The sequence below is a fragment of the Acinetobacter higginsii genome, assembly GCF_000369845.1.
Classification (GTDB): Bacteria; Pseudomonadota; Gammaproteobacteria; order Pseudomonadales; family Moraxellaceae; genus Acinetobacter; species Acinetobacter higginsii.
Map to the genome: position 1 here is coordinate 173,015 of NZ_KB850212.1, position 112,986 is coordinate 286,000.

Genomic DNA, 112,986 nt, shown 5'->3' on the forward strand with positions numbered 1-112,986 from the left:
TTTCAGGGCTATGCTGACTTTATCCAAGCAGGGTTTAAATTTTTTGATGAATCTGTCTAGTAAGTGAAAGAATATTTTTCATCTTTCTATGTAAAAGTTGTCTAGTTAAGCTGTTTCCGAATCCAATCATCATACATATTTGGTTATTCTGAAATAGTGAAAAATAGGAGTGGTCAGATTGTAGTGTATATTCGACTCATTAAATGAGTCAAATAATTTTATTATTCAGCTCATCTAATTATTAAATCTGCTTGCTTATTTGGTGAGCATAAAAAATGGTGGTCTAAGTTGTTTTAATGATTTTTAAAAAGTGTAGGTTTTTGTATAGGTTTTAATATTTTTATTAAAAAATATTTTATAAATCAATGAAAAGGTATTTCTGCATCATCGGCGTATGAGATGAAAGGTCAGCCATGATTTCAGCGCTATTCATGTATGTTAAATCCTTAAATTTAAATAATAAATAAGTTTAGTTTGAACGTTTGGCTGTCTCGCCAATTCTAACAACCACTGTAAAATTCGACTTAATTGCCAAGAAAGTATACCTTTGAAAGGCCTTCTTTTCTGTCAAAATTAAGTCAACAGGGTATGAGAAATTAAATGACTTCCTCAGTCGCTCATCTTAACAAATTGAGAAAGATTCACAAAAAGGAATCCGCGATGTGTGAAGAAATAAACAGCAAAAGAATGGTACTCGATGAACTAGAGCAATCGGCCAAGTGTCGCTATAGCATTAAAATTGGTAAGCAAAAATAGCTTAGATTATTTGCTTAGGTCTCTTTTAAATCTGAAAAATAATGTCCTTAATTGTTTGGTTTAATGGGTTTTATTGTGAATCTCATTGCTTAAAATATGTAACAAATTATTCAAAATATAATTAAAATATGAGCTTTAATTCTATATATCATATTGATATTTAATTGATTTGTTCATATTTGTTTAGCTTGTATATGATTTTTAAAAAAATAAACTCAATTCTGAAAGATTAGGCATAATCAGAGCAACTATTGTCAAAAAGGTTAACATAAATGGATCCCTCGCCGGGTACAAAGTTAAAATACAATTTCATGACTCCTTGTTTTTATGTAAGGAGTAAATAATGGAATTTTTATTAGATCCAGGGATTTGGGTAGGTTTGCTTACTCTGATCGTTTTAGAGATTGTTTTAGGGATTGATAATCTCGTCTTTATTGCCATTTTGGCAGATAAACTTCCTCCTTCCCAACGTGATAAAGCCAGAGTCATTGGTTTATCGCTCGCCTTGATTATGCGCTTGGGCTTACTGTTCGCCATTTCTTGGTTAGTCACCTTAACCAAACCGCTTATTTTTATTTTTGACTGGTCTTTTTCGGGCCGAGATCTGATTCTTTTATTCGGTGGTTTATTCTTACTGTATAAAGCGGTAAGTGAATTACATGAACGGATGGAAGGCAAAGCAGAAGTCAAAATTACCACCAATGTGGTCTATGCAAGCTTTACTGCAGTTGTCGCCCAGATTGTGGTATTGGATGCCGTATTCTCATTAGACTCGGTGATTACCGCCATTGGTATGGTGGATAATATCTACGTCATGATGGTGGCAATGGTTGTGGCCATGTTGGTGATGTTGCTGGCTTCTAAACCCTTAACAGAGTTCGTCAATCGACATCCAACCGTTATCATTCTCTGCTTAAGTTTCTTACTGTTAATTGGTATTAGCTTGATTGCTGAAGGCTTTGGTTTCCATATTCCTAAAGGCTATATCTACTCGGGTATTGGTGTTGCGATTGTGATTGAGGCATTCAACCAGTTTACGCAACGTAACCGTTCAAAGCATGAGTCGAAGATTCCGCTACGTAATCGAACTGCGGATACGATTTTAAAGCTTATGGGTGGCAAGGCCGAAACCACTGCGACCAATCCGCTGCAACATTTGCAAGCACAACAAACATTTGATGACCAAGAACGTTATATGATCGGGGGCGTATTAACACTGGCAGAACGATCTGTGGCTTCAATTATGACGCCACGTAGTCAAATTTCTTGGATTAACATCAACGAAACGCCTGAAAAAATACGCGAACAGATTTTATCTGTACCGCATAGTTTATTTCCTGTATGTCGTGGCAGTTTGGATAAAGTATTAAGTGTGGTTCGCGCCAAGGAAATCTTGGATGTACTGGATGATGAAGCGCAATTAAAATCTTTGATCAAAGCACAACGTCCGATCTTTATTTTTGAAAAAATGAAAGTGATTGATGTGATCAATACATTGCGGACTTCTAAAGGCTCATTGGTACTGGTTAATGATGAATTTGGAAATGTGCAGGGATTAATTTCACCGTTGGATGTTTTTGAAGCCATTGCCGGTGAGTTTCCAGATGCAGATGAGCAGCTTGATTTGATTCAAGTTGATCAACGTACTTGGAAAGCTGCAGGCACGTTAGATTTGTATCAACTTGAATTACAGTTAGGCGTCGATTTAGTCGATGAAGAGACCGCTTATATTACCGTGTCGGGACTTATTCTCGATAAAAGTAACGGCCTAGTGGAAGTTGGCTCAATGCTGGACTATCAAGACTTACAATTTGAAGTGGTCGAGATGGAGAGCAATCGGATTAAAACGGTAATGATTCGATTAAAGTAAATCATCTTGCTAAAAGCAGCGTTCAGGGTTTGATAAAATTTTGAACTTGAATATAAAAGTTTGAATCAGGGGAGTAGTTTGTGATCAACAGACTGCTCCTTTTTTAAATGTACAATAAGTAAAAAAGTAAACATATGCGCCTTTAAGCCGCTATGATTGATCCTGATAATGACAGTCTTAAATTGGACACTTAAAAATGAAAAAAATCATCTTGGCATGTTCTATTTTGCTGCAAATACCGACCTATAGCCTAGCTAATGATTCAACAGGCTATGTGGGAACGGGCGGAGTGGCCTATCTTAAAAATGAGCATGTTGCGATGCAAAGTGAAGACTTATTTATTAGCAAAAAACTGATTAAAGTGAATTATCTTTATAAAAACTTAAGCAATAAAGATGTGACGGAAACCATTTTGTTTCCCTTACCACGTATCGATAACTTCTTTGAAGCGGATTTTGCCCATACCGAAGCATTGCTAAAAAGCTTTAAAATTATTGTTGATGGTCAAAATATTCAGCCAGAAATGCATGTGCGTACTTTTATCCAAAAGGATGAAAAGTCGCCGTTGATTGATGCAACAGATCTATTTAAACAATGTGGTTTTAGTCAAACCGACATGCTTAATCCTTGGATGCGTAACAATGATGACGATCGCTATTTTGTCGATAAATTAAAGCAATGTAAGCAGCCACAAATGCAGAAGATATTGGCGAACTTTAAAAAAGATGATGAAATTCCATGGTCGTCTCAAGTGATTTATAGTTGGAAGCAAACCTTTAAAGCCAATGCTCTGACCAAAATTCAGCATCAATATCAACCTTTGGTGGGTGGCGCGGTTGCTCTATATCCTGATGAATATAATCAAAACTTTTGTATGGATGCGCAATTTAAACAGGGCTTAAAAAAAGCCAAAGCAGAGAATTCACCGTTTAATGCTTTAAGCTATATTCTGACCACGGGGGCAAACTGGGCTAAACCGATTGAAAATTTTAAATTGACGATTGAGCGTGATAAGAATGAATTGGTCTCATTTTGTTGGAATGGCAAAGTCGAAAAAATTAGTCCAACGCAATTTCAGATGACCAAGCGCAACTTCGTTCCCAAACAGGATTTAGATATCATCTTTGTGAGTGTGAAATAAGTCGGTTTGCAAATGACTGCAACAAAAATCAATAAATAGGTAGCTTAATCAGGCGGATCACTCCCATACTATATAGTGAGAAAAGGATAGCGAGCTTTGGTTTAAAGTGAATTTAAAGAATCTAGAAGCATTTTACTGGGTGGTGACGCTGAATAGTTTTAATAAGGCAGCGACAAAATTACAAACTACTCAGCCAGCGGTATCACAGAAAATCACCGCGATTGAAAATGACCTTGGATTTAAAGTTTTAGATCGAAGTTTTCGCCAACTGAAACCGACGCACAAGGGGATGACCTTATTTAAATATGCTGAAAAGTTGATGCGTTTAGAAACAGAACTGATCGCAGAATTAACTGAAAATCAGCATTTGACTGGCACAATTCGTTTGGGCGTTTCGGAAACCATTGTCTACACATGGTTGGTGGAATATATCGAGAAAGTTCAGCAAGAATTCCCTAAAGTTTCTGTAGAAATCGTGGTTGATCTAACCCCAAATTTACAAGAAGGCGTCCGCACAGGTGATCTCGATATGGCCTTTTTACTCGGACCAACGCTGGCTTTTGAATGTATTGAACAGGCACTGTGTGATTTTGAACTTAGCTTCTTGGCTTCACCTTCATTTAAAGGAGGGATTGCTCAAATGTCATTTAAGACATTAATGTCTCATACCATTTTGACCTATCCAAAAATTACCTACCCCTATAAAGAGCTGAAAGCCAAAATGAAGGAACAAGGACTGGATGAGCCGCTTTCGATCACCAGTTATTCTTTGGCAACCTTATTACGTCTTGCCGAGCAAGGCTTGGGGATCGCTGTGGTGCCGACTTTAACCGCTTTAAAAGAAATTACCGATGGCCGATTAGAAATATTAAATACGCCAATCAAGTTAAAGACCTTTCACTTTACCTCGATTTATATTCAAGGCAATGATGCTGCATTGAAAGAAAAATTAACCGATGTCGCCGTGATGGTTTCTGAGAGCGCGATGAAAAGCTTGAATGAGAAAATAAAAATTTGAGGTACTTAAAGTAAGCTTCTGTAAGAGCCGTGTATGTGGGAATCCAACAGCTGCTGAGTTAAAAAATTATAAAAGCAGCTTATCAGGAGTGATAAGTAAAATTTATCTTCGAACTAATCATAAATAAAAAGTAATTAAATTCAATGGATTGGTTATAATTTTATATCTAAAAAGTCGTATTGTTCAGTTGGCTTGCATATGTTTTTATTTGAACGAGAAGATTTGATTACCCATCGCTGAGTGGGAGAACAGGGAATCTTTGTGATTTAAAAAGGGTTAAAGAAGATCGTTTATAAACAAAATGATGCTCTTGGATCAAGTCAAAAATCGCGTTATTGAGCTCAAATGGATGAGGAACGCATCAATATGTCTTTACTGAAATCTTCTTTGCTATCAGATCGCCAATGGGCCATTGTCGCCTCGATCTTTATGATGGCAACCTCTGCCATGGGACCCGGGTTTTTAACCCAAACTGCTGTATTTACAGTGAAACTAGGGGCTGCATTTGGTTTTGCCATTTTAGTTTCAATTTTGATTGATTATGTGGTACAGCAGAATATTTGGCGTGTAGTGACACTGACGCAAATGCGTGCATCCGATATTGCCAATAAGGCCTTACCAGGCAGTGGCTATTTACTTGCATTTCTGGTGATTCTAGGCGGTTTCTTCTTTAGTATCGGAAATATTGCAGGTGCTGCATTAGGTTTGAATGCATTGTTTGGTCTGGATATCAAATGGGGCGGTATCCTCAGTGGTGCATTGGCGATTTTGATTTTCGCTTCCAGAAAAGCCACGCTTGCGATGGATAAAAGCATGATCGTATTGGGATTGTTGAAAATCATCCTGATCATCATTGTGGCTGTGATTGTGATGCCGCCTGTTGGACAAGCGGTACAGCAAACCTTTGCGCCAGATCAGATTGACTTTGCCATTATTACCACCATTGTTGGTGGCACGGTGGGGGGCTATATCTGCTATGCAGGCGCGCATCGTCTACTCGATAAAGGTGCAGTTGGCCCTGAAAATATTGATGAAGTAGCAAAAGCTGCGACCAAGGGCATTGTCGTGGTTGGGATCATGCGCTATGTCTTATTTTTAGCCTTCTTGGGTGTGGTGGTGAGCGGTGCAAGCATAGATCTCGCTAGTCATAATGCCAATCCAGCGGCACAAGCATTCCAGTATGCTGCGGGCACATTTGGTTATAAATTATTTGGCCTGATCTTTTGGGCAGCGGGTATTAGTAGCACCATTGGTGCAGCCTATACCTCGGTTTCATTCTTTAGTGCATTTAAAAAGAATTTAACCCCAAAACAAAGCAACTATACCACCATCACTTTTATTGCCTTAGCCTTATTACTCTATGTGGTATTGGGGGCAACGCCAGCAGGTCTACTCATTTTTGTCGGTGGTTTTAATGGTTTAGTGTTGCCGATTGGCCTTACAATTTTTGTGTATGTTGCAGCTTGCCGTAGAGACTTGATGGGCAATTATAATTATCCAAAATGGTTAATTGTTTTAGGTGCACTCACCTGTGTATTGACGTGGTGGATGGGCTATATGTCATTTACGACCGTGTTTAACTATTTGACCAAACTTTAAGCCAGATAATCGTACAGCGAAAAAGGAATGATGCCATGTTTGTAGATTTAAACAGTGATTTGGGCGAAAGCTTTGGCTCATGGAAAATGGGCAATGATGACCAGATTTTACCTGTGGTGACCAGTGCTAATATCGCATGTGGTTTTCATGCAGGCGATCCTTTGGGGATTTTAAAAACGGTTGGTAAAGCCGTTGAATTGGGCGTCAAGATTGGGGCGCATGTGTCTTATCCCGATCTGGTTGGTTTTGGCCGCCGTAATATGGATGTGTCACGTGACGAACTGATTGCCGATGTGCTGTATCAAATTTCTGCACTGGATGGTTTGGCAAAAGTGGCAGGCTCAAAAGTGCAATATGTAAAACCGCATGGTGCACTCTACAACACCATTGCCCATGACCAAGCTCAGGCAGCCGCAGTGATTGATGCGATTAAAATGTACAATCCTGAACTGGTTTTAGTGGCTTTGGCGGGGTCGAACTTGGTCGAGCAGGCACGTGCTGCTGGTTTAAACGTGGTGTCTGAAGCATTTGCAGATCGTGCATATAACAGCGATGGCTCATTGGTATCTCGTCGTCTAGAAGGGGCGGTTTTACATGACTCGGCATTTGTTGCCAGTCGTGTAGTTTCAATGCTTAAAAATGGTGGGGTCGAGTCAATTGACGGTGTCTTTACCCCAATTCAAGCCGACACGATTTGCCTACATGGTGACACCGACGGTGCACTAGAAATGTCGGCAGCCATTAAAGCTGAGCTTGTGAAAAACAAGATTGAAATTCGCCCATTTGTAAACAAAGCATAAGGATGAGCACCATGTATAAGGATATTAAAGTCGATCCAGTTCAGCTTGAAGCCGCTTTAGATGCGCGTTTAAAAGTCCGTGCAGGTTTCGATAAACCGACAGCAGGGATGGCCGCGGGCATGACACAGGTGAATATGATTTCAGTGCCAAAAGCGTGGGCCTATGACTTTTTACTCTATGCGCATCGTAACCCGCAAAGCTGCCCAGTACTTGATGTGCTCGAAGAAGGTATCTATGCAACTCAGCTTGCAGCAGACTCAGACATTCGAACTGATTTCCCGCGCTATCGCATTTGGAAAGAGGGTGAAATGGTTGAAGAAGTGACTGATGCCAGCGAGATTTATAATGCCCATCCTGATTTGGTGACTTTCCTGATTGGTTGCAGTTTTTCGTTTGAAACCGCTTTGCAAGAAGCGGGGATTGAAGTTCGTCATATTCATGACAACACCAATGTGCCGATGTATCTCAGTAATATTCCATGCCAACCAGCAGGGCGTATTTCAGGCAATATGGTGGTTTCCATGCGACCAATTCCATCGCATCAAATTAGTGAAGCGGTAAAAATTACATCACGTATGCCAAGCGTGCATGGCGCACCTGTACATATTGGGCATCCTGAAAGCTTAGGAATTTTAGATGTAAATCAGCCTGACTTTGGCGATGCCTCTCGTATCGAAGCAGGTGAGATTCCTGTGTTTTGGGCATGTGGGGTAACACCGCAAGCCGCTGTTATGAACTCGAAAATTCCTTTTGCGATTAGTCATGCACCAGGTCATATGTTGATTACCGACATCCCTGACCGTGCTTGGATGGGCTAATTGGGCTAAAGAACCTTTAAAAAGGATAAGCAAATGCGTTTTTTATCGGTAAACGCCGATTGTTTTCTGATTGAGCTTGCGAGCCTCGAAGAAACATTGGCGTTGTACAATAAATTGCAACATACGCCATTGAATGGAATTAAAGACTTAGTCCCTGCTGCAAAAACAATTTTGGTTTTCTTTAATGAGATCGAAACTAATTTTAAAACGCTGGTTGCTTCAATTCAGAACCTCAAAATTGATGTTGGATTTGAGCGTAACAACCAAGAAGTGATTGTGCCGATTCGCTACGATGGCGAAGACCTTGCTCAGGTGGCAGAGTTGCAAGGGTTATCGATCTCGGATGTGATTAGAACGCATCAGCAAAGCATCTGGAATGTGGCTTTTATTGGTTTTGCGCCGGGCTTTGCCTATATGAGCAGTCCCGATCAACCATTTACCGATATCCCACGCTTAACGGTTCCGCGTAAAAAAATACCCTCAGGCTCTTTGGGTTTGGCTGGAAAATACTCTGGTATTTACCCCAAAGACAGCCCAGGTGGCTGGCAGTTGATTGGGAGCACATCGGAAAAAATGTGGGATTTAGAGCGTAAAAACCCTGCTTTGCTGTTACCAGGTATGACCGTACATTTTGAAGATGTCACGCATCGTCCAACCACAGTGACTGTACCACAGCAAATCACCCATACAGTTGAACCTCAACAATCGATACCGCTGTTTACGATCACTGCACCAAGTTTACAGATGCTGATTCAAGATGAAGGGCGCTTAAATCAGACCAAGATTGGTGTTGGAATGGCAGGTGCAATGGATTTATCTGCCATGCACAGTGCTAACCGTATTGTGGGGAATCCAACCGATACACCCGTTATTGAAGTTTTAAATGGTGGCTTAAAAGCCAAAATGCAGTCTGCGGGTGTTATTGCAATTGCAGGTGCTATTTCAAATATTCGTGTGAAATTTGCCGATGGTCAAAGCGCAGATTTTGCAAGCGATCAACCGATTGATCTGGACGCAGGCGATGAGTTTCAAATTCAGCCACCGACAGCAGGCTTACGAAACTATCTGGCAGTTCGTGGTGGTATCGATGTTCAGCCTGTACTGAATAGTGCTTCATTTGACAGTTTAGCGGTATTAGGGCCAGAGCCGTTAAAGCTCGGAGATACCATTTACCAAGGACAGATAAAGGCAGCCAACATTAGTGTCAATGAAGTAGGCAAAAGCGATTTGCCCAAAGCTGGCGAAGTGGTTGAGCTAGATATTGTGATGGGGCCGCGTACTGACTGGTTTGAACAAGATAGTATTGAACTGCTCTGTCAGCAAGAATGGTTGGTAACGAACGAAAGCAACCGAGTTGGGCTCAGATTGTCAGGTGAGCAGTCTCTAACTCGCAAAATTACACATGAACTGGAAAGTGAAGGCACATGTATTGGTGCTTTGCAGATTCCACCGAGTGGCCAACCTGTTTTGTTTATGAATGATCATCCTTTAACGGGCGGATATCCTGTTATTGGCTCTGTTGCTAAACACCATTGGGACTTGGTGGCACAGATTCCAGCAGGTTGTCACATCAAATTTAAAAAAATTGCCGAATTTACAGATTTTGAGAATGAAAGATGAAAAATGAAAAATTACTGATTGCCAATCGTGGTGAAATTGCCGTTCGTATTATCCATGCTTGCCGTGATATGGGAATTGCATCGGTCGCGTTATATGCTGATGACGACATTGGCAATATGCATGTGGAACTTGCAGATGAAGCATGGGGTTTGGCTGGTGCTAACGCCAGTGAAACCTATTTAAATATTGCTGCCATTATCGAGATTGCAAAGAAATCCAAGGCAACCATGGTGCATCCCGGTTATGGTTTTTTATCTGAACGTGCTGAGTTTGCCCAAGCCGTGATTGAGGCAGGTTTAAAATGGGTCGGGCCATCACCGAGTGCCATTGAAAAATTAGGCGATAAAATCGAAGCGCGTAAAATTGCGGCTTCAGTGGGCGCACCGTTGGTGCAGGGGACCCAAGACCCACTCAATAATGCAGAAGAAGCTTTGGATTTTGCTAAACAGTTTGGTTTACCAATTGCCATCAAAGCGGCATTTGGTGGTGGTGGCCGTGGCTTAAAAGTGGCATGGAAACTCGAAGAAGTTCAAGAGCTTTATGAGTCGGCAGTAAGGGAAGCAAAAGCTGCCTTTGGTCGTGGTGAATGTTTTGTTGAGCAATATCTAGATCAACCGCGCCATGTCGAAGCACAGGTGATAGCTGACCAACATGGCAATATTGTGGTACTTGGAACGCGTGATTGCTCGTTGCAACGTCGTAACCAAAAGTTAGTCGAAGAAGCGCCAGCGCCATTTATTAGCGATGAGATTTATCAGCAAATTTTAAGCTCGGCAAAAAACATTTGTCAGGCTGCAAACTATGTGGGTGCAGGAACAGTTGAATACTTACTGAGTCGTGACGGCAAGCTTTCATTCTTAGAAGTAAACACCCGTTTGCAAGTCGAGCATCCTGTTACTGAAGAAACAGCAAAATTTGATTTGGTGGTAGAACAAATCCGTGTCGCACAAGGGCATACCTTGTCGATTCAAGAAACTCCAAAAGCACAAGGCCATGCGATTGAGTTTCGTATCAATGCCGAAGACCCAGCACGTGGGTTCATTCCTGCATTTGGTGTGCTGAGCTTATTTGAAGCGCCGTTTGGTCATGGTGTACGCGTCGATACAGGGGTCCGAACTGGGTCATTGGTCTCCAGTCATTTTGACTCACTGATGGCAAAACTGATTGTGACGGGCCCAACCCGTGAAGTGGCAATTGCCCGTGCTAAACGTGCGTTAAAGCAATTTAGAATTGAAGGTGTAGCTTCGGTTTTAGACTTCCACCGTGCTGTACTCAATGAACCTGACTTTACCGATGAATTTAATGTACACACGCGTTGGATCGAAAATGACTTTAAACAAGATTTAAAGCCAACTAAACGTGGTATTCCAAACCATCAACAACCCATGTTGCTGAGCTATATTGAAATTGATGGCAAGTTACACCGTTTAGGTCTACCTGCGGGCATGTTTGCACAAGGCCCAGCAACCGCAATCCAAGCACAAACTGCCGAGCTTGAAGTGAGTGCAGAGCATTTACTGGCACCGATTAATGGTGTGATGAGTGCATGGAAAGTTACACAGGGTGAGCAGGTGACCGAAGGTCAGGTTGTCGCAATTATGGAAGCCATGAAAATGGAAGTGCCTGTGCTTGCACATCGAAGTGGGGTCATTCAAATCGTGGCAGAACAGGGAAACAGTTATCAGGTAGAATCGATTATTGGCATGATCGAATGATACTCGACACCAGTCGGTATGCTTGAAATTGAAGCGATGAAAAGAGGCAATTGATTGCCTCTTTTCATTTTCGTTCGTGAATATTTATCTCAGTTCATAGTCAGCTAAAATACCTTCCTGGTTATAGTGCAGTACAATGTTTTTTGAGCGTTGAATTTTGGATAGTTCATCCTTTGGAATCAAAAATCCCTCAGCAAGAATGGAATGGCTCACGTTAACCACTGTCGTTTTTTCCGTGTTTCGGTATCGCAACCAGTTATAGCTCGCCCATAACAACAAAGAGGCACAACAGATCATCACCATCAAGGCGAGCCAAAAGAAATTGTGGATCTGTACGCTCATCTGTTCTGCAAAAATATAGTTTTTGATCAGTTTACCTTGGTATAGCCATAAAAATATCGCCAATAACGGTAAAAATAGCAGTGTCCAGAGTGCCCAACCGATCCCTTGCAGCAAATAATGCGCGCCTTTGTTTTTTACATACCGATGTTGGTCGATATATTCAGGAATATCTAGCTGTGAAACATCCTCAATGATATTTAAATGTGATTTGTTCATTCGGCCTCACCTTTAAAACCACGATCTGGGCTGACCCATCTCGCTCTTTTGTTACGTGTAAATAAAGCTTTGGGAACAGCAAACACAGTTGTTGCTGCACCGAGCATCCAAAAAAACAGGGGATACCAAATCACCCAAAAGTAATTTCTAAGGAAACGGTTTCCGTCATATCGTTTGTCAATGAACAAGCTCACAAAAAATTGAATCAGACAGGTAATGGCTAGAATTACGCCGTACCACTGTGGAAATAATGATTTGATGTGCCATTCTGCGGATAGCGGAACAAACAACCCAAGGAAAAACAGGACAATGATCAGCAAAATGACATAGGCCCAGACCATGCTGATGATCGCTTCAAGCGCGACAGGCCACATTTTGAGTGCTGAAATCTTAAAGAGTTTGGGAAAATAGGTTTTAATGACTTCGACACCACCTTGAGCCCAGCGCAATCTTTGTTTCCACAGCCCCTTAAATGTTTCAGGCATATAGATGTAGCACAGCGCATTGGGAACATAGTGAATATCCCATTCAGCGAGCTGAAGTTTCCATGAGATATCAATGTCTTCAGTGATCTTATCTTCTGACCATAATCCTACTTGCATGAGTGCCGTTTTTCTAAAGCCTGCAATCACACCTGAGACTGTAAAAATACGTCCATAAGTCCGTTGGGCACGTTTAATTAAACCAATAATGGATGAAAACTCACCGACCTGTAGTTTTCCTAAAATACTGGAGCGATTTAAAATCCGAGGATTACCAGTCACGGCGCCGACCTGATTAAAAGCTGTGAGTTGATGCATCATCCAAATCGCAGCATGGGGATGCAGCAAGGCATCTCCATCAATACAAATCAAGTATTCATATTGGCTGACCATCATGCCTGAACGTAAGGCAAAAGCTTTGCCTTGATTTTCTGCCAGATGCACAACCCGTAAATCTGGATGTTCAAGCGCCAACTCATCTAAAATTTTTGCGGTATCGTCTGAACTGCCATCATTGACGGCAATAACTTCAAATTTTGGATATTGTGTTTGTAGTGCAAACCGTATGGTTTCTCGAACTTGAGCTTGTTCATTAAAACAAGGAATGATAATGCTGCATCCTTGTTCTGAAATCTCGGGTAATTGGTTTTGCTTATATTCGCGTTTAAAGTAGAACCATAAACCACCAACCATCCATGTCCATGCCATGACTAAGGGATAGATAAAGGCAAATAGGAAAAGAATTTCCATTAAGGTCATGGTTGTTCTCCATTTACGTGCTGCTGGATAAATGGATTGCGATAACTCATTGGACTGTCATTTAAACTGAGTGGTGTAAATAGTTGTTCATGTACCGCTTTTGCATTATCAAAACGGTAATTGCTTAAAACCAATTTTTGAATTCCATGTCTTTGTAAATTTAAATAGTGTTGCTGCAAGCGTTGTAGTTGCTTTGGCGAAGATGGATTGTGATTCACTAAAGTCACCATCAGTCTGGCTTTTTGTGAAGCAGTTAAATGACCCACTTGTTGTATAAATTTTTGATAGCTATTGATATTGTCTAGACTATCAATTTCAATATTCAATAAAGATACGAAGGGTAGATAGGTGTTAACAATTTGCTTTAGTCCCTGATCTGCTAAATCAGTCAGAGAGAGCTGTAAGATTAACTGGAAGGTATTACTTTGATTGAGATAAGGTGCGACAGCCACTTTTAGTTGTTGTGTTAATTCTACGATTTGAGCCTCTTTTTCCAGACAAGCTGTATTCACAACAGAGCTATAACGACAAGCCAGTTGCTGGTCTGTTTTTAAAATAATGCCATCCAGATTGGGATTATTTCGAATCAGATCTTTGCTTAAATCGATAACTAAATGCGCTTGTTCTGGGTCTGGGGCAATCGGCATCTGGGTATAAACTCGATGAAAAACCCGTGTTCGTGTCTGCCATTGGGTGCGGCTTAATATATCTTGAGCCAGTTTTAGATGAGTTGTTGGAAAGTAGCTCTGAGCATATGCAGCATTCTTTTGATCAGTGAATGCATTAACGATTAAAGTATTGGTTTTTAAGGCACTTAAATTATTTAATAAACTGCCTAACTGCTGATTAAACTGTGTATTGTCTTGTGAGAATTGAGCTAGGTCAAATTGTACAGCTCGAATAGGTTCATAATCTTGTAGTTGAGCGTATTCCATAAAACCAGTGAGTTGTTCACGTAGATTTTCAGCTGTTGGGTTATTTGAGATAATACCGCGTTGAAAGGTTGCGTCATTGCTGTCATTTAACTTTTCCGTCCCTAAACTAAAAGACAGAGGAAAACCTGCTTGATTGGCAATTTTAGTGACTTGTTGATTGACCGCACCATAGGGCCAAATGATTGCAAGCGGATCTATTCCTAATTTTTGCTGTAACACCTGCTTGGATTTCACCAGATCAGTGTAGATCCGTTGGCTATATTCTGACTCAGTTTCATAGCGTTTTTGAATCGGATCGTATTGTCGAGTCAAGGCGGCAGGCTTTTCATTTTTCTGCATATTGGCCAATAGGCCTTTATGCAAATCATGGCTATGGCTGGCAAACTCAACTAAACCTGATTTTTGGATATCTTGGAGTTGTTTCCAACTCATCAAATTATTTTGACCATAGGCTTCATAAGCTGCTTGAGTATTGCCTTCGGTCCAACTGGTCACCAAAGCAAAGACCACAGGGATTTGATATTGTTTTACTAAAGGATAAACATGGCTGTATCCGCTTAGGGCACCATCATCAAAACTAATTAAAACTGCATTTTTCGGTAATGGAACACCATGTTCCCGAGATGCCATAATTTGTTTGAGGGTAATTGGAGTCCATTCAGAACGTTTCAGCCATTCAAAAAACTGCACTAAGTTTTGGGTATTAATTGCATAGACATCTCGGTCGCCATTCTTCAAAACATCATCACGCACATCATGAAAGGTCAAACTGACAAAATGATGAGCGTCGAATTTAGCAGGTTCCGCTGCAACAAGATGAACTGGAAGCAGAACTGCACAAGCGGAGAGTATTTTAAAAATATTCAAAAAATTCATTAGAATCGCCCTCCAAAACCGAATAGGGCATAACTTTGTTTTTCATTGATGCCATCATAGGGATGTAGTTTCCAACCAACGCCATAATGCAATGCCCAGATCCGTGACAATTGCCATTCATGTCGATATTGCACATCAAAAATCGGTTTGGCAGCGTAATCCTGCTGCTGGAACAGTCCTGCATCAATAGAAATATTTTGATTAAAATGACGTTCATAACTTCGCCAAGTTAACCAGTCATGACTCATGTTAATCGCAAGGCTATAACTTTGTTTAGGGCTAAAATAAGCAACATTATCTAAACGATTTTTTCCTAGAAATGCAGAAAAGCCTGCTTGTGTGGTGTGATGAGCAGCTTGGAAAATACGTTGCTGGTAGTTTGCAAAAAAGTCTTGGCGTGTGTTGCCGTCACTGATCTTGGTATAGCTATATCCTGCATCGACTTGCCGGGATTCATGTTGTTGCCATCGAATTGCTGCGCCGTAAGACTGGCCATTTTCGTCTTGTTCAATGGCTTGTAACGGAATATTGGCTTGGGTGTTGATGGATAATGCGTACTGCCAATAATCATTGAGTTGGTGTGACCAATCTGCTCTTAGGCCTTGACGCTGACCCTCAGTATTTTGAGAGGCAAGCAGCACCAAATTTTTACCTTTGTCTTGCCATTGCAGGCCTAAACCAAAGCGTTGTTCTTGTAAATCACCATCGGCGTATTTTCCCCAAATATCTTGATGCTCAACCAAGAGGCGATAATTGTCTGTGAGCCAAGGTGAATATAAGGTGGTGTTGGATTCACGATCACCCGTTCCTTTGAGTGATTGGAGTAATTGGTTTTGCTCAGAGCGGCTACGTGAAAAGCGGCTTTCATGGCTCATACTGGCGTGATTACGATCATTCAATTCTTTACGACTTTTTATGACGCTGCTATCGTTTGGGTAGTCTTCAATAAGTGCTTGAGTTTGTTGCTGCCAAGCTTGGATATCGCCAAGTGCTTGAGTGTTTTGCATGACATTAATGCGTGTGTATTTTGATTGAGGTTGTAAACCATTTAAACGCTCAATCGTTTGTTGAGCTTGACGAGGTTTTTCGCGCCAACGTTGGATTTTGGCCAGGTCATTTAAAAATTGCGCATTATTCGGAGCTTTGGCTACGGTGTTATTTAGATATTGTTCTGATAAATCCAGGCGGTTGCGATAAGCCATATTTAAAGCCAGCAAAGACAAATATTCATTTCGATCTGCATGTACACTTTTGTCGACACCTTTCGCTTCACTGTATTCATATGTGGGAATCAGGTCATCAATGACGTGAATCAAGGTATTTGCATCTTTATATTTTTCTTGTTCGATTAATGCATAATAAAGTGATGTATACAGGCTGATATCGGGATAGTTTTTCTCCGTGAGCAAGCTGCGGTAGATTCTCTCGGCTTCGGCAGGTTGTTGATTTGCAAGGTATGTATTTGCAATCGCATGCCGTGTATAGGCAGGCATTTGTTCAACTGGTGGTACGGTGACTTGATTTAATAGGCTCAAAAGCTGTTGTGTTTTGCCTCGATAACTTAAGGCGTAGAGATAGTCATAATAGAAGCGATTAAACATGGCTTGATCAGCTGGAATCTGTTGCGCGATTTGTTCTGACTGCTTCAAGACTTGATCGAGTTGGGCAAAGCTTTTACGGTCACTTTCCGCACGGGAGGATAAATATTTCTGTTGTTTAATCGCTTCATTCACATGCTGTGAAAAGCCTCCGATTTTATTCTGCCAAATAAAATTCTGGTTTTTATCAGATAGGTGGTGCTTTGCAGAAAAAGCAGCTGTCATTTCATAGCTCCCCAGTGCCACCAAAATATTCAAATACTCATGTTGAATGGCTTCATTATTCGGTTGTTGGGTATAGGCCAACTGAATGGCTTGTAATGCATAAGTGTATTGTTGCAATAACCGATAAACATAAGCGGCTAAGACCAACTGTTCAGCATTCATTTGCGTTGTATCAAGATTCTTTAATTGCTGTGCTGCTTCAGTCGGTTGTTTATTTTCTGCAAATAGCGCCGCTTTAAGAATTGTGACCTGCATGCTGTTATGTATTTGATAAGGTTCAAATTTATCTAATAGTGCCAATGCTGCAGCAAATTGCTTTTGATCCCGTAAAAGTTTAACTGTTGCGAGTTGAGCATATTCTGGGAAGTGCCTTGGCTGAATACGTTGGGTTAAATCAGTTAGGGTCACTTGTGGCAGAGCTTGAATGCGTGAGGCAGATAATAAGTAGTCAGCTAGGATGTACTGTTGATCTGGGTACTGCCGCAATAAAGATTCAAGTGCTGTTAACCCTTGTATAGGTTGTCCATTCTTAATTTGCGAAACTGCTTTTTCTCTTAAAAAATCAGATGGATGTGCATGTGAAATATTAGACATAAAAAAAAATAACAGGCTGGCTGGAAAGAGAGTGTGAAAATTTTGCATAAAGTGTTTAAAGCGTATGTTAATTATCTTTTTTATTTTAATATGTGATTTAAATCACATATTGTTTTGCTTGTGTACGGCAATGTTGATTGGTTTTATTTAAATAAATATATATTAATCAGTATTTTATTTATTCATTGGTTTTCAAGATCTAGATTTTCACAGGGCTTTTATGTTTTTTCTGTCCATGCGTTTGTGTATTTTATGTTTTGTATTTGAGTCGTGTAGATTGAACAAAAAATATGAATAACTGAGTGGGAAAATAAGTTAAATAATAATATTTAAGATATATAGTTAAGTTTTAATAAATATATTTTTAAGTAAAATCATGTGATTGTATCATTTATTTGACATGTACATGTTTGCTCTAGATGAAGTATTGAGCCGACGAAAATCATAAATATAAATTAACTTTGCTTTTGCATTATAATTACAAAAAATAAACCTATTCTATTTTTAATTTAACTGCCTTTAACACTTTAAATATTTGTATTTTATATTTATTTAAGTTTTTTTATAAATTTTATTTTCAAAAAGTTAGCTACTTTGATGGGCTTTGTTGAAGACTTTTCTCAATAGTTGTTTTTGTATCTAATTGAATTTATATAATAAATATTATTTTGCTAAAGACGTTGGTAAACTGTTTTTTGAAAAAATGATAACTTTTGTGTATTAAATGCTAATTATTTTATGAGCAAAGGCGTTATTTTAACTTTTATATTATATAGCCAAGGTGTAAATGTGGTATATAAAAAAATTACAGTATCCGATTATCGGAAGATAAATAAAGGAAGTGAAGTTAAAGTAAGTAAAAAATATCTGAATTATAATTTGTTTTTTTTACTGGTCATGTGCTTGTGGAATTCAAATATTGGCTATGTTTTTCTGTTTTTGTATTTTGTGAATTATATTTTTGAGAAAATGAGTGATTACTACTTTTTGGTTGGATTTTCTTTGTTATTTAGCTTTGGCTTGATTGTTTCTATTTCCTTTTTAATGTTTATTGTTGAGCTTTTTTTTTCGTCAAAATAATTTTGAATTTATCGTATAGGGGAATAAACAGGACTTTAATCGGTCTTGATATGTTATAAATTTTTGCACCAAATTGAGGCGGTGTGTCGTCATTTTAGCGCTTTAAAATAATTAAAAATTTTTTGAAAATAGTCAGTATTCATAAATATGAAATAATGTAGATGATAAAAATGAAATATAAAAAATATAAAAATCTAATTGTTGAATAAAAAATCACTTTTAACTCTCCCTTTCGTGAAGAGACTTTTGCAATCTTGAAACTTTCCTTTAAATGATAAGTTTTTTTATAGAAATGATAATTTTTTTATTGAATTTTAAAGTAGATTTTGAGCATTATCTGTGATTGATATCACAAAAAATGGATTTTTTGCCGCATTAGTATGAAAAATGGAAAACTGGATTATCGTTAATTTTTAAGGTCGATTAAATAATGTACTTGTGTAACTGGTTTTTTGATTCCTTCTCTGAGGTGGGCTTTTAGATATGATATGAGTGGGGAGCAATGGTTTTGAGTCATCCTAATCAGGTTAAATTAATATCAAGTTCGATGCTTAATTTGTTGATTAATTTTTGTGTAAAAAATAATCTTAAAAATGTAAAATATTTGAGTGATTATAAAACAAGTGAACTGATTCCAATCGGGGAATGGATTGAACTATTAGAGGAAATTAATCAAAAACAGACTAAACCAACACTTGGACTAGAAATATCAAAATATACTCAACCTAAACATCTTGGTATTTTAGGATATATTGCTTCATCATGTGAAAATATATTAGATGTATTAAATGTATTTATAAAATACCAAAGGCTCTTTTGTGAGGCTAAGCCTGCAAAGATGTCTATTTCCGATCAGTTTATTGTCATTCGGTGAGGATTTGACCCTTATCTTAAAAATAATCATTTGGTAGATGAATTATTAATGGGGGTTTTTTATAAACTTTTAGATCAATTAGTACATCCGAATAGAATAGAAGTGAAAAAAGTCAGTTTTAGTACAGAGAAAACCAAATTTTTTTATAACTACGAAAATTTTTTTGGCTGTCCTATCGAGTTTGAAAGTGAAGATGTTGAAATATATATTTCCATGACCAGCCTTGATTTAGAGGTTTTTAATGCTGATCCTGTGTTAAATGATATTTTAATTAAGCAGGCAAATGTATTGTTGTCAAAACGTCCTAAGCTTGATCTTTTTGATGAGTTAATACAGAAAACAATTATTCAAGCTATAAGTAAGGGGAATATCAGCGTGGAGGAGGTTGCAAATAAATTGGGCTTACCAGCTCGGATATTTCAACTGAAATTAAAGCAGCAAGGATATACCTTCAAAGAAAGATTGAATCAGGTTCGTAGAGATTTGGCTTTTGATTATCTTGCCGATCTCAATTTGAGCATTCTGGACATTTCAATGTTATTGGCCTACCAAGAACAGACCTCTTTTATCCGGGCATTTAAGTCATGGACTGGGATGAGTCCGTTACAATATCGGAAGAAAAAAATTTTAAATCATCGTTCTTGATTCTGGCATGTTCCTACTGCAATGTTGCTGTGTAGGAGGTTCAACTTTAGGCCATCTAGCCAATACTTGTCCTAATCATCACTTATTGGCTATATATCAAAAGCATCATAAGTGGGGCACAAATCAAATTCTGAAAATAGTTAATCTCTACTTCAATGATTGAAACAAAAACAATTGCAGTACAACGGATGAGAGCATTTTAGATGTCTTAAAAATTCTATCGATCCATTTACATTTATTTAAATGCAAGTGATAATCAATATTGTTTGTGTCGTTTTATTGAATTGAATGAGATACCTTCCCTCAATCCTCCTCGACAGCAGTTGATTCATCGTCGTTCTCCACAGAGCGACGTCATACTGCTGTCAGACGCTAGTCAATTAGGTTTGCAGTCTGAATGATTTGGCGTTTGCTGCAAGCGCTTTATTGAAGCTTAATTTTTATTATTTTTTATATCGTTAAGACGTCGATTATTTTAGGACCTCGTTTAGGTTGCTGATGATTTTTATCTTCTGGTGAAGTTTATGTCCCAATCTCCCTCTCAAACAAAGGTGATTAAGCCTCTTGTACTGGCTATTGCTTTATCTATGTATGCCTCGACCATACCTGTTTATGCAGATAATACCAAGGTTGTTCTGGCAAACACCGTCACAAAAGTACCGACCGTACAAGACACATTGTCTAAGAGCAATGCTCAGAATCAAATTTATCAAATGACGCCAATTGTTGTACAGGCGGATAAGGAAGATACCATCCAGTTTGGTCAGAGTGTGTTAAATCAAAAGGCCATTGACCGTTATCAAGCCAACAATGTTGCACAATTGCTGGACCATATGCCAAGTGTGGGTTCGGCAGGTTCACCGCGACCAGGTGGGCAAACCATTAATATCCTTGGTATGGGCGGGGTTGAGGATGTTCCGATTACCTTGGATGACTCGGTTAAAAGTTTCGATAAATATCGACAAGGCTCAGTGTTTATTGAACCCGAACTGTTAAAGAAAATTACGGTCGATAAAGGTCCACATAATGTTGAAGTTGGAAATGGTGGTTTTGGAGGGAAAGTCACCTTAGAAACCAAGGATGCCGCTGATTTATTGGTTGATGATAAAAATATCGGTGCTTTTTTGAAATATTCGCGATTCTCCAATAATTCACAAAATACCTATACAGGTGCTGTGTATGGAAAGAGTGAAAATGGTGTCATGGATGGGATGTTCTACTATACCAATCGAGATAGTGGCGATGTTCAACGCCCTGATGGCAGCAAGTTTTTGTATTCTGCGCAGCAGCAGGATACGTATTTGGCCAAACTCAATTTTCATCCGACAGACAGCCAAAAAATTAGTTTGAATGCGATGCAAAGTGGGCATAAGGGCTGGGAACCTTTTGCAGCAATGCGTGATCAAGATGCCGTTCCAACAGAAGCGGATATTAAAAAATATGGATATGAGGAGGCATGGAAACGTCGTTTGGTCTATCGCGATCAAAACGATAGCAGCTATTCAGTTGGATATGAATTAAATCCTGAATCAAATCCTTATGTAAATTTAAAAGCAACAGCATCGTATTCAAAGACCGATCAACATGATCAAAGATTACCGAGCGTGACTGGATCGGCGGCTACACTGGGCAATGAAAGCTGGGTAACTTATACCAATACAGCGTTTAAGCTTAGTAATATCAGTGATATTACAACTGACTATGGCACACATAAATTAAAAGTTGGGGCACAATATCAAAAGATGGAGCAGAACTCACTCATCTATGATAAGAACAACGCCAAAAAACCAGACTATAATTTTGGTTATTATGAGCCAAATTATATGCCTTCAGGCAAACAGCAAATGTTGAGTACATTTGTAGAAGATCAATACCAGATTGATAATTTCACGATTACCCCATCGCTTCGCTATGATCATATTACCAATACAGGTCATCCAAACCGAGCATCACGTTATAATGACCCAAGTGCAGGGCATGATTATTCCAGCAAGACCTATACAGGCTGGTCACCACGTTTGGCCTTGGCGTGGAAGCAAGCAGATTATCTCACTTGGTTTGCCAATATCAGTAAAACATGGCGCGCCCCTCGTGTTGATGAGCAATATTATGTGCAATCGGCAATGACCTCTGTGCCATCAACCAGTCGCTATTTATTGCCTGAAAAGATGTTGGCGATCCGTCTGGGCAATGAAATGAATTTTGATGATATTTTTTCAGAACAAGACCATCTGCAAGTCCGGTTGACTTATCACCATAATCGGGGGGGCGATGAAATTTTCCGCAATCGATCAACCTTTTGTAAGGCACAAGCGGAAAATAATGCCAATGGTGGAAATGGCAGCATTAATGACTGTAATGGAAACTATAAGCATGGCTTTTACCGTAATGTCACTGACTATACCATCAAAGCCTATGAGGCCGAGATTTTCTACAATCAGCCGACTTGGTTCACAGGTTTAACCTATTCTTATATCCGTGGTCAACGTGATAATTCACCTGTAAACCCATGGTTTGAACAAAAAACATGGATGACGGATATCCCTCCGAAAAAAGCAACAGCAACCTTAGGTGTGAATGTGCCTGAGCATCATTTAACAATGGGCTGGCGAGGGATATTTGTTGCTAAACAGGATCGTAGCCTGTCTGATAATGATAAATCGATTGCAGCATCCTCTTTTTCATTACCCAAAACTAAAGGATATTCACTGCATGGTATTTATGCGGATTGGCAACCTGTTGGAGAAAAAGGGCCTACTTTAAATTTCTCAATCGACAATCTATTTAATCGAGACTATAAAATGTATTTAGGTGAATATATGACCGGTACAGGTCGTGATTATAAGCTCAGTATTTCACAGCGATTCTAGTGGTCGTAAAGAGTCGTATTTAGCGTGAATTTTAGCATTTATCCAGCGGGTACAGATGTGAAGGAGTATCTAAGCATCTGTACTTTTCATTTAGAATATAACAATGTCCTAATATGATTAAATATTTAAATTTTCACTAAATGATAATTTTTTAATGCTTTGATGTTAATTTTTCAGTGAATGCTTTTTATACAATAAAGGGAGCTTTTTGCAGAGCATTGATAATGAAAAAATGGATTTGCTTGACCTGTGGAAAGTACAAAAAAATTGACCCAGATAATTTGAAAACAGGCCAAATTGTTTTCTTTTATCAGTTTAAAATTGATGCAGAAGAAATTCAGAAAATAATAAAACACGGCATTATCTTAAAACGGAAAAACAAAATTTTAACCATATTGGATGAAGGAGAAATTTTTTACTTACTTGATCGGGATGTATATCCGATCGATGCACCTGTTGATTTTATTTATAATATGTTCGGAAAATGTAGCTGTTCCCTCCATGACTAATAAGAATAATAGCATTTTGATATTAAATAACATTATTGGGGATGACTGGGATCAAAAAAGGAACTACTTAGTCGCTTAATGCTGGATGTAGTGTGTGCCGTAATCGCGGAATTGAAAAATCTAAAAAGAGTTTTGTTGCCAATAAAATATTTTCTCGTGTTGGTATAAGTGCATTCACTAAAGATGCTTGAGGTGACCATGGCGAATCAGGTTTAAAGACATTTACAAATTGGCCAGAATTCAATTCATGAGCACATAAATACCAGGGCAGAACAGCAGCTCCCATGCCTTGTTGCACAGCCGATTTAAGTACTGACATATTGCCACAACTGATATAAGGCTCGAGCAATACTGTATTTAAGTCATTATTTTGACTGGTGAATATCTGAGAAGTTAGGTTCTTTTGCACGCCTAAAGCAATGAAATTTAACTGTTTGAGTTGTTCTGGAAGCTCAATTTTTTCTTTATCACTCATATAATCCTGACTGGCAACCAGTATCATCGGTAAATCACAGACAGGGCGAATAATTAAACTCGAGTCATTGAGGAGTTTGGAAGAGATTCGAAAAACCAGATCGACTTGTGCACTGATCAAATCAATATTGTGATCTGATGTGTTGATGATCAGGCGTATCTTAGGATATTTTTGTAAGAACAAATCAAGAATAGGCAGCAATGCTTCTTGTGCAAATGTTGAGGAACATCCGATTCTTAATGTCCCTTTAGGGTCGCCAGCAAGGTCTGTTGCAACCGCAAAAGCATTTTGTGCAGCTTGTTTTAATGCTTTTGCATGAATATAGACTTCTTCACCTGCTGGCGTCAGAACAACATTTCGGGTATTGCGATGTAATAAACGGACACCAATTCTATTTTCCAGTTCTGCAATATGTCGACTGAGTTTAGAGCGCTGTACGCCTAAATCACGTGCCGCAGCTGAAAATCCAGCATGCTCGACCACCTCAACGAATAATAAGAGATCATCCAGTTTTTGCATGGCGGCCCAATCCATTATTGTTGCTAATTTTAGGACAGTATATTGTGGATTTTGTGGGTTTTGTCAGAGGCCTGAACTTGTTAGATTGATCTCCGTGAAATCTATGCAGGGTTTGTCGGTGAGCACGTTTAAAAATCAAATAATTAGGGTATTTTTGAGCTATAAATTTTTTGTAGCATTATTGCTGTCATTGCCTCTAAGCCCTGTTTTTGCGAAAGATAATGGGATTGCCGTAGATCAATCTATCTATCGGAATCGTGCTGTGTTAGCGGATTTTACCGCGGCATCCTGTCCAGATAATCCAAGAAGCTTAACGCAAGTCAGAGGTAATCTGTACCGACATACTACGGGTGCAGGCTTAGCCGTACATAGCGGTTTAGTTTTGATCACTAAAGAAGGTGCTTTGGTGATTGATCCAGCGATGACCTGCACATCGACATGGCTAAAAGATGAAATCAAGAAACGTTTTGATGTGCCTGTAAAATATGTGGTTTATACCCATGCACATGCGGACCATATCAGTGGTGGGCAAATCTTTAAAGCAGATGGTGCAACTATTGTTGCTAATCAACGTAGTCTTGAACCGATCGTGGGGGAGAAGTTAGCCACAGCATTACCAGATCGCGTTTTTGATCAGGACATGAAAATTAGTTTAGGGGGCGAGGAGGTTTTATTACATTACGTTGCACCGAGCCATTCAGACAGTATGGTCATGGTACTGTTTCCAAAATATAAAGCACTGCAATGTACCGATGTGTGTGAAAGTAAAAGCATGCCATACAATGATTTTTTAGATTTTTATTACACAGGCTGGATTGATAGCCTGGATTGGGTGATCAAGCAAGATGTCGATTTTATTGATGTTGGACATTATAGCCCTGCCACACGTGAAGATCAGATCGCATTGCGTCATTATATTGTCGACTTGCATCAACAAGTTTTGGATTTGGTTCGTGCAGGACAGTCGTGGGATCAGCTCTATCGTAATGTCAAAGTTAGCCCCGAAGTTCAGGACTGGATCGGTTTCAGTACGATGAAAATACCGAATATTCAAGGCATGTATCGTTGGGTAGCCAATCATCGTCGGGGGAACTGGTAGCCATATGGTCAGATAAAATAAGGGCTTTTCTGTTGAAGCAGGAGTTTGTATCGAGTCTGATGATTTGGTCTGAATAGGCAAATTCATGTGATGCATTATGCTGAAATGTAAAACCAGTGATGGAATTGATTTGGAACGCGTCTGAACAACAGATGAATGAGTGTTAAAGTGTTAGAAATTAAAGATTTAGAAACGTTTATATATGCTGTTGAAAACTCTTCTTTAACTGTAACTTCAGAAAAGCTAGGTATTGATCAATCTACGGTAACCAAACGCATCAATAATATTGAGAAAAAACTAAAAGGAAAGCTATTCAATCGTAAAAGCCGACCTTTGCAGCTTACGCATTTGGGAGAGCAGGTATACTTTAAAGGTCGTTATATCCTCGAGCAAATGGAACAATTAGAGTATTTTCATCAGCAAGAGGTTCTTCCAAATCAAGAAAAAGTGAGCATCGGTGTTCCAATTACCTTGGTGGATGATCTCTCTGAATATATTTATGAAAGGTATAAGCACGACCATTATTTGACAGGTGTTGAGATACAAAGTGGTTGGGGGCGAAGTCTAATTCAGCGAGTCGCTGAGAGTGAGTTACCGCTTGCCATTGTGATGATTCCTTCCAATCTTAATCTTGCGAACCATTTATCTTTCTTGAACATTGGGACTTTACCTTTAGTCGTGGTTTCGGCCAGAACTGGCGTGAAAGAACATACCAGTTTGGAGCGATGCAGTAAGAAAGGTTGGGTGATCCACCCTGAAGGATGTTGCTTTAGAGAATGCTTAAATAAAGAACTAAAGGAACGAAAGTTGTTCCTATATGCCAATAAAGAAATCTTCGGGATAGAACCGCAGTTACACAGTATTTTAAATGGAGATGGTTTGGGGATTTTTCCAAAGCCGTTTATAGATCAGCACTCGGCATTTAACTCTGACCTTGAAATTGTGGCGCTCGAAGATTTTAATGTTAGTGTTAATGTAGGCATTATTTATGCTGATCAGCGTCATTTGAAAGAAGTGAATTATTTCGCAAAAATTGTGAAAGAGCGATACTTCTAGCCAGTTAGCATGGCAAAGATTGGACTTGCTCTTTTAAGAAAAAAGCTCAAATGCTGCAAATTGGGGGATAAGATTTAAAGCAATAAGCGTAAGCACACATGTTAAGATAAAGCATCAAAATTAAAAACAAGCTAGGGCTTGAGCATGAGAAGAACATTAGGTTTGATGTCTGTTCTGATCGCATCAACGGGGATTTTTGCAACTGAACTACCAGTGGAACAGCAGGGTGAGCGAGTTGCTCCTATTCATTCAGCATTACAAAAAAGCAAGGATTCTCTGATTAAACAGTCTACGAAAAAAGCAGATATTGATGAAGAAGTTGATACTCAGGCTTTGAAATTAGGTGGGATTCATCGTCGAGAAGATGCTAGACAATACCTTGAGTTAAAAAATGAAATAGAAGAGAGCCGTGAACAGCCCGATGATAAAACCAAAAATCAGAAAGAAATATCCAATGTGATGACACAGAAGTAGATTTTATTTGATGTCTGGGGACAAATTAATTCTGTAGCTATCAAGCTGTTCACGCCAGTGCCATAATCACCAGATAATTTTTCATTTCGCTGATGCTGGAGTGTCCGATTAGCGCTGAGAAGGAACTCAAATGAGCAGAAATTATTGGGAAGAAGTGTATCAATCCAAACAAGCTGACCAAGTGAGTTGGTATCAGCAACACCCAAGTAAAACAATTGAGTTGATGCAATCTCTGGATGTGCCGTTGCATGCCAAGCTGATTGATGTGGGCAGTGGCGCCTCTCTCTTGATTGATCATCTGCTTGAAGCTGGATATCAATCTTTATATGTGCTTGATTTATCCGAAACTGCATTAGATATAACCCGTGCAAGGTTAACTGCAAAGAGCTTAGACAGTCGCCATGTGCATTGGTTAGTTGCAGATGTGTGTACGGTTGCACTTGCGTCTCAATTTTTTGATGTGTGGCATGATCGTGCGGTATTTCATTTTATGCTGACAGAGATACAACAGGAACAATATCTACACAATCTACGTCAAACATTAAAGCCAAGCGGATATCTGATTTTGTCTACTTTTGCTGAAGATGGGCCAACACAATGTAGTGGCTTAACGGTAGAGCGTTATAGTTTGGCTAAGTTGAGTCACAAACTGGACAAGGATTTTATATTGCTACATCACGAGATAGAGCTACATATTACCCCTTGGGGCACAGAGCAAAAATTTCTCAATACGATCTGGCAATTCAGAAACTAATATTTTAAAAGATCTACCGCTCATTTAAATGATGACGAGAGGTGAATTATTTTGAAACGTTTTAAACGTAAATGTAACTCGATGGTTAATTAAATATTAACGGAATTTATAAATTAAAAGTTAATTTCAATGGCTTAGCGGTTTAAACAATAAAAAGATAATACTTATAACTCTTGTTACAACGATTTTATCGACAAGTTATCGAAAATTTCCCATAGTCCTATGAACCTATAGATATTGGGAGAACTGTTATGGATAAGATTACAGTCATCGTCAAGGACCAAGAAGAAAACGAATCGATTGTCGTTGCACAGCTGAATGATTTAGAAGATCGTGATATTCCTTTTTTTAAACGGGTTGAACATATTGAAGTAGAAGGAAATATCATTTTTCCGAATATTGACTTACTTTTTGAAAGTGATACTGACGGTAAAATTTATAAGTTGGTTGCACCTGTGAATGACAAAAGATTTATCTGAATTTAAACCGATGATTCAACCTTATAAAAAGGCCCACTGATGCGATTGCAATCTGTGGGTTTTTATTTGAGAGTATTAAAATAATGTACAAGTTGAAGCGTATTTAAGTTGAAAATAAAGAGCTTGTTGAGTGAGATCATGGTACAAGCTCTTTTTATAGCGCAAGGTCATATTGAATCGATATGTTTTTATCAATGAATGGGGTTAAGACCTTTAACAATGTCATTAAACTCTGAACCATTTAACCAAAAAGATTTCTTTAAAAAAAGTGTGGTCATAATACTTTCTGCGGCTTCACTATTTTGGTTGTCACAAAATAGTCCGTAGCTATCACCTAACACAGTATTGTTCTCGATCAGGCGAATAAAGAAAGCATGTTGTTCGTCAGCATAACCAAGAATAGCATCACGTCGATTGTTCATTTTTCATGTCTCCACATCAAAAATATTTGAATAAAACTTAACTGCTGAGAGATCAAATAGATTAATGAATTAGATCAATGGCTTAACATTTTTGAGCTGAGTAAAAATAAGATAAGTCATTCATTTAAAACATTAATTTTAGTTTGTCTTATACATCCTTGTCTAAGTTAAACAAGCTAAAATCTGATCTATGGATTCATTGTTATGCAAAATTAATTGTACGTCAACTTGAATTTGTAACTTTTTCAAGTTAAATTATTTGAAAGTATTTTAAGCTTGGGTAGGGGGAAGTTATGTCCAAAAAAACTGAATTTGAGCATGGAGGGGCAAGAAGCAATGCTGGGCGGAAGGCACAGTTCACTGAGCCGACCAAAGTCATCCGTGTTCCCGAATCTCAAGTTGATTTCATCAAAAATTGGTTACTGAATAATGTCAAAACTGGTACTCAAACTGATTTGACGACATCAATGAAAATACAGAATGTCCAAGCTAAGAATGATCGACTTTATCACATTCCATTGGCAACGGAACGTGTTGCCGCCGGTTTTCCGTCGCCTGTCCAAGACCATGTTGAACAAGCTTTAGATTTAAATGAATTTTTAATTCGTAACGAAAATTCTACTTTCATTGTGAAAGCAAATTCACTTTCAATGTTAGATGCAGGCATTGATATCGATGATCCTTTGGTGGTAGATCGTAGTCTTCCTGCCAAATCTGGGGATATTGTAATTGCCTTGATTGACAATGATTTTACCGTGAAGCGTTTAATGGTTGATCACCATTTCAGCCCACCTAAAGTGTGGTTAAAAGCTGAGAATCCTGACTACCAGAATATTTATATTAGCGAGGGACAAGAGTTACTGATCTGGGGTGTTGTGACCTATAACCTGAAACCGATGAGATAAGCCCATGAGTCTGCCACAACGTATTTTTGCTTTGATTGATGTAAATAACTGCTATGTTAGTTGTGAGCGCGTGTTTAATCCAAAGCTGGAAAATCGTCCTGTGGTGGTGTTGTCCAATAACGATGGTTGTGTGGTTTCCCGTTCTTATGAGGCGAAACAGCTCGGTATTCGGATGGCTGTGCCTTTTTTTCAGATTGAAGAGATTATTCAACGGCATCAAGTCGAAGTTTTTTCAAGTAATTATGCCTTGTATGCGGAAATGTCGCGCCGTTTCATGAATATATTGGGCAGCTTTGTCGATCCATGCGAGCAGGAAGTGTATTCAATAGATGAATGTTTTCTAGAGTTAACCGCCTATCAACAAAGTTATGATCTTACTGCTTATGCGCATCAGATTTTAGATACCGTCAAAAATTGGTTAGGCTTGCCGTGCTGTATCGGGATTGGTTATTCCAAAACTCAAGCAAAACTCGCCAATAATCTCGCCAAAACCCATGCCTGTTTTAATAGTGTCTGTAATATCGTTGCTGAAGATCCCTGCGTGATTGAAGATTTGTTGCAGCATATGCCCGTAGGGGAAGTGTGGGGTGTGGGTCGTAAGATTCGACAACGTTTGGAAAAAATGAATGTCTACTCGGTGATGGATTTGCTGCAAGCAGATGCAAAAATGATGGGAAAGTATTTTTCAGTGCTGATGGAAAATACCGTCAAAGAATTACAAGGTATGGCTTGCTTAGAACTTGAGGATGTTGTGACAGACCGTCAACAGGTGTTGAGTAGTCGTTCATTTGGACAGCCGATTCAGGAGAAAAGTGATTTAAGTGGCGCACTGACTGAATTTAGTTTACGTGCCATAGAGCGCTTACGCCATCAGAAACTATTATGTAAGGCGGTTGGGGTAAGTATTCGTACTAACCGCTTTAATAAGGATCAGTATTATCGACCTTATACGGTCGTCTATTTGCCTGACTACAGTGATGATCGTTTAGAGATTATCAAAGCGGTACAGCAGGGGCTTGATCGCATTTTTCAAGCTGGGCATCGTTATAAAAAAGCGCAAGTGATCTTGTTAGACATCATTCCGCAACATAGCCATGCTGTGGATTTATTTCATGATACCGATGAACTGATTGCTCGTCGTAACCTCTCTACAACTTTCGATGGAATTAATGAAAAGTTCGGACGGGACACCATGACGTTGGGGCGTTTAATCACCCCTCATGGGAGGGCATGGCGTATGACGCAAAATCATAAATCACCAAGTTATTTGACTAATTGGGATCAAGTTTTAAAGATTGGATAATGATTTTTGTATAGATGGGTGGTTAATTGGCACTGAGCTGAGATGGGAATACCGCGACCAACAGATCAATGGCTAAACGCGTTTTAAGTGGCATATAGCTTAAAGCAGGCCAAACCACATGAATCGGGAAATCGACACTGGAAAACTCTGCCAATACCTGAACTAAACTGCCATCCTGTAGTTCTTTATGAATCAGCCAGTCAGGAAGCCATGCAATTCCTTGATCTAATAACACTGTATTTTTAATCGCCTGCATATCATTTAACAGCAATTTTGCTTTGGGTTTGATGGCATACAGTTGTTTGTTTTTATCTTGAAGATGCCATTTCGGTGGGGACCCAGAATAAGGATAAGCAATGGCCGTGTGCTGTTGTAGATCATCCAAGTCCTTCACTGTGCCTGATTGCTGTAGATATTTGGGTGTGGCACAGAGTAGCATCCGATGATCGCCTAGCTTTCTCGCAATCAAATGATGGCTATCTGGTAAAGCGCCGATACGAATAGCTAAATCAAAACCATCTTCGACCAAATCGACAGTTCGGTCATTAAAAGAGAGTTCTACCTGCAAATCAGCATGCTGTTGCGCCAGTTCAATCATCATTGGGGCAACATAGAGTTGTCCAAACAGAACTGGGGCCGAAATTCTTAATAAGCCCGTTGCACTGATTTTACCCTGATCCAACAAGCTTTCAGCGGCATGGATTTCTGCAATAGCACGCTGACTGTGCTCATAAAACAGCGTACCTTCGGCTGTTAAGCTGAGGGTTCGAGTAGTACGCTTAAATAAAGTCACGCCCAAACGTTGTTCTAAACGCGCAATGCTTTTACTCACAGCCGAGCGGGTCAGATGTAGTTGTTCAGCAGCATTGCTAAAGCTTCCTGCCTCGACCACCGTCACAAAGATTGAAATCGTACTCAGCTCAGTTTGCATGATTGTAGAATTTTTGGAATCAATTCACTGAAATAGTATCACTACTGGCGATTAAAATGTAATAGTAAGATAGCTCCATCAAGATATGGAGAACAAACATGGCGAAAGTGTTGGTATTGAAATCAAGCATTATGGGTGATCAATCACAGACGAGCCGTTTGATCGATGCATTTTTAAAACAACGTGCAGAAGCAGGCGTACAGGATGAAGTAATCATTCGTGATTTAACCACGCTTAACTTACCTGTACTGGATGCTGAAATTTTCCATGCACTGCGTGGTGCAGAACACGTTGCAGCGCCGATACAAAAGATTGTCCAGTTATCGGATGAGTTGATTGCAGAACTTAAAGCAACGGATCTATTGTTGATCGGCGCGCCGATGTACAACTTGAATGTGCCAACACAGTTGAAAAACTGGTTCGATTTGGTGGCGCGTGCCCGCCATACTTTTAGATATACCGAAACTTATCCTCAAGGTCTGGTTGAAGGTGTCAAGGCAATCGTGATGAGCAGCCGTGGTGGTATTCACCTTGGGCAAGTGACGGATGCAGTAACGCCTTATCTACAGTCTGTTTTAGGCTTAATGGGGATTCATGAAGTGAGCTTCGTTTATGCGGAAGGTCTGGATATTCCTGCTTTAAAGGTGGATGCATTAAAAGATGCACATCTAAAAGCCCAACAGGTTGCTGTTTAAAAAAATACCCCTTACTACCGAGACTTGGTAGGATCGGACACGCAGGGTGCCTGTTTGTCCGATTTTTTCATATTTAGATGAAATAAGGTTGATCGGCATCTGAGTGTGGTTTATTGAGCCCTAAGTTTTTTCTAGAGGCTAATGCTGGCGTTTGAATAATTTTCACCACGAAGGCAGCGACACTTTTACGTGAGATGACCGTGCCTTTAAAATGCTCATGGCGTTCCGTTGTTTCATAGTCAATTTCATCTTCATCCATGAGTCACGCCGCACGCAAAATACTATAATCCAGATCAGAGGCTTCTAATAAATCTGCTGCTTTACGATATGGGCCAAGGTATTTGCCGATTTCATTGCGATTCCATTCACCAAATTTACCTTTGACTTCATCATAAATGCCTAAGGAGTTGATCAGAATAATACGTTTAACGCCTGCGCCGTGCATAGCTTCAATGATATTCTGTGTTTGCTGTTCTAATTCACCAGCAAGGTTGGCATAAACAATATCTTGACCTTGGACGATCTGTTTTAATTTTTCCAGATCTAAAACATCCGCTTCAATGACTTTTGCATTGTTCGGCAAATCAGTGCCTAATTTTTTTGCATCACGGAGTAATAGCGTTTGAGTCAGTTCAGGCTCGTTGGCTAACATGTTAATGACCCATTGAGCAATTTGACCTGATGCGCCAAGAATTAATACTTTTTTCATTTTGAACTACCTTTATTTCACTTTTTCATTCAAGAAAACACATGTGAATGTCATTTTCTTGATCTTTGATGATTTTATTTAAGCTTAAAAATACGAAAAGGATTGACCTGAAATGCTCAGTTGTTTGCCTAATTTGATGAGCTTGTCGATTTTTGCAGTATCCATAAAAAAGCCCCATCGAAATGAGGCTGATATAACAATTATGATTGAATTAGCGAATATTCTTCCACCACTGTTTAAACGGTTGCTGTTCATTATCCAGCTCAACCAATTCTCCAATCATCGGCGTCGCAAGGCGATATTTTCTGCTTTTTGAATATTCAACAATACGGGTAATCGGTTCATACCAAGCATGCTTGGCCAAACTGAATTTTGAATGGTGTACAGGAATCATATTACGCGCATTCAGTTCTTCAGTGGCTTGGGCAACCTCATCAGGATGGCAATGTACTGAACGCCAAGCGGCGTCATATTGCCCATTTTCCATTAATGCCCAATCAAAGGGACCGTATTTCTGTCCAATCTCGACAAAGTGCTTGTCATAACCACCATCACCGGTGTAGAAAATCTTTTTATTCGGGGATTGAATCACGAAAGAAACCCATAAATTCTTACCACCATCAAAGGCACGTCGTGAATCATGATGGGTGGTTTCAGTGATAATGCTAATCCCATCATCAAACTCGATTCGATCACCCCAATCTCGCTCGATCAGTTTATTTTTGGGATAACCCCAGTATTCAAAGTGTTCACCGACGCCTAGACCAGTAATCACGTATTTAACTTTGTCTTTGAGTTTAAGTGCCGTTTCATAATCTAAATGGTCATAGTGATCATGCGAAATCAGCAAATAATCAATCTCAGGTAAATCCTCAACCCGATAGATATCAGTCCCTTTATAGGCGCGTGTGCCCCAAGGGAAAGGAGAGGCTTTGCCACTCATAACAGGGTCGATCAAAAAGGTTTTACCATGCAACTGCATAAATACCGATGAGTGTCCAAACCAGATCATGACATCTTGTTTTGGATCAAGAGCAAGTAGATTGGTTTTAATGGAAGGAATGGGATCAATCGGATTACGATGAGGAATGGTTTTAATAAAGGTTTTATAGAGTTCAACCGCAATACTAGAGCCTTCGCTCATGCCTGATTTTTCAATTAAATTTCGAAATTGACCTTGGCGATAGTTGGGAGAGCTTTCAATGACTTGTAGTCGTTCACCAGAAGGGATTCTACCGAATAAGGGTTGTTGTGCATATATAACACTCGCTGCAATAAGCAGGGCCACGGCGATCGCAACAAAAAGAATAAGCATAAATGGAGTCAACCTTTTCATTTGAGCATTCGATACGATATTAATAAAAACTAAAAGCGACAAAATGATGAAATATTGTCTAAAAGTCGATGAATGAAAACTTGCCTATTGTTATTGAATATTTGCCTAAACGAACGAGAATTGAATGTGTATTGATGTGATTGAGCAAAAGGAAGTCATTTAGCAGGACTTGGTTTATGCTAGACTATGCAAGGTTACAGTGTTGTAAATCACTGTGAGTCAAGACAACGAGTAGGTAGCATGATCGGGCAGCAAAGAAACATATTGGCAACTTTAGGAATAGATGTTTGGATTCCTAGAGAAGTGGTATGTCAAAAAAATACTGCACCGAACCTATGGCGAGATCAAATTGTTGAAGAAGCTTCGCAACCGTTGACACCGATATTAGATGTCGTACCAACGCCAAAAGAAATTCAAGTTGCATCGCGACCAACATTAGCGATCACTGAAAAAGAAATTCCTCAGCCTACAGAAATTATTGCCAAGCCTGTTGTAAAAGAAGCTGTTGTTGAAAAAGAACAGATTGTTATTACAACGCAGATTCAGGCATTTGAACTGCAAATGTATGTTTTAGAAAACTGTGCCATTTTGTTGGAAAGCAGTCAGCTCAGCGATGCACAAAGGCAGCTCTGGCAAAATATTCAAAAGGCACGATTGGGTCAATACGCAGAGTTGAAATGGCCATTTCCCTTGGCTGCATTTCAAGAGAGCAGAGGACTACCATCCTATATTCAAGGCTTTCTGGATGCTACTGCAAGCGGCAGAAAGATATTATGCTTAGGTCAACTGGACTTTATTCAGCATTCTAATATATTACATTTAGCGAGTTTAGAAGAAATGCTGGCTCAACCTGTCTTGAAAAGACGATTGTGGCAGCTCATGCAATAAAGAACGGAAATCGAATCATGAAGAAAGTCGTTGTATTCAGCCAAATAGATCAGGACGTGATAGCGCAGTTACAGCAAGATTATCAGGTGGTGGTGCTCAATCCTAAGCTTGGTGATATCAATGAACAGATTCGGGCCGAAGTCGTTGATGCCGATGCCATGATAGGTGCAGGGCGTTTACTCAATGAAAGCAACTTAGCACCTGCACAAAAACTTAAAATTATTTCGACCGTGTCGGTTGGCTATGATAATTATGATGTCGCCTATCTCAATCAAAAGAAAATTTGGCTTGCCAATACGCCACACGTTTTAACGGAAACCACAGCCGATCTAGCCTTTAGCTTGTTACTGAGTGCCGCACGTAAGATTCCACAATTAGATGCTTGGACTAAGCAAGGGCAGTGGAAGCGTACCGTTGCGACGGAACAATTTGGGGTAGATGTTTTCGGCAAAACCCTTGGTATTATTGGCTTGGGTAATATTGGAGCCGCGATTGCCCGTCGTGGTTTTTATGGTTTCAATATGAATGTTTTGTACCATAATCGCCGTGAAAAGATTGAGGTGGCTCAGGCCTTCAATGCACAGTATCGTGATTTAGATCAGTTATTGCAGCAATCTGATTTCATTGTAGTGGCCGTTGATTTGAATACTGAGTCTAAAGCACTGATTGGTGCAGAACAGTTTGATTTAATGCAGAAACATGCAGTGTTTGTGAATATTGCTCGCGGTTCGGTGGTGGATGAACATGCATTGATTGAAGCATTACAGCAAAATAAAATCTTTGCCGCAGGTTTGGATGTGTATGCCAAGGAACCACTACAAAGTTCTCCATTATTTGAGCTAGCAAATGCCGTGACTGCACCACATATCGGTTCGGCAACTGCTGAAACACGTCAGAAGATGGTCAACCTTGCCTATCAGAATTTGATTGATGCATTAGAAGATCGTACACCTCGCTATTTAGTGAATCCGAAGTTTGAATAATTGCTTACAATGCTGATCATTTGATTGCTGCATTATTGTGCGGCCTCATCTTTTTAAATTGATTAATATTGGTACACTTGCGCCCTTTGTGACTTCGTCTTGGGGTGTCTGGTGTTCGAGAAATTAGCTGAACAAAGTTTGGGTTTAATGGGCTGGGAAATTGACAATCATTGGGATTTAAATATTGACCAATGCGTCATGATTGCGGCCCCGCATACCAGCAATTGGGATGCTTTATATGCCCGTTTAGCATTGAAAGCCTTGGGTGTTAATGTGCGCCTGACCATCAAAGACAGTTATATGAAATTGCCATTTGGTCCTTTTGTGCGTGCAATGGGGGGGATCGGTATTGATCGTCGTGCCAAGCATGAAGGTCAAGAACGTCCAAGTATGGTTCAGCTGATGAGTGATTTATTTAAGACGCACCCTAAGTTAGTCATGCTAGTGACTCCAGAAGGAACGCGTGCTAAACAAGAGCAATGGAAAACTGGTTTTTATCATTTGGCAATAACAGCGGGTGTACCGATTGCACTTGCGTATATGGACTATGCCAAGAAAAAAACAGGTGTAGGAAAAATTGTTTATCCTACAGGGGATTATGAAAAGGATATGACCGAGATCATGTCTTTTTATGCCACGATCAATGCGAAATTCCCAGAGAAATTTAGTGTAGATCAGCGTTACGTCGCGGCAGAGTAATTCAGTCGATTTCAAAAATCATAAAGTAAGGCGGGATTTTCCTGCCTTTTATAACACTTTGTTGCAAATTTCTCCTTTTTTCAATGCTATATTAAATTTCTTTATTAAAATCATAGAGAAACCACTTGAGATCGTTCCTGCTCGCCTGTGGCCTTTTCGCCACAACTCAACTGAGTCACACTGAGGTTTTTTTGCCTGCGCATAGTGCTGGGCAAACAGAAGTGCCTGAAATTGGCAGCGGTATAGGTTTACTCGATCAACAAAAAGAAAAATTTATTGGCGAAAAAGTCTATCGTGAAGTACATCGTCAAATGCCAACGGTGCAAGATGCATGGTTGGAGGATCAGTTCTTGCAGGTCTTTTCAGGTATTTTAAGTCAGACTCAACTTGGTCAACCGATTGGCTTGGTGATTATTAAAGATCCTCAAATTAATGCCTTTGCCGTTCCTGGTGGTTTATTTGCATTGAATACAGGTTTGATTACTTCAGCTAAAAATCTGGATGAGATTGCTGGGGTTATGGCGCATGAGATTGCACACGTTGCACAGCGACACTATAGCCGCTCTCAAGAAGCATTTAAGGGGCAAGGTTTGCTTGCATTGGCGGGGATTCTTGTTGGGGCTGCCATTGCATCTCAAGCCGATGGCAATGCGGGTGCAGCGGTAATGATGGGGACCCAAGCGGCATTGATGGATAAGCAGTTGAGTTATAGTCGTAATCAGGAACGTGAAGCGGATCGTATCGGGATGCAGTTTATGTATGCTGCAGGTTATAACCCACAGAGTATGGCAGATTATTTTGAAACCATGCATCGTGCCACCAGTCGTGTTAGCTTTTTACCAGACTTCTGGTTTACCCATCCTTTAACCACTGAGCGGATGAGCGAAGCACGTTTACGTGCTAATCAATTACCGAAAGTGAAGTCAAAAATTTACGATCTCGATTTTGAAATTTTAAAACTCTATACCTTAGTGGTTTCAAGTCAGGCCACTGAACTTCAATTACAGTCAATGGCAAATCAAAAAAATACAGCTGCACAATTGGCATTGAGCAAGTTCTATCTTGAACAAGGTGACTACGCACAAGCACAGGCCAATTTGGATTTAGTAAAGCCGAAACTCAAGAATCATGTGCTGATTCCTTTGATCCAAACTGATATTTATTTGGGCCAAAATAAGTTAGATCAGGCCTATGCCACAATTAATCCGATTCAAAAGACCATGCCGGAGAATAGAGCCTTGTCCTATAAGTTGGCGGAAGTTTTGATTCGCCAAGGGCAAGTTGCACAGGCACAAACTTTGGTACAACGCTTTATCCACAAAAACCAGCGTGATATAGAAGGCTGGCAATTACTGCAACAAGCCACCAATTTAGATAAGAGTTCACCATTACAAGCAGTCAATGTATTGGGTTATCGTGCAGAGGCAGAGTATTGGTCGGGTTACGAAGAAAATGCAATTAAATCGATGTTACACGCACAACGGTTGGCGAAAGGGAATTTAGCCATGTCAGCCAAGATTGATGCGCGTTTAAAACAGATGCAAGATGAACGCCGTATGCGACTGTAATCGACTTCCTTAGTTGATATTTACTGAGACGTATTCAGTTTAGAAAGAGTAATAACGATATGGAAATCAAACTAGAAAAATTTCATAGGCATGACTTTAAGCTTTATTACCAACTGGTTGGAAATGAAAAAGTTATGGCGATGATTACAGAAAGAGCGATTCCTGAAGAAGAGGCGATGAAAGATTTTCAGTTGCTTATCGTCAATAATCGATTACATCCGAAATTTGGTCATTTTAAAATATTAGATGTGAATACTAATGAATATATAGGCTTAGCGAAATTGGAAATCAAAAACTTGAATGACAATGAGGTTGAGTTGGGGTATATGCTTTTACCAAGTTATTGGGGAAAAGGTATAGCTCGTAAAGTTAGTCAACAGCTACTGAGTGATGCCAAAAAGCAAAATTCAATTCATCGGATATTTGCGATTATTGACCCTAACAATATCGCATCACGTAAAATTTTAACAAGTCAGGGATTCATTCATACAGCGTTCAAAGATTATGATGGGCTTGCTGGTGAAATACTTGAACTAAAGCAGAGCCTTATTTAACTTATATCAAACCATAAAACTTAAAGACGACTTATATTTATAAAACTGAGGGGAAAATTGTTATGATCAAAGGGCAATGTTTGTGTGGTGCTGTGCAGTATCAATATCATGCAGAAATTGAAAACAGCATTTTATGTTATTGCAGTCATTGCCAACAGGCACAAGGTTCAATTGCAGGGTGGAACAGCCCGATTGAGCAAAGCAAATTTGAGTTAATTTCTGGGCAAGAGCAACTGAAAGAATATTTTCATACAGTTAACAAGGCGCGTGTATTTTGTCAAAATTGTGCCAGTCCGCTCTATTCTTATCGAAAGGATTTGCCTGATGTAATTCGTTTACGCCTAGGCACTGTGACAGAAGGTAATATACCCGCACCGAAGGAAGAATTTTTTCTGGAGCATAAACCAAAATTTATTGAATTAAGATAAGATGACGTGCGTAAGCAATTGCTGAGAAGTTAGAACATTTATGAAGAAAATTTTAGTTTTTATTTTTGCGATCAGCAGTGTGGGGATCAGCTCAGCAGCATCGATTGAGCAATATGCAAACTCAGTGGATAAAATTCGTGGTGTATATGCACAGGATATCCGCAGCTTTTTACGGAGTCTGAATCCACAAACGTCACAATTTACGCCTGAGCAGCAAGCAAAGTACTGTCAGATTAATCAGCGTTATATTCAGGATATGTCTGATGCGATTGAACAAAATCGTTCATCATTACCAACGCAATATGCCAACATGAGCAAGCAGGATTTAATCAAGCAGGTGGTTGAATCAAAAGAAATGCAAATGCTTGCGAAATATAATGTTCAGTGTGATTTTAAATAATATGGTGATATCAGAACAGCTTGAAAATATTTTTACAGAAGAAATTGTATTTAAAGATGTAAGAGGCCACTTGGTGGGTTTCTTAAAAGAATCAAAAGCGAAAACTATCGTTTTAAATTATGATGATGTGGGCGAAAAAGTCACAAATAAGAGTTGTATAGATGAAATAGATTTTAAGATTGAAGCGATTGTTTACCAAAATAATTGTCTACTTGGATATAGTACTGTCAGAATATATGTAGCTTTAGGTGAATGTCATATAGAAAAAGCGAGTGGAGTCGTATCTTCAGAATTGGGAAATTTAATTTTGTATTATAGTATGGACAGCGTAGAAGAAGGCGAAATATACGCATATTCTTCAGATCTTATTTATCAGTCTACTTAAATTTGCTGATCTGTAAGTAAATATAAATAGATCTAGTAAGACAAAAAAGTGTTTGGAACTAACACAAAAGTAAGCATTAAAATTTTGGCTTAGCTTAATTTTGCTTTAATTTTAGCAGATACTTGTGCAGGATCGGCACGCCCGGCTATGATCGGACGTAGAGAATTCATCACCTTACCCATATCTTTCATGCTAGTAGCTTCTTGAGCAGCAATCGTTTGCTCAATGATGGAATCAAGTTCTTCCTCAGTCATAGCTGCTGGTAGAAATTGAGAAATAACCTCAACTTCGGCTTGTTCCTTACTAGCTAAATCATCTCGACCAGCGCCAGAAAAGGCCTTGATCGATTCTTTACGTTGTTTAATTTGCTTTTCAATGACCGCAAGAACCTGAGCATCGTCAAGCTCAATGCGCTCATCGACTTCGATTTGCTTAATTGCTGCTTGTACACCACGAATAACCGTTACTGTTGCCATATCTTTGGCACGCATTGAATTTTTTAACACGTCAGTAATTTGGTTTTTTAAAGTATTCATAGTCTCTTCAGCAGTCAATCACAAATTAATTAGTAAAGGCGAGTAGTACGTACAGATTCGCGAGTCAATTTCTTTTGATAACGCTTAACTGCAGCAGCTTTTTTGCGCTTACGTTCTTGAGTTGGTTTCTCATAGAATTCGCGCTTACGAACGTCAGCTAAAACACCCGCTTTTTCGCATGAACGTTTGAAACGACGGATAGCTACGTCTACTGGTTCGCCTTCTTTCAACTTAACTTGTGGCATGTAAAATCCTCTAAGATGATGGATAAGATCTAACGCACTATTGCACTAGATCGCAAGTGAAGGTCAGTATTTTACTCATTTACAACTCAGATCACAAGTCTATAATAGCTCAGATATTACTTTTGATCGTTGTAAAGGCAGTTTAATGATTGTTTTGGGCTTAGAAACTTCGTGTGATGAAACTGGGTTAGCACTCTATGATAGCGAGCTCGGCTTACGTGGACAGGTTCTATATAGCCAGATTAAATTGCATGCCGAATATGGTGGCGTCGTTCCTGAATTGGCTTCACGTGACCATGTTCGCAAGATGATTCCTTTGATTAATCAACTGCTTGAGCAAAGTGGTGTCAAAAAACAAGAAATTGATGCAGTTGCCTATACTCGTGGTCCTGGACTGATGGGCGCACTAATGACAGGTGCTTTATTTGGCCGCAGTTTGGCATTTGCATTTAATAAACCTGCGATTGGTGTGCATCATATGGAAGGTCATATGCTTGCACCATTACTTTCGGAAACTCCACCGGAATTTCCGTTTGTGGCTTTATTGGTTTCAGGTGGGCATACTCAATTAATGGCGGCCTATGGCATCGGTCAATATGAATTGCTTGGTGAATCGATTGACGATGCAGCGGGTGAAGCCTTTGATAAAGTCGCAAAAATGATGAAGCTGCCTTATCCGGGCGGTCCAAATATTGCGAAGTTAGCCTTGCAAGGTGATGCAAAAGCATTTGAATTCCCAAGACCAATATTGCATCAAGGTTTGGATTTTTCTTTTAGTGGTCTTAAAACTGCAGTTTCAGTACAACTGAAAAAGTTAGGTGAAGAAAATCGTGATGCGGATGTGGCTGCATCTTTCCAAGAGGCAGTTGTAGATACACTCGCTAAAAAATCAGTGAAAGCTTTAAAACAAACGGGTTTAAAACGTTTGGTGATTGCTGGCGGTGTCAGTGCAAATCTGCGTTTGCGTGAACAATTAGAAACTTCACTGGCAAAGATCAAGGCACATGTTTATTATGCCGAGCCCGCATTGTGCACAGACAATGGCGCCATGATTGCCTTTGCTGGATATCAACGTTTAAAAGCAGGGCAACATGATGGTTTGGCGGTGACGACAACACCAAGATGGCCAATGACTGAGTTACAACCAACCTAAATGCAACGCATTCTTCTAAATTGATCCTTAGATTATGGATCAATTTAGACCATTCTTATATTTAAAAATCAAATTCTTGATTTATGTACATGGCAAAGAGTTAAAGTCGACGCTATCGTATTAGAGTATTGGATAAATTATTTATTTTTGATGAGCTAAAACTCATTGTGGAGTACAAAAGTTGAAAATTTCTTATATTTTTACATGTGGCCGATTAGAGTCTTTATTTAAGATTCTCTGCCTCACTCAACAAGGTGAGAAAAAGGTCGAGTCAAAAGAAAAAGTCGTTGAACAATATAGAAAAGATATCGCTTTAGGGCGTCCTTTTGAAGAAACTGAACTTTATCAAATAATTGAAAAAAGTGAAGAAAAAATTGTCATTAATCGCTTGAGCAATATTCTTCGAGAAAAACCTACTCAGCAGAAGAGTAGCTTTGATGCAGACGAATATAAGACAGGTGCATGGTCTGAGTTTAGTGATTATAAGCTGGCAGTTCGATTTTCAAATGCGAAAACTGAGTTAAGTGAAAAACACTTTGCGAAAACTGGTGAATACATGACCAGTCGTGGTGTCGCAAAATTGACAGGTTTCAATCCAAGCAACATTAAGAATATGTTGCATCATAAAAGAAGTGTAGTGAGAAAAATGCTCACCACATTGGAAAAATTAGCCAGAGAGTATTGATCTTTAAATCTTGAAATGGATGCAGAGGAAATCTATTGCTCTGCATCTTTTATAATTAATATTTTAATTATCAAATAATTATATTGTATTTTTTTAATAATATATAAATAAAAAGGAGTGAATCATGTGGGTGGTTAAAGCAGCCAATGGCTGTGCATGGTTAAGTATTCTGCTTATTATTGCGGCTACAGGCTTTTCAATCTATGTTCTCAGTATTCCATGTACAACGGATCGAATCTGTGAAATGCCCCCAATTCATTTATTCTTTTTTTTGGTACTGTTGGTCTCGACTGTTTGTAATCTTATTGGCATGGTACTGTCTGCGATAGCAAAGGATGGCGAGCAACCCGTTAAAGAATCAGCAAAAGCAGCATTGTTCTTTAACGGGAAAGTGATTGCATTTAACTTGGTATGTACAATATTCCTACTTTTTATTTTAATGGTCTAGAACATCTTTTAGCTGATTTGTTTTGAACGATCTGCTTTTGACAATACTGCCAGACAAACAAAAATCAAAGCCATTCCAATCCAACCAATCGGGGCGAGTTGTTCACCGACTAATAATACTGCAAACAAAGCGGCAACCAGTGGTTCAAACAAGGTCAGTGTGGTCGCGGTACTGGCTGAAATGGTCTTTAAAGCATAGCCAAATAACAGATAACCGAGAAACATCGGGATCAGCATCATATAGCCCACAACATACAAATTCACAGGTTCATCAAACAGGTTTGAACCCGTAAAAAATAATGTCGGTAGTAAGATTAAAGCACCAAAACCAAAAATTAATCCCATAGATGCTTTTGAGTCGACACCACGATCAATCATCTTTTTTGCAGCCCAAGAATATAACGAATAGGTTAGGGCTGCGATCAGTCCAAGAATAATGCCAATGCTTTTTTGGTCTGCCGCAATCGTTTGTGCAGATGCTTGGGAGTGTGACTCTCCTAGAGAGAGCAGCAAGACACCAGCGACGCCAAAGATAAAGCTGATAAACCACTTGCCAGACAGTGCTTTTTTATCAAAGAACTTCTCCAGTATTGCCGTAAATAAAGGGGCTGATCCGATTGAAACTACTGTACCAATGGTAATCCCTGCCATACGCATCGACGAATAGAAAGCCAGTGGATAAATCGCAACCGAGACCATGCCAATCAACAATAATGGATAGTAAGAGCGAATTTGAGGTAAATGACTGCGGATATTTTTATGGGCCAATAAAGCTTGTAATAAACCACCGCCGCCCATTGCAATTGCGCCAATCGCTAAGGGACTTAGATTTGGAGCATAAGAAGCGGCTGTGCCTGTCGTTCCCCATAAAATAGAGGCAATGAGGACGGCAATAAAACCAGAATGAGCACTGAGGCGAAAAGAGGTGCTACTCACTTTGAAACCTCTTGCGCTAATAGGCTCTGAACTATTTGTTTTGCAGCAAATACTTTGTCACTTGAACTTTCTAAACCGGCACGGGCAATCGAACCCTCCAAGATAAATGAAATCAGTAGTGCCAGTTCTTTGACTCGTTGTGGGTTGGTGCTGAGCTGCTGTAAATGACCCGCTAAAATCGCTTCAATTTCATCTTTATGCTGTTTAACCGCCAAACGTTCAGGACTATGTGCAGGGAATTCTGCGGCTGCATTGAGTAGGCCACAACCACGAAAGCCTTTTTCATAAGCAAATTCTGCGTGATCCTGATAAGCATCAAAAACCGCCAAAATACCGTCAATCGGGGTTTGGATTTGAGCTTTTCTCTTTTCATATAAATCCAGCCATTCTTGATGGCGAGCTTCGATGTAGCAGGTGATCAGATCTGATTTGGTGGCAAAATTATTGTACAGCGACATTTTTGCCACATTGGCTTTCTCTGTAATGCTATTGATGCCTGTATTGCTAATGCCATCGTTATAAAACAATGTAGAAGCTGCATCCAAGATTTTTTGTTTTGCTGATTTAGTGTTCATAGTAAAAAATTATTTATGTATACCGATCTACCTAATTTTATTGAAAAGTAAATTATTTGCAAGGGGAAATTGGAATTTCATTGAATTTAGATGAACAGGATGGCATCGATTAAAACGCTGACATTACGCTTTAATCGATAGATGGATTATTCAATATTTTTCTTACTGTGGATAAAAGCCAATCCATACACAGGCCATTTCTTCTCGGATTTAAGGTTATTGACCAACCATGCCACCATGACGAGTGCAATAGAGCCTAATAACACGGGGAAAAATAAGAAACTCCATTGGTATTGAATGGTATTGGCTGTTAGCAAGATCACCAATGGATTTGCGCCAGCAGGTGGATGAACACAACGCAGAAGTTGCATGGCTGCGATGGCACAACCGACAGAAAGCGCAATGCTCAAAGCTGATGTACCAAAAACTTTAAGAAACAGTAAGCCAATAAATGCTGAGACAAAATGTCCCAAAATTACATTGCGAGGTTGAGCCAAAGGCGATTGCGATACGGCATATAAGATGACACAGGTTGCGCCAAAAGGAGCCATGATAAATAGATTGTGGGTGAATTTACTGAGCAGGATTAAGATCAAGATGCTTAAGGTGCCGCCAATTAAACTTCTTATAATATCAATGGATTGGGGTAAGGGAGCAAGATGTTCTCTACCGTTGAATAAAGATAACATGGTGATCTCACGACTGGGTTGCTTTATGGCGATAATAGAACTAAAATTATAAATAGTACAGATCTGTACTATTTTAAATGAGTAAATCTTTATGTCGAAGTCTGCTGATAAAATTTTGCATACCGCAGAAAAATTATTTTATGGAAATAGTTTTGTTGGTGTCGGGGTCGACCTTATTCGAGATGAATCTGGCTGTTCAAAAACCACGATGTACACCTATTTCAAAAACAAAAATCAATTGGTGAAGTCAGTCTTAGAAGCACGTGATGAAAAGTTTAGGCAGCGTCTATTGGATTATGTGGCGGAGGCAACAGGGCGAGAGGCATTGAACAGGTTGATCGATTGGCACTTATTATGGTTTCAAGAAGATAACTTTAAAGGATGTTTATTCGTCAGAGCTGTGGCTGAGTCGCATTTGGGTGATCAAGACATCATCTCTGTGTCTAAAGAACATAAAGTTTGGATTAGAAACTTGATTACGGAATATTTGCAATCTTATTCAAAAACAGAGATGTTGGTTGAAGTGACGTATACGCTGATTGAAGGGCTCATTAGCCGATTCTTGGTCGAAGGTTATGATGCAAAGGTGGCAGCCGAGATCAAGGATTCAATTAACCAATTGATTGATACTTTGAACCCTCAGAGCAACTAGATTGCAAAGGGAAATGATGAGCCTTTGACGTTTTAGCAAAGACTCATCAACGTGTTCAGTTTATTTAATCCTTAAATGCATTCTGATCTTCTACATCCACATATTCGATATAACCACGGCCTTGAACAGGGGTATTTAAATATTCACCTGTGAAGGTATAAGCACTGGCATAGCCAATGCCATGACCATAACGGAATGGACTATCAATTTCTGCGGTAATATCTAAAACTTTCTGATCAGCATCATCCTTGACGGACCAAGAGAACAATTGCGGTAAGCGCATTTTCTTACCACTTGGTGAAACATAGTCATCGACTTGATGTGCAATCACCTTGAATTCGACATTGGTATAGACTTCAGCAGGCATGTCGGTATGTCGAACATGCAATGTATAGGCTGCTGGTTGACCCAAAATATCAGCTTTAGTGAGTAATAATTGGGTGCTATCCGTCAAATTGATAATTTGATAGGTAAAGAAATCGAGTGGTAATTTATACGGTTCAGGGAGTAGCTTTTTCACGACTCCGTGTGCACCTGTAGCGCGGGCATATTCATAGGTACATAAGCCTTCGGCAGGCGTGATTTTACCTTGATACTCAAGCTGACCTTTGAAGTTTGCCAATAAACTAAAATGATCATAAATCGGGGTTTTGATAAACCATGAGATTTGATTGGTGACATCTAAATCAAATTCAAAGCTGAGTCCATGGTAGGCACCTTTGAGATGAATATTCGGTAGAGTTCCTTGGATCGAAACTTCTTCACCGAGCTCAATAGTTGTCCCATTGTCTTGAATATTGGTCTGTTCTGGAATGATATAAGCTTTGAGTAGATGCTCATCTACCGCAGCAGTACTAGAGAAAAACGTTGCAGTCTTTCTTGGGTCACCTAAGGTAATATCATCATGGTCAAATGCAAGTGCCCCTGGTGTACCCAATAAAATCATAATATTTAAATAACGATGAGGCTCAGGCAGCAGAGGAAAGAAGATCCCATAATGTGTCCAGGTATAAAAAATCCCATCAGTGCGTGGGCGAATGATGTCTGGTTCTGAAAAGGGTGTTGTTGAATATTTTACCGCTTTATCAAGCGTACCTTGTGCCAATAACAGGCTTTTACCCAAAATTTTGCTGGTCAGGGATGTCGGTGGCAATTGTTTCTTCATCTTGTTTCCTAAACTCAATCCATGCTGTGACAGCTAGATTATGAGAAACAATTGCCAATGCTAAGCGGAAATAAGGACAAAGCTACGGCTTTTCAGGACATTTACGCAGAGGCTTTGTTCGACAATTTTTCTAGATTTTGTGAGCCAATCCAGTGCTTTGAGAACTGATAGGCTGCACGTCCAGAACGCTGACCACGAGCTTGGCACCATTTCAAACTTTCACCACGAACCAGATCGTTATATTCCAAGCCAGCTTTCACAATGTAGTGCTCTACAATTTGTAAATACAACTGTTGATCCATTGGATAGAAGGAGAGCCACATTCCAAAACGATCCGAGAGCGAAATTTTTTCCTCGATGGCTTCCTGTGGATGGAGTTCTGTATATTGCGGTACATCAACCTTACGTACCGGTGTGTTTTCGTGCATAAACTCAGGCAGTAAATGACGACGGTTACTGGTTGCATAGATAATAAAATTGCTTGAGCCTGATTGCAGTGAACCATCTAAGACGCTTTTTAAACTACGATAATTTTCATCTTCGGCATTGAAAGCCAGATCATCGCAATAAACGATAAATTTTTCAGGACGATGTTCAATCAGCTTTTGAATTTTGGGTAAATCAGATAAATCATCACGCTCAATTTCAATCAAGCGTAAACCCTGAGTTGAATACTCGGTGAGAAGCGCACGTACAATCGATGATTTTCCAGTACCACGAGAACCTGTCAGTAAGACATCATTGGCAGGTAGGCCATTCAGGAACTGTAGGGTATTTTGAATGATCTTGTCTTTTTGGCGCTCAATGCCTTTTAAGTCTTCCAAATGCATTTTCTTAGGTTGTTGTATGGCGACCAGCTGCTGATTTTCCCAACGGAATGCGATTGCTGAAAAGTCAGTGGGTTGCTTTGGTGCAGGGAGAACTTGCTGAAGCTGTGTTAAAACACTTGATAGCGATTGAAGAATAGATTCGGGTAAATCAAGGATAGCCATACATATAAACCAAACTCAATGATGAATAGGGATACTATCACTGCTATTACCGAAATAAAGAAAATATCATCAGAAATATCGAAATAAATCGATTTTACCCTTGATTGTTGTGGCTGCTTTTTGCATTGTATAGGTGCAAGAATATAAAAAATAAGCTGAAAATCAGGATCGCGAATGTTCAATAGAGTTCAAGAGAAAAAGAATACATATCAGACACATAGAGTTGATGTGTTGCAAGAACGCTTACGACATGCCAGTTCTTATGCCGAATGGAAAGAAATTGCACTTAAACTGGATGAAGAATCAGGTCATGAAGCATGGAAATATGACAATGAATCGCCTTATTATGATGCGGAAATTTTATCTAAACGCTATAACTTATTAAAAAAATATCGTATGCAGCATCGGACTTTAGATCTGATCTATGTGTTAAGAGAAGGCCTGTCTTATGACTTTGCCAACATTGGGCATCCGATGTTGTTTGCACAGACCTATATTGGTACTAAAAAAATCATTGAAAACTATGTTGAGGAAATGAGTGATTGCCTACGTTACTTGGCTTCGAGTGAATGTATTACCTTTCAACTAAAAGAAAAAATTCAGTTTTTTGAAGAATGTCAAAAGGCCTATGGTCAACCCGCTGTGATGTTTTCTGGAGGTGCGACGCTAGGTTTATTTCATACAGGGGTGTGTAAGGCATTAATAGAACAAGATCTGATGCCTCAAGTTTTATCGGGTTCAAGTGCAGGGGCAATCATGACAGGCATGTTAGGTGTTTCTACGCCAGATCAAGTTCATGAATTGCTGCAAGGGGAACATTTTTTTAGTGATGCCTTTAAATTTAGGAAAGTAACGGAATTATTGCGGGCGAATGGTGGTATTGCCGATGTGATGTATTTGAAAAAATTTCTGATGCAGAACTTGGGCGATGTCACGTTTGCCGAGGCCTATAAACAATCTAAACGTCATATTAATATCGTGATTGCACCCTATAACACAGCCCAAAATCCACGTATTATGAATGCACTGACCGCACCGAATGTATTGGTGTGGAGTGCAGTATTGGCTTCTTGTGCGGTGCCTGTGTTATTTCCACCTGTGCATCTGACCAGTAAGCGATATGATGGGCAACATACGCCATATCTCGCCAATACCAAGTGGGTGGATGGCAGTATGCGCAGTGATTTTCCGCAGGAAAAGATGGCTCGTTTATATAATATTAATTACACCATTGCCAGTCAGGTCAATCCGCATATTGTGCCGTTTATGCAAAGTGACACCGAACGTTTTCGTAGAGATGTACTCAGTTGGCCTGAACGGATTGTGCGCCGTCAAGGCAAAGCTATTGCAATGGAAGTCATGGATTTAACACGCAGTCATATGGGCAGTTTCTTCCCGATTCGTCGTGTATTGGATCATGGCTATGGCATTTTGGGGCAACGTTATTATGGTGACGTCAATATTATTGCCAAATATGGACTCCGACATTATAGCTATATGCTGAAAAATCCACGCCCAAAACTGTTTAAAATCTTGCAGCAAGAAGGTGAGCGTGCCACATGGCCGAAAATTGCTTCTATTGAAATACATGCACGAATTGGAAAAACCATTGAGCATTGTCTAATATCGTTGCGGAAGCAGGAAGAAAAGCAGCAGAATGAGTTTTACTACGTGGATCTCTAATCCGAAGATTCAACTTAACGATCTTAACTTAGTGACCAAAGCGCAAAGTTATGCCTTTGGGCGGCGTGTCTACACCTTTCAAGTTGATCAGCAGCGCTACTGGCTGAAATTCCATAACACCAACGATCAGCCTGTTTTGGCACAGGCTTTCCAACGAGAGTTAGCTTTTTATCAGCACTGTCAGCAGCATGAACAAGCGTTTTTATTACCATTCCAAATGATTCCATTACGTCATCTTATCAATGGATTAGATGAGGATGGCATAGGGATGATCACGGTTGATTCGCATGATTTTTTTGCTGAAGCTCCTATTTTTGAAAATATTGAGCAGATCAAACAAAAGATATTTTTGGCCTTAGATGCGCTGGATGCATTGCACCAATTCGGGTGGGTGCATGGTGATTTGAAAGCAGAACATTTTCGTTTCTATGAAAACTCATGTCGGCTGATTGATTTTGAGCAATCTTTTCGGATAGGGCATCCGATTCATACTTTAGATGCAACACCACATTATATGGCACCAGAGCTTTTTCAGGGGGCAGGGAAAAGCATTCAAAGTGATTTGTATGCCTTGGGGATTATTGTGTATGAATGGCTCACTCAATCTCGATTAAAAGTGAGTACTTATCACGATTGGGCAGTATTACATTGCCAGCAACTACACATTCAACTTCCATCTACATTGCAATGCTTTTTTCCTTTACTTAATGGCCTCACGCAAAAGCATATTAAACAACGCTTTAATTCAGTTTTAGTGGCAAAAGATTTCTTAAAACAACTTAATATGTTGTAAAAGTAAACATAAATGTGTGATTTGAATATTATCTGTTCATTTGAATGGTTTTTTTAATAGAAAGACTTGTCAGAGAGTATGTTTCTCACTAATATGCATACCCATCGGGGGCGTGGCGAAATTGGTAGACGCACTGGATTTAGGTTCCAGCGCCGCAAGGTGTAAGAGTTCGAGTCTCTTCGCCCCCACCATATTTAAGAAGGTAAGCATTTCTTACTTTCTTATGATTGAGTCAAATATGATTTAATCGTGCAGTTTAGAGGATTGGTGTAATGGTAGCATGACGGTCTCCAAAACCGTTCGTCAAGGTTCGAGTCCTTGATCCTCTGCCAAATAAATAAAAAAGCCCTTGTGAAAACAAGGGCTTTTTTATGGTCTATTTCTTTTGGTATGCCAATTTTAAACTTAGAAGCGTACTGTGATTATCGCTAAAGCTTCCAACTAAATCACCATTCTGACGTTTTGCTTGAGCGTCGCCTAGCCATAAGTATCTTCCGCCCAGTGAAACTGCCCAGTTCGGTAGAAAATTATATTGGAAGCCGAGCCCGCCTCCCCAGTAACCATTGACTGGCCCAAGCGCATTAGCAGGATCACCAAGACCTGAATCCCAAATGATAGACGTTGAGACTGAAAATTTATCAGTAAGTTTCTGCGCGATTCCAATTTGTGCTGACCATTGATCTTCTTCATAACTGAGCAGAGAAAGTCCTGTTTTATCTGGACTGGCTGGAGCAGTTCGCTCTGCCAATTTGGCGGGTTTAAACTCAAAGTCTTTCCATGGTACCCAACGAATATTGGCGCTGAGTAAGGTTTGTTTACTTAAGCCTGTTTGAAAATCAAAATTTACTGATTCGGGTGAAGTAAATGTAACAGGCAGCGTGTAAAGATCATTACTTAATACTGAAAACTGCTCTGTGGTGCGTGTCTGATGTTTTATTTCGGAGCGATAAGTCAGTGCTGCTTTTAGCCCAATTTCGGGTTTTTTCAGGCTGAATCCTGTTACCCAACCCATTGCATAATCAGAGTGCAGTTCGGCATTGTAATTGGCGCTACCTTTATAAATTTGTCCACGCAGTTTGATGTTACCTTCAATTTCTTCTAAGGCAGGACCTGCGTAAACACTTAAATTTCTATTGATATTCAAACCGATAAGCCCTGTCAAATTATGGCTGTCTAGTTTGGCTTGAGTACCTTCAGCGGGTTTATTTTCAAATTGAGAAACAAAGTCGCTGTGCCCACGATGTTGAAGGTTAATATTGAAAGGTTGATCATAAATGAGTCCTAGACTTATTTTTTCATTTAAATCTGTTTTTATGCTGCCACGTAAAGCACTATTATTGGCACTAATATTAGGAATTTCATTGGGATTGCCTTGGCTACTCAGTCCTTTATCCTGCCCACTCACATCTGGCATAGAATAATTATAAGAGAGGGATGCATAGGTTCCATTTTGAAAAAAATCAGTAATGGATTGTCCAGAGCGATCAAGGCCTGCACTGTACCCAGTACTGATGATAAATGGTGTTGTGACTAAAGCTGATAAGGTGTGATGTTTGATGCGTGAATACATTGGAGCCTCCAAATTCCTTTTGGGGCATACAACACACAAGTTTTTATTATGTTCTTGGGTGTTGTATGGATTGGTTTTATTGATTATTTAAAGCAGGGATTAAAAATTTCGACTTGATTTGGCATTAGGTAGTTGGTTTTTGGCAGGTATTCTCCCATCACCGAAGCTAAATCTTTTTGCTGTTCGACATTGGCAATGGTGTGTTTAAAACTGCTTGATGCAAGCATGTGTCTGATCTGGACAATAGTCATATCTGGGTCAGCAGCACCGTCTCCATCTTCTGCCATAGGTAACCAACCGATACCACATTCTGGTTTGGCATTACGCGGACGGTCAGCGACTCGACTTACGACAACAGTGTAATAACCATTTTGATCAACCGGAATTTCTTCATCAAATAAGCAATCATTGACGCGTGTATTGGCAAAACCTTGGTTTGAACAGATTGACCAATAACGCAAATCGCCCTGCGTCAAAAGCCCTTTATTGTTGAAGGTCTTAGAAACAGTAGGTGCTTTTCCACGCAGGACAAAGACCTTGCCATATTTTCTATTCACAACTGTTCTAATGTATTGATTATCTAAATTTGGATAAAAGCCACCTTCAGAGCGTCTTGCTTGTTCATTGATCTTGCCCGTAAAGATCCCTAAAAGGCTTTCTCGATCAAGTTGAATAAACCATTGTGCTGGATTCTGTGCTGGCCATGTATCTGGCTTTCCTGCCTGATGGATCAACTGGCGATATTCATTGGAAGGAATACTGACTGCAGCAGAAGTCAGTTGTAATGGCTGATTGGCTTTGAGTTGTGCGCAGGCTTGATCACCCTCTAATACACGACCATCTGCAAGCGTTAATTGAGGTGTTGGTAAACTTACACCTCCTGTGACGCTTTGTCCGTGATCAGGTAAGTAGATTCGATATAAAACGGTTTGTTGTTGTTTTCCATAGGCTGGAGCATATAGCTGGTTAACACTCTGGGCTTGACCGAGCTGTCCAACCTTGCGCTGTGCTGTCACAGGGGTGGTAGATACGTTTAAGCTGTACTCACGTTGTGATGGACTCCGTTGTTGCCCATAAACGAAGGGATTGCCAGAGTTATTATTTGGCTTGATTAAATAGTCTGCAACGGACTCAACTGGTTTCCCAGCTTCGTCATAACTAATAAAAGACATATAACGTGAACGTGGAAATTCACCTTTAAGTTTAAGACTTGCTCCTTGAGGGATGGTGAAAGTACCTGCCCAATAATAAACATTGGCGTCTGGGTAGGCGATATTGATATATGGATCAGCACTGACAGGACCACGAGCCCAAAAACAGGAGCGTGGTCCTGGAATAGCCTCAAGTGTTTGAGGAGCTGCTTGGGCTATGGTTTCTTGTGCTTGTGTTGCAAACGGGGTGGAAATCACGACGCTGCTGATCAGTAGCGGAATTAAAGTGTGTTTCATTTTATATCCTTGCTCATATGACTTTAATTTCTGAATCGAAACAGAACGGATTAAAGGTGCTTAATCTAGAAGCAGCATAGGAAGTTTGACTTATATTGTGTAATGGATTTTTTGTATGGAAGTTATAGCTTTTAGATATACCTAATAGCATCTAAAATAATAAAATTAAGGTATATTTTTAGGCAAAGGCGAATGGAAATGTTTTTTTAGTATGTTTATGAATCACAATAAAATATTCAGGGATGAGAAATGATTAAGCCAAGACATCTACAGCAAATTATGGTGTTAACTGAAATTGGAACGATCAATCAAGCGGCTGAAGCACTTTGTATGACCCAGCCATCGTTAACTAACAGTATTAAAAAATTAGAACATGACTTGGGTGTGACCTTGTTTGAGCGAACCAGTAAAGGCGTTAAACCGACTTTATATACCGAACATATTCTAAAACAAGCCCCTCAAATTTTGCAGCAGTTAGATACCTTACATAAGGAGATTAAACTCCTTTCAAGTGGTCAAGTTGGTGAAATACACATAGGAACAGGGCCTGTCATTATGCATGCATTGATGAAAGATGTGATTCCTTTATTTTCAAAGCAATATCCTGAAATTGAAGTACATCTATATGTTGATCATCCTAAAACTATTATTGAGAAAATAGAAAATGGCATTCTAGATCTAGGGATATTAAGTACAGAGTATGTTGATCTTACTGATGAGTTTATCTCGATTCCATTGCTGCAAGATCCAACCGTTTTTGTAGTGCGAACTGGACATCCTTTGTTGGAAATAGAAGATCTTAAGTTTGAACATTTAATTGATTACCCATTTGCTTTACCAAGAGTTGCTAAGCAAAAAAAGCAATGGCTAAAAGCCCAAACACATGCAGGACGATCAGCTCATATTAGTTTAACTGTGAACGACTATGACTTATTGCTTCATTATGTCATGCATAGTGATGCGATTACGGCTGGGCCAAGCCATTTATTTCAGTCATTACAAGGGGAGCGGGATGTCACGGTCTTAAATTATCAAAATCCTACTTTTTCATGGCATGCATGTGCTGTTTATAAATCGATTAGCATTCATTCGATCGGCATGAAACTATTTTTAGATATGATTCGAGAATGGTTTGAACTGAAGAATACTTGATTTTACTTTAGACCCATTCCTAATTTTTTCATATTGTCACTGTCAATCAATAAAATGCTAAAAAACAGCTCATTTTTTGCTTAATTTTCAATTTTTTGTGCCAATTAGTTTTTGAATAATAGAGTAATCAGCTTAGCTGTTAATCAATTTAGATTATTCAAGTTAGATTTCAGCTTGATGAAATAAGTCACAAAAAAGGCTTAGATAAATAAAGCCAGCTCGATCATCAATGAGCTGATGCTAGGGAAAAATTTAAGAATTAAGGAATAACACATGTCGGGATTGTGCATGGTTCAGCATAGAAAAAATGAATTGGATGTCTTACTCAAGAGTACAATCAGCGCCTGTGTCTCGTTTGTTCTGATTGAAAATAAGGGGGAATAGACATGATGATGATTCGTTATATCAAACAAAAAGATATTCATGATCTTTACCACTTGGCACAAAAAGCAGGCTTTGGTTTGACCTCTTTACAACCAGATATGGAAATACTGGCCGCACGAATTGATCGGGCGATTAAAACGGTTGAAGGCAAACTGGATAAGTCGGAGCAGGGCTATTTATTTGTGCTGGAAGATACCTCACTGCATAAAGTAGTTGGTGTATGCGGAATCGAGGTTGCCTTAGGTCTAAAAGAACCTTGGTACAATTTTCACATCGGCACACAAGTTCATTCTTCCGAACCCTTGAATGTTTATAAATCATTGCCGACCTTATATCTGAGTAATAACCACACTAACTGTAGTGAGCTATGTACCTTATTTTTAGATCCCGATTATCGTTTAAATAAGAATGGCAAGTTTTTGTCTAAGGTTCGGTTTTTGTTTTTATCAGCGTTTAGACAGTATTTTGAAGAAACCATTGTGGCTGAAATGCGGGGTTTTTCTGATGAAAATGGCCATTCACCATTTTGGGATGCGGTCGGTCATAAATTCTTTGATATGGAATTTACCAAAGCAGATTATCTAAGTGGTACAGGCAAAAAAGCCTTTATAGCGGAACTCATGCCACGGCATCCACTCTATGTCGATATGCTGCCTGATGAAGCGAAGGCGGTGATTGGAGCAGTTCATCCTAATACAGAACCCGCGTATAACCTTTTGATTGAAGAAGGGTTACGTTATAAGGGCTATGTCGATATCTTTGATGCGGGTGCAACCTTGCAGGCAGATATCGAGAATCTAAGAGCCATCAAAGACAGCCATGTGTTAACTGTCCATATTGAACAATCTGATCTCATTATGCTCGGTGATGAACCTTATATTGTAGCCAATGATGATTATGAAAATTATCGCGCCATTTTGACCTATAGCAAGCCAGACTCAAACCAAGTGACGTTGAGTGTAGAACAAGCCCATCAGTTACATGTGAAAGAGGGTGCATCGGTACGTTTGCTCAATATCAATATTGCAAATCAGAACAAGCGTTGATGGGCTATGTATAAGTAGAAAATTCACAGATTTAGATGTTAATTCACAACACTTTTACTGTATTTTTTAGCCATATTTTTATTTATATCGATGCATAATTTTTACTATCCTCGATATTCATATCTTTCTCAGATGGAGTGAAATTAGGATAATAGAGCATATTTCATGTTAATTGGGTAATAATTGAGCGAAAATGAAAAGCATCATCTTCAACTCGTTTGGGGATGAGATATGATGCTTGCGGCTAAAATATCTTTGATCAATAACAACAGGTTTTAGTGTGTAGAACAGGGATCTAATACGAACCATTTACAAGTGAGGTGTGTTGATTAAGCTATTAATTTCAAAATAATTTTAGAAAAATGGAACTTTTAAATTAAAGCATTTTAAAAATATTTTATTTTTATTAAGCATTTATAACGGTTGCTGCAAACTGGAGTAAGGATGACATGAGTCAGAATAAAGGAACGCAACTTCTGGATGAAGATTTGCAGGAAAGTTCGCAAGACGAAGAAAAATTACAACGCTCGCTGACCAATCGTCATATTCAAATGATCGCAATTGGCGGTGCAATTGGTACAGGTCTATTTATGGGCTCTGGAAAGACCTTAAGTATTTCAGGTACTTCAATTGTTTTAACTTATTTAATTATTGGTTTTTTCTTTTTCTTTGTTATGCGGGCAATGGGTGAACTATTGCTGGCAAATACCAACTTTAAGACCTTTGCCGATTTTGCGACAGCCTATATCGGTCCTTGGGCGGGTTTTTTCCTCGGTTGGTCTTATTGGTGTAACTGGATTATTACTGCAATAGCCGATGTCATCGTGATTGGGGGATATATGCAGTTTTGGTATCCTGACGTACCTGTTTGGATACCTGCATTTACCTCGTTGGCTATTCTGACCATATTGAACTTTGTTGCTGTTCGAATGTTTGGTGAGTTGGAGTTTTGGTTTTCGTTGATTAAGATCTCCGCCATTATTTTGTTTATCCTTGCGGGTATTTATTTAATCAGTACTGGCTTTACTTCACCCAATGGTGTTAAGGCATCTATGAGCCATGTGTTTGAAACTCAGTCGATGTTTCCTTATGGCATCACCGGCTTTTTAGCAGGTTTCCAAATTGCAATTTTTGCCTTTGTTGGAATTGAATTGGTCGGAACTACCGCCGCTGAAACTAAAGATCCGCATAAATCTCTGCCTAAAGCGATTAACTCAATCCCATTACGTATTTTATTGTTCTATGTTGGCGCATTGATATGCATTATCGCGGTCACATCTTGGGCAAAAATTTCACCTGAAAAAAGTCCATTTGTTGAAATGTTCACGTTGATTGGTTTGCCGATTGCTGCTGGACTGGTTAATTTTGTCGTTGCAACTTCTGCCTTATCTTCTGCAAATAGCGGCATCTTTGCGACTAGTCGGATGCTCTATGGTTTGGCGTTGGATAATGATGCACCAAAGAGTTTTAGTAAATTATCGAAGAAAAAAGTACCTATTCGAGGTCTAGTTTTTTCAATGACCTGCGTCACCATTGGAACCTCTATTTTATTTATTGTGCCGAATGTCATGACGGCGTTTACGATTATCTCAGCATTGACCTCAATTCTATGTGTATTTACCTTCATGCTGATTATTCTTTCGTATATTGGCTATCGTAAGAAATTTCCAGAGTTACATTTACAGTCGAAGTTTAAAATGCCTGGCGGTTTGGTCATGGCATGGCTGACGATGCTATTTTTGATATTTACAATTGTGATCCTTGCTTTAGACCACGATACTCTTATTGCATTGGGGCTTTCACCAGTGTGGTTTATTGGTTTATTGATCGCCTATCGCTATAAAAAGAAAAAGATGCTGCAACTTGATCTGATAAAAACCAGAACAGTGGACTATGTTTAAGCTGGGTTGATTGGTGATTATAGATTGAGATACTTGTAAAAATAAAAAAGCAGAGCCGAAGCTCTGCTTTTTCGAGTCAATCAGTTTTAGATCTTGCTGATCAAATCATTGATTTGTTTTGCTTGTTCAGCTGCATTACCAGTATAAGTTGCAGGTGTTAATTCAGCTAGACGAGCACGTTCGTCTGCAGGAACTTGTGCAAGTTCATCGCCATTGACGAAGTTCACCATCATCTCACGTGTCATTGCCTGACCACGAGTAAGAGCTTTTAATTTTTCGTATGGCTTTTCAACGTTATAACGACGCATAACAGTTTGAATTGGCTCTGCAAGAACTTCTTGGGCTTGGTTTAAATCTTCATTTAAACGAGCAGCATTCAGCTCAAGTTTACCAACACCTTTTAAGCAAGCATCAAAAGCAATTAAGCTTTGCGCAAAACCAACACCCATATTACGTAATACAGTTGAGTCAGTGAGGTCGCGCTGCCAGCGAGAAACAGGAAGCTTTTCACCTAGGTGACCTAAAACAGCATTAGCAATACCTAAGTTACCTTCTGAGTTTTCGAAGTCAATTGGGTTTACTTTGTGCGGCATAGTTGAAGAACCAACTTCACCATCTTTTAACTTTTGTTTGAAGTAACCAAGCGAGATATAACCCCATACGTCACGGTTAAAGTCGATTAAGATGGTGTTGTAACGACGTAGAGCATCAAACAATTCAGCCATATAATCATGTGGCTCAATCTGCGTGGTGTATGGGTTGAAGCTTAGGCCTAAAGATTCGACAAATGCTTGTGCATGTGCAGCCCAATCAATTTCTGGATATGCAGAAAGATGTGCATTGTAGTTACCTACAGCACCATTGATTTTGCCGAGTAACTCAACATTTTCAAACTGCTTGATTTGACGGGCCAAGCGATATGCAACGTTTGCCATCTCTTTACCCAAGGTAGTAGGGCTTGCAGTTTGACCATGTGTACGAGACAACATTGGTTGTTCAGCATGTGTTGTTGCCAAAGCTGAAATCGCATTGAGAAGTTGCTTCATGCTTGAAACTAAAACTTCACGGCCATTTTTCAGCATAAGCGCATGAGACAAGTTATTGATGTCTTCAGAAGTACAAGCAAAGTGAATAAATTCGCCTGCATTTTGTAATTCATCAATGTTGGCAATTTTTTCTTTAAGGAAATATTCAACTGCTTTTACATCGTGGTTCGTAGTGCGTTCAATTTCTTTAATGCGGTTTGCATCTTCTTCAGAGAAGTTTGAAACGATTGCATCTAAAGCAGCATTGGTTTCATTTGAAAATGGCGCAACTTCAATAATTTCTGCACGATTTGCAAGTGCTTGTAACCAACGCACTTCAACCGTGACACGAGCGTGGATTAAACCAAACTCAGACAAAAAAGGGCGTAGGGCATCGCATTTGCTAGCGTAACGTCCATCAAGTGGCGAGAGTGCGGTTAAAGCATTCATACAGATTCCTTAATTTTGGAATAAACATAAAAATAAATTCGTTGTAGCATCGGTCTATACCACCTGATACTGCAAACGAGCGAGAGCTTGAATATCTTGCAATAATTTGCGTTTACTAAAGATCATACTCCAAGAGCTTCCACCGAGCTGTTTCCATAAATGCGCAAGTTGTAAGCCTGTAAATAAGCATGCACGAATACGGTTGGTATGATTGATGTCTTTAAATGCTTCGGCATTACCACGTACTAAAATACGCGGATTAATCTGTCCTGCCGTTTCTACATAGGTTTGTGCAAGGTTGGCAATGATACTTGGGTGTAAATAGTTATTATCGAAAAAGGAGAGTTGCTTTAAGATTTTTTGTTGCGAGCTTTCTATAATTTTTACGTATTCAGGGTTACTGTAGACTTTCTTTTCCAACTGCAACAGGGCCATCGCATAGGACATGGGTAGTTTTGCTGTCGACATTTTTGGAACACGGGATTTTGGTGCGGTATTAAAAGGCTGAGTAATACAGCCTTCTAATGTTTTTAATCCGAGTGAAATGTCTGCAAGTTGATTAAAAAAATCTAAGGTCTGAGTGGCATTGTTTGCCGCAGGACGAATATTTAGACTGGCTTTAATCAATAGTTCAAAATAGAAATTACCACTATCACCAATGCTTTGCTGACCAGCCATCGCAGTCATATGTGTTAACTGAGTTGCCTGAAAGACTGCGGCCAATGCTAGAGCACGGTTCTGTCTAACATTCAACGCTTGAGTGTGCTGAAAGGGTAACTCGACCATGCTTCGCTTCCAATTTCCTTAAATAAAATCTGGTTCAGGTGCATTGGTATGATGAATAACACCACCACCTAAGCAGACCTCTCCAGAATAGAACACCACGCTTTGTCCTGGAGTCACAGCGCGTTGCGGCTCATCAAACTCAACACGGATGCCATGTTCAGTCTGTTCATCGCGATAGATGGTACACGCTTGATCTGGCTGACGATAACGGGTTTTCGCTGTGCAGCGGAATCCAGCCGATGGAATGTCCTGTTCACCTGCAACCCAATCAATTGACTCACTCCAAAGCTGCGTACTTTGCATCAGTGGGTGTTCATGTCCTTGACCAATCACCAAGCGATTATTGGCAATATCTTTATGTAATACGAACCATGCACCTTCTTGTACACCTTTCATACCACCGATACCGATACCACCGCGTTGACCCAGCGTATAGTACATCAAGCCATGATGTTCACCAACTTCTTTACCTGATTCCAAAACAATTTTTCCGGCTTGTGCAGGTAGGTATTGTTTAAGGAAGTCAGTAAAGCGACGCTCACCAATAAAACAAATACCCGTTGAGTCTTTTTTCTTGGCTGTTGCTAAATCAAGTTGTTCTGCGATGCGACGAACTTCTGGCTTTTCAATTTCACCGACAGGAAACAGGGTTTTGTTAATTTCACGGCCATGAACTGCATGTAGGAAATAGGTTTGGTCTTTATTGTTATCAACACCACGGAGTAATGGTGCATAGGTTTCGCCACGCGAGTTTTGCATGCTCGCACCACGACGTGCATAGTGACCTGTTGCAATAAAGTCTGCACCCAAAGTCATGGCATGATCGAGGAAGGCACGGAATTTAATTTCTTTATTACACAAGATATCAGGGTTTGGTGTGCGACCTGCAGCATATTCAGCCAAGAAGTGCTCAAAGACACGATCCCAATATTCCATTGCAAAGTTGGCAGTATGCAGTTTGATGCCAATTTTATCTGCAACGGCTTGAGCATCTGCCAAGTCTTCCAGTGCTGTGCAGTAATCCGTACCATCATCTTCTTCCCAGTTTTTCATGAAAAGGCCTTCAACTTGATATCCTTGTTGAAGTAATAATGCGGCAGAAACGGAGGAGTCTACACCACCAGACATACCGACGATGACACGTTGTTGCATCTAATTAAGCATCCAAATGAGAAGTTAATGAGGGAGAAAAAGGGTGCTCATAAATAAGCGATAAAGGATATTTTTTGCCAGCTAGGGCATCTTCAACGGCTTTTAAAACCAATGGGCTACGTGCACGTGCTGTTTCTTGTAACTCATCCAAGTTCATCCATACAGCACCAACAATACCTGTATCCAGTTGCGCATTTTCTTCAACTGCCGTGACATGGGCCAAGAAGCAAAAACGGTAGTAGGTACGATCAGGAAACATTGGTGGGGTATAGGTATAGATCCCAAGCAGATGATCAATTTCAACATGATGACCTGTTTCTTCTAAGGTCTCACGGATCGCTGCATGAATAATGGTTTCGTCGCATTCGACATGACCTGCCGGTTGATTAAACACAGTATGTACAAAGCCTTCGCTGTGTTCTTCAACAAACAGAAAACGTCCGTCTTTTTCGACAACAGTGGCGACTGTGACATGAGGTGTCCAAGCGGTCATAGAAAGCACCATGATTTTAAAAAACGTATTCTACAAAATTTGACTGTTTTTGGCTACATAGGAAGGTTAATTGGCTAAAGCGGAAGAAAAATATTTGTTGTGATCCGTGTGTATTTGATGTGTTGAGAATCGAAAAGGAATTGCTTCAAAAAAACAGAATGTGCTAGTGTGTTTTTTGACCGCAAGGTAAAAATAATAATTCCGTCTAAGCGATGTATTATTTGCTTAGGCCTTTCAATAATTTAGAAGTAGAACAGATGAAGAATTAGGCTCATATACAGCACACGGAGTTGAAGTATTATGCAACATATTAAAATTAAACCTGGTGTCGCTTTAGCAGAACAAGCAGAGATTGGCCATAATCGCTGGCATCCAGATATTCCATTTTTAACATCGGTGAAACCAGGGGAAGAAATTCTCATTGAAAGTCTGGATTTTCTGGACGCTCAAATTAAAGATACCGATGATGTGTCTGATGTAAAACATGTTGATCTCACTCGAGCACATCCTTTGACAGGACCTTTTTATGTCGAGGGTGCTGAGCCAGGCGATTTATTGGTGATCGATCTTTTGGATATTCAACCGATCTCAGCAGTTGGTTTTTCAGGTGTGTTTGCGAAAGAAAATGGCGGTGGCTTTTTAGCGGATTATTTCCCTGAAGCAGATAAGGCAATTTGGGATTTAAAAGGATTATTTGCAACATCACGTCATATCCCTGGTGTTCGTATTGCTGGCTTAAAACATCCTGGATTAATGGGGACGCTTCCTTCACATGAGCTTTTAAAAGAGTGGAATCGTAGAGAGGCGTTATTGGTACCTAAGGGACAGGCAAATCCACCTGATCCAAGAACTGCGGTGTTACGAGGTGTGACAGGGGCAGAGTTTGATCGGATGGCAGTTGAAGCTGCTCGTACAGTGCCGCCGCGTGAACATGGCGGTAATACCGATATTAAAGATCTAGCTGCGGGCAGTCGTATTTATTTTCCTGTGTATCAGAAAGGCGCTGGCTTCTCGATGGGTGATCTACACTTCTCACAAGGTGATGGCGAAATCGGATTCTGTGGTGCGATTGAAATGGATGGGGTAACGCGTGTTGGTTTTGACCTGATTAAAGGAGGAATGGAAAAATATAATATTGATTCACCGATCTTTGTTCCAAGCAATGTCAGACCTAATTACGATCAGTGGCTAACCTTTGAAGGTATTAGCGTGGAAAATGGGGTAAATCATTACTTGGATGCCACGGTTGCTTATCGTCAGGCCTGTTTAAAAGCGATTAAATATCTTGAGAATTTTGGATTTACGGGATCTCAAGCCTATATGTTGCTGACCGCTGCACCTGTTGAAGGGCGTATCGGTGGCATTGTGGATATTCCAAACTGTGCCTGCACAATTTCTTTACCAACTTCTATCTTTGAGAAGAATATTTTGCCGCAAGGTGCCTTAAACGAAAATAAGTTTTGGGGATATCGTTAGTCTTGGGTGAATGCAAGATTGATCGCTAAAGAAGGATTTTAAGATGCCACTGTATGATTTTAGATGTGAGTGTTGTGAAGGGATTTTTGAGCAGAGTGTCCCAATGGCCAGTATTGCAAGGGATAACACATCTTGCCCGTATTGCCAGAAATCCATGTTGTTGAAACCAATGATTACAGGGCATCAAAAGATCTCAGTCAAAAATAAATGGCGACCCTCATCGAGTGCCGAGCAACTGGCAGGGCCCTTGGTTGAAGGGCCTGGGACCAGCAAAAAAAGTGCTCGGACTTCAGTGTTGCATAACTGCCGAGGTGTGAATTGTTCTTTATGTGAGCTTTAATATCTCACTATTTTAGTGTTTAAGACACATATTTAATCAGCATTTAACACCTGTTATATGCTGATTTTAAAATTACTTCTCTTGATCTAAATAATTATTCTTCACTTTCACATAATGACGTGCTGAATAAGGAAGGAATTCCATTTCTTTTTCGGTCAACGCACGAACTTGCTGTACTGGGCTCCCGACATAAAGATAGCCACTTTTTAAGACTTTGCGTGGCGGCACCAGACTACTTGCACCAATCATCACATCATCTTCAATAACAACATCATCTAACACCACGGTATTAATCCCGATCAAGACACGATTACCAATGGTGCATCCATGTAAAGTCACATGATGCCCAACAGTTACATCTTCTCCAATGACCAGCGGAGAACCATTCGGTTTAGATTGATTTTTGTGGCTGACATGCAACATACAGTGATCTTGCACATTGCTGTTTTTGCCGATTTGAATCGAATTTACATCACCACGAATCACAGCAAAAGGCCAGACGGAAACATTCTCTGCTAATTTGACATCACCAACTACAACTGACATCTCATCTACATAGCAGCTTGAATCAACGTCAGGTTTTTGGTCTAAATAAGGACGGATGTTCTTTGGCATAATGGCTTTCGATCGGAAAATTTAAAGGAATTATAAAATAAAAAAGCATCCATGCCCAAGAGCATGAATGCTTAATCGTACTCTTCTAAAATTTAGAATAAGTTACTGAAGAACATTTTGATATGGTCAATCATACGTGCAAAGAAGCTAGCTTCTTCAACAGGTTTTAATGCAACCAGTGGTTTTTCAGCAATCACTTTGCCATCGAGACTCGCGACTAATTTACCAACCACTTGACCTTTGGCTAAAGGTGCATTCAGTTTTGGTTGAACCACAAGCTGAGTTTTAATCTTGTCTGCTTGGCCTTTAGGCATGGTGACATTGAAGTTTTCAGCTAAGCCAATTTGAACTTCGTCTTGTTTACCAAACCATACTTTTGCTTTAGCAAGAACTTGGTTAGCAGGTTGAACGTTTGCAGTTTCAAAGTTTGCAAAGCCCCAAGCCAATAATGTACGTGTTTGGCTGGCACGTTCATTCATGCTTGGTGTACCAAAGATCACCGAGATCAAACGCATTGGACCGCGTTTACTTGACGTGGTTAAGCAGAAACCTGCTTCATTGGTATGACCTGTTTTTAAACCATCAACACTTGGATCTGTATAAAGAAGGGCATTACGATTGCCTTGCTTAATCCCGTTGAAAGTAAATTCTTTTTCAGAATAGATTGGGTAGTATTTAGAGCTATCTTTGATAATGTGCTGAGCAAGAATTGCCATATCTTTTGCTGTTGAATAATGACCATCAGCTGGCATACCTGTTGAGTTGATGAAATGCGTATTCACCATACCCACACGTTTTGCTTCTTGGTTCATCATGTGGGCAAAAGTACCTTCATTGCCCGCAATGTGTTCGGCCATTGCTTTAGATGCATCATTACCTGACTGGATAATAATACCACGTAGCATTTCTAAAACTGTTGCCGTGCCATTTAAAGGAACGTACATACATGATTCAGAACTGCTACCACGACACCACGCAGATTCATTCATGCGTACTTGTTCGTTTTCAGTCAATTCACCCTTTAAAAGTTTCTGCTCAATGATGTAGCTTGTCATCATTTTTGTCATTGAAGCAGGTGCAAGTTTTTCATCTTCGTTTTTAGCAGCGAGAATCTGTCCAGTCTCGTAATCCATCAATACATAAGATTTATTATTTAATTCTGGTGGAGCAGATAGGACAGTTGCTGCATATGAAAAGCTTGGCAAAAGGAGTAATGCAGCAAGAGCGCTTTTTTGAGTCATTCTAGGTGGTTCCAATATCTTGTATGAAGCAGACGAGCCTAGCATTTTAGGACAAAGCAAAGCCGACTTCTACGGGGGAAGTCGGCTTTTTCATACAGTATTGTAACCTGAAGCTTAATTGGTCGGATTATTTCGAGTAATAATTACGAACATCATCACAAATCTGGCGGTTATCATCATCAGAAGCTGCTTTTGCGTCAGCACGCGCTTCTTTTAATGCCTCTTGGTAGTCCTTGCCTTTGACGCGTTTATTAAGGGTTTCAACGGCATTCGCTTCATTGTTTAAATAAGCTTTAACGAGGTTGTCATAGGCTTTATTAAATTTTAAATCTTTGCCAATTAAACTTGGACAAATTTCAGAAAGAACATAGATAGCAGCAAGTTCTTGCTTGGTCACACTATCAGACATAGGCGTGACTTCAATCTTTTCAGGTTCTGACTTTTTTTCAGCTGCAAATGCTGTTGGCGCAAGTGCACTTGAGGCGATGAGGAATGATAAACCTAGTGTTTTAAAAACATTTTTCTTCATAACAAATCAAACTCAAAAACAAGACTTAAAGAATTTGAACAACTTATAGCACAAAAGCATGTTAAAAAATGTATGTTTGCTGTAGGAAGCGTGGAGAAAATGTGGGTATAGATATACAGAATATAAAACGTAGTGATCTTTTTGAGGTTTGATGAGCCATGTTTTGACATGCTTGCTTGTACATGGTTTGCTTTAAAAGTAGGCGATTTAAGATGAGTTTGTTTTAATAGGGTTGCGATGAGCATGGATGAAGCCACTGCGCCACAAGAGAGGCACGCAAAGTAAATAAAAATGTGAGAGAAAATAAGAAATCTGTAGATAGTAGGAGTAATAAGATGAAAGCAAAATTCACAGGCGGTGTTGATATTGCACTTAAACTTCCACCACATCAATTTGAAGCTACCGTTAAGTTTTATCGTGATGTGATTGGCCTTAAACAAATTACAGATAAGCTGCCTGATATAGGCTTTGAACTTGGACCCGTTAAATTATGGATCGCTGCGGCACCTGAGATGAGTCAAGCTGAGCTTTGGCTTGAATTGTTTACCGATAATTTCTCCGAAGCTGCTGAATATTTGGAAGCGGCGGGTGTAATTCGTTGTGATGCAATTGAACCCTTAACAGAGGGATTTCGAGGAGGGTGGATTACTAGTCCAGCTAATATTATTCATATGGTTCGTGAACCGGATGCTTGGTAAGTATTATTCGAGCAATATCAGAACTTTTATCAATTAGATACAGCGAAGTAGTTTTAACTCATTTAATCGTTAAAACCACATCAGATTTCTAAAAGTGATTAACCTTCAAAATTAATTACTTCTTCACATACTGATTTTTGTTCGGCTTTATCCACTTCAGATGCTGCTTCACGAGCATCTTTTAGCAAAGTTTTAAATTCAGCATCTTTCTGTAAGCTGTCCAAAGAAGCAGATTTATCAGAATAATTACTTAAATATGAACCCATCATTTTTTTGATATTTTGGTCAAATTTAGCATTTTTACCAATCAAGTTCGGGCACATTTCAACCAGTACTTGTGCATTGGCGATATCATCTTTAATCAATGCATCTGCTTCTTTTACAGAAACCGCTTCATCAGCAAAAACAGTAGGTGCTGCTAAAAGTGTGAAACTCACCCCAAAAATTCGGATAAAATTAGATAAATGTCTCATGGCTGTATAAATTTCTAATACTATGAAGACCTAAATATATATAATTCAAGGAATAATTCAATTGGAAAAACTGTTGAGTAAGCTGAGGTCAGTTGACAGTTCAACGATGTTGATGGCATGGGTCGTATTCAGTTTATCTTCTCAACTTTGTTGAACGTTCAAATCAATTTGTGTCAGGTTCTTCGCGCACAGTTTATTAGAATTGTCTCTAATTTGAGGATGAAACTTGACAAGGGCAGTGTCATTGCCTAGGTTTCATGCCTGATTTAAATTATGTTGGCCTAAACACAGGGAGTGGCTGAAATACCAGTTATCCCCAAATAGAGAATAGATTCCAGTGAATATCTTAATAGCAAATGATGATGGTGTGTTTGCACCTGGGCTACAAGCTTTAGCGCAAGCATTAAAACCTTTGGGCCGCGTTGTGGTGGTTGCGCCAGAAAGTGAGCGCAGCGGTTATTCTAGTGCTTTAACACTTGATCGCCCTTTACGACCAATACAAATTTCTGAAGATGTGTGGGCAGTCAATGGAACACCTGCGGACTGTGTTTATTTATCCATGAATGGGCTGTTCGATTTTGAATTTGATCTTGTCGTGAGTGGCATCAATAGTGGTGCAAATCTTGGCGATGATGTTTTATATTCAGGTACGGTGGGTGCAGCTTTTGAAGGGCGCTTGATGAAACATCCTGCGATTGCCGTTTCTTTAGCAGGATCAAATGTACGTTCTTATGAACACCCACAACATTATGCAGTGGCAGCGCAGTGGGTTCATGATTTTATTGCCAAAGGGCTCCCTGTTTTGCCACCACGTCATATCTTTAATATTAACATTCCAGATATTGAACAGCTTAAGGGCGCACAGGTAACCTATCAGGGGCGACGTGCTCAATCCAAGCCGATTAGTAGTCATGTTGATCCGCGTGGTCGTCAGGTGTATTGGATTGGGTTGGCAGGAGAGGCGATTACCGATCCACAAGCGGTATCCAGTGATATTCAGTCCGATTTCTTTGCGGTTTCGAACGGTTATGTCAGCATTACTCCAATCCAGATGGATGCAACCAACTATGCTGTGCTTGAAAATTTGCATGCTCATGTAAATGGTTAGCCGTATGAATGTTATAACTTTGTGAATATAGAAAGTGAGAACTCGTTTTTTCTCACTTTTTTGGTACTCTTAGGCGCAAATGTAATAATGAATTAAGGTTTTTTTCGATGAGGGCGAAGATGCACTTAAACCATGTCTCGGTTTTTCTATCACAGAAAACGATTAAAACAATCGTTTTGTCTATGGCGGTTGCAACAGTGGCAGTTATGACGGGTTGTGCATCTAAACCGCAAGTAAATGGTGGCGCGCGTTATGTGCAAGCACCAAATTATTATACGGTTCGCTCTGGCGATACCTTAAGCGCGATTTCAAATCGTTATGGCTTGAACTACTTAGATGTTGCAGCTTTGAATGGTATTGCGCCGCCGTACCGTATTTATGTCAATCAATCTCTACGTTTAAAAGGTTCTGTCGCACAACGTACAACCTCTACGCAAGCAATGACACAGACCGCACCAATTCAACGTCAAAGCATTAATTTACCGACTCAGCAACCTGTGGCTCCAAAAACACAGCCTGTGATCCCAAGACCAGTGGTTCCAGCAGTGCCTGTTAATCCATCTACGACCTTAGCATCAAGTCTACGTTGGGTGAAGCCATCGAATGGACCAATTATTCAAAGCTATAATATGGCGAGTAATGTAAAAGGAACGCGTTACGGTGGTAATGAAGGGGATCCAATCTTCGCAGCAGCAAATGGGCAAGTTGTCTATGCCGCAGATGGTTTAAAAGAGTACGGTAATCTTGTTTTAGTCAAACATATCGATGGTTATATCACGGCTTATGCGCATAACAGCAAAATGTTAGTCAAGAGTGGCGATACCGTGACTGCGGGGCAAAAAATTGCAGAAATGGGTTCATCGGGCGCTTCACGTGTCATGATGGAGTTCCAAGTCCGCTTAGACGGAAAACCTGTGAATCCAGTCACAGTTTTACCAAATTAACCTTAGGATTATTAACAATATTTCAATTATTTATTAATAATCCTCTAGTGCGTAAATAGACTTCCTTGTATACTGAAATGAGATTGCTTTCATTAGAACAATAAGCATATTAATAAATTAAGGTAAGAGGGAAGTCTATGCTAGATCAATTGCGTGCAATGGGGGTGTTCGCCTGTGTTGTGGAAAAAAGCTCTTTTAGTGGTGCAGCAAGAGACTTAGGAATTACAACCAGCGCAGTCAGTCAACAAATCCGTTCTTTAGAACAAGAAATGGATGTTACGTTACTCCATCGCTCAACTCGAAAACTCAGTCTCACTGAAGCAGGACAAGCATTCTTTTTAAGTTGCCAAGAAATGTTAGCTGCGGCTGAACGTGGCAAAATCAGAATCAATGAATTACGGGACGATCTCGTCGGAGATTTACGTATTGCAACTACGCCAGAGTTGGGTGCACTACATGTCATTCCCGCACTTTCTCATTGGATGTCAGCGCATAAAGGCTTAGCCATCCATTTTGAAGCGGATCACCGTTATATTGATTTAATCGAAGAACGTATTGATATTGCGATTCGTATGAGTCTGAAAGTTGATGATCATCAATTAGCAGCTGTACCTTTGGCTCGTGTAGATCAGGTGTTAGTTGCTTCACCAAGTTATCTCAATCAAGCTCAGCCGATTACTCGTCCTGAAGATTTACGTCACCATGAATTACTGCCAATCACGTTAATGCAAGGCTATCAACATTTTGCATTCCGTCATGGTACCAGTGGTGAAGTTGTCAATGTGGATATGAAATCACGTTTAGGTACGAATAATGTCTTTGTCGCAAAATCACTATGCCAACAAGGGCATGGCGTAGCACGTATTTTGTATATGGATATTCAAAAAGAATTGATTAATGGTTCTTTAGTTGAGGTATTACCCGATTGGCAATTGCCAGCGTATACCTTGCATGCTTTAACCTCTAAGCGTGAGCAATACCCAATGAAAGTACATCGTTGTATTGATGCGCTGAAGCAATATTTTGCTCAACTTCCTGGTGGGCGTTCCTTGCAGGGCGTAGCCTAATAAAAAAAGCCATGTTCCGTCAGGAACATGGCTTTTCCTTTAGCTCTATTTTCGTTTCTTTTTGCTGAGTGGTTTTAAGCTCTTTGCTTCAACAGCTGTTTCTTCAGAAGTTTTCGCCGTAACTTCATCCTTCTTGGTTTTTTTTCGCTTCTTCTTTTTCTTTGGTTCCTCGTCTTCAACGGCTTCGCCATCCTCGATCGCTTGCCAATATTCAAGTTGCTCCATCACCGCAGCATAGATCGAGTTTTTGCTATAGCGACCTTTTTTATCAAGGGTTCCGACTGGGCGTGCCATTAAAATTTCTAAAGCTTGATCAATGGTATCAATCGCATGAACATGGAATTGTCCTGCTTGGACAGCATCGCTTACATCCTGACGTAACATCAAGTGCTGCATATTTTGACGTGGGATAATGACACCTTGTTTGCCAGTTAAGCCTTGCAATTTACAAGCGTCATAGAAGCCTTCAATTTTGGCATTGACACCACCAATTGGCTGTACTTGACCCAACTGGTTCATCGAGCCTGTGATTGCCCAAGACTGATCAATTGGAATTTGGCAGATCGCAGAGATAAGCGCTGAAAGTTCTGCAACCGTAGCACTATCACCATCGACTTGCCCATAGCTCTGTTCAAACGCTAATGCAGCAGAGAAGTGTAAAATTTGCTCACGACCAAAATGAGCTTTTAAGAAGCTCGACATCAGTAAGACGCCTTTGGCATGCAGTGAACCACCGAGTTCTACACTACGCTCAATATCGAGGATATCACCGCCACCTTGATACACAGATGCGGTCAGACGAGAAGGTAGACCAAACTCAACATCAGCATAGTGAATCACAGAGAGGGCATTGATCTGACCAAGACGATGTCCTGAAGTCTCAATCAGCTGTGTTCCACGAGACAGGTCTTGCCAATACAATTCACGTAAATAGCCTAAGCGGTATTGACGATGATGTAAGGCCTGATTAACGTGCTGATCAGTGACGATCTTGTCATCCGCTTTAAAAGCATGATGATGCGCTTCACGAATTAAATCACCCAGCGTTGAGGCATGGAGTGATAGTGAACTTTGATCTTCGGCTTGGCGACTTGAATCGGTCAGTAAAGCTGCGAGCGCAGAGCGATCAAATGGAAGGAGCTTGTCAGCTTGTACATAATCGGCAATCAACTGCATGTACGCTTGTTCGTTACTGTCATTACGTTGTAATGTATCGGTAAAGTCAGCACGGATTTTAAAGACACTGCCTAGCTCTGGCTCAACTTCCAGAATTTCATAATAAATTTCAGGTTCGGCCAATAAAATGACTTTAATATCAAGCGGAACTGAAGCTGGCTCAATTGAAATACTCCCTGTTAAGGTCAGCATGTGTTCGAGTGATGAGAGCTTAAGTTGTCCTGATTTTAAGGCACGCTTTAAACCTTGCCATGCATACGGCTGCTCAAGCAATTGTTCAGCTTCAAGCATGAGAAAGCCGCCATTGGCTTGATGCAACGAGCCAGGACGAATCAAAGTGAAGTCAGTCGTGATCGTACCATTATGTGTGAGTTGCTCAACATGACCCAATAAGTTGTAGTGGGTTGGAAAGTCTTCAAAAATAACGGGAGCACCGCTATTCGGTTTATTGGCAACAATCACATTGGCTTGATAACGTGACGGGACACGATTAAATAAGGCAGGGGTAAAGTCATCTTCTTCTTGCTCTAAGATCAGCTCAACATTGTCAATAATGTCTTCAGCATAGTGTTTTAGGAACAAATCTAAGCCTTTCACCTCTTTATTTTTATTTAAGATGGACTCAATGCGTGGCATGACCACTTGCGTCGCAATATCTCGATTGAGGCTCGAAACTTGATCGCGTGCATCATCTTCTAAATCACCTAGATGTAAACCTAAGCGCTCTAGCTTTTTCTCCATATAACGAATATTAGAATTAATTTCTGTGCGTTCTTTGGTTGGGAGTGCATTGAGCTCATTCTGCGTTAATTCATGATATTCATCATTTCGTAACTGCATTGCTATAAAGACATGTTTGTCATTGCGAGAAACTAATTTTAAATCGAGTTCTTCGCCTTCTTTAGTGAGTTCAACCAAAGCTTGCTGTTGTACATCTCCGGTATCTTGACGAATACGCTCAATACGGTTGTGATAGCTTTCTGCACTAAAACGGCGTTCCAATTGTTTCAAAATGATTTGCCATGCTTGTTGCAATGTATTTTGAAATTTGGTGCCTTGTCCAGCAGGAAAGTGCAGCGCGATTGGTTGTCTTGGATTTTTGAAATTGTTTACGTAGACCCAATCATTTGGTGTCGGCATGGTTTTGGCGTGTTGCTGCAGCAAACGCTTGATCATGGTACGTTTACCCAATCCTGCCGTGCCAACAGCAAAAATATTATATCCTGAGTAGGGTAATGAAATACCAGCTTCAACAGAGGCACGTGCGCGATCTTGCCCTAAAAAATTATTGAGCGGCTTGATGCGTTTGGTCGAACTTGGTATTTCAGCTAGGTCTGGAATATGAGTGAGTTGGTCTGCACGTAGTGCGGTTTTAATCAGTGTTGCTTGTATGTCCGTCTGGTCAAATGCGCTTGGTAAAGAGTTTATATTTGCGGTGATAGTGTTTGTTGGTGTTAATGATAAAGTTGTTGCAGTCATTTGATCGAGTTTTTGGGTCACTGTTGCTATCCAACAAATAAACTAAAGTTGAGTAATTAAAGGTATACAGTTTTAGCCCTAAAGATCAAGCGAACTTGTGTTTTTTATCGACAAAACAAAAGAATGATTGCATAAAGCAACTTGCAAGCAAGGGCAAGAAACGATTGAATAAGCACATTCACGCATGTTCATGGAAAATAATAACCAATGACAACTCAAGCCTCTGGTTGGGCATCGGCATTTAAAGCATTTTTAGATCGCCGTGCTCTGATTATGTTATTTCTTGGTTTCTCCGCAGGGATTCCAATTTTATTGATTTTTTCTAGCTTGTCGTTATGGCTAGGTGAGGCTGGTATTGATAAAAGTGCGGTCACTTTTTTTAGTTGGGCCGCCTTGGGTTATTCCTTTAAATTTGTTTGGGCACCGTTAATTGATGAATTACCCGTCCCATTTTTAACCAAGAGTTTAGGTCGTCGCCGTGCTTGGTTGCTCATTGCACAATGTTTAATTATCTGTGCAATTTGTATTATGGCTTTTTCAGATCCTGCGCTTGGTCAAAGCTATTTAATCCAAATGGCATTTGGTGCAGTATTACTGGGTTTCTCAGCTGCAACACAAGATATTGTGATTGACGCTTACCGTATTGAGTTAGCTGAAACTGAAATGCAAACTGTGTTGGCTTCAACATACAATGCGGGCTATCGTATTGGGATGATTGTTGCTGGTGCAGGAGCGTTATTCCTAGCAGCCTATTTGGGAACGGCCAAAGGTAATTATATCTACGAAGCTTGGAAATATACCTATTTAACCATGGCCGCAGTGATGGTGGTGGGTATTATCACCACCTTATGTGTTCGTGAACCGCAAGTGAATCGCGTTTATAAGCATTATAAAACCACGGATTATTACCGTTTGGTGTTTGTGTTTTTTATCGCGGTTGCAACTTTTGTGGTGAGCTATATTTATTCAGGTAACGTTACTGAAGCCATTGCCAAGGCAGCAGCAATTAAAGACACCGCTGCATTATTTGGTTTAGAAGCGCTGCGCTTTTTAACTGCAACCGCAACTGCCTTATTGATCGGTTTTGGGCTGGTTAAAATGGGTGTTGTCAATCAGCAAATGGCGAAAGAAACATGGGTTGCCCCGATTCTGGATTTCTTTAAGCGCTATGGCGTTAAACTGGCATTGGTTTTATTACTGTTAATTGGTTTCTTTCGTATCTCTGACATTATTGCAGGGGTGATTTCAAATGTGTTCTATCAAGATCTAAACTTTAGTAAAGAGCAGATTGCTGAAGCAGTCAAAATTTATGGTGTAATATTTAGTTTGGTCGGTGGCTTCTTAGGTGGCCTGTTGGCGCAACGTATGAACATTATGAAACTCATGTTCGTTGGTGCGGTATTGGCAAGCTCAACCAATTTGATCTTTATCGGTTTAGTTAAATCTGGCAAGCCATTGGATCAGGTTGAAGTCCAAGTGGGCGCTCAGCATTATCAAGTGCAGACCGATGAGGTGGGATATTGGAAGTTACAAGTTCCAAATGAAGTATTAGCTAAAGCAAATACGGTTCAGGTCAGTACTCAATATCAAAACCAAGCAGACTCGAAGGCTCAGTTTGAAGTTCCTTATCTGGTGAATGCGCAACACGCCCAGATTCAACTGCTACCAATGAGTGGTGATGATCAACTCACGCCGAAAGAGTTAAAACAAAGTCTGGTAATCAAAGGTCAGTTAGCCGGTGTAAAAGCTGAGCAACTCAATGCAGAAAGTCCTGTTGTTTTAACATTAGATGGGCAGGAATTTGTAGCGAAAGTGGATCAAAATGGCTTATTCACAGGCGTGATTGATGGCAAAATTTTGCAAGCATCACCGACCAAGACCATTACGGCTTTGGCTAATTTAACCAACAATACGGGCAGTGAATTGTTGGCAACCAGACAATATCGCGTCGATACGGCATCTCATGCAGAGACGGATTTAAATGTGGATATTCAACCGATTACTGTGGTTGATCCAGCTCAATCAGGTATGGTTGAATTGTCTGGTAAGGTGATTAAAAGTTATAGCTCGTTATGGTTATATTTTGCCATTATTGTCGATAATTTAGCCTCAGGTTTAGCTGGTGCGGCATTTATTGCCTTTTTATCGAGTTTAACCAGCGTATCATTTACCGCAGTTCAATATGCGATTTTCAGTTCATTAATGACTTTAACACCAAAATTATTGGGCGGTTATTCAGGAACGATTGTCAGCAATATTGGTTATCCGAATTTCTTTTTAATGACGACTTTAATTGGTATTCCAATTTTAGTTTTAGTGGTATGGGTTGCGAAACTGTTGCGCGATCATGAAAACCAAACAACTCAACAGACAGGTGAATAACTATGCGCATGTTACATACGATGCTACGAGTAGGTAATTTAGAACAATCTTTGAAGTTCTACACTGAGGTACTTGGTATGAAATTGCTACGCCAACGTGATTACGAAGAAGGGCGTTTTACCTTGGCTTTTGTTGGCTACGGCGATGAAGAAAACAATACTGTGCTTGAGCTCACGCATAACTGGGATACAGCCAGCTATGATTTAGGTAATGCTTATGGTCATATCGCTATTGGTGTAGATGATGCTTATAAAGCATGTGAAGAAATCAAAGCACGTGGTGGAAAAGTCGTACGTGAAGCGGGTCCAATGAAAGGTGGTGTTACAGTGATTGCCTTTGTTGAAGATCCAGATGGTTATAAAGTTGAATTGATTCAACAGGATCAAAACGCACGTAATAACTAGGGTCTGTTGACATTTCACTTTACGAGCTATAGCTCTCATTGCGACAGAGGATGTTTTTTAGACGGTGCAAGGCTGGTTTTGTGAAACCTAGTTATTCTAGGTAAGCAAGATCTAACACACTAGTGGCAAAAAACATTCCTGTCCCGTAGGGTTATGGCTAAAACTTCCATAAACCGCGTTATGAAACTTGACAAGGGAATGCCATTGCCAGCGTTTCATGCCTTGTTTATGTCATTTTAGCCGATAACGCAAGGCATGGCTGAAATATCAATAGACCCTCTCTTTGGTCTATTGGGTCCAAGATTTCTAATCTAAAGCCCTAGCTTTATTTATTCAGCCCAGTATGATGGTGCGATCAAATGATCAACAACATCATATTGGGCTTTTTAGTTTTAGTGAGTAGATAGGGATAAGTTATGTTGAAGCAACTGGCAGTGGACCGCTTTACAATATTATTAATCGCAATGGTAGTACTGGCGACTTTTTTACCCGTCTCAGGTCAGATTGCACATTATTTTAATATTTTAACCACGGTCGCAATTGCAGTGCTGTTCTTTTTACATGGCGCTAAGTTATCACGTGAAGCCGTGGTTGAAGGGATGCTGCATTGGAAAATGCATGCTTTGGTGTTTGCTTTTACGTTTGTGATTTTTCCTGCGATTGGATTGCTGGCTAAACCTGTGTTGGAACCTCTACTGGGGCAGCAGTTGTATTGGGGTTTCTTATTTATGTGCTTTTTGCCATCAACAGTACAATCCTCTATTGCATTTACTTCGATGGCTAAGGGTAATGTGGCAGCCGCTGTATGTAGCGCATCCTTCTCCAATATTATCGGGATGTTTATTACCCCGATTTTGGTGAGCTATTTTATTTTGGGACAAAGCCAACATGGTTTTGATCCGACCACATCAATTATTCAAATCACCTTGTTACTACTGGTGCCTTTTATTTTAGGGCAATTATTACGTCCGTATGTTTTTCCATATATGGTCAAAGTACCTAGTATCGTCAAAGCGTTTGATCAGGGATCGATCTTAATGGTGGTTTATGGGGCATTCAGTAGTGCTGTAGTAGCAGGTTTATGGCATCAGGTCAGTGGTTTAACCTTGTTGTATCTGGTACTTGCGTGTTCGGTATTATTGACTCTCGTGATGTTGCTTGCGTTGTATGTACCTAAGTGGTTAGGTTTTAATCATGCTGATCAAGTGACGATCTTCTTCTGTAGCTCCAAGAAAACCTTAGCGAGCGGTGTACCCATGGCTCAAATCCTGTTCATCGGGCAGCCTTTAGGTATGATCGTACTGCCAATTATGATTTTCCATCAAATTCAGTTGATGGTTTGTGGGGTGATTGCGAATCGTTGGTCAAAATCAAATCAGGAATAGTTCGCAAAATTTAATTTTTTGGCGTATAATCTTCGGCACTTGTTGGCTTTGCTCTGACCTTTAGAGTCTCGGTGAGTCAAAAGAAATGGTCTGTTGTGGTGTTGATCTGCAAGTGTGAAAACACTTTGCTTTCCTCAAATTGAGAGTGATCAATTGCGATAACAGCTTAAGCCTTTCTTACTAAATAGGAGCATCGACCATGCGCGCCGATATTCACCCTAAATATGAAAACTTAGTTGCTACTTGTTCATGTGGTAACGTAATCGAAACTCGTTCTGCTCTTGGTAAAGAAACAATTTACCTTGACGTATGTTCAGCTTGCCACCCATTCTATACTGGTAAACAAAAGAATGTGGACACTGGCGGTCGTATCGACAAATTCAAACAACGTTTCTCTGGTATGTCACGTTCTGTCAAACGTTAATATCAAGAAAGAAAAAACGGGCGATATGCCCGTTTTTTTGTGCCTATATTTTATCGATAATGTATATAGACAGTGGTGTACAAGACCTTATTGGTCTTGTACATCGGTTAAGCGATCAAGCTTTTTCTGGAAGTAGTTCCCTTGTAAAAAACGTGCTTCAACATTCCATGCATTGGCAAACAGGTTCATGTCATTGAGTTCCATCAAGAAAATTTCCACAGGTTTTTGGCCAATAAAATGCAGGATTTTTTCTTGTAAGTTTGCCATGTCTTTTTCAGAGGCAAGCATTTTGGTCAATTTGCCATGTAGACTCAAATATTGAGCATCAATCTGTTGCAGCATCGAGTCACTATAAAGTGAATCACCGAAACCTCGGATCGAAACTTCAGCACCATGTTGACGCAACAAGGCAATTTGTGGCTGTGCTTGCGATAGGTTCTGTTGCAGTGCTTGTTCAGAAAATTGCAGAATTAATGGGTGTGCTTGTTTACTGCCAATAATAGTGAGTAATTTTGCAACTAACTCTGGGAGTTTTTGATCATTCAATAACACATGATGATTGAGGTTGACAATCAGCTTGGCTTTTGGATATTGAGTGATGAAGTTATGTAATTGCTTACATGCCTCAACAAGAATCCAGCGGTCTAGTTGAACTGATAATTCAACATCATCTTTAAGATCGGCTAGATCACTTAAGTCTTGCCATTGATTGTTATAGATAAAGCCGCCAGAAACCTCATAAGTATGTGTATGCTGATCTTGTTTATCATAAAGCTGCTGATATTTAAGATGAATATCACCGATATCCAGTTTCTGTTTCAGTTCTTGTAACAAGCTTAACTGGACTTTTGTTGGAATGTGTTCGGTTGTTAAACCAATATCAGTATCAATTTTTGGACTATTGAATACTGGTAAAGCTGCAGTGAATGCTTTACTTAGGACCTGCTCAAAAACCGCTTCATCTGGAATGGCTTGTGCAAGTTCGCAATAACCCAATTTAAGGTGTAAAGGGAAGGTGTGCTGAGTAGTCGCTAAAAGTTGTGGTTTCTGCAAGCTGTTTAAACCAATCAGCAGTGAATTCAAAACATTTTTGGATTCAGCTTGAAACAATGCAACGTAGAGTGTGCTATCGACTGGATAAACAGGAACACTGACTTGTTCTTTGATAAAGTTTTGGATATTGGCAAAATACGCTTTGGTGCTACGCCAATCACTTTGAAAAACCTCATTTGGACAACTGCTCAGGCTAAACAGCACAACTGCATTGGCATTGGCTGGATGATTGGTCAGCTGTCGATTAATCTGTTGTAAAGCACTATTTAAATTGGATACTTTCTCAGATGAAATGACAGTTGCAGGTGCTGCAGTTACTTGTGATGATGTTCCACATTCAATATTGAGTTGAATTTCCTCTTCATTGCCTGAAGGTAAAAACTCAAGATGTAATGGGTTGTTCTTCACAGTTGCATTTTGAGTACGCAGCTCAAAACGTCCTTGCTCGAACTGACCTTGAGAAATCTTTTTAAAGCGCAGTTTAAATTGTGCTAAATCTTCAGGTTGCAAAACATCGAGGATCGGTAAGCCAATCAGTTCATCTTCACTCGCAAATCCAAATAGGTTGGCATATTCAGTATTGGCACTGATGTGAATACCTTCTTGTAAAATGGCAACAGCTTTATGCGTCTCTGCGACTAAGGATTGAGCTTGCGTTTGTGCTGCTTCAAGCTCATTGAGCAAGCGGTGTTCAGCTTGAACCAGACGACTATAAGACAATGCACGGATCATGCTAATATAGAACGTTTCAGGTATTTTAAGATTCAAAACATCATAGATGCCTTTGTGAATATAGGTCTGATATTGATCATGGTTATAGTCATCAGGTTCCAGTAACAACACAGGCAAGCTTGGCTGCGATGAAGCTTGAATCAAGGATAGAGTTTGTTCGATTTTTAAGTCATAAGCACGACCAAAAATCACAATATCCCAGGGTAAATTTAACTGTTTTTCAAATGTTTTAAGATCATCTAATAAGGTGGCATGAATTTGATGATCTTGCGCCTTAAAGATCGCGGCAATTTGATTATAACGAAGTTGATTGTCGTCAATAATTAGTAAACGGGTTTCTGTCCGTTTGAGTTTCTTAGACAGTAAAGAATTTCTCACTTTAATGCTTCCCATAAATCTTGATCAATTGTGTCCATATTTTTTTGTGCCATATATTTTTGAAGAACCGGAAGTTCCTCATCATTTAGCAGTTCAAATTCAAATTGAACAAAACTCTGGGTAATTAATTGTGCGTTTAATAAATACACCTTGACTTCCTCTTTCCCCAATCTTAAATGAACAGCTTGATGTTCTCTAAAAATTTGTGAACCTGGTAAAATTAAAGTTGTTTTTGTTTCATCCAGATTTTGGTTTTTTAATAAAAGTGTTGGATGATAATTACTGATATGTCGATCAGCCTGTATGCGAACAGCACAAGGGAAGATCTCTTGTGCCAATACTTCTAAACCGAGTTCTAGACTTTTCTCGCTTGATTGTTTGAGCCAACGGATTACGCCTCCACGCCAATGCCCATGTGATGTTTCTTTGACTAAAATATATTCGCCAGTTCTTAGATTCTTTGGTGCTTCTCCAGACCACTTAATACGATAACCATTGACACTGATATCTAGAATATCAGCTTGATAAACGGCTTTACTTTCACGACTTAAACGTTGAATCGCAGACTCTTGGTTGTCAGAAGCACTTTTTTTGTCCCAAGCCGACATAAACTTCGATTCATTTTGTAGACCATAACTGTGGTCTAGCAATAAGGTCTCTGCGAAATTCTTAGCTTTGGAGAGATAGAAGTGCGCAGTCAGTAAACCAAAGCAAATATGCAGTTGCGCTGAGTATTCATAACGCTCATGACGGCGTTCTGCAGTTGTACCTAAAATAGTTTGCACATGAAATTTCAGTGCTGGGGTTAAATAGATTTTTTCATTTTTAGAAATATATTCTGCATTTTTATGCAGTGTTGCTGTGACATGATCCAACAAACTATGTGTGCTGATAAAGATGTTTGGGTTGAAGCCAGAACTTTGTTTTTTATTATAAATCGGTGGATGGTCTTTGCTGGTATCTACGACATACTTGGTTAAATCAGTTTCTTTAGCCAAGATTTGGACCATTTTGGCCCAGTCAAAACTACACTGGAACAGAGCTTGTATTTCAGATTGACGAATTTGATTGGTATTAAAAATATCCATCAAGATCAGCTGGGCATAGGCCTGAGTAATATTGGTAATCGAACTTGGTTTACCCTGAGACTGATCTAAGTTGGTATGCTGATACTTATGTGTCACTGCTGCATCATAGAGTTGATGGGCAATTAACCACTGCCCAGCAACTGGCTCGCTATACAACATATGTTGTTGATAGAGCAATTGGGTTAATTGCTGTAGCGATTGAAAGGTGGCTAAGGTTCTTGCCGTTTGCAGATTTTTCTTTTGATTCAGCGCGAAAATAGAAAACTTTTGCTGATCAAGCTGGTCATTACTGCGACGCACAATATTGATATAGATTGCTGCAAAGTAGCAACGCAATAACATTGCTAGTTCAATGATATGCTCATTACGATCTGAGCTAATCACGCCCTGATTGAAAAAGTTCTTTTCCAGACTTCCCAAAACATTTTCAATGGTTGGGTGCAGAACCTGAACCAAGTCAAAACGTAAAGTTTCCGAACATTCCAGTTCACTCAGCTCTAATAAAGCTGCAAATAGTGCTTTGGAGGTATCGCCCAACTGCATAATGGATAGATTTGAAATCCATTCATTGAGACTTTTAGAATTGGTATCACAAAAGCTAAGTTTGTCCCGTCTTAAGACTGTTGGAATTTGAAAAATATCCGAAAAAGCATTATTCATCATTGTGTTATCAATCTCAGAATGTTTGAACCCCAAAAAGCGGTGTTTTATTTTTTTCGCCCGCAATTTCCCTGACGAGTTTCGGGACGAGATATCCTGGTAAACTCGCTAATACATCACTGTATATCTGATCTATCTCTGAAGATCTTAAATCAAAATGCTGAGCACCTTTAACTTTATCCAAAACATGAAGGTAATAGGGCATTACTCGTGCTTCAAATAAACGGCTACTCAATGCATTTAAAGTTTCTGCAGAATCATTCACACCTTTGAGCAAAACTGCCTGATTTAGGACGGTTATATGCTGGAATGACAACTCTAGCAACTTCGAGCAAGTGAAATCATCAAGTTCAGCTGCGTGGTTTGAGTGTACCACTACTACAATACGTAGCCTACTGTTTTTTAATATAGAAATCAGCTCTTCATCAATACGATTCGGGATCACAATCGGAACCCGTGAATGAATTCTCAATATCTTAATCTGAGGGAGAGATGCGACTCGTTCTAGCCACAACGAAATTTTTCGATTGTTTAGTGTGAGGGGGTCACCACCACTCAAAATCACTTCATTGATTTGTGGATTTTGCTCAATATACTGTTTGATATTTAACCAATCGTCATTTTTAGGCAGATTTTCCTGATACGGGAAATGACGACGGAAACAGTAGCGACAGTGAATCGCACATGCACCTGTTAAGGTCAACAAAAAACGTGATTGATATTTATGTAAAACCCCTGCCATTTGATTTGCGGCTTCTTCACCTAAAGGATCCGTCACAAACTCAGGATGTTCTTCCAGTTCGAGATGATGGGGTAAGACTTGCAATAGCAGAGGGTCAAGCGGATCGCCAATGGTCATTTTTCCGACGAATGCACGTGGCACGCGCAATTTAAACTGTTCAGAGGCGAGGATTGCCCCTGATAATAGTTGATCGGTAGATAACTCAAGCAGATTTAACAGCTCTAAAGGATCAGTAATTAGGTCACTGAGTTGTGATTGCCAGTTTTGCTCTTGATGTAAATAGTTTATCATGCCATACGTAAAAATAGTGTTAGCCGCAGCTGTGTGCCTAGTCTAGCATTGGGGCTTGTTTAACGTTCATATATGAATTGCGTTATTGGTTAAAATTTAATCATGCGAGGCGTGAAACGCAGGGAATGGCTATTCCCTTGCCAAGTTTCATAACGAAGTATGAGGAAATTTTAGCCATAACCCTACGGGACAGGGAGATTTTTTGTAGCTACTGCGTTATGTATGGTTCATTTAGAATAACTAAATTTCACCATCCATGCCTTGTATCGTCGAAAAAATCTCCTGTGTCGCAACCAAATATGAATGTTAAACAAGCCCATAAGATTTGATTTTTAAGTTTGGAGTGCGCCTTTCATGGCCTATTATTCTACAAATGATTTTAAAGCAGGCCTTAAGGTTATGCTTGATGGCAACCCATGTTCAATCATGGAAAATGAATATGTAAAACCAGGTAAAGGTCAAGCGTTTAACCGTGTGAAATTACGTAACCTTCGCTCTGGTAAAGTATTAGAAAAAACATTCAAATCAGGTGATTCTTTAGAAGCAGCTGATATTGTAGAAGTTGAAATGGATTACCTCTACAACGATGGCGAAATGTGGAACTTCATGGATCCTGTATCTTTCGAGCAAATCGCTGCTGATAAAACAGCAATGGGCGATGCTGCGAAATGGTTAAAGGACGATTCAAATGAAAAATGTACGATCATGTTATTCAATGGCGTACCTTTGAACGTAAATCCACCAAACTTTGTTGTGTTGAAAATTATTGAAACTGATCCAGGTGTACGTGGTGATACTTCTGGCGGTGGCGGTAAGCCAGCGAAGCTTGAAACAGGTGCAGTTGTACGTGTTCCATTATTCGTACAGCAAGAAGAAAGCGTTCGTGTAGACACACGTACTGGTGACTACCTAGAACGTGCATAATTGTGAATGAGTAGCCAAGCTACTCAAGATATACAATTATCGAAGGGATGATTAAACAATCATCCCTTTTTTTATGCCAAAGTATTAGATAAATAATTGAAGCTAGAAGGTAAACTTACAAAGATATTTCTTCTACAGAAAATATGGAAAGGGAAATCTAATAGGGCTTGCTGACATTTTTTGTTGCCACTACATTATCTTGCGTAGCTGTAATCGCTACTCATTATTTAGAATAGCTAAATTGCATAAGACATGCTTTATGTCTTCTAAAAATGTTCTCTGTCGCAATGATAGCTATCGCTCGTAAAGTGAAATGTCAACAGACCCTAACCACGCATTATGTATTTGAGAGGTTTTGAATGGAGACAACACAAGCAAAGTCAACACTTCCCTCGAAACTCCTTTGGAGTTTGGTTGCCATCGTTGGGGCAATTTCATTTGGGATCTTGGCGGTTAGTCGTGGTGAGCATGTTAATGCGGTCTGGTTAGTTCTTGCCGCAGTCTGTGTATATAGCATTGCATATCGGTTCTATAGTTTATTCATTGCAAACAAAGTTTTTGAATTAAATCCTAAACGGTTAACCCCAGCTCATCGCCTTGCCGATGGTCTGGATTATGTTCCGACCAATAAGTTCGTTTTATTCGGTCATCACTTTGCCGCGATTGCAGGTGCAGGGCCTTTAGTCGGTCCAATTCTCGCAGCGCAAATGGGTTACTTACCTGGGACGATCTGGCTTTTAGTCGGTGTGGTGATTGCAGGCGCGGTACAAGATTTCCTTGTTCTATTTATTTCAACACGACGTGATGGTCGTTCTTTGGGAGAAATGGCCAAACAGGAATTGGGTACCTTTGCGGGTGTGATTGTGATGCTAGGTACGCTGGGGGTGATGATCATTATCCTTGCTGTGCTGGCTTTGGTCGTCGTGAAAGCATTGGCGCATAGTCCATGGGGTGTGTTCAGTATTGCTGCAACCATTCCAATCGCCTTGTTCATGGGCGTGTATATGCGCTATCTACGCCCAGGGAAAATTGCAGAGGTGTCGATTATCGGTTTTGTACTGATGATGGCGGCAATTGTGTATGGTGGGGATGTTGCAAAAGATCCATATTGGGGGCAGTTATTTACCCTCAGTGGTACTCAATTGACTTGGGCCTTAATTATTTATGGTTTTATCGCCTCTGTTTTACCGGTTTGGTTGCTGTTAGCACCACGTGATTACTTATCAACCTTCCTTAAAATTGGTGTGATTGCAGGCTTGGCGATTGGGATTATCTTCGCGATGCCTGATTTGAAAATGCCAGCAGTGACCCATTTTGTTGATGGTACAGGCCCTGTATTTGCGGGTAGTTTATTTCCTTTCCTGTTTATTACCATTGCTTGTGGTGCGATTTCAGGTTTCCATGCCTTGGTTGCATCTGGAACGACACCTAAATTGGTCGATAACGAAGTCAATATTCGTATGATCGGTTATGGTGGTATGTTGATGGAATCTTTCGTCGGCATCATGGCAATGATCTGTGCGACAGTACTCGATCCAGGCATTTACTTTGCGATTAATGCACCAGCAGCAGTTTTAGGGACCTCGGTAGAGACCGCTGCGGAAGCTGTGCGTAATCTTGGTTTCGTGGTGAGTCCAGAAATGTTGACCTTATTGGCTCAGGAAGTGGGTGAGAGTTCAATCCTGTCTCGTACAGGTGGTGCGCCTACATTTGCAATTGGTATGGCACATATCATTTCAGAGATTTTTAACAATCGCTCAATGATGGCGTTCTGGTATCACTTTGCGATTCTGTTTGAAGCATTATTTATTCTAACTGCTGTAGATGCGGGTACACGTGCTTGTCGTTTCATGGTGCAGGATACAGTCGGTATCGTGGTTCCAGCGATTAAACAATCGAGTTCATTCTTTGGGAACTTGGTCGGGACTTTTGTCGCAGTGGCAGGTTGGGGCTTCTTCGTGTATCAAGGTGTGGTTGATCCACTTGGTGGGATTAACTCATTGTGGCCGTTATTTGGTATTGGTAACCAGATTCTTGCTTCGATGGCACTGATTTTAGGAACCGTCATTTTATTCAAGATGAAAAAAGAGAAGTATGTTTGGGTCACCATTGTCCCGACGATTTTCTTATTCATTACTTCAATGACTGCGGGCTGGCAAAAGATTTTCCATGAAAATCCAAAAATTGGCTTCCTTGCACAAGCGAATCGTTTCTCGGATGCAATTGCGCGTGGTGAGGTGCTTGCACCAGCCAAAACCGTTGCTGAAATGCAAACGATTGTGATGTCAAATCAGATCAATGCTGCACTGTGTGGCTTCTTTATGATTGTTGCGATTGTGATGATCATTGCTTCGATTGGTATTGTACGCAGAGCATTGGCGAGCCCGACACCAACAGTGAACGAGGCACCAGCAGTTTATTCAGAAACCCCGATGACGGCGAATAGCATCAAAGGAGAGTAGCGATGGATTTTAAAATTGCTCGACAAGGCAGCGCAGTGATTGTGAAGATTATTAAATTCACCATCATGTCGCAAAAACATTTGCTTTTATCACCCAAGAATTGGTCGCGTATTGCTGTGTTATGGCAGCGTTTGCAGCAGAGTTTTCGGTTGATGGTGGGTGTGCCAGATTATGAAACTTATGTACAGCATATGAAAGCGCATCATCCTGATCTAACCCCGATGGATGCCAAGACTTTTTATCGTCATTGTATCGATGCACGTTATCCTTCTGCGGGTGGTAATATGAAAAAATGCCCTTGCTAGAAATCAATTGATTTCGTTGAAAAAAAACCAAAACAGTGTATGTTGAAACATGCACTGTTTCATTTTGGGGATAAAATTATGTGGGGCATGGATCAGGCTTCAATTCAAGACAAAAAAAGACAAAACCAAGCATTAGAACAAGATATTAAAAGCTTCGGTCAAAAGATTGAGCACTTTTTAATTGAAGTGAATCAGCTGATTTTAGATAAGCCACAACAGACCAAACTGGCTTTGACCTGTCTATTGGCTGGTGGACATGTATTGTTTGAAGATCTACCTGGATTGGGGAAAACCACATTAGCCAGTGCCTTGGCTCGGTTGGCTGGATTACATTTTCAGCGCATTCAATTTACCAATGATATGTTGGCCAGTGATGTCATCGGTATCAATATTTTTAATCAAAAAGAACATGTGTTTGAGTTTAAGCAAGGCCCTGTTTTTACTCAAATCTTACTTGCCGATGAAATCAATCGCTGTAGCCCTAAAACCCAAAGTGCTTTGTTGGAAGCGATGGAAGAAGGGGCTATCACTGTCGATGGCGTGCATTATGAGTTGCCACAACCTTTTTGGGTGTTGGCTACGCAAAATCCACTGTTTCAAAGTGGAACTTATACATTACCAGAGTCTCAACTAGACCGCTTTTTGATGCGATTGTCATTGGGTTATCCATCTCGCCAAGCAGAAAAATTACTGTTACAACAAAGCTCTCGCCAAGTCCTGATTCATCAATTAGACGCAGTCTTTACCCAAGCCGATATTTTACATTTGCGTGAATTGGCAAAACAGATTTTTCTCAGTGACGCCGTACTCAATTATATTTTAGATTTGGCTGCTGAAACACGTAAGCAACGACATGGCCTGTCTACACGTGGAGTATTGGCACTGAAAGCTGCAGCACAAGCTTATGCGTTAGTTGAAGGACGCAGTTTCGTGACCACGGATGATGTACAGACGGTATTTGTGGCTGTAGTTGCGCATCGTTTAAGTTTGGGGGAGATGGAGGTAAAACAACTGTTGCAGTCAGTTGATGCATTATAGGTGAGTACAGACTATGCAAACTGGACTTAAACAACAGGTCAATCAATGGATCGCAAAGCGTTTCCAAGTGGATCGTAGTAAAACCTTGCGACAAAAGGACGTTTTGGTTTTTGTCTATAAACAAGGTTTTCTATATCTGGTCCTGATTTTAATTACCTTTATTGCTGGAATTAACTATGCAAACAATCTGATTTTAGGATTTTGCTTTTTAATCAGTGCCATTCTTTGTATTAGTTTTTATCTGACCTTTAAGCAATTACATGATTTACAAATTGATATTGTGCTGCCTGAAGTCGGACAAGTCGATCAAGCAATCATTTTAAAGCTGCTATTTAAACAACCTGTTCGTTCTGTACGTTATCTAAGGATCCAGTGGCAAGCTCAAGAGCAATTGGTTTTTATAGATCAGACACAACATAGTGTTGAGCTTGCAGTTATGCCTGACAAACGTGGACTCTATGAATTTGAGACCATTAAAATTTATTCTACTTATCCATTAGGATTAGTCCGCGCATGGACTTATTTATATCCAAAACATAAAGTCTGGGTTGCCCCGAAGGGCTATGATTGGCAGAAAGAGCATAAAAATAAGCCGACTTCTGCCCAAGATAGCTTAGATGAATTTAAAGAGTTACGTGGCTTTCAACACGGTGATTCTTATCAAAATGTGGCATGGAAACAGGTCGCACGGGGGCAGGGATTTTTGATCAAAATGTTTGAAGCTCAGGCTAATCACCAGCATCTGGAAATTGACTATCAGCAGATTCCAGCTCAAAGCCATGAAGATAAATTAAGCTTTATGATGGGTTTGGTCGAGCAATGTGAACAGTTAGGTGATGATTATGCACTTATTTTGCCGCATGCTCGCTTAGAAAGCGGGCAAGGACAATCTCAGTTAATTCAGGCCAAACTTTTATTGGCGCAGGCATAATGATGACTAAGCAAATCTACTTCTGTGTTTTAGCTGTCTTGGCTTTTGTATTACTTGGGCAAACCGCTTTTGCACCTGCTGCTTTAACGGGATTATGGGCGGTGGTTTGGCTGTTATTGGTTCGTAGATATCGTAAACAAAGCTGGGTGCCTTTTCCTAAATGGTTTTTGGTGATTTTTATTCTATTGTCCTTGGGTATCGTTTATATCAATTATCAAACGATCTTTGGGGTGGAAGCGGGCGTCGCCTTTTTAAGTACCTGTTTATTTGCCAAATGTTTAGAAGCTAAAAACACTCGTGATTTATTGATTGTCTTTAATTTTGCTCTATTTGTCAGTGCCAGCCTATTGTTACATAGCCAAGCTTTTTGGATGGCGTTGATTGTATTTACAGTCTTTATGATGTGTTTATTGGGTTTGTATCGGATACAGACGGGATTGTTTAATCAAACGAAACTTTCATCAAACCAACTTAAACAAGATGTGAAGCAAATTTTTAAATTTGTTGGCATAGCAATTCCTTTCTTTCTCATCTTATTTATTTTCTTTCCACGATTGCCACCGCTTTGGGCAGTACCAATTCAGACTAATCAAGCCACGACTGGGATTAGTGATCGCATGTCACCTGGAGATATTGCACAATTATCACAGTCCTCGGCTTTGGCCTTTCGGGTAGTGGCAAATATGTCGCAATTTCCAAGTCGATCAGAATTGTACTGGAGAGCTTTAGTCTTAGATCAATATGATGGAACGACTTGGACCAGTAGTTTTTTTAATCAACAAATTAAAAATGTGCAGTCCACCCAAAGAAGCGTACCTTATCAATATTTAGCAGCAGATGAACAAGCCAATTGGATCATGGGTTTGGAATACTCGATTCCGCAAGAACGTTATTTGCAGTTGTATCAAGATAATAGTATTCGCCCAACAAAATTAGTTAAGCGCAATGTACCGATACAGATGTTGTGGTTGGGGCGCATGTCGGCAGAGCCTATTTTGTTGTCAGCACGTCAACTTGAGTTAAACCTTAGGTTTGATGAGGGACGGGATCTTAAAGCACAGCAATTGGCGCATGAGCTGTTTGAAAAAAGTCAGAAGCAACCTGAACAATATCTACAATCAGTGCTGTCATGGTATCGAAAGAATGGCTTTGTATACACTTTGACGCCTGGGACTTTAGGTGGGGATCGTATAGATCAATTCTTGTTTTCCAGTCGGAAAGGATTTTGTGAGCATTATGCGTCTAGTTTTGTCATGCTAATGCGTTATGCGGGTATTCCCGCACGGGTAGTGACGGGTTATCAAGGTGGTCAACTGGCGCCTGATGGGCAAAGTTGGGAGGTTCGACAACTGGATGCACATGCTTGGAGTGAGGTCTATCTAGATGGAAAATGGAAAAGAATTGACCCAACAGCCATGATTGCACCGCAACGAATTGATACGGGCATGCAGGATTATTTGGCACAAGATCAAACTGTATGGGGAGATGAAAGTAAAGCTTGGCGTTTGCAACAGTTTAAGTTTCTAAAAAATATGCGGATTTGGAGTGATTATTTAAGTTATCAATGGCAAAGTAAAGTCGTTGGTTATGATGCAAACAAACAGAAGAACTGGTTATCTCGATTAGGTCTGGATTCAAGTTATGCATATGCAATTGTGTTGATTGTTGGCGTATTCGCTATTTTGATGGTTTACGTGGGTATCTATTGGTGGAAGCAAACAAGGCAGCAAGCTGATTATCAAAGAGCTGTACTTAAGTTTCAGAAGCAACTACCTAGAAATCTGCATAAACAACACGCAGAGACTTTTCAAGTGTGGATGCAGCGTTTGGCAAGTCAGGTTGAAAATAAACAGGTGTTTGAACAAGCGATTGTGTTATATCAACAAATTGTTTTTTTAGAGCAGCAAGATGGTGCAAATATTGAAGAATTTAAGCGCTTGCTTAAAGACTGTGCGATTGCACTGAAACAGTCACAAAAAAACTTGTGAAGCTGATAAAAAATGAATATGATGCTTCTCATTCTAGGTGTATAGCTCAGTTGGTTAGAGCGCTACGTTGACATCGTAGAGGTCTCCAGTTCGAGTCTGGATATACCTACCAAGATTTTTAGGTTTTATAGCTTCGAATGAAGTTACGAAAACTCCAAAGCTCTGAGTCGAAAAGATTCAGGGCTTTTTTTATTCCAGCTTATTTTTAGAAAATTAAGCGACTTGACCTAACCCACTATTGGTGCTAATTTAATCAATAAGGAAGTCATATACTATTTGGGATTTAAGAGAATCTTGCCTAAATGAACAAAGATATGACAACCTGAACACACAGCTAACAACGAACGAAACGGTTCAGATCGTTTTTAAAAATGTTCAAGGTTGTAGAAAAGCCCGTTAATCGGGCTTTTTTAATGCCGATTATTTTTGAAAAGAATTAAGCTATAGTGTGAAATAAAGATTGGAGGAGCAAGAGGGGATTGTGAGGCTGATGTTTATTTTTTTAGTTATTGTGGCTGGCTTGATTTTATTGTTTTTCTTCGCAAAGAAAACAGATGCTACACAAGATACTTCTGATTATAGCCATTCATATTCTTCAACCACATCCAGCTGCAATTCAGTCCAGCATAATAATGATCAAGGTATAGATAATTGTGGTTCTAATGCTGACTCTAGTTCTGACTCAAGCAGTTGTGATAGTAATAGCAATAATGATTAAAAAAGCTTGTACCCCTTGAGGGTAAGAGGTACAAGTTAAACCGAGTTTAAGGTAAGTCAAACCAGATCATTTGACTGTCTTGTAATGCAGTAATCGTTGCAGTCTCATCAAACAGTAGGGCATCACCCGCTTTAACCAAATGATCGGCAATCATCACTTCACCTGAAATCACATGCACATAGTTGACTTTTTTCCGTGCTGCAATTTCTAAATGTTGATCTTTCTCAATGACTGCAGTTTTCACTTCAGCATTTTGACGGATCGACATTGGCGCAGATTCATCACCAGCAATCAAGTGCCATTGGTTTGGATGATCTTTCGGGTTTAGATGAATTTGCTGATAAGTTGGTTCAGCATCTTGTATATTCGGTTGAATCCAAATCTGTAATAGATGCACCGCTTTATCATGCTTGTTCATTTCACTGTGGGTGACCCCAGTTCCAGCGCTCATCAACTGCCATTCACCTGCATTGATTTGACCTTCATTGCCCATGCTGTCTTTATGGGAAATGGTGCCATCAAGTACACAGGTTAAGATTTCCATGTTGTCATGGGGATGAGTACCGAAACCATTATGTGCAGCAACCGTATCATCATTAATCACGCGAAGCGCACTGACGCCCATATATTTCGGGTTATACCAGCTACCAAATGAAAAGCTATGATAGGTGTCTAACCAGCCTGCTTTGACATGACCACGGTTTTCACTACGATGTAGATAAGCATTCATCTTTCATCTCCCAAATTATTGTGTTTTGCTTAATGCTTATATTATCGATTCATTATGATGATAAATAGTCTTTAATTGCGACATATTGTTCTATAAATGCAATGATTCGGTAATGCGTATGTTCTTGGATAAAATAAAAAAGGCTGAATAAAAATATTCAGCCTTTCAAATAGGTAAATTAATTTACCCATCTTTTATTTTGATTTGTTTTCCAACTGTGGAATTGCAGAACCTTGGCCCACTGCGAGTAAACCTGTTTCAGTATAGATACCCAATTTTGCACGGGTATCGGTAATATCGAGGTTGCGCATAGTTAACTGACCGATACGATCCATTGGCGTAAACATTGAATCGCCTTTCTCCATGGTTAAACGCTCAGCTTCATACGTGAGGTTAGGAGACTCAGTGTTCATGATGGTGTAGTCATTACCACGACGTAATTCAAGTGTTACAGTACCGGTAATGGCTTTCGCAACCCAACGTTGTGAAGTTTCACGCAGCATGAGTGCTTGAGAATCGAACCAACGACCTTGGTAAAGTAGGCGACCTAAACGTAAACCGTTAATACGGTATTGTTCAATCGTATCTTCGTTATGAATACCAGTCACCAAACGCTCATAAGCGATATGTAATAAAGCCATACCTGGTGCTTCATAGATACCACGAGATTTCGCTTCGATGATACGGTTTTCAATTTGGTCAGACATCCCTAGACCATGACGACCACCGATACGGTTTGCTTCAAGAATGAATTCAACTGGATCTTCGATACGTTGACCATTCAATGCAACTGGCATACCTTGTTCAAAAGTAATGCTCACTTCTTCTGGTTGGATTTCAACGTCATCTTTCCAGAATGCAACGCCCATGATAGGGTCTACGATTTTAATACCTGCATTGAGGTATTCTAAATCTTTGGCTTCGTGCGTTGCCCCCAACATATTTGAGTCAGTTGAATATGCTTTTTCTTTTGACATTTTATAGTCAAAACCGTTGTCGATTAAGAATTGCGACATTTCGGCACGGCCGCCTAACTCATCAATAAAGGTTTGGTCTAACCAAGGCTTATAGATTTTAAGCGCAGGGTTGGTCAATAAACCGTAACGATAGAAACGTTCAATATCGTTGCCTTTATAAGTTGAACCGTCGCCCCAAATGTTGACGTCATCTTCTTTCATCGCGGTAACAAGCATTGTACCTGTCACTGCACGACCTAAAGGTGTGGTATTGAAGTAAGGAACGCCGCCAGTGCTGATGTGGAACGCGCCACATTGAATCGCAGCAATACCTTCAAGCGCAAGTTGTAAACGACAATCGATTAATCGAGCTTTGACTGCGCCGTACTGTTCAGCTTTCTTTGGAATAGCATCATAGTCATCTTCATCAGGCTGACCCAGATTTGCAGTATATGCATAAGGCTCTGCGCCTTTCTGTTTCATCCATAATAAAGCTGCTGAAGTGTCTAAACCACCAGAGAAGGCAATCCCAACTTTTTTACCTACTGGTACATGCTGCAAGATCGTTGCATTATCAGTCATTGCTAGTCCTAACTATTTCGAAATAGGCACCCTAATACTTCGGTGACCAAAGAGAATTTATACGTCCCGTACTATATCACTTTTCAAATCGATTTTTTTTCTGTTAGGAAAGGAATTCTTTTTTTTTCATTTAAAAAATAGATTAACATCGGAAAAATATAAAGTTTTACGATAAGCATTCACAATAAGGCGTTAACAGGTCGTGAACTTGAAAAAATCTCACGTGAAAAGTACATCAAGAGGTTGCAAGCACTGTTTATAAAAAGTGTTTCGTTCAAAGTGAATCATTTAAGCCAATAAATTGTTTCTCGATTGGGGTAAATACATGATCGTGACGTGCAATCAGATAAAGGCCGATATCTCGATACTGTTCAGGCGTTTCTCGATAGTATTGAATGTTATATTTTTCAATCAAAGATTTGGCAATCATCGAGATGCCCATACCTAACTGGGTAAAGTGAATTAGAGCTTCATGATCGTAAATATGGGTGAGTTCACCCTTTTTAAGGTTATAGTCGGTGTAGATGCTGTCTAAGGTGGTGGCATAGCAGCATTGTTCAGAAGCCAGCAAGATATTTTGATGATTCAGACATTTTTCGAGACTGTCATGGTTGATCATGTTTTTACCAATAATTACCAGTTGATCATCCGCTTTTTGAATATATTGCAGATTTTTATGTTTAGGATGTCCTAGGGCATAAGCAATATCCAAATTGCCCGCTAAAATCTCATCCTCAATATAACCTGTTGGACCTGTTTTCATGGTGATGGAAAGATCAGGGTAGGCTTCATAGAGCTGACTAAAGGAAGGGTAGAAACGCATCCCACCTAGACTGGTATTGGTGCCAAAGCGTAAAACGCTTTCTTGTTGGTAGATTTTATTTTCAGTTTCTTCCCAAGTGAAAATCATCTTTTTATATTGGGCATATAAATTCATGCCAGATTCAGTCAGTTCGACGCCTTTAGGCTTACGGATAAACAGTTGGCGTTTATAGTGATTTTCAATCTTTTTAATTTTTGCGGTCATATTGGACTGTAAATAATTGAGCTTATTTGCCGCGGCGGTAATGCTCTTCAGCTCGGCCACTGTCACAAATGATCGGATATCACTAATATCAATATTCACGGTAAGTCCTCAATATTTCAATTCGAAAGGTGCTATTAAAAAGAATGAATTGAATTAGGCATCAAAAAAAATGATGTATCTATTAAAACATAGCATTATTCATGATGTCATTTATTTTATACACTAAGCTTACTTTTTATCGGTTGAGTACAACACGTGAATATTCGAGTCGTGAGTGCAATCGCGTTGCTGTGTCTGGTTTGGGGTTCGTTATGGGGCTTGGTCAAACATAGCTTACAAGTGTTTCCACCATTTCTATTTATCTCTACACGGTTGATTTTAGCTGCATTGACATTAATGCTGGTACAACGGATTTTAAAAAAATCCATTTTGCCTGAGCAAGCTGAGTGGAAGCCCTTAATCATTTTAAGTGTATTGATCTGTTTTGGTTTTTATGCCACGCAGACCTTTGCAATGCAATTTGTTGGTTCAGGTTTATCAGCTGTACTGGTATTTACCATGCCGATTTTTATTGCTGTATTAGCGCATTATTTTTTAAATGAAAGGTTGAATACCCAGAAAATCTTGGGGCTCGTTTTAGGAACCTTGGGACTCATCGCAATTTTATGGCCGCAATTACATCATGTGCATATGAATATGTCATTGCTGGGGCAGGTGTTACTCATTGGTTCAGGCTTTTTCTGGGCACTATCGACGGTTTACATCAAAAAGAATTTTGCCACCTATGACAAAATTAAACTGACCATTTGGCAGCTTCTGCTAGGTGGAAGCTTAATGTTTGTTATGGCCTTATTGTTCGAGCCTGTAGATGCTCAGGTTTGGCTGAATCCGCTGAATGAATCTGCTTTATTCTATATTGCGGTGGTAGGAACGGGTTTTGCCTTTGTGCTTTGGAACTGGATTGTCAGTCAGGTAGATACTTTTGTCGCTTCGATTTCGATTATGTGTATCCCGATTCTGAGTCTGTTTTTTGGTTCGTTGATCTGGCATGAAGCTTTGACGCTCAATATCCTAATTGGTGCTGCTTTTATCTGTATGGGGATTGTGATGAGTTCACTTAAAATGAAAGTACAGAAAAGTCGCTTAGCTTATTCAGGTAATCAACAACATTAAATTGGGCAGCATTGGTCAGCATGAGAATAAGCCGAAGCGACTATCAATAAGTCGGAGCTTAATGTTTTAGATTGAATAAAAGCAGTCACTATTATTGTGGCTGCTTTTTTATGTCGACCTGCTTCTGTAATTCAGCAATCTTTATAGAAGATGTAGCAGAATCTTAAGTAGGTTTAAGTCAAATTGACACTTTCAACAGCTAAATTTTTAGATAGAGTCATCCCAAATCAACAAAAAAGTATTAAAGTACTATGCAACAAGTTGCAAAGCCAAAATTAGAGAAGGAATACCATGACTAGCTATGCAAATATCTTAAAACCATTACATTTGGGTTTTACTACCATTAAAAACCGTGTGGTAATGGGTTCGATGCACTCCGGTTTAGAAGACCGCTTCTTTAACTATCCTAAACTCGCTGCGTATTTTGGTGAGCGAGCAAAGGGCGGTGTAGGTCTAATTATCACCGGTGGTATTTCTCCAAACCGTCAAGGCTGGTTGTTGCCAGCGGGCGGAACCATGAATAGTTTGGCAGATATTCCTCATCATCGTTTAGTTACCCATGCAGTACATAAGCATGGTGCAAAAATTTTGATGCAAATCCTGCATTCTGGCCGTTATGGTTATCATCCATTTTCGGTATCTTCTTCTCCGATTCAAGCACCGATCAATCCATTTAAGCCTCGCCAAATGTCTGATTCTCAGATATTAGCAACCATTGATGATTATGCACGTTGCGCGAGCTTGGCTAAAAAAGCAGGTTATGATGGCGTAGAAATCATGGGGTCGGAAGGTTATCTAATTAACCAGTTTCTCAGCAGCCATGTGAATAAACGTACTGACCGTTGGGGGGGTGATATCGACAATCGTATGCGCTTTCCAGTGGAGATCGTCAAAGCGATTCGTGCTAAAGTCGGTGAAAAATTCATTATTGCATTCCGTTTGTCTTTGCTTGATTTAGTACATGATGGCAATACCATGCAAGAAGTGATTGTGGTTGCCAAGGCATTAGAAAAAGCAGGGATTACACTGTTAAATACAGGGATCGGTTGGCACGAAGCCCGTGTTCCTACCATTGTAACCTCTGTGCCGCGTGCCGCTTTTGTGGATTATACCGCAGCAGTCAAACAGCACGTTTCTGTTCCAGTGATTGCATCAAATCGTATTAATATGCCTGATGTTGCTGAAGAGATTATTGCTTCTGGCAAGGCGGATATGGTGCAAATGGCACGTCCATTCTTGGCAGATGCTTATTGGGTGAATAAGACTGCAACCAATCGTGTGGATGAAATTAATACCTGTATCGCGTGTAACCAAGCCTGCTTAGATCACGCATTTAAAAATGAACGTGTCAGCTGTTTAGTCAATCCGCAAGCGTGTCATGAAACAGAATTGGTTTATATCAAAACTAAAAAACCAAAGCGTATTGCGGTTGTCGGTGGCGGGGTGGCGGGTATGTCTGCTGCGACAGTAGCTGCAAGCCGTGGTCACGCCGTGACCTTATTTGAAGCAAATCATGATGTTGGCGGTCAGTTTAATTTAGCCAAAGTGGTACCTGGAAAAGAAGAATTCCATGAGACCATCCGTTACTTTAAAGTGCAGCTGAAACAAACGGGTGTAGATGTTCGTTTAAATACACGTGTAAACCGTGAACAGTTAGAACGTGAAGGTTTTGATGAAGTGGTTGTGGCTACGGGTGTTGTACCACGTGCATTGAAGATTCAGGGCAGTACTGCACCTCAAGTGTTGTCATATGCAGAAGTATTACGTGGCGCAGAAGTGGGTCATAAGGTTGCTGTGATTGGTGCAGGTGGGATTGGCTTTGACGTATCAGAGTTCTTATTAAAACCACCACATCAACCACAGCCGCAACCCTTAGCAGAATGGCAACGTGAGTGGGGTGTAGATCCAGATCCTAACTATGTCTCTGAAGGTGGAATACAACGTCCAGAAGTTGAAATTCCAGTGCGTCAGATTTATTTATTGCAGCGCAAAACCACACCACTCGGAATTGGTTTGGGTAAAACCTCTGGTTGGGTACATCGTGCGCAACTGAAAAAGCATGCTGTGCGTATGCTACGTGGTGTGCAATATAAAGCGGTGACCGATGAAGGTTTGTGGGTTGAGCATAATGGTCATGATCAATTGTTGCGCGTAGATACCATTGTCGTATGTGCGGGGCAGGAATCTGTTAAAGATTTAATGCCTAAAGAGGGTGAAAACACTTCTGCGAACTATCATATTATTGGTGGTGCGAAGCTCGCAGCAGAGCTAGATGCCAAGCGTGCGATCCGAGATGGTGCTGAATTAGCCGCAAAACTCTAAAATTGATGAAACATTATGCATTTGAATACATTGCAATTAAATTTCTCTTGTATAAAGAGGGCAAGCTTTGTATTCTTACGCACATGGAAGCGTGGCAGAGCGGTTTAATGCACCGGTCTTGAAAACCGACGAGGGTGTGAGTCCTCCGTGAGTTCGAATCTCACCGCTTCCGCCAAATATCTAAATAAGCCCTTGTTTTTGCAAGGGCTTATTTTTTATCTGTGTTTTTACCCCTCAACTTACCCCACATCAAATATTGAATTAAATTCAACAAAATTGGATTGCATGGGACAGAATAAGAAAAGTAAATTTGGTAGCTGGCGATTCCAAGTGAAAACAAAAATTATAGTTTTTGAAAATTGTATTTTAGGTTTGTATTAATAGATTGTTATTGTTGCCGTGCATAAAAGAGATCCCCAGTCACCAAGAGAAACTGAGGATCAATTGAATTTATGAATATGGTACTTTTAGTACAGCTTACGTTCGACTTTGATCGTAGGGTGATGACCATTAATACGTAGCCAGAAATCAGAACCAACGAGTTGTGCTCTCAAAATTTTTAATCGTTCTCCAGTGAACTGCTGGTTGAAGTCATAGTAGTTATGCTCTTGACCTTGATATAGTGGCTGTAATCCAGAGTTCATGGATGGAATGTCACCTAAAGCAATGCGATTTGCGCCTTGCTCTATTAGGAAAGGAGATAATTCAGAGTAAAATTCGGATTGATCGAATTTGTACCAATCTGAAAACTCTTTTCCTACAAAGAATACTAGACGGAGTGTTTGAGTACCATTGATGTCGGTTTCACGTTTAGACAAAATGCCGAGTACATTATTTTTTTCTCGATTTCGCCATATTTTGTCAAGTATTGGTTTTGCTTGTTCTTGCAAAATCTCTTCTACTGTACTGTCAATGAAATCCGCATCACCGAATTGTGGCATCATTCCATTCATAGCCCTTCGTTGAATGAGTAATGAATGTACTTCAAATAAATCGGTTTTAGAGGCAACCAAATCAAGAAATTTATCGTAATACAAACCAGTACTTCTAAACTTCGTTATCCAAGATGTGTACTGCTTTTGGAATGCTTGAGTCATAATACTGACTTTAAAGTCAGATAAGCAGCGATTAATTTGATTCTCATACTGAACATGATCATGCATTGGTAAATTAAATATTTGATGCTTGTGAAAAGTTTGGGCTAGCTCTTCAATAATCGGGTGTAAACTTATACCTTGCACATGTTTAAGAATTAGAGGATTCCAGGCACTGTCCATGATTACAGGCAAACTATTCGTGCCATATTTAGTTAAATAGAGATAAGTATTAAATCTGACGTCTGTGCATCTAGTTGTGAATAGCTTCAAATTTTTCCCTGTTAACGTTGCAACTGCCATTTGATAGTACTGATTCAAGGAGGCTCGTTGTGTTGGTTGAGTATGAAAATTAAAATAGGCATTAGTTGGAGAAGCATATGCTTTTGTCGTTTCATACACATATTGCATCGACATGTGGGTTTCTAAGGCACTGAATGGGTTAGTGAATTTTTTACTCATGAAGAATGCTCCATATTATTATCATTTTCTGAAGTTCCATTTAGGGACTGCTTGTCTACTTTGCGTGGACGGCCAGCATTTGATTTATTTTTTGGTGCTGCACTAAGTTGAAAACGACGAGGCCCTCTCATGTTTGAAAAGACAAAGAATTGATCCGCCTTGCATATATATTCAAAGATTTTAAATAAGTACTTCAATTTAGTTACATCAGAATGGTGAATCATACCAATGCCGCAATAACGGTAAGACGCTTTATTCATATTGCAGATATTGGTTGAGCCCTGTCCGTTAGTAATTTTTACATTCCAGATCTCAGCGATTGATTGGCCAATTGTAATATCTTCACGGTGTTTATTCGCATCTAGAAAAAAGAATGAGTGGATATGGAATCCTCTCTGTGGAGTATATTCATAACGGAGTATATGACCGATGATATCTTTCATCAGAGGATGGTTGCGTTTCATCCTAAGAAGACGTTTGATACCATCTTTTAAATATTGCAGGTCATGCTTCGAATGAAACTCTTGAAGTATAGGCAATTTCTTAAACAGCGTGTTTTTTTCATGTGTAAGGTAGAAATCAAGACGAATTACTAATATTTTGGAATGACACTTGATAAGTGAAGTTACTAAGCCAATACATTGATTTTTCATTCGATTACAGGATGCTGATCGATCATAGAGCTTACGTTTGATTTCGGGCTTATTCATAAAGCTACGGATAAGGAAAATAAATCGATTCACTGCCAATACATAACGATAAACAGTGTCAGGATGATCTGGTAACAATGATGGAATACCTAGCAGTAGTATTTCAAGCTCTTCTGCTTTTAATTGTTGTAGAGCCTGTCTAAAAGCTTGGCATTCGATTCCTTCGATAATGTCAGGAGGGCTGGTGTAATTGATGATCATGCTTAAAGCTTTAAGCATGATGAATATTTCAGGGGCACAATTCAAATAATAGTGACATTTACGGAGAGGAACCTGTTGGATTGTTACTTGGATGAGGTCTTCATTACACTTTACAACTTCAAGTACAAACTCAACTCTTTTGATGAGTGAATCAATGTGGTAATCCAATGGGCACATTACAATTGTTTGATGAATATCATCACTAAACATCACTGTTTGCAAATCTTCTTTAGCTTGTCTTAGTGATAGTAATTTACTTAAATGTTTCCGCTTAGATTTCAGTTTAGATTTTGGGGGGAGTGATCGTATTATCATGGAGGTGCACCTTTTAAAGTTAGGAGCGCCGAATACCTACATAGAAATTGAACGTAGCTCTTCTCAGACACCGACTTACACAGCGTCTAGAAGGAAAAGTATGATGTGGCATGACTTGATTTGATGCAATGTGTACATTACAACGATATACACTATTACATTGATCAACTTATTGGTGAATTGGTATTATAGATAACTAACTAGCTAGTTATCATTAGATTCATATAAATCAATATATTGATATTATTTAATTGTAATAAATACCGATATGCAACACCACGATATCATCGCTAAGCTAATATCTAAATAAGCGGGCAGGCGCAGGGTTTTATACACATGCTTTGTGAGCAGTTAGCTCACCAAGTCATGTTGATTTCGTAATGCAGCTTTTGATTCAATCCAGTCAAGTACTTCACTCAAACGCCAGCGAGTTGAGTGAGATAACTTAATGGCTTTAGGGAACGTAGCATCATATCGTTTTGACTTGGGATTAAGTCTGTCGTAAATCGATGATCGTGAAAGTCCTATCAATTGTTCGAGCTCAGGGCGCTTGATCAATTGATGTTTTGTAGTAAGCATATTCATACAGAATTCCTCAGTTAATGTGGTTAGAACATTGCTAACCATCTGCGGAAAAATATATAGAATCAGCATAAAACTGTAATTTGATGTGCGTGGATAGAAAACTTAAGAATATGTTTTTATACTAATTTTTCTAATTTTATTTTTAAATCTTGATTCTCCTCCAAGAGTAGCTTAATAAAATTAAAATAGTCTTGATGGGCTTTTTTAGATTTACTGGATTTTATAAGATTTTCACCCTCAGTAGGGTTAAGAGTCATTTGCTTCTCTAGGGAATCAAAATATTGATTGTATTTTGATTTAATGCGGTTATTTTTTATCTTCAAATTATTTAATTCTTTAACGTTGTGTGGGTAAAAATAAGTTTTATTTTTTTCAGGTCTTTTTACCTCATAACTAGCCCAAAAAACAGGAGCTGCGATACCGAGTAGCAAGTCAATACGATAATTTTGATAGTTAAGCTCAGCAACTTTTGCGGCAAAATGTTTCAAAAGCATTTCGTGGTAATTTTTCTCAGGCTTGTTGCACACATATTCAAGTAAAGAGTCCAAGCGATTTTTATGCTCTTTAAAGAGTTGTTTTAGCTCATTCTCTTGTTTTTCATTGCGATTAGATGTGTTCAGTAATTTTTGAAACTTGCGAATTGATCGAAGAGTGACTTCAGTAAATCCAAGTTCTTTCCATAATGATTCTGGATGAACTGCGTGTGTTGTATAAAAATTTTCTAGATAAGTGGTAAATGCCTCAAGCTTGATTTGGTCATTGACACGAGAAAGACTAGATCTTTGAGTTTGTTCCAAATGGGCTTTGATTTCTTCAGGCACCAGCCCAATGACTTTTGTATCTTGGTGGAATGCATAAATTTGAAAAACATTCTTTCTATTTTCTATAATCTTATCTATATCCGCTTGAATTTGTATGCTATGACGGAATATTTTGATGGCAGTTAAAACATCATCATAGTGCTTGGGTAGCATTTCTGAATCCAATTTTTTCATTGAATCGTGTTCTAATCCAGGATTAGTCTCTGGATCGAAGTAAGGGTATAAACGATTTTGTTTTTCTGCCTCAGACTCTTTAAATAAGCCTTCTAAATGTAAGTTGTAAACTGCACTTTTAAACTGTTCTTCGTCTTGAATTAAGAAAAGTTTAGGATCTATAAAGCGTAGTGGTGAGTGAAACCATGTTTTTAAATTTGATAAAACAAATCGCTCCAAATGATTAACTAAGTTAATTTCATAATCTAGATCTTGGTCTATGTTTATCATAATCTTATATTCATATAGTCCTTATTTTGTATAATTATTTTATCAGCCTAAGGATTGGATCTAAATATAAAATTTGATTGTGTAAGAATTTTATTTTTCATTTATTTAAATAATATCGCAGAAAAAATAGTTGAAAAAAACACATTGAAATCCTGAAAAAAGAGCTTGAAACGAATGAGGAGATATATCGTTTTTTTAATTAAGATTTTGTATATATTGTGGATATTTTTTAAGGAAAACGATATGTCCCTTCAACTGAAAAAATAGTGAAAATACGTGAAAAAGAAAATTTATTGGCTTTACTCTTAAATCTAATGATTAATAATTTTAATACTATTAGGTAAATATTTCATAATTAATAGGACTCTTGTCAAAGTGTATAAGAATTGAGAGGAATAAAAATGAATGGACTTACTTTGTGAACCTCTAGCCATATCTACTATACCTAACAAGTAGTGGGGTAAATGTCTTTATTCAAACAAATTATAAAAACATGCATTTGTCTTATCATAAGACTAAGTAGATTTAATTGTTCACTTTTTAATAGAGTAACATGGTGTATTAATATAGCTCGCTTGACGGCAGACAGAGTGAGGGCTATCCTTTCGATGCTGGCCTACATTGCCAGTCGGTTTTGACAGACCGAGATCCATGGCGGTTTATAGATTTCTATAACTCGTTAGCACCCTTGTGTCCCCCTTTTTCTTTATGGTAGGGCAAGAAGGGGGACGCTTTACGCGTGCTAGTTCCTTGGATCCTAGTCTGTCAACCCCCTTTTTGTTCTGCCACCATCAATGACAGTGATTCGGTAGAACTTCTTTTTTTATTCCAAGGAGTTGACATCATGCGTCTACAAATTCTTAATTTCTCATTTTTCTCTATACCCCAGTGCTGTATACGGTTTCGTCATCACTAGACCAATAACAGCATACGCAAAACAATAATTTTATCTGGGGTAAACAAATAAAGGATGAGCATCCTCTGTTTGTCTGTGTGCTTGGATCATTTTACTGATCAGCCGTGGAAAGTTCATTTCCCTATGAATATTCACGCCTGAATAAAACACAGCACTCCAATAAAGAATCAAACAAGGATTGGCGCGATAGCCTTAAAGATGGCGAGCGTTCATTCAAAATAAAAGAGAATGATTCACCATGATAACGAAACTAAAGTATCTATCTCTATGTATCTTGTTGGTCAGCTTGGCAGCGTGTTCAAGTAAAGATAAGCACGAGAACAATCAAGCTATAGAAAGCCAAACCCAAGAAGATACTGTGAGCATTGATGCAATCAATGAAAAATCAGTCATTATTGTTGCCAAAGACAAATTGAGTCCAGACCAAAGTTGGCAGCAAGCAGAATCCAAAGTGCTTTTTCCTGATCCTAAAATCTTTTATCCCAAGCAAAGGGAGTCACTGGATTTCTCAGAGACTCCGAATGTGGTCAACGATTTTTCATTTCTGAAAGACTACGAACGAGTCAAAAGCTTACTTAATCTAAATCGAGATCAGATTTTTGTGATTGGGGACAAGGATCGAGATACAGAGGAAAATAATGTATTACTCGATTTGAGTACCGATGAATACTTTAAATATGCCAATAATCTAGCGATCAACTATGTACGTTATTTAAAGTCACCGAACATTCAGCCCAAGCAGGAATTTGAAAAAACGCAGGACTACGACAATCGAGTCAAACAGGCTCAGCAAGACGCTGAAAATAATGCAATTGATTATGATGTGGAGCTTTTACAGAAAGCACTCAACCGAAGTGTAGAAGATATTAGCCTTGCGCTATCTAATCGTGCTTATCACTATGATCCTGATACAGAGCAATTGTCTCTAGACTTAGAACAAGAAAATAAAAGTGGTAGTTCAATCGTGGTCTCCAAAATCCTGCTTAAAGTCCAGCCTGAATTAGCCAAGCTGATAGTTGAAAATCTCACATTACTCAAGATGGGCTATGTTTTTAACTTCCATGACAATAAATTGCATCTTGAAGGAATATTTTTCTACTTCAATCAAATTAGCAAAGCCAACAGAAGCGGTGACCCCGTAGAAATGAGGGCGAATATTACTCCCGTATTTAAACCACTTGAGTTTAAGCAAAAAAGTGTCATGCATGCGCTGCCAGCCAGTCCTGAAATCACTGAAAAGTTAGAGGCTACACCGTTTAAGGATGTGCTTAAGTCTCCACTTTGGAATTTTAAATTTGGATTAGAGAACTATCTCTCACCTGAAGACTTGATTAAGAAATATCAGAAACAGCAGGAACAAGAACAAGTTGTATCTGAACCTCTGCAGGACAGCAGTGCTTTATAAGGATGACAGTATGCTCAACCGCAGATTGGCATGAGCATTCTCTCAAAATAAAGAAATTTCAAATACATATTACCTCTATGAAGCATGAGCACGAAGCCACGACACCCAGATGTGCGGCGCTGCTCAACATCAAATCAAGGTAAATCCAAAAAAGGAAATATTGTTGTGAATATACTTAAAAAATTAATGCTGTCTGCTGTTATCACATTACCGTTGACCTTATCAGGCTGTGGTACGTCAGGCTTTAATCCCGATCGTATGGAAGTCAATCTCAATACGGAATATAGCGAAGGAGGGTTATATAACCGAACCTATGTGATTTTAACCCTTCGTTCACTGGACTCTGAACCTATTACCTTAAATAAGGTTGATGTGAATAACGGACGTTGTAGTTATACAGGTCGATACAATGATCCGATCAAGCTGCCTGCCTATTTCCAAATTGGACAATCCTTACAACTTTACTTGAGATGTTCCTATGATGCTGTGGTGAAAGTTGATATTGAGACTGATCAAGGTACAGCAAGTTATAGCTTTAAATAACCAACCAAAGCATATACATCAACCATGCCTAATAGGCATGGTTTTTTTATGCCTGAATCAAAAGCTTCAAACATTTATACCTATATACAGGACTTTCGTGATGAGCACCGTACATTGTCCTTACTGCCATTCTGAACAGGTGATTCTCAGAGAATCTCAGTCGAATGGTCCGCAGTATTTTGAAAAAATCCTAGATGCATTTTCACCACCAGCAATGGCTGCACTGGGTATCAAACTGGCAAAAGAAGCAGGTATTCCTCCGTATATCGGTGGGCTGATTGGAGTGGTGGTCGGTGGAACACTGGTCTTGGTCAGTCAGCATTATTTCTATCGCCATTATAAATCCGCTCAGCATTACCACTGTCTGCAATGTGGACAAGACTTTGCAGTAGCTACCTAAGCTTCATTCAATTTTATTTTTAAACATCTTCACTTTTATAGAGGAATTATTCCTATGGCACATTTAGTTGAAAGCATGGCATTTGTAGGACAAACCCCTTGGCATGGCTTGGGCAATCAACTCATTCCAAACCAACCGATTGAGGTGTGGGCGAAGCAGGCAGGTATGGACTGGAGAATTGAATCCTCCGATGTCAGTTATATGGCTGAAAACCACAAACAGCAAAATCTGATCTTGCCGTATCAGGAACAACGGGTCTTATATCGCTCAGACACGCATGAGCCTTTATCTGTGGTCAGCCAGCGCTTTCAGGAAGTCCAGCCGATGGAGATTTTAGAATTCTATCGAGATCTGACTGAGCAATCGGGCTTTGAGTTAGAAACTGCTGGGGTACTGAAAGGTGGTAAGAAATTTTGGGCACTAGCTAAGACAGGACAGACATCTGCACTCAAGGGCAAGGATGTTAGCAATGGTTATATTTTATTGGCAACTGCCTGTGATGGAACATTGGCAACTACAGCTCAATTCACCTCTATCCGCGTGGTGTGTAACAACACCTTGGCAATCGCTTTACGTGGTCAGCAAGGTAATGCAGGCGTCGTCAAAGTTCCGCACAGCACTCGATTCGATGCAGAGAAAGTCAAACAGCAACTTGGTATCTCAGTTCGTGCATGGGATGAACACATGTATGAAATGAAGCAACTCAGTCAGCGCAAGGTGACTCAACAAGAAGCAGCCGCTTACTTTGATGCAGTATTTAACAATACTAATCTCAGTATGGCTGAACAGGATGAAAGCATTATTCAGTTCTATCGAAATGCTGCGATGCCCAAGCAAACTCAGTCATCCAGATCAGACAATAAAACTGAACCGAATGGACGAGCCATGTCTAAAGTGATGACCATGTTTAACGGACATGGACGAGGAGCAGAACTCAGCTCAGCCAAAGATACGGCGTATGGATTACTCTGCGCCATTACCGAGTTCTGTGATCATGAACGTCGGGCTATGAGTACGGATCATCGTTTAGATTCTGCATGGTTTGGGGCAGGTGCAGCGATTAAACAACGAGGTCTTGAACAAGCTTTAAGAATGGTGGTTTAAACAGACCAATTATTTCTTCAGTTTTATTTAAGCTCTCTATTTTAATTTAACGATTAGATCAAACTTCAAGTAGCAAAACCCTTTTCGCCACGTCACCCCCGACGTGGCTTTTTTTATGCCCGAAATTCAGCTTTTACCATTTTACCGATACAGGAATATTTATTATGAATAGTCATACTCATATCCAAAACACTTTAAACCAGCCACCTTTACAACCGTATCCCATCAAGATTGAAACTGAGCATAAGGTTGAGGTGGGCACACGAACCAAGAAAACGCCAAAGAAAACCAGTCTTCTACCTTCAGCAAAACGTCTTGCCAACACCAAAAAGCTGAACTACCAACAATGGCTGGAGGTCAGAAAACAGGGCATTGGCAGCAGTGATGCAGCAACGGCCTGCGGACTCAATCCGTATATGTCGATGCTAGAGTTGTGGATGATCAAGACAGGTCGGATGCAGCAAAATATTGAAGATGAAAGTGCAGGCTATGCACCTTTATATTGGGGCAAGCAGTTGGAACCTTTGGTGGCACAATACTACAGCATGCATACAAATCACAAAGTCCGTCGAGTCAATGCCGTGCTACAGCACCCTGACGAAGATAAACACTTTATGCTGGCTAACTTGGACTATGCCGTGGTGGGCCATGAAGAAGTCCATATATTGGAGTGTAAAACAGTGGGGGAATATGGCTCAAAACTCTGGCGTGACGGCGTACCGCTGTATGTGCTTTGCCAAGTGCAACATCAGTTAGCCGTGACAGGCAAACAAGCTGCACATATCTGTGCCTTGATCTGTGGACATGAAACTAAAATCTATAAAGTGACTCGTAATGAAACCGTGATCCAGCACATCATTAATGCTGAACGACACTTCTGGCAATGTGTCGAAACTGGCATTCCGCCAAGTGTAGATGCTTCTGAATCCGCTGCTAAAGCGCTGCAACAACTTTATCCAGAACAGATTCCTTTAACAGTGGAAGACCTGACCCAAAATGAACAAGCTAATTACCTATTTAACCAGTTGCTTGAGGAGCGACATAAGGTTGAGCAACACCAACAGTATTTTGATGAACTAAAACATCAACTACAGATGTTGATGAAAGAAGCTGAGCGAGCGGTATTTACAGGTGGTTCAGTCACTTGGAAGAAATCACAAGATTCGGTCAGCCTCGACAGTAAATCCTTACTAAAACAGCACCCTGAATATCTCCAGCAGTTTCCACAAACTAAAGCTGGAACAAGACGTTTTCAGATTTATCCGAATGGTGGATAGGACAGATCTTCATTCCACCATTTATTTCCCAACTAAGTATCAAATCAACCAACCTCAAAAACTCACTGATCCCATGCCTAAAAAGGTATGGGATTTTTTATGGACAAAATTTTATTTATACATCTAGAGAGGACATCAATATGATTAAAGGTCTCGTAATTACACCACCAGTATTGGGTCGTATTAGTATCGGCAAAATTGTAGAAAAGAATGGCAAACGACTGCCTGAAAAAGATGATCAATTTACCATTACCAGTCAAATTCAAGGGAAAGACGGATGGATTAAGCATCCCTTGGATGAACAACTACGAGCCAAAGCACAAAATCAAAAACTCAGAACCATACCTGTAAGAATGATCTTTAACGATTCTGAACTAAACTTACGAGCAGAGTACAGCTTATTTGACCGACAAACAGGGCGTTTAATCTGTTCAGGAAATGGCGAAACTTGTCAGCGACTAGGACAAAATGGCATTGAGCAACATCCATGCCCATCACCTGATTTATGTCCATTAGCCCAAGGTGGGTTGTGCAAGCCTTATGGCAGACTCTACGTCAACTTAGATGAATCAGATGAGTTTGGCACATTCATCTTTAGAACCACAGGTTTTAATAGTATTCGTACTTTGGTTGCACGATTACGTTATTACAGTGCTGCATCGGGTGATCTGCTTTCATGTCTGCCATTGCAACTGACTTTAAGGGGCAAAAGTACCACGCAAAGCTACCGAACTCCGATTTACTACGTGGATTTAACTTTAAGGGATGGTGTGAATTTAAATGATGCTATCACTTCAGCTAAGGAGATCGATAAACAAAGCAAGGCGGCAGGATTTTATCAGGAAACTTTGGATCATGTAGCACGGCAAGGCTATAGTAATGCGATTTTTGAGGTGGGTGGTGAGGAGAGCTTGGATATTGTGGACGAGTTTTATTCGGATGAATCAAAATCAGAACCGACACATGACTTAGTTCATATTCAGGGTATCCAGAAAGGCTTGCAGCGATCGGTGCAGGCTGTGAATTAAAATGAATTTAGTTAAAAAAGAGTCCTAGCACTCTTTTTTTAAATTTTAGTAATAGTTTAAAACATATTCACCTCCACAATCTTCGAGAGATAGATTTACTTTAATCAAGCTTTTTAGTATTTTGTTAGCAAATCAGAAGTATGTTCATGGCTATGCGTTCAAGTAGGTTGTCTAAGCTTATACTCGCATTTGTCCTGTTTTTGTTTACGATAACAATTACGGGAGTTCATGCGTGGGCGCCTGTCTTACTTGAGAACATTGAACACCAACATGAGTTGAATATTGTTGTTGAGGATGATGCATCTAGTCATTGGTCTTTGCAGCACTTAGAGGATTCTCTAAAAAACTCTACTGATCATGATGCAGAAGCACACACTTGGAAGAATTTTGATGAGCCAGTTTATCATCACTCAGTAAAGCCAATTTCTTCTGATAGTGATTTCAGCATAGATCCAATCTTTATTCTTAGTTTCGCACTTCCACTAGTTTTATTCTTTTTCCAGCTTTTTGAAAAGCCCGTTTATCGAGCCTTTTTAAAGCGGCGATCCCCTCTAATATTTAGTAATTCTTATACTTACTCTAAAGACTTAATCGTCCTACGTAATTGATCTTTCTATACAAAAATTAATTTTAATTTTTTTGTATAGGTAAAGTCATGTCTAAAAAATATCAGATATTTCTTACCTGTGGATTTGTAGCAACAGCAGCAAATGTATTCGCAGAAACGAATTATGCTGAACTACAAAAGCAGGTAATCGCAAGTGATGCTGTACTCAATAGCTTACAGCAGTCCGAGCAAGCTTATGAAATCAATCAAAAGTTTGCTGGTAGATTAAATAATCCGACTTTCAATATGGAGTTGGATAATCTCGGTAATTCTAAACTGAAGGATTTGGATGGCCCAACAACCTTATTGGGACTGTCACAAGAGATTCCTCTTAGTAATAAACTTTCCTTGAGGAAACAGATTGCGAGTTTTCAAGGTGATCGTAATCAGTTCGAAATAGCAAAGCGTCAGGCTGAACTCAAAGCAGATTTAAGAATCTGTATGGCGAACTGGTATGTAGCTACTCAGCGTGCTGAAATTTATTCTTCTGAGAGTAAATTGAATGCCAGACAAGCTAACGTTCTTTCCGAACGGCTTAAGTACGGGCGAGTAATTCCTTCCGATGCTCAACTAAGCATAGCACTTTCTTCTGAGTCGAAATTGCGTCATCAAAATGAAGTGAAGAAGATTCAGTTCCAGAAAAATCTATGTTCTAAGTTCACTTCCAACCTGCCAAATAGTGCATTGGAGGTTCCGCTAAGCTTTAATTTCACAGACAAAATAAGTTTGTCTGAGCAAGAAGCAACGCTGAGTTCGAAGCTGAAAAAGACTCAGTTTGAACTGGCCCGTAAAGAAGCAATACCAGATATCACTTTGGGAGTCGGGGTTAGGAACTACCAAGAAACCAATGACAAAGTCTTCCAAGTTTCGACGTCAATACCTCTCAATATCTTTAATCGAAATAAGGGCAATATTGCGATTGCTCAAGCAGAGCATACGAAAGCAGAAACACACTCTGTGCTTGTGAGTCGTAACTCTAAAATCGAATTGGAAAACAAATCTATTGAGGTTTCCAATTTAATTGATGTGATTAAGCAATATGATCAAACCGTTTTGCCCGCAACAAATGAAAGCCTGCGAATTGCAGAGATGGGTTACCAAGCAGGGAAAAACTCTTTACTTGAGTTCAATAACATCAAGCAAATTTGGCTAGACAAACATCTTGCTCGATTCGATTTGTGGTTGGCTTTGCAGACAGAAATTGCAGAAGTCGAGCGCAACTACATTACTCATTTAGATCAAGAATAAGGGCAAGAATATGAATAAACAAACCAATACATTGATTGCAACTGGTGTCGTTGCCTTACTTATCGTCTTATGTGCTATTGCTTGGTATAAAACTGGTAATAAGACACAAGCGAGTGGACATGGTGAGGTCGCCGAAGAAAAAGTAGCTGTAGCTGGAGATGAGAAAGGACCTCACGGTGGTCGTTTGTATCGAGATGGAGATTTCTCTGCTGAGGTTAAGATATTTGAAGAAGGAGTGGAACCACACCTTCGTGTTTATGGGTATTTGAAAGATAAGCCGCTTAAACCAGAAGATTTAAAAGCGAATATTTATATTAAGCGTTTAGATGCTGAGCAGAATATTCAATTCAAACCAGAGAGTGATTACTTGATTGGAAACGAAATTGTCTATGAGCCACATTCGTTTTTAATGGTTATAAATGTCGATTATCAAGGAAAAAAACATACTTGGAAGTGGGATACTAAAGAAGGTCGTGTCACCATGTTAGACAGTAGTATTAAGAGCAGTGGTTTAGAGCTCTTAAACGTTGAACCAATGATGTTTGAAAATTCTTTGGAATTGAAAGGTGAATTGAAGTTTCCTGATAATTTTGAAAGCCTTGTTGCACCAAAAGCCAGTGGAACATTGATAAAAACCTACCGTAATATTGGGGATAAAGTAAGCCAAGGAGACTTACTTGCTGTTGTCCAAAGCCAAGATTTAATTCGTTTTAATGCAGATCGTAAAGTTGCTTTGGATACTCTACAGTTTGCTCGCCAAAAAATGGAACAAGAACGAGCATTATGGCAAAAGCGTGTATCACCTGAGATTGATTATATTTCTGCAAAGAGAGATTTTGATGCTGCTCAAACTCGCGCAAATGAGTTGAATAACTTAATAAGCTCTTATGGCGGTTCAGGTAATGGAACAGTTGAAGTTCGTGCAGCAATGTCAGGAACAATATTAGAAATCCTTGGTGCTGTTGGATCTAATGTAAGCTCTTCAACTCCTATTTTTAAAATCGCAAATACTTCACAACTCTTGGCAGTAGTAAATGTTCCTGCTGACAAGCTTAATGCTATAAACCCTACAAACAGAGTCAAAGTTAAGCCTCAAAGTCCAATCGGCACAGAAGAGGCATTGGGCAAGATCAAATATATTAGTGATGTCATCGATACTAAAACACGTACAGCGCAGGTATTTATTGAGATACCAAATCAGTTTAAGTGGCGTTCTGGACAGTTAATCACGGCTCAAATTTTTGAAAATCAAAGTCAAAAGCCAATGGTTGTACGTGAAGATGCGTTACAGAATTTCCGTGATTGGGACGTGGTATTCATTCGTGTTGGTAACGATTTTGAAGCTCGACCTCTGGAGCTCGGCGATAAATACAATGGGTATGTGGAAGTTAAATCTGGATTACGATTAGGACAGGTTTATGCCGCAGGAAATTCATATCTTTTAAAAGCAGAGCTAGGTAAATCTGGCGCTACTCATGATCATTAAGGGGAGTAGCGAATATGTTTGATCAGATTGTTAAACTCTCGATTAAAAATCGTTGGCTTGTACTCATCGTATTCCTATTTGTCGGTGCATTGGGGGCTTATAACTATTTTAAGCTACCAATTGATGCTGTTCCCGAT

100 protein-coding genes, 4 tRNA genes and 4 pseudogenes (1 of these 108 running past the window's edge) are annotated in these 112,986 nt (G+C 39.7%); 69 read left to right on the forward strand and 39 right to left on the reverse strand.

Features of this window, described 5'->3' with window-relative positions; genetic code table 11:
• Positions 1-137, reverse strand: a pseudogene (locus F885_RS20320) (Fic family protein); it reaches 991 nt to the left of the window's first position.
• 233 nt (positions 138-370) lie between these two features.
• Positions 371-433, reverse strand: a pseudogene (locus tag F885_RS21430) (hypothetical protein); the annotation flags it as partial.
• Between the two features lie 666 nt (positions 434-1,099).
• On the opposite strand from F885_RS21430, the gene F885_RS14475 reads away from it, so the two are divergent.
• From F885_RS14475 to F885_RS14440, 8 genes are all read left to right on the forward strand, one after another.
• Entirely contained in the window at positions 1,100-2,626 is a 1,527-nt protein-coding gene (locus F885_RS14475) for a TerC family protein (protein ID WP_005202529.1), read from the forward strand.
• Positions 2,627-2,822: 196 nt separating this feature from the next.
• A complete protein-coding gene (locus F885_RS14470; protein ID WP_005202532.1) occupies positions 2,823-3,767 on the forward strand; it encodes a DUF4424 family protein in 945 nt (314 codons plus the stop codon).
• Between the two features lie 106 nt (positions 3,768-3,873).
• Complete coding sequence (gene mumR / locus F885_RS14465) at positions 3,874-4,785, forward strand: LysR family transcriptional regulator MumR (protein WP_005183446.1); 912 nt, start codon at positions 3,874-3,876, stop codon at positions 4,783-4,785.
• Positions 4,786-5,130: 345 nt separating this feature from the next.
• Positions 5,131-6,384: an NRAMP family divalent metal transporter gene (locus F885_RS14460; RefSeq protein WP_005202535.1), complete on the forward strand. Its 1,254-nt coding sequence runs from the start codon at positions 5,131-5,133 to the stop codon at positions 6,382-6,384.
• A gap of 35 nt (positions 6,385-6,419) precedes the next feature.
• Complete coding sequence (locus F885_RS14455) at positions 6,420-7,184, forward strand: LamB/YcsF family protein (RefSeq protein ID WP_005202537.1); 765 nt, start codon at positions 6,420-6,422, stop codon at positions 7,182-7,184.
• A 2-nt stretch (positions 7,185-7,186) separates the two neighbouring features.
• Positions 7,187-8,002, forward strand: coding sequence for a putative hydro-lyase (locus F885_RS14450; protein ID WP_085942817.1), 816 nt, complete (start codon positions 7,187-7,189; stop codon positions 8,000-8,002).
• A gap of 33 nt (positions 8,003-8,035) precedes the next feature.
• Entirely contained in the window at positions 8,036-9,622 is a 1,587-nt protein-coding gene (locus tag F885_RS14445) for a 5-oxoprolinase subunit B/C family protein (RefSeq protein WP_005202541.1), read from the forward strand.
• Positions 9,619-11,337, forward strand: coding sequence for an acetyl/propionyl/methylcrotonyl-CoA carboxylase subunit alpha (locus tag F885_RS14440; RefSeq protein ID WP_005202544.1), 1,719 nt, complete (start codon positions 9,619-9,621; stop codon positions 11,335-11,337). Before F885_RS14445 ends, F885_RS14440 begins: the two co-directional genes overlap by 4 nt.
• 84 nt (positions 11,338-11,421) lie before the next feature.
• On the opposite strand, the gene pgaD is transcribed toward F885_RS14440, so the two are convergent.
• From pgaD to pgaA, 4 genes are read right to left on the reverse strand one after another with little or no spacing between them, the layout of a single operon-like run.
• Complete coding sequence (gene pgaD, locus F885_RS14435) at positions 11,422-11,895, reverse strand: poly-beta-1,6-N-acetyl-D-glucosamine biosynthesis protein PgaD (RefSeq protein ID WP_005202546.1); 474 nt, start codon at positions 11,893-11,895, stop codon at positions 11,422-11,424.
• On the reverse strand, positions 11,892-13,136 hold the full coding sequence (gene pgaC / locus F885_RS14430) for a poly-beta-1,6-N-acetyl-D-glucosamine synthase (protein ID WP_005314404.1): 1,245 nt from the start codon (positions 13,134-13,136) through the stop codon (positions 11,892-11,894). Before pgaC ends, pgaD begins: the two co-directional genes overlap by 4 nt.
• Positions 13,133-14,947: a poly-beta-1,6-N-acetyl-D-glucosamine N-deacetylase PgaB gene (gene pgaB / locus F885_RS14425; protein WP_005202549.1), complete on the reverse strand. Its 1,815-nt coding sequence runs from the start codon at positions 14,945-14,947 to the stop codon at positions 13,133-13,135. Before pgaB ends, pgaC begins: the two co-directional genes overlap by 4 nt.
• A complete protein-coding gene (pgaA, locus tag F885_RS14420; protein ID WP_005202550.1) occupies positions 14,947-17,412 on the reverse strand; it encodes a poly-beta-1,6 N-acetyl-D-glucosamine export porin PgaA in 2,466 nt (821 codons plus the stop codon). The genes pgaB and pgaA overlap by 1 nt, the downstream gene beginning before the upstream one ends.
• Before the next feature lie 690 nt (positions 17,413-18,102).
• Here pgaA and F885_RS14415 point away from each other — a divergent pair.
• The 4 genes and pseudogenes from F885_RS14415 to F885_RS14405 all read left to right on the forward strand — a co-directional run bounded on the left by F885_RS14415 (position 18,103) and on the right by F885_RS14405 (position 23,342).
• Positions 18,103-18,444 (forward strand): hypothetical protein, encoded by a 342-nt coding sequence (locus tag F885_RS14415; RefSeq protein ID WP_005202551.1) that lies wholly within the window; start codon positions 18,103-18,105, stop codon positions 18,442-18,444.
• A gap of 502 nt (positions 18,445-18,946) precedes the next feature.
• A pseudogene (locus F885_RS21380) lies at positions 18,947-19,963 on the forward strand (AraC family transcriptional regulator ligand-binding domain-containing protein).
• A gap of 524 nt (positions 19,964-20,487) precedes the next feature.
• On the forward strand, positions 20,488-22,833 hold the full coding sequence (locus tag F885_RS14410; RefSeq protein WP_005202557.1) for a TonB-dependent hemoglobin/transferrin/lactoferrin family receptor: 2,346 nt from the start codon (positions 20,488-20,490) through the stop codon (positions 22,831-22,833).
• 224 nt (positions 22,834-23,057) lie between these two features.
• Complete coding sequence (locus F885_RS14405; RefSeq protein ID WP_005202559.1) at positions 23,058-23,342, forward strand: hypothetical protein; 285 nt, start codon at positions 23,058-23,060, stop codon at positions 23,340-23,342.
• A gap of 67 nt (positions 23,343-23,409) precedes the next feature.
• Here F885_RS14405 and F885_RS14400 read toward each other — a convergent pair whose 3' ends face one another.
• Complete coding sequence (locus tag F885_RS14400) at positions 23,410-24,336, reverse strand: LysR family transcriptional regulator (protein ID WP_005202560.1); 927 nt, start codon at positions 24,334-24,336, stop codon at positions 23,410-23,412.
• 118 nt (positions 24,337-24,454) lie between these two features.
• Between F885_RS14400 and F885_RS14395 the strand changes: the two genes are divergently transcribed.
• The 5 genes from F885_RS14395 (at position 24,455) to F885_RS14375 (ending at position 28,198) form a co-directional block, all read left to right on the forward strand.
• The gene (locus F885_RS14395; RefSeq protein ID WP_026057490.1) at positions 24,455-25,435 is read left to right on the forward strand and encodes an MBL fold metallo-hydrolase; all 981 of its coding nucleotides are present in this window, start codon (positions 24,455-24,457) and stop codon (positions 25,433-25,435) included.
• Between the two features lie 156 nt (positions 25,436-25,591).
• Entirely contained in the window at positions 25,592-26,491 is a 900-nt protein-coding gene (locus F885_RS14390; protein WP_005202562.1) for a LysR family transcriptional regulator, read from the forward strand.
• A gap of 144 nt (positions 26,492-26,635) precedes the next feature.
• On the forward strand, positions 26,636-26,965 hold the full coding sequence (locus tag F885_RS14385; RefSeq protein WP_005202563.1) for a hypothetical protein: 330 nt from the start codon (positions 26,636-26,638) through the stop codon (positions 26,963-26,965).
• 130 nt (positions 26,966-27,095) lie between these two features.
• Positions 27,096-27,719, forward strand: coding sequence for a class I SAM-dependent methyltransferase (locus F885_RS14380; RefSeq protein ID WP_005202564.1), 624 nt, complete (start codon positions 27,096-27,098; stop codon positions 27,717-27,719).
• Positions 27,720-27,970: 251 nt separating this feature from the next.
• Entirely contained in the window at positions 27,971-28,198 is a 228-nt protein-coding gene (locus tag F885_RS14375; protein WP_005202565.1) for a hypothetical protein, read from the forward strand.
• 191 nt (positions 28,199-28,389) lie between these two features.
• Here the strand turns inward: F885_RS14375 and F885_RS14370 are convergent, their stop codons facing one another.
• A complete protein-coding gene (locus F885_RS14370; protein ID WP_004652770.1) occupies positions 28,390-28,620 on the reverse strand; it encodes a hypothetical protein in 231 nt (76 codons plus the stop codon).
• A gap of 293 nt (positions 28,621-28,913) precedes the next feature.
• Here F885_RS14370 and F885_RS14365 point away from each other — a divergent pair, with 293 nt between their 5' ends.
• Together F885_RS14365 and F885_RS14360 are read left to right on the forward strand one after the other, a co-directional pair.
• Complete coding sequence (locus F885_RS14365) at positions 28,914-29,525, forward strand: LexA family protein (protein WP_005202567.1); 612 nt, start codon at positions 28,914-28,916, stop codon at positions 29,523-29,525.
• A 4-nt stretch (positions 29,526-29,529) separates the two neighbouring features.
• On the forward strand, positions 29,530-30,828 hold the full coding sequence (locus tag F885_RS14360) for a Y-family DNA polymerase (RefSeq protein ID WP_005202568.1): 1,299 nt from the start codon (positions 29,530-29,532) through the stop codon (positions 30,826-30,828).
• A gap of 22 nt (positions 30,829-30,850) precedes the next feature.
• On the opposite strand, the gene F885_RS14355 is transcribed toward F885_RS14360, so the two are convergent.
• Positions 30,851-31,759 (reverse strand): LysR family transcriptional regulator, encoded by a 909-nt coding sequence (locus tag F885_RS14355; RefSeq protein ID WP_005202569.1) that lies wholly within the window; start codon positions 31,757-31,759, stop codon positions 30,851-30,853.
• A 98-nt stretch (positions 31,760-31,857) separates the two neighbouring features.
• Here F885_RS14355 and F885_RS14350 point away from each other — a divergent pair, with 98 nt between their 5' ends.
• The gene (locus tag F885_RS14350; protein ID WP_005202570.1) at positions 31,858-32,454 is read left to right on the forward strand and encodes an FMN-dependent NADH-azoreductase; all 597 of its coding nucleotides are present in this window, start codon (positions 31,858-31,860) and stop codon (positions 32,452-32,454) included.
• Between the two features lie 73 nt (positions 32,455-32,527).
• Here F885_RS14350 and F885_RS0120090 read toward each other — a convergent pair.
• Positions 32,528-33,163: pseudogene (locus F885_RS0120090) on the reverse strand (SDR family oxidoreductase).
• 211 nt (positions 33,164-33,374) lie between these two features.
• On the reverse strand, positions 33,375-34,478 hold the full coding sequence (locus F885_RS14345; RefSeq protein WP_005202573.1) for an MBL fold metallo-hydrolase: 1,104 nt from the start codon (positions 34,476-34,478) through the stop codon (positions 33,375-33,377).
• A gap of 261 nt (positions 34,479-34,739) precedes the next feature.
• On the opposite strand from F885_RS14345, the gene F885_RS14340 reads away from it, so the two are divergent.
• From F885_RS14340 to F885_RS14305, 8 genes are all read left to right on the forward strand, one after another.
• Positions 34,740-35,387 carry a hypothetical protein gene (locus F885_RS14340; RefSeq protein WP_005202575.1) on the forward strand — a complete coding sequence of 216 codons (648 nt, stop codon included), beginning with the start codon at positions 34,740-34,742 and terminating at the stop codon, positions 35,385-35,387.
• A 17-nt stretch (positions 35,388-35,404) separates the two neighbouring features.
• Positions 35,405-36,370 carry a 2-hydroxyacid dehydrogenase gene (locus F885_RS14335; RefSeq protein WP_005202578.1) on the forward strand — a complete coding sequence of 322 codons (966 nt, stop codon included), beginning with the start codon at positions 35,405-35,407 and terminating at the stop codon, positions 36,368-36,370.
• A 111-nt stretch (positions 36,371-36,481) separates the two neighbouring features.
• A complete protein-coding gene (locus tag F885_RS14330; RefSeq protein ID WP_005202579.1) occupies positions 36,482-37,069 on the forward strand; it encodes a 1-acyl-sn-glycerol-3-phosphate acyltransferase in 588 nt (195 codons plus the stop codon).
• 170 nt (positions 37,070-37,239) lie between these two features.
• A complete protein-coding gene (locus F885_RS14325) occupies positions 37,240-38,637 on the forward strand; it encodes a M48 family metalloprotease (RefSeq protein ID WP_374755509.1) in 1,398 nt (465 codons plus the stop codon).
• Between the two features lie 59 nt (positions 38,638-38,696).
• The gene (locus F885_RS14320) at positions 38,697-39,191 is read left to right on the forward strand and encodes a GNAT family N-acetyltransferase (RefSeq protein WP_005202581.1); all 495 of its coding nucleotides are present in this window, start codon (positions 38,697-38,699) and stop codon (positions 39,189-39,191) included.
• 62 nt (positions 39,192-39,253) lie between these two features.
• Positions 39,254-39,619, forward strand: coding sequence for a GFA family protein (locus tag F885_RS14315; RefSeq protein ID WP_005202582.1), 366 nt, complete (start codon positions 39,254-39,256; stop codon positions 39,617-39,619).
• 40 nt (positions 39,620-39,659) lie between these two features.
• The gene (locus tag F885_RS14310; RefSeq protein WP_005202584.1) at positions 39,660-40,019 is read left to right on the forward strand and encodes a hypothetical protein; all 360 of its coding nucleotides are present in this window, start codon (positions 39,660-39,662) and stop codon (positions 40,017-40,019) included.
• Complete coding sequence (locus F885_RS14305) at positions 39,997-40,404, forward strand: hypothetical protein (protein ID WP_005202585.1); 408 nt, start codon at positions 39,997-39,999, stop codon at positions 40,402-40,404. Before F885_RS14310 ends, F885_RS14305 begins: the two co-directional genes overlap by 23 nt.
• Before the next feature lie 89 nt (positions 40,405-40,493).
• Here the strand turns inward: F885_RS14305 and F885_RS14300 are convergent, their stop codons facing one another.
• Together F885_RS14300 and rpsU are read right to left on the reverse strand one after the other, a co-directional pair.
• Positions 40,494-40,940, reverse strand: a complete 447-nt coding sequence (locus F885_RS14300; protein ID WP_004808327.1) for a GatB/YqeY domain-containing protein — start codon at positions 40,938-40,940, stop codon at positions 40,494-40,496.
• Positions 40,941-40,969: 29 nt separating this feature from the next.
• Positions 40,970-41,185 carry a 30S ribosomal protein S21 gene (gene rpsU / locus F885_RS14295; protein ID WP_004652785.1) on the reverse strand — a complete coding sequence of 72 codons (216 nt, stop codon included), beginning with the start codon at positions 41,183-41,185 and terminating at the stop codon, positions 40,970-40,972.
• Between the two features lie 145 nt (positions 41,186-41,330).
• Here rpsU and tsaD point away from each other — a divergent pair, with 145 nt between their 5' ends.
• The 3 genes from tsaD (at position 41,331) to F885_RS14280 (ending at position 43,471) form a co-directional block, all read left to right on the forward strand.
• Positions 41,331-42,338 (forward strand): tRNA (adenosine(37)-N6)-threonylcarbamoyltransferase complex transferase subunit TsaD, encoded by a 1,008-nt coding sequence (gene tsaD / locus F885_RS14290; RefSeq protein WP_005202586.1) that lies wholly within the window; start codon positions 41,331-41,333, stop codon positions 42,336-42,338.
• A gap of 181 nt (positions 42,339-42,519) precedes the next feature.
• Complete coding sequence (locus tag F885_RS14285; protein ID WP_005202589.1) at positions 42,520-43,023, forward strand: hypothetical protein; 504 nt, start codon at positions 42,520-42,522, stop codon at positions 43,021-43,023.
• Positions 43,024-43,147: 124 nt separating this feature from the next.
• Positions 43,148-43,471: a hypothetical protein gene (locus F885_RS14280; protein WP_005202590.1), complete on the forward strand. Its 324-nt coding sequence runs from the start codon at positions 43,148-43,150 to the stop codon at positions 43,469-43,471.
• A gap of 8 nt (positions 43,472-43,479) precedes the next feature.
• Here the strand turns inward: F885_RS14280 and F885_RS14275 are convergent, their stop codons facing one another.
• From F885_RS14275 to F885_RS14265, 3 genes are all read right to left on the reverse strand, one after another.
• Positions 43,480-44,406 (reverse strand): DMT family transporter, encoded by a 927-nt coding sequence (locus F885_RS14275; RefSeq protein ID WP_005202591.1) that lies wholly within the window; start codon positions 44,404-44,406, stop codon positions 43,480-43,482.
• Positions 44,403-44,981 (reverse strand): TetR/AcrR family transcriptional regulator, encoded by a 579-nt coding sequence (locus tag F885_RS14270; protein ID WP_005202592.1) that lies wholly within the window; start codon positions 44,979-44,981, stop codon positions 44,403-44,405. Before F885_RS14270 ends, F885_RS14275 begins: the two co-directional genes overlap by 4 nt.
• Before the next feature lie 146 nt (positions 44,982-45,127).
• Complete coding sequence (locus tag F885_RS14265) at positions 45,128-45,670, reverse strand: HPP family protein (protein WP_005183342.1); 543 nt, start codon at positions 45,668-45,670, stop codon at positions 45,128-45,130.
• Between the two features lie 91 nt (positions 45,671-45,761).
• Here F885_RS14265 and F885_RS14260 point away from each other — a divergent pair, with 91 nt between their 5' ends.
• Positions 45,762-46,322 (forward strand): TetR/AcrR family transcriptional regulator, encoded by a 561-nt coding sequence (locus F885_RS14260; protein WP_005202593.1) that lies wholly within the window; start codon positions 45,762-45,764, stop codon positions 46,320-46,322.
• A gap of 64 nt (positions 46,323-46,386) precedes the next feature.
• Here the strand turns inward: F885_RS14260 and F885_RS14255 are convergent, their stop codons facing one another.
• Positions 46,387-47,487 carry a DUF6670 family protein gene (locus tag F885_RS14255; protein ID WP_005202594.1) on the reverse strand — a complete coding sequence of 367 codons (1,101 nt, stop codon included), beginning with the start codon at positions 47,485-47,487 and terminating at the stop codon, positions 46,387-46,389.
• A 101-nt stretch (positions 47,488-47,588) separates the two neighbouring features.
• Complete coding sequence (locus F885_RS14250) at positions 47,589-48,479, reverse strand: ATP-binding protein (RefSeq protein ID WP_005183333.1); 891 nt, start codon at positions 48,477-48,479, stop codon at positions 47,589-47,591.
• A gap of 174 nt (positions 48,480-48,653) precedes the next feature.
• Between F885_RS14250 and F885_RS14245 the strand changes: the two genes are divergently transcribed.
• From F885_RS14245 to F885_RS14230, 4 genes are all read left to right on the forward strand, one after another.
• Entirely contained in the window at positions 48,654-50,162 is a 1,509-nt protein-coding gene (locus F885_RS14245) for a DUF3336 domain-containing protein (protein WP_005202595.1), read from the forward strand.
• Positions 50,137-50,955 carry a protein kinase domain-containing protein gene (locus F885_RS14240; protein ID WP_005202596.1) on the forward strand — a complete coding sequence of 273 codons (819 nt, stop codon included), beginning with the start codon at positions 50,137-50,139 and terminating at the stop codon, positions 50,953-50,955. The genes F885_RS14245 and F885_RS14240 overlap by 26 nt, the downstream gene beginning before the upstream one ends.
• Positions 50,956-51,061: 106 nt before the next feature.
• Positions 51,062-51,146 (forward strand) — tRNA-Leu (locus tag F885_RS14235).
• A 67-nt stretch (positions 51,147-51,213) separates the two neighbouring features.
• Positions 51,214-51,287 (forward strand) — tRNA-Trp (locus F885_RS14230).
• A gap of 44 nt (positions 51,288-51,331) precedes the next feature.
• Here the strand turns inward: F885_RS14230 and F885_RS14225 are convergent.
• Positions 51,332-52,525 carry an OmpP1/FadL family transporter gene (locus F885_RS14225; RefSeq protein ID WP_005202597.1) on the reverse strand — a complete coding sequence of 398 codons (1,194 nt, stop codon included), beginning with the start codon at positions 52,523-52,525 and terminating at the stop codon, positions 51,332-51,334.
• Positions 52,526-52,608: 83 nt separating this feature from the next.
• Positions 52,609-53,973 carry a hypothetical protein gene (locus tag F885_RS14220; protein WP_005202601.1) on the reverse strand — a complete coding sequence of 455 codons (1,365 nt, stop codon included), beginning with the start codon at positions 53,971-53,973 and terminating at the stop codon, positions 52,609-52,611.
• 249 nt (positions 53,974-54,222) lie between these two features.
• On the opposite strand from F885_RS14220, the gene F885_RS14215 reads away from it, so the two are divergent.
• From F885_RS14215 to F885_RS14205, 3 genes are all read left to right on the forward strand, one after another.
• Positions 54,223-55,125, forward strand: coding sequence for a LysR family transcriptional regulator (locus F885_RS14215; protein ID WP_005202602.1), 903 nt, complete (start codon positions 54,223-54,225; stop codon positions 55,123-55,125).
• Positions 55,126-55,511: 386 nt separating this feature from the next.
• On the forward strand, positions 55,512-56,555 hold the full coding sequence (astA, locus tag F885_RS14210; RefSeq protein ID WP_005202603.1) for an arginine N-succinyltransferase: 1,044 nt from the start codon (positions 55,512-55,514) through the stop codon (positions 56,553-56,555).
• 449 nt (positions 56,556-57,004) lie between these two features.
• Positions 57,005-58,456 carry an amino acid permease gene (locus F885_RS14205; protein ID WP_005202604.1) on the forward strand — a complete coding sequence of 484 codons (1,452 nt, stop codon included), beginning with the start codon at positions 57,005-57,007 and terminating at the stop codon, positions 58,454-58,456.
• A gap of 86 nt (positions 58,457-58,542) precedes the next feature.
• Here F885_RS14205 and purB read toward each other — a convergent pair whose 3' ends face one another.
• The 4 genes from purB to F885_RS14185 are packed head-to-tail and all read right to left on the reverse strand — an operon-like array spanning position 58,543 to position 62,362.
• Positions 58,543-59,931 (reverse strand): adenylosuccinate lyase, encoded by a 1,389-nt coding sequence (gene purB, locus F885_RS14200; protein ID WP_005202605.1) that lies wholly within the window; start codon positions 59,929-59,931, stop codon positions 58,543-58,545.
• A gap of 54 nt (positions 59,932-59,985) precedes the next feature.
• Entirely contained in the window at positions 59,986-60,717 is a 732-nt protein-coding gene (hflD, locus tag F885_RS14195; RefSeq protein ID WP_004652818.1) for a high frequency lysogenization protein HflD, read from the reverse strand.
• Between the two features lie 18 nt (positions 60,718-60,735).
• Positions 60,736-61,869, reverse strand: a complete 1,134-nt coding sequence (gene mnmA, locus F885_RS14190; protein WP_005202606.1) for a tRNA 2-thiouridine(34) synthase MnmA — start codon at positions 61,867-61,869, stop codon at positions 60,736-60,738.
• Positions 61,870-61,873: 4 nt separating this feature from the next.
• The gene (locus tag F885_RS14185) at positions 61,874-62,362 is read right to left on the reverse strand and encodes an NUDIX hydrolase (RefSeq protein WP_017402020.1); all 489 of its coding nucleotides are present in this window, start codon (positions 62,360-62,362) and stop codon (positions 61,874-61,876) included.
• Positions 62,363-62,662: 300 nt separating this feature from the next.
• Here F885_RS14185 and fmdA point away from each other — a divergent pair, with 300 nt between their 5' ends.
• A complete protein-coding gene (fmdA, locus tag F885_RS14180; protein ID WP_005202608.1) occupies positions 62,663-63,838 on the forward strand; it encodes a formamidase in 1,176 nt (391 codons plus the stop codon).
• 43 nt (positions 63,839-63,881) lie between these two features.
• Positions 63,882-64,178, forward strand: a complete 297-nt coding sequence (locus F885_RS14175) for an FmdB family zinc ribbon protein (RefSeq protein ID WP_005202609.1) — start codon at positions 63,882-63,884, stop codon at positions 64,176-64,178.
• 72 nt (positions 64,179-64,250) lie between these two features.
• Here the strand turns inward: F885_RS14175 and F885_RS14170 are convergent, their stop codons facing one another.
• The 3 genes from F885_RS14170 to F885_RS14160 form a co-directional block, all read right to left on the reverse strand.
• Positions 64,251-64,793, reverse strand: a complete 543-nt coding sequence (locus tag F885_RS14170; RefSeq protein ID WP_005202610.1) for a gamma carbonic anhydrase family protein — start codon at positions 64,791-64,793, stop codon at positions 64,251-64,253.
• A gap of 92 nt (positions 64,794-64,885) precedes the next feature.
• Positions 64,886-66,034 carry a D-alanyl-D-alanine carboxypeptidase PBP5/6 gene (gene dacC / locus F885_RS14165; RefSeq protein ID WP_004808276.1) on the reverse strand — a complete coding sequence of 383 codons (1,149 nt, stop codon included), beginning with the start codon at positions 66,032-66,034 and terminating at the stop codon, positions 64,886-64,888.
• A 127-nt stretch (positions 66,035-66,161) separates the two neighbouring features.
• Entirely contained in the window at positions 66,162-66,563 is a 402-nt protein-coding gene (locus tag F885_RS14160; protein ID WP_004808275.1) for an MCR_0457 family protein, read from the reverse strand.
• Between the two features lie 335 nt (positions 66,564-66,898).
• Between F885_RS14160 and F885_RS14155 the strand changes: the two genes are divergently transcribed.
• The gene (locus F885_RS14155) at positions 66,899-67,261 is read left to right on the forward strand and encodes a VOC family protein (RefSeq protein WP_005202618.1); all 363 of its coding nucleotides are present in this window, start codon (positions 66,899-66,901) and stop codon (positions 67,259-67,261) included.
• 98 nt (positions 67,262-67,359) lie between these two features.
• On the opposite strand, the gene F885_RS14150 is transcribed toward F885_RS14155, so the two are convergent.
• Positions 67,360-67,734, reverse strand: a complete 375-nt coding sequence (locus F885_RS14150) for an MCR_0457 family protein (RefSeq protein WP_005202620.1) — start codon at positions 67,732-67,734, stop codon at positions 67,360-67,362.
• 337 nt (positions 67,735-68,071) lie between these two features.
• Between F885_RS14150 and surE the strand changes: the two genes are divergently transcribed.
• The 3 genes from surE (at position 68,072) to F885_RS14135 (ending at position 70,853) form a co-directional block, all read left to right on the forward strand.
• On the forward strand, positions 68,072-68,842 hold the full coding sequence (gene surE / locus F885_RS14145) for a 5'/3'-nucleotidase SurE (protein WP_005202622.1): 771 nt from the start codon (positions 68,072-68,074) through the stop codon (positions 68,840-68,842).
• 119 nt (positions 68,843-68,961) lie between these two features.
• On the forward strand, positions 68,962-69,786 hold the full coding sequence (locus F885_RS14140) for a peptidoglycan DD-metalloendopeptidase family protein (RefSeq protein WP_004808269.1): 825 nt from the start codon (positions 68,962-68,964) through the stop codon (positions 69,784-69,786).
• Between the two features lie 137 nt (positions 69,787-69,923).
• Positions 69,924-70,853 carry a LysR family transcriptional regulator gene (locus tag F885_RS14135; protein ID WP_004808267.1) on the forward strand — a complete coding sequence of 310 codons (930 nt, stop codon included), beginning with the start codon at positions 69,924-69,926 and terminating at the stop codon, positions 70,851-70,853.
• Positions 70,854-70,898: 45 nt separating this feature from the next.
• Here the strand turns inward: F885_RS14135 and F885_RS14130 are convergent, their stop codons facing one another.
• Complete coding sequence (locus tag F885_RS14130; RefSeq protein ID WP_005202623.1) at positions 70,899-73,529, reverse strand: Lon protease family protein; 2,631 nt, start codon at positions 73,527-73,529, stop codon at positions 70,899-70,901.
• Positions 73,530-73,715: 186 nt separating this feature from the next.
• On the opposite strand from F885_RS14130, the gene F885_RS14125 reads away from it, so the two are divergent.
• From F885_RS14125 to rpmE, 4 genes are all read left to right on the forward strand, one after another.
• The gene (locus F885_RS14125) at positions 73,716-75,890 is read left to right on the forward strand and encodes an AmpG family muropeptide MFS transporter (RefSeq protein WP_005314422.1); all 2,175 of its coding nucleotides are present in this window, start codon (positions 73,716-73,718) and stop codon (positions 75,888-75,890) included.
• 2 nt (positions 75,891-75,892) lie between these two features.
• The gene (gene gloA, locus F885_RS14120) at positions 75,893-76,294 is read left to right on the forward strand and encodes a lactoylglutathione lyase (RefSeq protein ID WP_004808260.1); all 402 of its coding nucleotides are present in this window, start codon (positions 75,893-75,895) and stop codon (positions 76,292-76,294) included.
• Positions 76,295-76,710: 416 nt separating this feature from the next.
• A complete protein-coding gene (locus tag F885_RS14115) occupies positions 76,711-77,679 on the forward strand; it encodes a bile acid:sodium symporter family protein (RefSeq protein WP_005202627.1) in 969 nt (322 codons plus the stop codon).
• A 199-nt stretch (positions 77,680-77,878) separates the two neighbouring features.
• Positions 77,879-78,103: a 50S ribosomal protein L31 gene (rpmE, locus tag F885_RS14110; protein WP_004808257.1), complete on the forward strand. Its 225-nt coding sequence runs from the start codon at positions 77,879-77,881 to the stop codon at positions 78,101-78,103.
• Between the two features lie 87 nt (positions 78,104-78,190).
• On the opposite strand, the gene F885_RS14105 is transcribed toward rpmE, so the two are convergent.
• The 3 genes from F885_RS14105 to epmB are packed head-to-tail and all read right to left on the reverse strand — an operon-like array spanning position 78,191 to position 83,047.
• Entirely contained in the window at positions 78,191-80,281 is a 2,091-nt protein-coding gene (locus F885_RS14105; protein ID WP_005202629.1) for an EAL domain-containing protein, read from the reverse strand.
• Positions 80,263-82,017 (reverse strand): hypothetical protein, encoded by a 1,755-nt coding sequence (locus tag F885_RS14100; RefSeq protein WP_005202631.1) that lies wholly within the window; start codon positions 82,015-82,017, stop codon positions 80,263-80,265. The genes F885_RS14105 and F885_RS14100 overlap by 19 nt, the downstream gene beginning before the upstream one ends.
• A 13-nt stretch (positions 82,018-82,030) precedes the next feature.
• Positions 82,031-83,047, reverse strand: a complete 1,017-nt coding sequence (gene epmB, locus F885_RS14095) for an EF-P beta-lysylation protein EpmB (RefSeq protein WP_005202633.1) — start codon at positions 83,045-83,047, stop codon at positions 82,031-82,033.
• 354 nt (positions 83,048-83,401) lie between these two features.
• Here epmB and efp point away from each other — a divergent pair, with 354 nt between their 5' ends.
• The 8 genes from efp to F885_RS21205 all read left to right on the forward strand — a co-directional run bounded on the left by efp (position 83,402) and on the right by F885_RS21205 (position 91,413).
• The gene (gene efp / locus F885_RS14090) at positions 83,402-83,971 is read left to right on the forward strand and encodes an elongation factor P (RefSeq protein ID WP_004808248.1); all 570 of its coding nucleotides are present in this window, start codon (positions 83,402-83,404) and stop codon (positions 83,969-83,971) included.
• 359 nt (positions 83,972-84,330) lie between these two features.
• Positions 84,331-86,433: a carbon starvation CstA family protein gene (locus F885_RS14085; RefSeq protein ID WP_005183198.1), complete on the forward strand. Its 2,103-nt coding sequence runs from the start codon at positions 84,331-84,333 to the stop codon at positions 86,431-86,433.
• A gap of 2 nt (positions 86,434-86,435) precedes the next feature.
• Positions 86,436-86,738 (forward strand): YbdD/YjiX family protein, encoded by a 303-nt coding sequence (locus F885_RS14080; protein ID WP_004770453.1) that lies wholly within the window; start codon positions 86,436-86,438, stop codon positions 86,736-86,738.
• A gap of 78 nt (positions 86,739-86,816) precedes the next feature.
• Positions 86,817-87,776: an AAA family ATPase gene (locus F885_RS14075; protein ID WP_005202635.1), complete on the forward strand. Its 960-nt coding sequence runs from the start codon at positions 86,817-86,819 to the stop codon at positions 87,774-87,776.
• A gap of 13 nt (positions 87,777-87,789) precedes the next feature.
• Complete coding sequence (locus F885_RS14070) at positions 87,790-88,707, forward strand: DUF58 domain-containing protein (RefSeq protein WP_005202636.1); 918 nt, start codon at positions 87,790-87,792, stop codon at positions 88,705-88,707.
• A gap of 2 nt (positions 88,708-88,709) precedes the next feature.
• Complete coding sequence (locus F885_RS14065) at positions 88,710-90,695, forward strand: transglutaminase TgpA family protein (RefSeq protein ID WP_005202640.1); 1,986 nt, start codon at positions 88,710-88,712, stop codon at positions 90,693-90,695.
• A gap of 35 nt (positions 90,696-90,730) precedes the next feature.
• Positions 90,731-90,807, forward strand: a tRNA-Val gene (locus F885_RS14060).
• Between the two features lie 378 nt (positions 90,808-91,185).
• The gene (locus F885_RS21205) at positions 91,186-91,413 is read left to right on the forward strand and encodes a hypothetical protein (RefSeq protein WP_017402025.1); all 228 of its coding nucleotides are present in this window, start codon (positions 91,186-91,188) and stop codon (positions 91,411-91,413) included.
• 46 nt (positions 91,414-91,459) lie between these two features.
• Here F885_RS21205 and F885_RS14055 read toward each other — a convergent pair whose 3' ends face one another.
• From F885_RS14055 to F885_RS14045, 3 genes are all read right to left on the reverse strand, one after another.
• On the reverse strand, positions 91,460-92,143 hold the full coding sequence (locus F885_RS14055; protein WP_005202644.1) for a pirin family protein: 684 nt from the start codon (positions 92,141-92,143) through the stop codon (positions 91,460-91,462).
• Positions 92,144-92,337: 194 nt separating this feature from the next.
• The gene (argG, locus tag F885_RS14050; RefSeq protein WP_004652848.1) at positions 92,338-93,681 is read right to left on the reverse strand and encodes an argininosuccinate synthase; all 1,344 of its coding nucleotides are present in this window, start codon (positions 93,679-93,681) and stop codon (positions 92,338-92,340) included.
• 274 nt (positions 93,682-93,955) lie between these two features.
• Complete coding sequence (locus F885_RS14045; RefSeq protein ID WP_005202645.1) at positions 93,956-94,807, reverse strand: LysR family transcriptional regulator; 852 nt, start codon at positions 94,805-94,807, stop codon at positions 93,956-93,958.
• A 156-nt stretch (positions 94,808-94,963) separates the two neighbouring features.
• Here F885_RS14045 and F885_RS14040 point away from each other — a divergent pair, with 156 nt between their 5' ends.
• The 3 genes from F885_RS14040 to F885_RS14030 all read left to right on the forward strand — a co-directional run bounded on the left by F885_RS14040 (position 94,964) and on the right by F885_RS14030 (position 98,378).
• Positions 94,964-95,881, forward strand: a complete 918-nt coding sequence (locus F885_RS14040; RefSeq protein WP_005202646.1) for a DMT family transporter — start codon at positions 94,964-94,966, stop codon at positions 95,879-95,881.
• 291 nt (positions 95,882-96,172) lie between these two features.
• The gene (locus F885_RS14035) at positions 96,173-98,203 is read left to right on the forward strand and encodes an NADPH-dependent 2,4-dienoyl-CoA reductase (protein ID WP_005202647.1); all 2,031 of its coding nucleotides are present in this window, start codon (positions 96,173-96,175) and stop codon (positions 98,201-98,203) included.
• Positions 98,204-98,288: 85 nt separating this feature from the next.
• Positions 98,289-98,378 (forward strand) — tRNA-Ser (locus tag F885_RS14030).
• Between the two features lie 292 nt (positions 98,379-98,670).
• Here the strand turns inward: F885_RS14030 and F885_RS14025 are convergent.
• The 4 genes from F885_RS14025 to F885_RS14015 all read right to left on the reverse strand — a co-directional run bounded on the left by F885_RS14025 (position 98,671) and on the right by F885_RS14015 (position 102,835).
• Entirely contained in the window at positions 98,671-99,759 is a 1,089-nt protein-coding gene (locus F885_RS14025) for a hypothetical protein (RefSeq protein ID WP_005314443.1), read from the reverse strand.
• On the reverse strand, positions 99,756-100,985 hold the full coding sequence (locus tag F885_RS0120100) for a YagK/YfjJ domain-containing protein (protein WP_005314446.1): 1,230 nt from the start codon (positions 100,983-100,985) through the stop codon (positions 99,756-99,758). The genes F885_RS14025 and F885_RS0120100 overlap by 4 nt, the downstream gene beginning before the upstream one ends.
• A 351-nt stretch (positions 100,986-101,336) precedes the next feature.
• Complete coding sequence (locus F885_RS14020) at positions 101,337-101,570, reverse strand: helix-turn-helix transcriptional regulator (RefSeq protein ID WP_005314449.1); 234 nt, start codon at positions 101,568-101,570, stop codon at positions 101,337-101,339.
• 116 nt (positions 101,571-101,686) lie between these two features.
• A complete protein-coding gene (locus F885_RS14015; protein WP_005314451.1) occupies positions 101,687-102,835 on the reverse strand; it encodes a hypothetical protein in 1,149 nt (382 codons plus the stop codon).
• A gap of 1,154 nt (positions 102,836-103,989) precedes the next feature.
• Here F885_RS14015 and F885_RS14010 point away from each other — a divergent pair.
• The 9 genes from F885_RS14010 to F885_RS13970 all read left to right on the forward strand — a co-directional run bounded on the left by F885_RS14010 (position 103,990) and on the right by F885_RS13970 (position 112,849).
• On the forward strand, positions 103,990-105,156 hold the full coding sequence (locus tag F885_RS14010; RefSeq protein ID WP_005314457.1) for a hypothetical protein: 1,167 nt from the start codon (positions 103,990-103,992) through the stop codon (positions 105,154-105,156).
• A 165-nt stretch (positions 105,157-105,321) separates the two neighbouring features.
• Positions 105,322-105,699 (forward strand): hypothetical protein, encoded by a 378-nt coding sequence (locus tag F885_RS14005; protein ID WP_005314467.1) that lies wholly within the window; start codon positions 105,322-105,324, stop codon positions 105,697-105,699.
• A gap of 100 nt (positions 105,700-105,799) precedes the next feature.
• Positions 105,800-106,099 carry a hypothetical protein gene (locus F885_RS14000; protein ID WP_005314480.1) on the forward strand — a complete coding sequence of 100 codons (300 nt, stop codon included), beginning with the start codon at positions 105,800-105,802 and terminating at the stop codon, positions 106,097-106,099.
• A 54-nt stretch (positions 106,100-106,153) separates the two neighbouring features.
• The gene (locus F885_RS13995) at positions 106,154-107,203 is read left to right on the forward strand and encodes a DUF932 domain-containing protein (protein WP_005314483.1); all 1,050 of its coding nucleotides are present in this window, start codon (positions 106,154-106,156) and stop codon (positions 107,201-107,203) included.
• Positions 107,204-107,367: 164 nt separating this feature from the next.
• A complete protein-coding gene (locus tag F885_RS13990; RefSeq protein ID WP_005314485.1) occupies positions 107,368-108,480 on the forward strand; it encodes a YqaJ viral recombinase family nuclease in 1,113 nt (370 codons plus the stop codon).
• Positions 108,481-108,620: 140 nt separating this feature from the next.
• On the forward strand, positions 108,621-109,508 hold the full coding sequence (locus F885_RS13985) for a recombination directionality factor (protein ID WP_005314488.1): 888 nt from the start codon (positions 108,621-108,623) through the stop codon (positions 109,506-109,508).
• A 152-nt stretch (positions 109,509-109,660) separates the two neighbouring features.
• Entirely contained in the window at positions 109,661-110,116 is a 456-nt protein-coding gene (locus F885_RS13980) for a hypothetical protein (RefSeq protein WP_032859141.1), read from the forward strand.
• Positions 110,117-110,163: 47 nt separating this feature from the next.
• Positions 110,164-111,363, forward strand: a complete 1,200-nt coding sequence (locus F885_RS13975; RefSeq protein WP_005314493.1) for a TolC family protein — start codon at positions 110,164-110,166, stop codon at positions 111,361-111,363.
• Positions 111,364-111,373: 10 nt separating this feature from the next.
• On the forward strand, positions 111,374-112,849 hold the full coding sequence (locus tag F885_RS13970) for an efflux RND transporter periplasmic adaptor subunit (protein ID WP_005314496.1): 1,476 nt from the start codon (positions 111,374-111,376) through the stop codon (positions 112,847-112,849).
• The last annotated feature ends 137 nt before the right edge of the window (positions 112,850-112,986 follow it).

What these genes read in the sequence shown, in the direction of transcription:
- F885_RS14250 (WP_005183333.1), bottom strand. Translation starts at nt 48,479, where the DNA reads ATGGCTATCCTTGATTTACCCGAATCTATTCTTCAATCGCTATCAAGT.
- F885_RS14440 (WP_005202544.1), top strand. Translation starts at nt 9,619, where the DNA reads ATGAAAAATGAAAAATTACTGATTGCCAATCGTGGTGAAATTGCCGTT.
- F885_RS14455 (WP_005202537.1), top strand. Translation starts at nt 6,420, where the DNA reads ATGTTTGTAGATTTAAACAGTGATTTGGGCGAAAGCTTTGGCTCATGG.
- F885_RS14010 (WP_005314457.1), top strand. Translation starts at nt 103,990, where the DNA reads ATGATAACGAAACTAAAGTATCTATCTCTATGTATCTTGTTGGTCAGC.
- pgaA (WP_005202550.1), bottom strand. Translation starts at nt 17,412, where the DNA reads ATGCAAAATTTTCACACTCTCTTTCCAGCCAGCCTGTTATTTTTTTTT.
- F885_RS14400 (WP_005202560.1), bottom strand. Translation starts at nt 24,336, where the DNA reads ATGCAAAAACTGGATGATCTCTTATTATTCGTTGAGGTGGTCGAGCAT.
- F885_RS14365 (WP_005202567.1), top strand. Translation starts at nt 28,914, where the DNA reads ATGTCCAAAAAAACTGAATTTGAGCATGGAGGGGCAAGAAGCAATGCT.
- F885_RS14255 (WP_005202594.1), bottom strand. Translation starts at nt 47,487, where the DNA reads ATGAAGAAACAATTGCCACCGACATCCCTGACCAGCAAAATTTTGGGT.
- F885_RS14085 (WP_005183198.1), top strand. Translation starts at nt 84,331, where the DNA reads ATGGAGACAACACAAGCAAAGTCAACACTTCCCTCGAAACTCCTTTGG.
- F885_RS14015 (WP_005314451.1), bottom strand. Translation starts at nt 102,835, where the DNA reads ATGATAAACATAGACCAAGATCTAGATTATGAAATTAACTTAGTTAAT.
- F885_RS14450 (WP_085942817.1), top strand. Translation starts at nt 7,187, where the DNA reads ATGAGCACCATGTATAAGGATATTAAAGTCGATCCAGTTCAGCTTGAA.
- argG (WP_004652848.1), bottom strand. Translation starts at nt 93,681, where the DNA reads ATGACTGATAATGCAACGATCTTGCAGCATGTACCAGTAGGTAAAAAA.
- F885_RS14070 (WP_005202636.1), top strand. Translation starts at nt 87,790, where the DNA reads ATGCAAACTGGACTTAAACAACAGGTCAATCAATGGATCGCAAAGCGT.
- efp (WP_004808248.1), top strand. Translation starts at nt 83,402, where the DNA reads ATGGCCTATTATTCTACAAATGATTTTAAAGCAGGCCTTAAGGTTATG.
- purB (WP_005202605.1), bottom strand. Translation starts at nt 59,931, where the DNA reads ATGAATGCTTTAACCGCACTCTCGCCACTTGATGGACGTTACGCTAGC.
- F885_RS14310 (WP_005202584.1), top strand. Translation starts at nt 39,660, where the DNA reads ATGAAGAAAATTTTAGTTTTTATTTTTGCGATCAGCAGTGTGGGGATC.
- F885_RS14345 (WP_005202573.1), bottom strand. Translation starts at nt 34,478, where the DNA reads ATGCTTATTCTTTTTGTTGCGATCGCCGTGGCCCTGCTTATTGCAGCG.
- hflD (WP_004652818.1), bottom strand. Translation starts at nt 60,717, where the DNA reads ATGGTCGAGTTACCCTTTCAGCACACTCAAGCGTTGAATGTTAGACAG.
- F885_RS14075 (WP_005202635.1), top strand. Translation starts at nt 86,817, where the DNA reads ATGTGGGGCATGGATCAGGCTTCAATTCAAGACAAAAAAAGACAAAAC.
- F885_RS14020 (WP_005314449.1), bottom strand. Translation starts at nt 101,570, where the DNA reads ATGAATATGCTTACTACAAAACATCAATTGATCAAGCGCCCTGAGCTC.
- rpmE (WP_004808257.1), top strand. Translation starts at nt 77,879, where the DNA reads ATGCGCGCCGATATTCACCCTAAATATGAAAACTTAGTTGCTACTTGT.
- F885_RS14385 (WP_005202563.1), top strand. Translation starts at nt 26,636, where the DNA reads ATGAGAAGAACATTAGGTTTGATGTCTGTTCTGATCGCATCAACGGGG.
- F885_RS14470 (WP_005202532.1), top strand. Translation starts at nt 2,823, where the DNA reads ATGAAAAAAATCATCTTGGCATGTTCTATTTTGCTGCAAATACCGACC.
- F885_RS14350 (WP_005202570.1), top strand. Translation starts at nt 31,858, where the DNA reads ATGGCGAAAGTGTTGGTATTGAAATCAAGCATTATGGGTGATCAATCA.
- F885_RS14140 (WP_004808269.1), top strand. Translation starts at nt 68,962, where the DNA reads ATGCACTTAAACCATGTCTCGGTTTTTCTATCACAGAAAACGATTAAA.
- F885_RS13970 (WP_005314496.1), top strand. Translation starts at nt 111,374, where the DNA reads ATGAATAAACAAACCAATACATTGATTGCAACTGGTGTCGTTGCCTTA.
- F885_RS14475 (WP_005202529.1), top strand. Translation starts at nt 1,100, where the DNA reads ATGGAATTTTTATTAGATCCAGGGATTTGGGTAGGTTTGCTTACTCTG.
- pgaC (WP_005314404.1), bottom strand. Translation starts at nt 13,136, where the DNA reads ATGACCTTAATGGAAATTCTTTTCCTATTTGCCTTTATCTATCCCTTA.
- F885_RS14315 (WP_005202582.1), top strand. Translation starts at nt 39,254, where the DNA reads ATGATCAAAGGGCAATGTTTGTGTGGTGCTGTGCAGTATCAATATCAT.
- dacC (WP_004808276.1), bottom strand. Translation starts at nt 66,034, where the DNA reads ATGACTCAAAAAAGCGCTCTTGCTGCATTACTCCTTTTGCCAAGCTTT.
- F885_RS14150 (WP_005202620.1), bottom strand. Translation starts at nt 67,734, where the DNA reads ATGAGACATTTATCTAATTTTATCCGAATTTTTGGGGTGAGTTTCACA.
- tsaD (WP_005202586.1), top strand. Translation starts at nt 41,331, where the DNA reads ATGATTGTTTTGGGCTTAGAAACTTCGTGTGATGAAACTGGGTTAGCA.
- F885_RS14300 (WP_004808327.1), bottom strand. Translation starts at nt 40,940, where the DNA reads ATGAATACTTTAAAAAACCAAATTACTGACGTGTTAAAAAATTCAATG.
- F885_RS14025 (WP_005314443.1), bottom strand. Translation starts at nt 99,759, where the DNA reads ATGAGTAAAAAATTCACTAACCCATTCAGTGCCTTAGAAACCCACATG.
- F885_RS14335 (WP_005202578.1), top strand. Translation starts at nt 35,405, where the DNA reads ATGAAGAAAGTCGTTGTATTCAGCCAAATAGATCAGGACGTGATAGCG.
- F885_RS14305 (WP_005202585.1), top strand. Translation starts at nt 39,997, where the DNA reads ATGTTCAGTGTGATTTTAAATAATATGGTGATATCAGAACAGCTTGAA.
- F885_RS14340 (WP_005202575.1), top strand. Translation starts at nt 34,740, where the DNA reads ATGATCGGGCAGCAAAGAAACATATTGGCAACTTTAGGAATAGATGTT.
- F885_RS13995 (WP_005314483.1), top strand. Translation starts at nt 106,154, where the DNA reads ATGGCACATTTAGTTGAAAGCATGGCATTTGTAGGACAAACCCCTTGG.
- F885_RS14170 (WP_005202610.1), bottom strand. Translation starts at nt 64,793, where the DNA reads ATGCCAAAGAACATCCGTCCTTATTTAGACCAAAAACCTGACGTTGAT.
- F885_RS14445 (WP_005202541.1), top strand. Translation starts at nt 8,036, where the DNA reads ATGCGTTTTTTATCGGTAAACGCCGATTGTTTTCTGATTGAGCTTGCG.
- F885_RS14380 (WP_005202564.1), top strand. Translation starts at nt 27,096, where the DNA reads ATGAGCAGAAATTATTGGGAAGAAGTGTATCAATCCAAACAAGCTGAC.
- F885_RS14240 (WP_005202596.1), top strand. Translation starts at nt 50,137, where the DNA reads ATGAGTTTTACTACGTGGATCTCTAATCCGAAGATTCAACTTAACGAT.
- F885_RS14360 (WP_005202568.1), top strand. Translation starts at nt 29,530, where the DNA reads ATGAGTCTGCCACAACGTATTTTTGCTTTGATTGATGTAAATAACTGC.
- pgaB (WP_005202549.1), bottom strand. Translation starts at nt 14,947, where the DNA reads ATGAATTTTTTGAATATTTTTAAAATACTCTCCGCTTGTGCAGTTCTG.
- F885_RS14100 (WP_005202631.1), bottom strand. Translation starts at nt 82,017, where the DNA reads ATGATGAATAATGCTTTTTCGGATATTTTTCAAATTCCAACAGTCTTA.
- F885_RS14105 (WP_005202629.1), bottom strand. Translation starts at nt 80,281, where the DNA reads ATGGGAAGCATTAAAGTGAGAAATTCTTTACTGTCTAAGAAACTCAAA.
- fmdA (WP_005202608.1), top strand. Translation starts at nt 62,663, where the DNA reads ATGCAACATATTAAAATTAAACCTGGTGTCGCTTTAGCAGAACAAGCA.
- F885_RS14405 (WP_005202559.1), top strand. Translation starts at nt 23,058, where the DNA reads ATGAAAAAATGGATTTGCTTGACCTGTGGAAAGTACAAAAAAATTGAC.
- F885_RS14375 (WP_005202565.1), top strand. Translation starts at nt 27,971, where the DNA reads ATGGATAAGATTACAGTCATCGTCAAGGACCAAGAAGAAAACGAATCG.
- F885_RS14135 (WP_004808267.1), top strand. Translation starts at nt 69,924, where the DNA reads ATGCTAGATCAATTGCGTGCAATGGGGGTGTTCGCCTGTGTTGTGGAA.
- F885_RS14160 (WP_004808275.1), bottom strand. Translation starts at nt 66,563, where the DNA reads ATGAAGAAAAATGTTTTTAAAACACTAGGTTTATCATTCCTCATCGCC.
- F885_RS21205 (WP_017402025.1), top strand. Translation starts at nt 91,186, where the DNA reads ATGTTTATTTTTTTAGTTATTGTGGCTGGCTTGATTTTATTGTTTTTC.
- rpsU (WP_004652785.1), bottom strand. Translation starts at nt 41,185, where the DNA reads ATGCCACAAGTTAAGTTGAAAGAAGGCGAACCAGTAGACGTAGCTATC.
- F885_RS14270 (WP_005202592.1), bottom strand. Translation starts at nt 44,981, where the DNA reads ATGAACACTAAATCAGCAAAACAAAAAATCTTGGATGCAGCTTCTACA.
- F885_RS14125 (WP_005314422.1), top strand. Translation starts at nt 73,716, where the DNA reads ATGACAACTCAAGCCTCTGGTTGGGCATCGGCATTTAAAGCATTTTTA.
- F885_RS13985 (WP_005314488.1), top strand. Translation starts at nt 108,621, where the DNA reads ATGATTAAAGGTCTCGTAATTACACCACCAGTATTGGGTCGTATTAGT.
- epmB (WP_005202633.1), bottom strand. Translation starts at nt 83,047, where the DNA reads ATGATAAACTATTTACATCAAGAGCAAAACTGGCAATCACAACTCAGT.
- F885_RS14355 (WP_005202569.1), bottom strand. Translation starts at nt 31,759, where the DNA reads ATGCAAACTGAGCTGAGTACGATTTCAATCTTTGTGACGGTGGTCGAG.
- F885_RS14185 (WP_017402020.1), bottom strand. Translation starts at nt 62,362, where the DNA reads ATGACCGCTTGGACACCTCATGTCACAGTCGCCACTGTTGTCGAAAAA.
- F885_RS14225 (WP_005202597.1), bottom strand. Translation starts at nt 52,525, where the DNA reads ATGTATTCACGCATCAAACATCACACCTTATCAGCTTTAGTCACAACA.
- F885_RS14065 (WP_005202640.1), top strand. Translation starts at nt 88,710, where the DNA reads ATGACTAAGCAAATCTACTTCTGTGTTTTAGCTGTCTTGGCTTTTGTA.
- F885_RS14055 (WP_005202644.1), bottom strand. Translation starts at nt 92,143, where the DNA reads ATGAATGCTTATCTACATCGTAGTGAAAACCGTGGTCATGTCAAAGCA.
- F885_RS14115 (WP_005202627.1), top strand. Translation starts at nt 76,711, where the DNA reads ATGTTGAAGCAACTGGCAGTGGACCGCTTTACAATATTATTAATCGCA.
- F885_RS14000 (WP_005314480.1), top strand. Translation starts at nt 105,800, where the DNA reads ATGAGCACCGTACATTGTCCTTACTGCCATTCTGAACAGGTGATTCTC.
- F885_RS14265 (WP_005183342.1), bottom strand. Translation starts at nt 45,670, where the DNA reads ATGTTATCTTTATTCAACGGTAGAGAACATCTTGCTCCCTTACCCCAA.
- F885_RS14280 (WP_005202590.1), top strand. Translation starts at nt 43,148, where the DNA reads ATGTGGGTGGTTAAAGCAGCCAATGGCTGTGCATGGTTAAGTATTCTG.
- mnmA (WP_005202606.1), bottom strand. Translation starts at nt 61,869, where the DNA reads ATGCAACAACGTGTCATCGTCGGTATGTCTGGTGGTGTAGACTCCTCC.
- F885_RS14415 (WP_005202551.1), top strand. Translation starts at nt 18,103, where the DNA reads ATGAGCAAAGGCGTTATTTTAACTTTTATATTATATAGCCAAGGTGTA.
- F885_RS13975 (WP_005314493.1), top strand. Translation starts at nt 110,164, where the DNA reads ATGTCTAAAAAATATCAGATATTTCTTACCTGTGGATTTGTAGCAACA.
- F885_RS14390 (WP_005202562.1), top strand. Translation starts at nt 25,592, where the DNA reads ATGAGTGTTAAAGTGTTAGAAATTAAAGATTTAGAAACGTTTATATAT.
- F885_RS13990 (WP_005314485.1), top strand. Translation starts at nt 107,368, where the DNA reads ATGAATAGTCATACTCATATCCAAAACACTTTAAACCAGCCACCTTTA.
- F885_RS14205 (WP_005202604.1), top strand. Translation starts at nt 57,005, where the DNA reads ATGAGTCAGAATAAAGGAACGCAACTTCTGGATGAAGATTTGCAGGAA.
- F885_RS14035 (WP_005202647.1), top strand. Translation starts at nt 96,173, where the DNA reads ATGACTAGCTATGCAAATATCTTAAAACCATTACATTTGGGTTTTACT.
- F885_RS0120100 (WP_005314446.1), bottom strand. Translation starts at nt 100,985, where the DNA reads ATGATAATACGATCACTCCCCCCAAAATCTAAACTGAAATCTAAGCGG.
- F885_RS14215 (WP_005202602.1), top strand. Translation starts at nt 54,223, where the DNA reads ATGATTAAGCCAAGACATCTACAGCAAATTATGGTGTTAACTGAAATT.
- F885_RS13980 (WP_032859141.1), top strand. Translation starts at nt 109,661, where the DNA reads ATGCGTTCAAGTAGGTTGTCTAAGCTTATACTCGCATTTGTCCTGTTT.
- F885_RS14410 (WP_005202557.1), top strand. Translation starts at nt 20,488, where the DNA reads ATGTCCCAATCTCCCTCTCAAACAAAGGTGATTAAGCCTCTTGTACTG.
- F885_RS14175 (WP_005202609.1), top strand. Translation starts at nt 63,882, where the DNA reads ATGCCACTGTATGATTTTAGATGTGAGTGTTGTGAAGGGATTTTTGAG.
- F885_RS14245 (WP_005202595.1), top strand. Translation starts at nt 48,654, where the DNA reads ATGTTCAATAGAGTTCAAGAGAAAAAGAATACATATCAGACACATAGA.
- F885_RS14320 (WP_005202581.1), top strand. Translation starts at nt 38,697, where the DNA reads ATGGAAATCAAACTAGAAAAATTTCATAGGCATGACTTTAAGCTTTAT.
- F885_RS14260 (WP_005202593.1), top strand. Translation starts at nt 45,762, where the DNA reads ATGTCGAAGTCTGCTGATAAAATTTTGCATACCGCAGAAAAATTATTT.
- astA (WP_005202603.1), top strand. Translation starts at nt 55,512, where the DNA reads ATGATGATGATTCGTTATATCAAACAAAAAGATATTCATGATCTTTAC.
- F885_RS14460 (WP_005202535.1), top strand. Translation starts at nt 5,131, where the DNA reads ATGGATGAGGAACGCATCAATATGTCTTTACTGAAATCTTCTTTGCTA.
- F885_RS14370 (WP_004652770.1), bottom strand. Translation starts at nt 28,620, where the DNA reads ATGAACAATCGACGTGATGCTATTCTTGGTTATGCTGACGAACAACAT.
- F885_RS14155 (WP_005202618.1), top strand. Translation starts at nt 66,899, where the DNA reads ATGAAAGCAAAATTCACAGGCGGTGTTGATATTGCACTTAAACTTCCA.
- F885_RS14220 (WP_005202601.1), bottom strand. Translation starts at nt 53,973, where the DNA reads ATGAAACACACTTTAATTCCGCTACTGATCAGCAGCGTCGTGATTTCC.
- pgaD (WP_005202546.1), bottom strand. Translation starts at nt 11,895, where the DNA reads ATGAACAAATCACATTTAAATATCATTGAGGATGTTTCACAGCTAGAT.
- gloA (WP_004808260.1), top strand. Translation starts at nt 75,893, where the DNA reads ATGCGCATGTTACATACGATGCTACGAGTAGGTAATTTAGAACAATCT.
- F885_RS14080 (WP_004770453.1), top strand. Translation starts at nt 86,436, where the DNA reads ATGGATTTTAAAATTGCTCGACAAGGCAGCGCAGTGATTGTGAAGATT.